Annotated in this window: 99 protein-coding genes, 1 tRNA gene and 2 pseudogenes (1 of these 102 running past the window's edge); 83 read left to right on the top strand and 19 right to left on the bottom strand. The window is 40.9% G+C overall.

The annotated features are described in order from the left end of the window. Positions 1-48: 48 nt before the first annotated feature. The 15 genes from DW930_RS08265 (at position 49) to purH (ending at position 17462) form a co-directional block, all read left to right on the top strand. Positions 49-136: transfer RNA gene (locus DW930_RS08265), tRNA-Ser, on the top strand. A gap of 144 nt (positions 137-280) precedes the next feature. Next, on the top strand, positions 281-1525 hold the full coding sequence (locus DW930_RS08260; RefSeq protein WP_123159760.1) for a CHAP domain-containing protein: 1245 nt from the start codon (positions 281-283) through the stop codon (positions 1523-1525). Positions 1526-1685: 160 nt separating this feature from the next. Continuing rightward, the gene (locus tag DW930_RS08255; protein ID WP_123159759.1) at positions 1686-2660 is read left to right on the top strand and encodes a ribose-phosphate diphosphokinase; all 975 of its coding nucleotides are present in this window, start codon (positions 1686-1688) and stop codon (positions 2658-2660) included. Positions 2661-3039: 379 nt separating this feature from the next. Continuing rightward, complete coding sequence (gene abpA / locus DW930_RS08245; protein ID WP_123159757.1) at positions 3040-3645, top strand: amylase-binding adhesin AbpA; 606 nt, start codon at positions 3040-3042, stop codon at positions 3643-3645. A 93-nt stretch (positions 3646-3738) separates the two neighbouring features. Next, positions 3739-4602, top strand: a complete 864-nt coding sequence (gene srtB / locus DW930_RS08240; protein WP_123159756.1) for a class B sortase, LPKTxAVK-specific — start codon at positions 3739-3741, stop codon at positions 4600-4602. Positions 4603-4764: 162 nt separating this feature from the next. Further along, on the top strand, positions 4765-5946 hold the full coding sequence (locus DW930_RS08235; protein ID WP_123159755.1) for a pyridoxal phosphate-dependent aminotransferase: 1182 nt from the start codon (positions 4765-4767) through the stop codon (positions 5944-5946). Further along, complete coding sequence (recO, locus tag DW930_RS08230; protein WP_123159754.1) at positions 5930-6709, top strand: DNA repair protein RecO; 780 nt, start codon at positions 5930-5932, stop codon at positions 6707-6709. The genes DW930_RS08235 and recO overlap by 17 nt, the downstream gene beginning before the upstream one ends. Then, on the top strand, positions 6706-7710 hold the full coding sequence (gene plsX, locus DW930_RS08225; RefSeq protein ID WP_123159753.1) for a phosphate acyltransferase PlsX: 1005 nt from the start codon (positions 6706-6708) through the stop codon (positions 7708-7710). The genes recO and plsX overlap by 4 nt, the downstream gene beginning before the upstream one ends. Next, a complete protein-coding gene (locus tag DW930_RS08220) occupies positions 7707-7952 on the top strand; it encodes a phosphopantetheine-binding protein (RefSeq protein WP_023024858.1) in 246 nt (81 codons plus the stop codon). The genes plsX and DW930_RS08220 overlap by 4 nt, the downstream gene beginning before the upstream one ends. A 169-nt stretch (positions 7953-8121) precedes the next feature. After that, positions 8122-8829, top strand: coding sequence for a phosphoribosylaminoimidazolesuccinocarboxamide synthase (purC, locus tag DW930_RS08215; RefSeq protein WP_123159752.1), 708 nt, complete (start codon positions 8122-8124; stop codon positions 8827-8829). A 199-nt stretch (positions 8830-9028) separates the two neighbouring features. After that, the gene (locus DW930_RS08210; RefSeq protein ID WP_123159751.1) at positions 9029-12754 is read left to right on the top strand and encodes a phosphoribosylformylglycinamidine synthase; all 3726 of its coding nucleotides are present in this window, start codon (positions 9029-9031) and stop codon (positions 12752-12754) included. A 12-nt stretch (positions 12755-12766) separates the two neighbouring features. Then, entirely contained in the window at positions 12767-14206 is a 1440-nt protein-coding gene (gene purF / locus DW930_RS08205; RefSeq protein WP_023024864.1) for an amidophosphoribosyltransferase, read from the top strand. 64 nt (positions 14207-14270) lie between these two features. Continuing rightward, positions 14271-15293 (top strand): phosphoribosylformylglycinamidine cyclo-ligase, encoded by a 1023-nt coding sequence (gene purM, locus DW930_RS08200; protein ID WP_123159750.1) that lies wholly within the window; start codon positions 14271-14273, stop codon positions 15291-15293. After that, entirely contained in the window at positions 15293-15847 is a 555-nt protein-coding gene (gene purN, locus DW930_RS08195; RefSeq protein ID WP_123159749.1) for a phosphoribosylglycinamide formyltransferase, read from the top strand. The genes purM and purN overlap by 1 nt, the downstream gene beginning before the upstream one ends. A gap of 67 nt (positions 15848-15914) precedes the next feature. Beyond that, positions 15915-17462: a bifunctional phosphoribosylaminoimidazolecarboxamide formyltransferase/IMP cyclohydrolase gene (purH, locus tag DW930_RS08190; RefSeq protein ID WP_123159748.1), complete on the top strand. Its 1548-nt coding sequence runs from the start codon at positions 15915-15917 to the stop codon at positions 17460-17462. Between the two features lie 51 nt (positions 17463-17513). Here purH and DW930_RS08185 read toward each other — a convergent pair whose 3' ends face one another. Continuing rightward, complete coding sequence (locus DW930_RS08185) at positions 17514-18527, bottom strand: GBS Bsp-like repeat-containing protein (RefSeq protein ID WP_123159747.1); 1014 nt, start codon at positions 18525-18527, stop codon at positions 17514-17516. A gap of 186 nt (positions 18528-18713) precedes the next feature. Here DW930_RS08185 and purD point away from each other — a divergent pair, with 186 nt between their 5' ends. The 6 genes from purD to purB all read left to right on the top strand — a co-directional run bounded on the left by purD (position 18714) and on the right by purB (position 24319). Continuing rightward, the gene (gene purD, locus DW930_RS08180; RefSeq protein ID WP_123159746.1) at positions 18714-19979 is read left to right on the top strand and encodes a phosphoribosylamine--glycine ligase; all 1266 of its coding nucleotides are present in this window, start codon (positions 18714-18716) and stop codon (positions 19977-19979) included. A 231-nt stretch (positions 19980-20210) separates the two neighbouring features. Next, complete coding sequence (gene purE / locus DW930_RS08175) at positions 20211-20699, top strand: 5-(carboxyamino)imidazole ribonucleotide mutase (RefSeq protein WP_123159745.1); 489 nt, start codon at positions 20211-20213, stop codon at positions 20697-20699. Then, complete coding sequence (gene purK, locus DW930_RS08170) at positions 20686-21777, top strand: 5-(carboxyamino)imidazole ribonucleotide synthase (RefSeq protein ID WP_123159744.1); 1092 nt, start codon at positions 20686-20688, stop codon at positions 21775-21777. Before purE ends, purK begins: the two co-directional genes overlap by 14 nt. Continuing rightward, on the top strand, positions 21778-22728 hold the full coding sequence (locus DW930_RS08165) for a 2-dehydropantoate 2-reductase N-terminal domain-containing protein (protein ID WP_123159743.1): 951 nt from the start codon (positions 21778-21780) through the stop codon (positions 22726-22728). It abuts the gene before it with no gap. Between the two features lie 9 nt (positions 22729-22737). Further along, positions 22738-22965 (top strand): phosphoribosylaminoimidazole carboxylase, encoded by a 228-nt coding sequence (locus DW930_RS08160; protein WP_123159742.1) that lies wholly within the window; start codon positions 22738-22740, stop codon positions 22963-22965. Between the two features lie 55 nt (positions 22966-23020). Then, a complete protein-coding gene (purB, locus tag DW930_RS08155; RefSeq protein ID WP_123159741.1) occupies positions 23021-24319 on the top strand; it encodes an adenylosuccinate lyase in 1299 nt (432 codons plus the stop codon). Between the two features lie 397 nt (positions 24320-24716). Here purB and DW930_RS08145 read toward each other — a convergent pair whose 3' ends face one another. After that, positions 24717-25433, bottom strand: a complete 717-nt coding sequence (locus tag DW930_RS08145) for a GntR family transcriptional regulator (protein WP_006595289.1) — start codon at positions 25431-25433, stop codon at positions 24717-24719. A gap of 131 nt (positions 25434-25564) precedes the next feature. Here DW930_RS08145 and DW930_RS08140 point away from each other — a divergent pair, with 131 nt between their 5' ends. The 14 genes from DW930_RS08140 to DW930_RS08070 all read left to right on the top strand — a co-directional run bounded on the left by DW930_RS08140 (position 25565) and on the right by DW930_RS08070 (position 41503). Next, entirely contained in the window at positions 25565-27352 is a 1788-nt protein-coding gene (locus tag DW930_RS08140) for a beta-galactosidase family protein (protein ID WP_123159740.1), read from the top strand. Beyond that, the gene (locus DW930_RS08135) at positions 27349-27825 is read left to right on the top strand and encodes a PTS system mannose/fructose/N-acetylgalactosamine-transporter subunit IIB (RefSeq protein WP_023027469.1); all 477 of its coding nucleotides are present in this window, start codon (positions 27349-27351) and stop codon (positions 27823-27825) included. The genes DW930_RS08140 and DW930_RS08135 overlap by 4 nt, the downstream gene beginning before the upstream one ends. A 40-nt stretch (positions 27826-27865) precedes the next feature. Beyond that, a complete protein-coding gene (locus DW930_RS08130) occupies positions 27866-28780 on the top strand; it encodes a PTS mannose/fructose/sorbose/N-acetylgalactosamine transporter subunit IIC (RefSeq protein WP_023027470.1) in 915 nt (304 codons plus the stop codon). Further along, entirely contained in the window at positions 28767-29588 is an 822-nt protein-coding gene (locus DW930_RS08125) for a PTS system mannose/fructose/sorbose family transporter subunit IID (protein WP_023027471.1), read from the top strand. Before DW930_RS08130 ends, DW930_RS08125 begins: the two co-directional genes overlap by 14 nt. A gap of 11 nt (positions 29589-29599) precedes the next feature. Beyond that, complete coding sequence (locus tag DW930_RS08120) at positions 29600-30004, top strand: PTS sugar transporter subunit IIA (protein WP_023027472.1); 405 nt, start codon at positions 29600-29602, stop codon at positions 30002-30004. A 94-nt stretch (positions 30005-30098) separates the two neighbouring features. Next, positions 30099-31262, top strand: coding sequence for an SIS domain-containing protein (locus DW930_RS08115; RefSeq protein WP_023027473.1), 1164 nt, complete (start codon positions 30099-30101; stop codon positions 31260-31262). A gap of 27 nt (positions 31263-31289) precedes the next feature. Further along, positions 31290-32330 (top strand): aldose epimerase family protein, encoded by a 1041-nt coding sequence (locus DW930_RS08110; RefSeq protein ID WP_123159739.1) that lies wholly within the window; start codon positions 31290-31292, stop codon positions 32328-32330. A gap of 499 nt (positions 32331-32829) precedes the next feature. Beyond that, complete coding sequence (gene ruvB / locus DW930_RS08100) at positions 32830-33828, top strand: Holliday junction branch migration DNA helicase RuvB (protein ID WP_023024896.1); 999 nt, start codon at positions 32830-32832, stop codon at positions 33826-33828. 6 nt (positions 33829-33834) lie between these two features. Beyond that, on the top strand, positions 33835-34401 hold the full coding sequence (locus DW930_RS08095) for a nucleotidyltransferase family protein (protein WP_123159738.1): 567 nt from the start codon (positions 33835-33837) through the stop codon (positions 34399-34401). 118 nt (positions 34402-34519) lie between these two features. After that, complete coding sequence (locus DW930_RS08090; RefSeq protein ID WP_023024900.1) at positions 34520-34942, top strand: low molecular weight protein-tyrosine-phosphatase; 423 nt, start codon at positions 34520-34522, stop codon at positions 34940-34942. A gap of 57 nt (positions 34943-34999) precedes the next feature. Next, positions 35000-35413, top strand: coding sequence for a hypothetical protein (locus DW930_RS08085; protein ID WP_023027476.1), 414 nt, complete (start codon positions 35000-35002; stop codon positions 35411-35413). Further along, on the top strand, positions 35403-37220 hold the full coding sequence (locus tag DW930_RS08080; protein ID WP_123159737.1) for an acyltransferase family protein: 1818 nt from the start codon (positions 35403-35405) through the stop codon (positions 37218-37220). The genes DW930_RS08085 and DW930_RS08080 overlap by 11 nt, the downstream gene beginning before the upstream one ends. A 359-nt stretch (positions 37221-37579) precedes the next feature. Beyond that, on the top strand, positions 37580-40231 hold the full coding sequence (gene adhE, locus DW930_RS08075; protein ID WP_123159736.1) for a bifunctional acetaldehyde-CoA/alcohol dehydrogenase: 2652 nt from the start codon (positions 37580-37582) through the stop codon (positions 40229-40231). A gap of 222 nt (positions 40232-40453) precedes the next feature. After that, the gene (locus DW930_RS08070; protein ID WP_023027479.1) at positions 40454-41503 is read left to right on the top strand and encodes a zinc-dependent alcohol dehydrogenase family protein; all 1050 of its coding nucleotides are present in this window, start codon (positions 40454-40456) and stop codon (positions 41501-41503) included. A 167-nt stretch (positions 41504-41670) separates the two neighbouring features. On the opposite strand, the gene DW930_RS10465 is transcribed toward DW930_RS08070, so the two are convergent. The 6 genes from DW930_RS10465 to DW930_RS10455 are packed head-to-tail and all read right to left on the bottom strand — an operon-like array spanning position 41671 to position 42737. After that, entirely contained in the window at positions 41671-41832 is a 162-nt protein-coding gene (locus DW930_RS10465) for a hypothetical protein (RefSeq protein WP_165851218.1), read from the bottom strand. 12 nt (positions 41833-41844) lie between these two features. Further along, positions 41845-42012 carry a hypothetical protein gene (locus DW930_RS08065; protein ID WP_023024913.1) on the bottom strand — a complete coding sequence of 56 codons (168 nt, stop codon included), beginning with the start codon at positions 42010-42012 and terminating at the stop codon, positions 41845-41847. Positions 42013-42023: 11 nt separating this feature from the next. Next, entirely contained in the window at positions 42024-42191 is a 168-nt protein-coding gene (locus DW930_RS10460) for a hypothetical protein (RefSeq protein WP_006595270.1), read from the bottom strand. A gap of 12 nt (positions 42192-42203) precedes the next feature. Then, a complete protein-coding gene (locus DW930_RS08060) occupies positions 42204-42371 on the bottom strand; it encodes a class IIb bacteriocin, lactobin A/cerein 7B family (RefSeq protein ID WP_123159735.1) in 168 nt (55 codons plus the stop codon). Between the two features lie 21 nt (positions 42372-42392). Next, complete coding sequence (locus DW930_RS08055) at positions 42393-42566, bottom strand: bacteriocin (RefSeq protein ID WP_123159734.1); 174 nt, start codon at positions 42564-42566, stop codon at positions 42393-42395. Then, positions 42567-42737 carry a hypothetical protein gene (locus DW930_RS10455; RefSeq protein ID WP_023024919.1) on the bottom strand — a complete coding sequence of 57 codons (171 nt, stop codon included), beginning with the start codon at positions 42735-42737 and terminating at the stop codon, positions 42567-42569. A 558-nt stretch (positions 42738-43295) separates the two neighbouring features. On the opposite strand from DW930_RS10455, the gene DW930_RS08045 reads away from it, so the two are divergent. The 8 genes from DW930_RS08045 (at position 43296) to DW930_RS08010 (ending at position 50576) form a co-directional block, all read left to right on the top strand. After that, positions 43296-43994 carry an N-acetylmannosamine-6-phosphate 2-epimerase gene (locus tag DW930_RS08045; RefSeq protein ID WP_123159733.1) on the top strand — a complete coding sequence of 233 codons (699 nt, stop codon included), beginning with the start codon at positions 43296-43298 and terminating at the stop codon, positions 43992-43994. 144 nt (positions 43995-44138) lie between these two features. Next, the gene (locus DW930_RS08040; RefSeq protein ID WP_123159732.1) at positions 44139-45455 is read left to right on the top strand and encodes an ABC transporter substrate-binding protein; all 1317 of its coding nucleotides are present in this window, start codon (positions 44139-44141) and stop codon (positions 45453-45455) included. Positions 45456-45659: 204 nt separating this feature from the next. Next, positions 45660-46547: a sugar ABC transporter permease gene (locus DW930_RS08035; RefSeq protein WP_023027490.1), complete on the top strand. Its 888-nt coding sequence runs from the start codon at positions 45660-45662 to the stop codon at positions 46545-46547. 15 nt (positions 46548-46562) lie between these two features. Then, positions 46563-47402, top strand: coding sequence for a carbohydrate ABC transporter permease (locus DW930_RS08030; RefSeq protein ID WP_023027491.1), 840 nt, complete (start codon positions 46563-46565; stop codon positions 47400-47402). A gap of 164 nt (positions 47403-47566) precedes the next feature. Next, positions 47567-48019 carry a YhcH/YjgK/YiaL family protein gene (locus DW930_RS08025; protein ID WP_123159731.1) on the top strand — a complete coding sequence of 151 codons (453 nt, stop codon included), beginning with the start codon at positions 47567-47569 and terminating at the stop codon, positions 48017-48019. 21 nt (positions 48020-48040) lie between these two features. Continuing rightward, positions 48041-48688: a YesL family protein gene (locus DW930_RS08020; protein WP_123159730.1), complete on the top strand. Its 648-nt coding sequence runs from the start codon at positions 48041-48043 to the stop codon at positions 48686-48688. 46 nt (positions 48689-48734) lie between these two features. Further along, positions 48735-49652, top strand: a complete 918-nt coding sequence (locus tag DW930_RS08015; protein ID WP_123159729.1) for a dihydrodipicolinate synthase family protein — start codon at positions 48735-48737, stop codon at positions 49650-49652. A gap of 30 nt (positions 49653-49682) precedes the next feature. Next, positions 49683-50576 (top strand): ROK family protein, encoded by an 894-nt coding sequence (locus DW930_RS08010; protein WP_123159728.1) that lies wholly within the window; start codon positions 49683-49685, stop codon positions 50574-50576. A 173-nt stretch (positions 50577-50749) separates the two neighbouring features. On the opposite strand, the gene DW930_RS08005 is transcribed toward DW930_RS08010, so the two are convergent. Then, positions 50750-51589, bottom strand: coding sequence for a MurR/RpiR family transcriptional regulator (locus DW930_RS08005; protein ID WP_123159727.1), 840 nt, complete (start codon positions 51587-51589; stop codon positions 50750-50752). Between the two features lie 267 nt (positions 51590-51856). On the opposite strand from DW930_RS08005, the gene DW930_RS08000 reads away from it, so the two are divergent. From DW930_RS08000 to DW930_RS07950, 11 genes and pseudogenes are all read left to right on the top strand, one after another. Then, positions 51857-52180, top strand: coding sequence for a hypothetical protein (locus tag DW930_RS08000; protein ID WP_123159726.1), 324 nt, complete (start codon positions 51857-51859; stop codon positions 52178-52180). After that, positions 52170-54119: a V-type ATP synthase subunit I gene (locus tag DW930_RS07995; RefSeq protein WP_123159725.1), complete on the top strand. Its 1950-nt coding sequence runs from the start codon at positions 52170-52172 to the stop codon at positions 54117-54119. The genes DW930_RS08000 and DW930_RS07995 overlap by 11 nt, the downstream gene beginning before the upstream one ends. Positions 54120-54160: 41 nt before the next feature. Beyond that, positions 54161-54640 (top strand): V-type ATP synthase subunit K, encoded by a 480-nt coding sequence (locus tag DW930_RS07990; protein ID WP_123159724.1) that lies wholly within the window; start codon positions 54161-54163, stop codon positions 54638-54640. Between the two features lie 85 nt (positions 54641-54725). Then, on the top strand, positions 54726-55316 hold the full coding sequence (locus tag DW930_RS07985) for a hypothetical protein (RefSeq protein WP_123159723.1): 591 nt from the start codon (positions 54726-54728) through the stop codon (positions 55314-55316). Between the two features lie 8 nt (positions 55317-55324). Further along, on the top strand, positions 55325-56335 hold the full coding sequence (locus tag DW930_RS07980; protein ID WP_123159722.1) for a V-type ATPase subunit: 1011 nt from the start codon (positions 55325-55327) through the stop codon (positions 56333-56335). Beyond that, on the top strand, positions 56325-56645 hold the full coding sequence (locus DW930_RS07975; protein ID WP_120701392.1) for a V-type ATP synthase subunit F: 321 nt from the start codon (positions 56325-56327) through the stop codon (positions 56643-56645). The genes DW930_RS07980 and DW930_RS07975 overlap by 11 nt, the downstream gene beginning before the upstream one ends. After that, positions 56642-57291 (top strand): annotated as a pseudogene (locus DW930_RS07970) (GNAT family protein). The gene DW930_RS07975 and the pseudogene DW930_RS07970 overlap by 4 nt, the downstream one beginning before the upstream one ends. 33 nt (positions 57292-57324) lie before the next feature. Continuing rightward, positions 57325-59115, top strand: coding sequence for a V-type ATP synthase subunit A (locus DW930_RS07965; RefSeq protein WP_123159721.1), 1791 nt, complete (start codon positions 57325-57327; stop codon positions 59113-59115). Next, on the top strand, positions 59102-60499 hold the full coding sequence (locus DW930_RS07960; protein WP_023024949.1) for a V-type ATP synthase subunit B: 1398 nt from the start codon (positions 59102-59104) through the stop codon (positions 60497-60499). The genes DW930_RS07965 and DW930_RS07960 overlap by 14 nt, the downstream gene beginning before the upstream one ends. A 21-nt stretch (positions 60500-60520) precedes the next feature. Next, positions 60521-61144: a V-type ATP synthase subunit D gene (locus DW930_RS07955; RefSeq protein ID WP_123159720.1), complete on the top strand. Its 624-nt coding sequence runs from the start codon at positions 60521-60523 to the stop codon at positions 61142-61144. Positions 61145-61693: 549 nt separating this feature from the next. Then, positions 61694-62866, top strand: a complete 1173-nt coding sequence (locus DW930_RS07950; RefSeq protein ID WP_023024953.1) for a LysM domain-containing protein — start codon at positions 61694-61696, stop codon at positions 62864-62866. A gap of 239 nt (positions 62867-63105) precedes the next feature. Here the strand turns inward: DW930_RS07950 and DW930_RS07940 are convergent, their stop codons facing one another. Then, positions 63106-64278 (bottom strand): MFS transporter, encoded by a 1173-nt coding sequence (locus DW930_RS07940; protein ID WP_023024955.1) that lies wholly within the window; start codon positions 64276-64278, stop codon positions 63106-63108. Positions 64279-65122: 844 nt separating this feature from the next. On the opposite strand from DW930_RS07940, the gene DW930_RS07935 reads away from it, so the two are divergent. Beyond that, positions 65123-65464: a metal-sulfur cluster assembly factor gene (locus tag DW930_RS07935; protein ID WP_006595245.1), complete on the top strand. Its 342-nt coding sequence runs from the start codon at positions 65123-65125 to the stop codon at positions 65462-65464. A 48-nt stretch (positions 65465-65512) separates the two neighbouring features. On the opposite strand, the gene ilvD is transcribed toward DW930_RS07935, so the two are convergent. After that, entirely contained in the window at positions 65513-67216 is a 1704-nt protein-coding gene (ilvD, locus tag DW930_RS07930; RefSeq protein WP_023027509.1) for a dihydroxy-acid dehydratase, read from the bottom strand. A gap of 238 nt (positions 67217-67454) precedes the next feature. Between ilvD and rpmF the strand changes: the two genes are divergently transcribed. The 4 genes from rpmF (at position 67455) to DW930_RS07910 (ending at position 68888) form a co-directional block, all read left to right on the top strand. Next, positions 67455-67637, top strand: coding sequence for a 50S ribosomal protein L32 (rpmF, locus tag DW930_RS07925; RefSeq protein WP_003009516.1), 183 nt, complete (start codon positions 67455-67457; stop codon positions 67635-67637). A gap of 15 nt (positions 67638-67652) precedes the next feature. Continuing rightward, complete coding sequence (rpmG, locus tag DW930_RS07920; RefSeq protein ID WP_001265622.1) at positions 67653-67802, top strand: 50S ribosomal protein L33; 150 nt, start codon at positions 67653-67655, stop codon at positions 67800-67802. Between the two features lie 293 nt (positions 67803-68095). Then, positions 68096-68284 (top strand): hypothetical protein, encoded by a 189-nt coding sequence (locus DW930_RS07915; RefSeq protein ID WP_014713950.1) that lies wholly within the window; start codon positions 68096-68098, stop codon positions 68282-68284. Continuing rightward, positions 68277-68888, top strand: a complete 612-nt coding sequence (locus tag DW930_RS07910) for a Fic family protein (protein WP_123159719.1) — start codon at positions 68277-68279, stop codon at positions 68886-68888. The genes DW930_RS07915 and DW930_RS07910 overlap by 8 nt, the downstream gene beginning before the upstream one ends. Positions 68889-69361: 473 nt before the next feature. Here DW930_RS07910 and DW930_RS07900 read toward each other — a convergent pair whose 3' ends face one another. After that, on the bottom strand, positions 69362-70225 hold the full coding sequence (locus DW930_RS07900) for a helix-turn-helix transcriptional regulator (protein WP_123159718.1): 864 nt from the start codon (positions 70223-70225) through the stop codon (positions 69362-69364). Between the two features lie 192 nt (positions 70226-70417). Here DW930_RS07900 and DW930_RS10660 point away from each other — a divergent pair, with 192 nt between their 5' ends. The 3 genes from DW930_RS10660 (at position 70418) to DW930_RS07880 (ending at position 72311) form a co-directional block, all read left to right on the top strand. Next, positions 70418-70588 (top strand): PhrA family quorum-sensing system peptide, encoded by a 171-nt coding sequence (locus DW930_RS10660; protein ID WP_001227861.1) that lies wholly within the window; start codon positions 70418-70420, stop codon positions 70586-70588. A gap of 925 nt (positions 70589-71513) precedes the next feature. Continuing rightward, the gene (locus tag DW930_RS07885) at positions 71514-72056 is read left to right on the top strand and encodes a hypothetical protein (RefSeq protein ID WP_123159717.1); all 543 of its coding nucleotides are present in this window, start codon (positions 71514-71516) and stop codon (positions 72054-72056) included. 24 nt (positions 72057-72080) lie between these two features. Continuing rightward, positions 72081-72311 (top strand): hypothetical protein, encoded by a 231-nt coding sequence (locus DW930_RS07880; protein ID WP_023027513.1) that lies wholly within the window; start codon positions 72081-72083, stop codon positions 72309-72311. A gap of 66 nt (positions 72312-72377) precedes the next feature. Here DW930_RS07880 and DW930_RS07875 read toward each other — a convergent pair. Then, positions 72378-72812: pseudogene (locus DW930_RS07875) on the bottom strand (IS3 family transposase); the annotation flags it as partial. Positions 72813-73003: 191 nt separating this feature from the next. Here DW930_RS07875 and DW930_RS07870 point away from each other — a divergent pair. The 6 genes from DW930_RS07870 to DW930_RS07845 all read left to right on the top strand — a co-directional run bounded on the left by DW930_RS07870 (position 73004) and on the right by DW930_RS07845 (position 79393). Further along, positions 73004-73192 carry a hypothetical protein gene (locus DW930_RS07870; protein WP_049472403.1) on the top strand — a complete coding sequence of 63 codons (189 nt, stop codon included), beginning with the start codon at positions 73004-73006 and terminating at the stop codon, positions 73190-73192. 69 nt (positions 73193-73261) lie between these two features. Continuing rightward, on the top strand, positions 73262-75988 hold the full coding sequence (gene lanM / locus DW930_RS07865; protein WP_070846256.1) for a type 2 lanthipeptide synthetase LanM: 2727 nt from the start codon (positions 73262-73264) through the stop codon (positions 75986-75988). Between the two features lie 17 nt (positions 75989-76005). Beyond that, the gene (locus DW930_RS07860; RefSeq protein ID WP_123159716.1) at positions 76006-76719 is read left to right on the top strand and encodes a flavodoxin family protein; all 714 of its coding nucleotides are present in this window, start codon (positions 76006-76008) and stop codon (positions 76717-76719) included. Further along, positions 76716-77069, top strand: a complete 354-nt coding sequence (locus DW930_RS07855) for a hypothetical protein (RefSeq protein WP_123159715.1) — start codon at positions 76716-76718, stop codon at positions 77067-77069. The genes DW930_RS07860 and DW930_RS07855 overlap by 4 nt, the downstream gene beginning before the upstream one ends. Position 77070: 1 nt before the next feature. Beyond that, entirely contained in the window at positions 77071-78666 is a 1596-nt protein-coding gene (locus DW930_RS07850) for an ABC transporter ATP-binding protein (RefSeq protein ID WP_123159714.1), read from the top strand. Positions 78667-79030: 364 nt separating this feature from the next. After that, the gene (locus DW930_RS07845) at positions 79031-79393 is read left to right on the top strand and encodes a hypothetical protein (RefSeq protein ID WP_123159713.1); all 363 of its coding nucleotides are present in this window, start codon (positions 79031-79033) and stop codon (positions 79391-79393) included. A 427-nt stretch (positions 79394-79820) separates the two neighbouring features. Here the strand turns inward: DW930_RS07845 and DW930_RS07835 are convergent, their stop codons facing one another. The 6 genes from DW930_RS07835 to DW930_RS07810 form a co-directional block, all read right to left on the bottom strand. Beyond that, positions 79821-80507, bottom strand: coding sequence for an XRE family transcriptional regulator (locus tag DW930_RS07835; RefSeq protein ID WP_123159712.1), 687 nt, complete (start codon positions 80505-80507; stop codon positions 79821-79823). Positions 80508-80515: 8 nt separating this feature from the next. After that, positions 80516-81376 carry an ImmA/IrrE family metallo-endopeptidase gene (locus DW930_RS07830; protein ID WP_123159711.1) on the bottom strand — a complete coding sequence of 287 codons (861 nt, stop codon included), beginning with the start codon at positions 81374-81376 and terminating at the stop codon, positions 80516-80518. Between the two features lie 120 nt (positions 81377-81496). Continuing rightward, complete coding sequence (locus DW930_RS07825; RefSeq protein WP_049502660.1) at positions 81497-81682, bottom strand: hypothetical protein; 186 nt, start codon at positions 81680-81682, stop codon at positions 81497-81499. Then, a complete protein-coding gene (locus tag DW930_RS07820; protein ID WP_123159710.1) occupies positions 81663-82676 on the bottom strand; it encodes a hypothetical protein in 1014 nt (337 codons plus the stop codon). The genes DW930_RS07825 and DW930_RS07820 overlap by 20 nt, the downstream gene beginning before the upstream one ends. Positions 82677-82705: 29 nt before the next feature. Beyond that, the gene (locus tag DW930_RS07815) at positions 82706-83122 is read right to left on the bottom strand and encodes a pyridoxamine 5'-phosphate oxidase family protein (protein WP_123159709.1); all 417 of its coding nucleotides are present in this window, start codon (positions 83120-83122) and stop codon (positions 82706-82708) included. A gap of 57 nt (positions 83123-83179) precedes the next feature. Continuing rightward, complete coding sequence (locus tag DW930_RS07810) at positions 83180-83521, bottom strand: helix-turn-helix transcriptional regulator (RefSeq protein ID WP_041826463.1); 342 nt, start codon at positions 83519-83521, stop codon at positions 83180-83182. An 867-nt stretch (positions 83522-84388) separates the two neighbouring features. On the opposite strand from DW930_RS07810, the gene DW930_RS07800 reads away from it, so the two are divergent. The 15 genes from DW930_RS07800 to DW930_RS07730 all read left to right on the top strand — a co-directional run. Beyond that, positions 84389-84685 (top strand): cytoplasmic protein, encoded by a 297-nt coding sequence (locus tag DW930_RS07800; RefSeq protein ID WP_123159708.1) that lies wholly within the window; start codon positions 84389-84391, stop codon positions 84683-84685. Positions 84686-84706: 21 nt separating this feature from the next. Then, the gene (locus DW930_RS07795) at positions 84707-85177 is read left to right on the top strand and encodes a conjugal transfer protein (RefSeq protein ID WP_123159707.1); all 471 of its coding nucleotides are present in this window, start codon (positions 84707-84709) and stop codon (positions 85175-85177) included. Positions 85178-85190: 13 nt separating this feature from the next. Continuing rightward, a complete protein-coding gene (locus DW930_RS07790) occupies positions 85191-86879 on the top strand; it encodes an FtsK/SpoIIIE domain-containing protein (RefSeq protein WP_123159706.1) in 1689 nt (562 codons plus the stop codon). 206 nt (positions 86880-87085) lie between these two features. Then, positions 87086-88318, top strand: coding sequence for a replication initiation factor domain-containing protein (locus tag DW930_RS07785; RefSeq protein ID WP_123159705.1), 1233 nt, complete (start codon positions 87086-87088; stop codon positions 88316-88318). A gap of 14 nt (positions 88319-88332) precedes the next feature. Next, entirely contained in the window at positions 88333-88566 is a 234-nt protein-coding gene (locus DW930_RS07780) for a hypothetical protein (protein WP_000456042.1), read from the top strand. 1 nt (position 88567) lies between these two features. Beyond that, positions 88568-89125, top strand: a complete 558-nt coding sequence (locus DW930_RS07775; RefSeq protein ID WP_123159704.1) for a conjugal transfer protein — start codon at positions 88568-88570, stop codon at positions 89123-89125. Between the two features lie 11 nt (positions 89126-89136). After that, positions 89137-90132: a conjugal transfer protein gene (locus DW930_RS07770; RefSeq protein ID WP_123159703.1), complete on the top strand. Its 996-nt coding sequence runs from the start codon at positions 89137-89139 to the stop codon at positions 90130-90132. A 9-nt stretch (positions 90133-90141) separates the two neighbouring features. Next, positions 90142-90366 (top strand): TcpD family membrane protein, encoded by a 225-nt coding sequence (locus DW930_RS07765; RefSeq protein ID WP_003005585.1) that lies wholly within the window; start codon positions 90142-90144, stop codon positions 90364-90366. Between the two features lie 2 nt (positions 90367-90368). After that, positions 90369-90779 (top strand): conjugal transfer protein, encoded by a 411-nt coding sequence (locus tag DW930_RS07760; protein ID WP_006149323.1) that lies wholly within the window; start codon positions 90369-90371, stop codon positions 90777-90779. Between the two features lie 13 nt (positions 90780-90792). Further along, the gene (locus DW930_RS07755; RefSeq protein WP_123159702.1) at positions 90793-93297 is read left to right on the top strand and encodes an ATP-binding protein; all 2505 of its coding nucleotides are present in this window, start codon (positions 90793-90795) and stop codon (positions 93295-93297) included. Positions 93298-93308: 11 nt separating this feature from the next. After that, complete coding sequence (locus tag DW930_RS07750) at positions 93309-95192, top strand: conjugal transfer protein (protein ID WP_123159701.1); 1884 nt, start codon at positions 93309-93311, stop codon at positions 95190-95192. A 1-nt stretch (position 95193) separates the two neighbouring features. After that, positions 95194-95418 carry a hypothetical protein gene (locus DW930_RS07745; RefSeq protein ID WP_009731701.1) on the top strand — a complete coding sequence of 75 codons (225 nt, stop codon included), beginning with the start codon at positions 95194-95196 and terminating at the stop codon, positions 95416-95418. A 16-nt stretch (positions 95419-95434) separates the two neighbouring features. After that, positions 95435-96547 (top strand): CHAP domain-containing protein, encoded by a 1113-nt coding sequence (locus DW930_RS07740; RefSeq protein WP_123159700.1) that lies wholly within the window; start codon positions 95435-95437, stop codon positions 96545-96547. Between the two features lie 13 nt (positions 96548-96560). Continuing rightward, complete coding sequence (locus tag DW930_RS07735; protein WP_006152868.1) at positions 96561-96818, top strand: MerR family transcriptional regulator; 258 nt, start codon at positions 96561-96563, stop codon at positions 96816-96818. Positions 96819-96828: 10 nt separating this feature from the next. Continuing rightward, positions 96829-97949 carry the 5' portion of a site-specific integrase gene (locus DW930_RS07730; RefSeq protein ID WP_123159699.1) on the top strand. Its footprint extends 151 nt past the window's final position, so only the first 1121 of its 1272 coding nucleotides appear in the window; it begins with the start codon at positions 96829-96831; its stop codon lies off the right edge, out of view.

Here is a 97949-nt window from a genome sequence, read left to right as displayed (position 1 = left end):
CGCCTGATAAGCGTGAGGTCGGTGGTTCGAGTCCACTCGTGCCCATTAGGAGAATTACTCAAGAGGCTGAAGAGGACGGTTTGCTAAATCGTTAGGTCGGGTAACCGGCGCGGGGGTTCGAATCCCCCATTCTCCGTATAAAATTAAGTTAGCTTTCTAGCTAACTTTTTTTGTTATTTTAATACATCAATAGAAATAAAAATGTAACAAAGGCGTAACATAAAATCTTTTTTTTTCTGTTATACTAGTTAGTGTCTTATATGAAGGAGTCTTTTATTTTATGAAGAAAAAATTATTAACGACTATTTTACTTAGTACAGTTGCTTTATCACAAGTAGGTACAGTTATTTCTGTAGGAGCTGATTCTACTGATGATAAAATCGCAGCACAAGATAGTAAGATTGCTGATTTGAGTTCAAAAGAACAAAGTGCTCAAGCAGAAGTTGATCAAATTCAATCTCAAGTTTCTGAAATCAAAAAACAACAAGAAACTCTTAAAGCCGAGAATGAACGTTTGAATGAAGAGTCTGCTCGTCTCTCTGCTGAGATTGAAGAACTCTCTAAAAATATTGTTGCTCGTCAAGAATCATTGGCGAACCAAGCACGTAGTGCTCAAACAACAGGAACTGCTACAAGTTACATTAACGCTATTGTAAGTTCTGGTTCTTTGACTGAAGCTATTTCACGTGTTTCTGCTATGAATGAAATTGCTAGTGCTAACAACAAAATGCTTGAAGAGCAAAAACGCGATAAAGAAGCAATTGACGCTAAGCAAAAAGAAAACAATGAAGCAATCAACACTGTTATTGCCAACCAACAAAAATTAGATGAAGATTCGCAAGCATTGACAACTAAAGAAGCTGAGTTGAAGGTTGCACAATTGAATTTGGCAGCTGAAAAATCAACTGCAGAAAATGAAAAGAATGCTTTGCTTGCAGAAAAAGCGGCTGCAGAGAAAGCAGCAGCTGAAGCAGCAGCGGCTGAAGCAGCATACCGCGCACAACAAGAAGAGCAACGTAAGGCTGTAGAAGCATCTGCTAATACGAACTTGCAAGCACAAGTGCAAGCTGCTACTCAAACACCAACAGCTGAAGCAGCACAACCTCAAGCAACTGTTTCAACTCCTGTAGCACCAGCAGTTCAAACTCAAACTGTTGCTACACCTGCTGCAACTAGTCGTCCAACATACAGCAGTTCTGCAAGTTCATATCCAGTAGGTGAATGTACTTGGGGTGCGAAAGTATTGGCTCCTTGGGCTGGTGATTACTGGGGGAATGGAGCGCAGTGGGCTGCAAGTGCTGCAGCAGCTGGATTCCGTACTGGTAGCCAACCACAAGTCGGGGCTATTGCTTGTTGGAATGACGGTGGATATGGACACGTAGCAGTGGTTACAGCTGTTCAGTCAACTACAAGTATTCAAGTATCTGAATCTAACTACTTAGGTATCCGTAGCATTGGGAACTACCGTGGATGGTTTAACCCAGTTAATGCACAAGGATCAGTTACTTATATCTATCCAAACTAAGAATTCAAAACACCCACTAAAAGTGGGTGTTTTTTACTATAGTTACTATTTTAATTTTTGGTGGATTATGGATTGAAAAATCATGTAAAAAGGGTTACAATGGGTAAAGAGAAGATTTGTACAATTTGTACATTGTGGTTAAATTTATGTGGAGGAAATCATGTCGTTTTCGGATTTAATGCTGTTTGCTTTATCTTCTAACCAAGATTTGGCTAAACGTGTCTCTAAGGAGATGGGACTGCCACTTGGTAAGTCGACCGTACGTCAATTTTCTGATGGGGAAATCCAGGTTAATATTGAGGAGTCTATTCGTGGTAAAGAGGTTTATATTCTTCAGTCTACGAGCTCTCCTGTAAATGATAATTTAATGGAAATATTGATTATGGTAGACGCCTTAAAACGTGCCAGTGCTCAAACCATTAATGTAGTGATGCCTTATTATGGTTATGCCCGTCAAGACCGTAAAGCTCGTGCTCGTGAGCCGATTACATCCAAATTGGTTGCCAATATGTTAGAGATTGCTGGTGTGGATCGTCTTTTGACCATTGATTTGCATGCAGCTCAGATTCAAGGATTCTTTGATATTCCGGTGGATCATTTGATGGGAGCTCCATTGATTGCTGACTACTTTGAACGTCGTGGAATGGTTGGTTCTGACTATGTGGTAGTTAGTCCGGACCACGGTGGTGTGACCCGTGCTCGTAAGTTAGCCGAATTTTTAAAAACACCGATTGCTATCATTGATAAACGTCGGAGTGTTGATAAGATGAACACCAGTGAAGTCATGAACATCATTGGGAACGTTGAAGGGAAAACTTGTATCCTGATTGACGATATGATCGATACTGCGGGAACAATTTGCCACGCTGCAGATGCACTTGATGAAGCAGGAGCAGTAGAAGTCTATGCTAGCTGTACGCATCCGGTATTGTCTGGCCCAGCTATGGACAATATTCAGAAATCAGCCATTAAGAAGTTGGTAGTATTGGATACCATTTACCTACCTGAAGAGCGCTTAATCGATAAAATTGAACAAATCTCTATCGCAAAACTATTGGCAGAAGCGATTATCCGTATCCATGAAAAACGTCCTCTGTCTCCTCTATTTGAAACTGGAAATGCGAAAAAATCTTAAAATGTAAAAAAGAGGTTGTAGAAAGCCTCTTTTTTAAGAAAGGAAAAATATGTTTTTCAACTGGTTAAAAAAAGGAAGTAAGATCAATAATCAGAGGGAGGAGTTGCTGAAGGAAGCACAAAAAAATGAGGATAGATTGGATCCTTATCTCCCCAAAAAGACCTTGCCAAAAAGTGGTGCAATCAAATAAAAGAAGGAAAACACTTACAAAATAAAAGATTTCTACTTTAAAGGTCAAATCTTCTCTTACCTTAAAAAAATATAAAATTAATTTAAAAAATAGGTCAGATTTTATTGACAAATAAAATATATCGTAGTAAACTAATAATAGTTACGAAGTAACGAACTATTTTTTAAAATGAAAAAAGGAGATAAAACAATGAAAAAAGTTTTATTATCATCAGTAGCAGCTCTTGCACTTTTTGCAGCAGCAGCACCAGCATTTGCGAACGAAAACCCTATTAACGGTGGAGCTAACACTCCAGGTGCTTTTGATTCACGTGAAGCATACGAAAACCAATCAGAATTTGTAAGTGCTCGTACAGTTGAAGAATACCTTAACGGTCACATGCCAGACATCATGGCTGAAGCAGCTCAAGATCCTGCTGTAGTTGCAGCTAAAGCTGAATTGGATGCTGTTGAAGGTGGTTCACACCTTTACGGTGAAAAGAAAGCAGCTTATGATGCAGCATTCAACACTGCATTCTTGAACGTACGTAACAAATATGTACAACAATTCCAAAAAGTTCAAAATTCAGCTAAAAAAGCAGAAGGTCGTTACTACATCTTGAACGAAACTCCAGAACAAAAGAATGCTCGTTACTTGAAAGAACATGGAATCAATCCAGAACAAGCTAAAGCTGAACAAGAAAAAGCTAAAGAAGAAGCAGCTAAATCAGAAGAAGCAGCTAAAGCAGCAACAGCTGGTAAAGCTGGATCTAAACAAGCTGACAAAGCTCTTCCAAAAACAAGCGCAGTTAAATAATTCTTATTAATTAGCTCTTAAATTAAATATCACTGGGCCTTCGGGCTCGGTGTTATTTTTTAGATTAAACGGTATATAGGGGATCTTATTTTTATGAATCGTACAGATAAACATTCTAGTTCTAAAAGAAAGGGCATTTCGCTTATTCTTGCTTTAGTTGCTCTTGTAGCCCTTGTAGGTGGTTTTGTCCTCTTTAATCCATTTGGGAAACATACCTCATCTGATAAAAAGGATACGAGCTCATCATCTAGTGCAAGTAGCAAAGAGGTCAAAGAAGTCAAGTATGAGCCAAGTCAAGAAGAAAAAGAGTATTTAGCCAACCGCTTTGCTCAATTAACTGCTGTCAATCCAGAAGCGATTGCCTATGTTTATGCTCCAGGAACTCAGTTGGATGAGCCTGTTGTTCAAACAGGGGATAATGCTACGTATTTGGATAAAACTTTTGAGGGTGGAAACCAACCTTTAATGGGAACTGTTTTCATGGATACTGATAATAAAAAAGACTTTAGTGATCGTTTGACGTGGTTATTCGGTCATGCTCGTGGTAGCCAGGTTGAAGATCATCGGATGTTTAACGATGTTAACTTCTATGATAACCAAGAGTACTTTAATCAGCATCCTTACGTAGTTATTGAAACACCTGAACGCAAGTATTATTATGAAGCAATGGGCTTGGTCATTGTCCCTGAAACCACTGCTTTCTATCGTACAAGTTTCACGGATGATGAAGATTTCACTACCCAGTTGAAAAATATCTATGAGTCAGCTCGTACCAAGAATCCAAATATCAAAATCAATGCTTCTGATAAGTACCTAGTCTTGTCTACTTGTCGTGAAGAAGATGATACTATTCGTTCCAATCTCTACCTTCGTCAAATTCCGGATTCGGAAATGAAGGATTTCTTGGCGAAACATGGTGACCAGTTGAATTATGTGGCAACACGTGGTCAAGAATAAAAAAGATTTGGTAAAATTTATTCAATGAGAGGATTTAGCATGTGCTAGGTCCTTTTTTGATGAAAAAGGTCATTATTGTATCATTTTAGTTGGGACTACCCCCTTTTTTGCGATGGCTTTCTATTTATAGTATAATGGTGATAGAACTTTTTGGAGGTGGCTATGGATTTAACAAAACGGTTTAATCAAAATTTGAATCGAATCGAGATTTCCTTGATTCGTCAGTTTGACCAAGCCATTTCTTCTATTCCAGGTGTCTTACGATTGACCTTGGGTGAGCCAGATTTTACGACACCAGATCATGTAAAGGAAGCGGCAAAAGCAGCTATTGACGCTAATCAAAGTCATTATACGGGTATGAGTGGCTTACTACCTCTACGAGAAGCTGCTAGTCAGTTTGTTGCTGAAAAGTATAACCTAGAGTATCGACCAGAGGATGAAATTTTAGTTACAATTGGGGCAACGGAGGCCCTTTCTGCGACCTTGACTGCTATATTGGAACCTGGAGATGTGGTATTATTACCAGCACCTTCTTATCCTGGTTACGAACCCATTATTAAACTGATGGGGGCTAGTGTCGTCGAAATTGATACGACTGATAATCGCTTTGTCCTTAGCCCAGAGGCCTTAGAAAAGGCTTTAGAAGAGCAAGGGGATCGCGTCAAGGCGGTTATTCTCAACTATCCAGCTAATCCAACAGGTGTCACCTACTCTAAAGAGCAGATGCAGGATTTGGCTAGTGTCTTGAAGAAATATGAAGTTTTTGTCATTTGTGATGAGGTCTACTCAGAATTAACCTACACAGGTCGGCATCACATTTCCTTGGGATCCTATCTACGGGACCAAGCCATTATTATCAATGGTTTATCTAAGTCTCATGCTATGACAGGCTGGAGACTCGGTTTTATCTTTGCTCCGGCTCCGTTGACAGCTCAATTAATCAAGAGTCATCAGTACTTGGTGACTGCAGCGGGGACCATGAACCAGTATGCAGCCATTGAAGCCTTAACGGTTGGAAAAGATGACGCAGAGCCGATGAAACGGGAATACATAGAGCGTCGAGATTATATCATCAAAGAAATGTCTGCCATGGGCTTTGACATCATCCGCCCAGATGGGGCCTTCTATATTTTTGCTAAGATCCCACAAGGGTATCATCAAGATTCGTTTGAATTTTTGAAGCTCCTAGCCCAAGAAAAGGCCGTTGCCTTTATTCCAGGAATGGCTTTTGGCCCATATGGCGAAGGTTATGTACGCTTGTCTTATGCAGCCAGTATGGAAGTAATCCAAGAAGCGATGAGTCGGTTGAAGGAGTTTATGAAAGAACATGCTGGAGAGCATTGAGAGTCGAGGCATTGTCCTCTACCATCGGGATTACCGAGAGGACGATAAGCTGGTTAAAATCTTTACGGAGCAAGCAGGTAAGTTGATGTTTTTCGTGAAACATGCCAATCGTTCTCGGTTGAATTCTATGATCCAACCCTTGACCTTAGCGGATATGTATCTGAAAATCAATGATGACGGACTCAGCTATATCGAAGATATTCATGAGGTTCAAAGTTTCCAAGGGATTAATCAAGATCTTTTTCGTCTTTCCTACGCAACCTATATACTGGCTTTGGCAGATGCTAGTATCCAGGACCGTCAACCTGATCCAGCTTTATTTACTTTTTTAGAGCAGACCTTGCAATTGATGGATCGGGGCTTAGATTATGAAATCTTGACCAATATTTTTGAAATGCAGATTTTATCCCGATTTGGTGTCGCCTTAAACGTCCATGAGTGTTGTGTCTGTCATCGAGTGGGGTTGCCTTTTGATTTTTCATTCCGATTGGGTGGTGTCCTTTGCCCAGATCATTATGATCGGGACGAAAGACGAGCTCACTGGGATCCCAATGCCCTCTATTTGTTGGATCGTTTTCAAGCTGTAAAATTTAGTGAGTTAGAGACGATTTCCATCCATGATGAGATGAAGAAAGAATTGAGAAAGTGTCTAGACCAACTCTATGATGAATATGTAGGTATTCATCTCAAAGCCAAGAAATTTATTGATTCCCTGGGAAGCTGGGGAGAGATCTTAAAAGATCAGTCTGGAGGTAAGAAATGAAAAAAATTGCAGTCGATGCAATGGGTGGAGATCATGCTCCACAGGCCCTAGTAGAAGGGGTCAATCAAGCTATACAAGAATTTGAGGATATCGAAGTCATTTTGTACGGAGATGAGGCTAAAATTAAGCAATACTTGACAGCAACTGAGCGGGTATCCATCGTCCATACAGATGAGAAAATCAATTCAGATGATGAGCCTACTCGTGCCATTCGTCGGAAAAAGCAAGCCAGCATGGTCTTAGCAGCGCATGCAGTTAAGAATGGGGAAGCAGATGCTATGCTTTCTGCGGGAAATACAGGAGCCCTTTTGGCCGCTGGTTACTTTATCGTCGGTCGGATCAAGGTTATTGATCGTCCAGGCTTGATGTCGACTCTTCCTACCCTTGATGGGAAGGGGTATGATATGCTGGATCTGGGGGCAAATGCTGAAAATACACCAACACATTTGCACCAATATGCGATTATGGGAGCCTATTATGCAGAGAATGTCCGTGGGATTAAGCGGCCTCGTATCGGTCTCTTAAATAACGGAACTGAGGAAAGCAAGGGGGATCCCCTCCGCAAGGAGACCTATCAATTGTTAGCAGCGGATTCTTCTCTCAATTTTGTAGGAAATGTGGAAGCCCGTGACTTGATGGATGGAGTTGCTGACGTCATTGTTACAGATGGATTTACGGGAAATGCTGTCCTTAAGACCATGGAAGGAACTGCTTTGGGCCTCTTTAAACAGTTGAAAACAGTCCTGAGTGGTGGTGGGTTGAAGGCTAAGATTGGAGCCTTCCTCTTGAAGAATGATTTACGAGGTTTGAAAAAGACTTTGGATTATTCAGATGTTGGAGGTGCGGTCTTGTTTGGCTTGCAAGCCCCTGTCGTAAAAACCCATGGTTCTAGTGATGCCAAGGCAGTCTATAGCACGATTCGCCAGATCCGGACCATGTTGGAAACAGATGTGATTCGTAAATCTGTGGTTGAATTATCAGAATTGGAGGAAGAGAAATGAGTCGTCGTCAAGAAATTTTTAAACTAGTTGAAGGGTTGATCAAAGATCATAAAGGATCTGAGTATGAGGTTTCTATGGATTTAGATTTACGAAAGGACTTGGAAGTGGATTCTGTTGATCTAATGGAATACATTATTTATTTGGAAGAAGCCTACCAAATTGACATCCCAGATAAAGACATTGATGCTATGGCAACCGTGGGAGACATGGTAGACTACGTTTTAAAGAAAACAAGCAAATAAAGTTCGGTTTTTACGAAAGAATAAGTATCTAAAAATAAGAGATTGAATCTTTTTGGTTCAATCTCTTATTATTTTTGTGTTACAAACGAACAAGATACGGATTTAACTTGAAAAAACAACCTCTCTGTGATACACTGTAAGGGATAAAAGATGAAAGGCGAACAAGAAGATGTCCGATCAATTAATTTATACGGGGAAAGCAAAAGATATTTATAGTACGGAAGACGAACATGTGATTAAGTCAGTCTACAAGGACCAGGCAACCATGCTGAATGGAGCTCGCAAAGAGACCATTGAGGGCAAAGGTGTGCTGAATAATCAGATTTCGTCTCTTATTTTTGAAAAATTAAATGCTGCGGGTGTAGCGACACACTTTATCGAGCGTATTTCTGACACCGAACAACTCAACAAGAAGGTGACCATCATTCCTTTGGAGGTTGTGCTTCGTAATGTGACTGCGGGTTCTTTTTCTAAACGCTTTGGCGTTGAAGAAGGTTTGGATTTGGAAACTCCAATCGTTGAATTTTACTACAAGAACGATGAATTGGATGATCCCTTTATCAATGATGAGCATGTGAAGTTCTTGGATATTGCCAATGATGAACAAATTGCTTATATCAAGGAAGAAACACGTCGTATCAATGAGTTGTTGAAGAGTTGGTTTGAGCAAATTGGTCTGCGTTTGATTGACTTTAAATTGGAATTTGGTTTTGATAAGGATGGCAAGATTATCTTGGCCGATGAATTCTCACCAGATAACTGTCGCCTTTGGGATGCTGAAGGTCACCATATGGACAAGGATGTTTTCCGTAGGGACTTGGGAAGTCTGACAGATGTATATAAGGTTGTTTTAGAAAAATTGCAGGGCTTGAAGTAACCTGTTTGAAATGGAAAACCTTCATCTTCAAGAAAAAGGACTCAGGCTAAAAAGGTCTACTAGACCTTTTTACTCCGTAGAGATCTGGGTAATTTAACAGATGTTTATAAGGTTGTGTTGGAGAAGTTGCAGGGCTTGAAGTAATGATTTGCTTCATCTTCACTAGCCTATTTAAATAGAAATAAATAAAGGAAATAAAATGGATAAACGTATCTTCGTTGAGAAAAAAGCTGATTTTCGCGTGAAATCTCATTCTTTAGTAAAGGAATTACAGCATAATCTTCAGTTGAAAACTTTGAAGGATCTTCGGATTGTGCAGGTTTACGATGTCTTTAATTTAGCAGAGGACTTGTTTGCGCGTGCGGAAAAACATATCTTCTCTGAGCAAGTGACTGATACTGTTTTGGATGAAGCTACAGTTAAAGCTGACCTTGAGAAGGTTGCTTTCTTTGCTATCGAAAGCTTGCCTGGTCAGTTTGACCAACGTGCAGCATCTTCTCAGGAAGCCTTGTTGTTGCTTGGTAGCTCAAGTGATGTAACGGTGAATACAGCTCAATTGTACTTGGTCAACAAGGATATTGATGCGAATGAATTGGAAGCTGTCAAGAACTACCTCTTGAATCCAGTGGACTCTCGTTTCAAAGATATCACTGTTGGCATTGCCAAACAGGACTTCTCCGAGTCTGACAAGACCATTCCAAACTTGGATTTCTTTGAAACTTATACGGCAGAAGAATTTGCTCAATATAAGGCAGAGCAAGGATTGGCCATGGAAGTGGATGACCTGCTCTTCATCCAAGACTATTTCAAGTCCATCGGACGGGTGCCAACGGAGACGGAACTCAAGGTGTTGGATACTTACTGGTCTGACCACTGCCGTCACACAACGTTCGAGACTGAGTTGAAAAACATCGACTTCTCGGCTTCTAAATTCCAAAAACAATTGCAAGCAACTTATGACAAATATATTGCCATGCGTGATGAGTTGGGACGTACGGAAAAACCTCAAACCTTGATGGATATGGCGACTATTTTTGGTCGCTATGAGCGTGCCAATGGCCGTTTGGATGACATGGAAGTGTCTGATGAAATCAATGCCTGCTCAGTTGAAATTGAAGTAGATGTCAATGGTGTCAAAGAACCATGGCTTCTTATGTTCAAGAACGAAACTCATAACCACCCAACGGAAATTGAACCATTTGGTGGAGCGGCTACTTGTATCGGTGGTGCCATTCGTGACCCATTGTCAGGTCGCTCTTACGTTTACCAAGCCATGCGTATCTCAGGTGCTGGTGATATTACAGCTCCGATTTCAGCGACTCGCGCTGGTAAATTGCCACAACAAGTGATTTCTAAAACAGCGGCTCATGGCTATTCTTCATATGGGAACCAAATTGGTCTTGCAACAACCTATGTTCGTGAATACTTCCACCCAGGATTCGTTGCTAAGCGTATGGAACTAGGTGCAGTTGTCGGTGCAGCTCCTAAGGAAAATGTTGTCCGTGAAAAACCTGAAGCTGGTGATGTGATTATCTTGCTCGGTGGGAAGACTGGACGTGACGGTGTCGGTGGTGCGACAGGTTCTTCTAAAGTTCAAACGGTTGAATCGGTTGAAACAGCTGGTGCTGAGGTTCAAAAAGGGAATGCCATCGAAGAACGGAAGATTCAACGTCTGTTCCGTAATGGGGATGTGACCCGTCTGATCAAGAAATCAAATGACTTTGGAGCTGGTGGTGTCTGTGTGGCTATCGGTGAATTGGCAGATGGTCTTGAAATTGATCTAGACAAAGTGCCATTGAAATACCAAGGTTTGAACGGAACCGAAATTGCCATTTCTGAATCTCAAGAACGGATGGCTGTAGTGGTTCGTCCAGAAGACGTAGAGGCCTTCGTTTCTGAATGTAACAAAGAAAATATTGATGCAGTTGTCGTTGCAACCGTGACGGAAAAACCAAATTTGGTTATGCACTGGAATGGCCAAACCATTGTTGATTTGGAACGTCGTTTCCTTGATACAAACGGTGTGCGTGTAGTCGTAGATGCGAAGGTGGTTGACAAGGATGTCAAGCTTCCAGAAGAACGTCAAACATCTGCTGAAACACTTGAAGCGGATACTCTTGCAGTCTTGGCTGACCTTAACCACGCTAGTCAAAAAGGTTTACAAACCATCTTTGATAGCTCAGTTGGTCGTTCAACAGTCAATCACCCACTTGGTGGTCGCTACCAAATCACACCAACGGAAGCTTCTGTTCAGAAATTGCCAGTCCAACATGGCGTGACTCATACTGCGTCTGTTATGGCACAAGGATTTAACCCATACATCGCAGAATGGTCTCCATATCATGGAGCTGCATATGCGGTCATCGAAGCAACTGCTCGTTTGGTTGCTGCTGGTGCAAACTGGTCTAAGGCTCGTTTCTCTTACCAAGAGTACTTCGAGCGGATGGATAAACAAGAAGAGCGTTTTGGTCAACCAATAGCTGCTCTTCTTGGATCCATTGAAGCTCAGATTCAACTTGGTTTGCCATCTATTGGTGGGAAGGACTCTATGTCTGGTACTTTTGAAGAATTGACAGTACCACCAACCTTGGTTGCTTTTGGGGTGACAACAGCAGACAGCCGTAAGGTTCTTTCTCCAGAATTTAAGGCTGCTGGTGAACATATCTACTACATCCCAGGTCAAGCTTTAACCCAAGAGATTGACTTTGATCTCATCAAGTCGAACTTTGCTCAATTTGAAGCCATTCAAAAGGCTCACAAAGTGACAGCCGCATCAGCTGTCAAATATGGTGGTGTCCTTGAAGCTCTTGCCCTTGCAAGCTTTGGGAACCATATTGGTGCCACTGTTCAATTAGCTGATCTTGACACTAGCTTGACAGCTCAATTAGGCGGATTTGTCTTCACATCTCCTGAAGAAATTGCAGGTGTTGAGAAGATTGGACAAACAGTTGCAGACTTTACACTACTTGTCAACGGTGTAACGCTCGATGGACACAAGCTTGACAGTGCCTTCCAAGGTAAGTTGGAAGAAGTTTATCCAACAGAATTTGAACAGGCTACTGAACTGGAAGAAGTACCTGCTGTAGCATCAGATGCTGTGATTAAAGCTAAAGAAGCAGTGGAAAAGCCAGTGGTTTACATCCCAGTATTCCCAGGAACCAACTCTGAGTATGACTCCGCTAAGGCCTTTGAAAAAGAAGGTGCAACAGTCAACTTAGTGCCATTTGTCACATTGAATGAAGAAGCGATTGTCAAGTCGGTTGACACCATGGTTGACAACATCGAAAAAGCCAACATTATCTTCTTTGCAGGTGGCTTCTCAGCAGCAGATGAACCAGATGGATCAGCTAAATTTATCGTGAATATCTTGCTCAATGAAAAAGTACGTGCAGCTATTGATCACTTTATCGAAGGTGGTGGTTTGATCATCGGTATCTGTAATGGGTTCCAAGCCCTTGTTAAATCAGGTCTCCTTCCATACGGTAACTTTGAAGATGCAAGCAGTACCAGTCCAACCCTTTTCTACAACGATGCCAACCAACACGTGGCTAAGATGGTGGAAACAAGGATTGCAAACACGAACTCACCATGGCTTGCTGGAGTGGAAGTTGGTGACATCCATGCTATCCCAGTATCACACGGTGAAGGGAAGTTTGTCGTGACAGCTGAGGAATTTGCAGAGCTTCGTGACAATGGTCAAATTTTTAGCCAATACGTTGACTTCGAAGGAAAACCTAGCATGGATTCTAAATACAATCCAAATGGTTCTGTCCATGCGATTGAAGGAATCACTAGCAAGAACGGTCAAATCATTGGGAAGATGGGACACTCAGAACGTTTCGAAGACGGTCTCTTCCAAAATATTCCAGGAAATAAAGACCAGCATCTCTTTGCATCAGCGGTTCAATATTTTACTGGAAAATAAAAGGTATACAACATGACATACGAAGTAAAATCTCTTAATGAAGAGTGTGGAGTATTTGGGATTTGGGGACATCCAGACGCTGCGAAACTCACCTATTTTGGCCTTCACAGTCTCCAACACCGGGGACAAGAGGGGGCAGGAATCCTGGCCAATGATCAAGGAACCTTGAGACGCCATCGGGATACCGGTCTGCTTTCAGAAGTCTTTCGAAATCCTTTAAATTTGGAAAAATTGACAGGAAGTTCTGCTATTGGGCATGTTCGCTATGCGACAGCAGGGGAAGCTTCGGTGGATAACATCCAACCCTTCCTCTTCCGCTTTCAAGATACCCAGTTTGGTCTGGCCCATAATGGGAATTTGACCAATGCCCAATCGCTCAAATCTGAATTAGAAAAAAATGGAGCCATCTTTAGCTCAACCTCTGACTCAGAAATTTTAGCTCACTTGATTCGTCGGAGCCACAACCCTTCCTTTATGGGAAAAATCAAGGAAGCACTCAATACGGTCAAAGGTGGTTTTGCTTATCTGATGCTGTTTGAAGATAAGCTAATCGCAGCTCTGGACCCAAATGGTTTCCGTCCTCTATCCATCGGAAAAATGTCTAATGGAGCCTTGGTTGTTTCTTCTGAAACCTGTGCTTTTGAGGTTATTGGAGCGGAGTGGATCCGAGATGTGCACCCTGGTGAGCTCGTTATCTTTGATGAAAATGGCATTACCTATGATCGCTATACGGATGATACCCAACTGGCGATTTGTTCCATGGAGTATATCTATTTTGCCCGTCCCGATTCCAATATCCAAGGAGTTAATGTCCATACGGCTCGCAAGCGGATGGGAGCTCAGTTGGCACGAGAGTTTAAGAACCAAGCAGATATTGTAGTGGGGGTTCCAAACTCCTCACTCAGTGCTGCTATGGGCTTTGCGGAAGAATCTGGTTTGCCAAATGAAATGGGCTTGATCAAGAATCAGTATGTCCAACGAACCTTTATCCAACCGACTCAGGAATTACGGGAACAAGGGGTGCGGATGAAGCTCTCTGCCGTATCTGGTGTCGTAAAAGGCAAACGGGTTGTCATGATTGATGACTCTATCGTGCGTGGAACCACCTCCCGTCGGATAGTGAAATTGTTGAAAGAAGCAGGGGCTACAGAAGTCCATGTGGCAATTGCCAGTCCAGCTTTGGCTTATCCATGTTTCTACGGAATTGATATTCAGAGCCGTGAAGAGCTAATCGCAGCTAACCATACAGTAGAGGAAACCTGTGAGATTATCGGTGCGGATAGCTTGACCTACTTGTCCATTGATGGCTTGATTGATTCTATTGGCATTGATACCGATGCACCAAACGGTGGCCTATGTGTAGCCTACTTTGATGGAAAATACCCAACTCCTTTGTATGACTACGAAGAACGCTATTTGGAAAGCTTGAATGAGCAGACATCCTTTTATTAGGAATTTTTGAAAGTGAATCTGTCCATTCACAGTAGGATCTAGAAACGGAAAAAGGAAGAAACAAATGACAAATAAGAATGCATACGCCCAGTCTGGTGTAGACGTTGAAGCAGGTTATGAAGTTGTTGAACGGATCAAAAAACACGTGACACGTACAGAGCGTGCAGGTGTCATGGGAGCTCTAGGTGGTTTCGGTGGCATGTTTGACCTTTCAAAAACGGGTGTCAAAGAGCCTGTTCTAATTTCAGGAACTGACGGTGTCGGTACCAAACTCATGCTGGCTATCAAGTACGACAAGCACGATACCATCGGTCAAGACTGTGTGGCCATGTGTGTCAACGACATCATCGCTGCAGGTGCAGAGCCACTCTACTTCCTCGATTATGTAGCGACTGGGAAGAATGAACCAGCTAAGCTAGAACAAGTGGTTGCTGGTGTGGCCGAAGGTTGTGTGCAAGCTGGTGCAGCCCTTATCGGTGGTGAAACAGCCGAAATGCCTGGTATGTACGGTGAAGACGACTATGACTTGGCTGGTTTTGCGGTCGGTGTTGCAGAAAAAAGCCAAATCATCGATGGTACAAAAGTAGCAGCAGGTGATGTCCTTCTTGGTCTCGCTTCAAGTGGTATCCACTCAAATGGTTACTCACTTGTTCGTCGTGTCTTTGCGGATTACACAGGTGAGGAAGTCCTCCCAGAATTGGAAGGCAAAAAACTTAAAGAGGTTCTTTTGGAGCCAACTCGTATCTACGTCAGAGCTGTTTTGCCTCTTATCAAAGAAGAATTGGTCAACGGGATTGCCCACATCACAGGTGGTGGTTTTATCGAAAATGTCCCACGGATGTTTGCGGATGACTTGGCTGCTGAAATTGACGAAAGCAAGGTCCCAGTTCTTCCAATTTTCAAAGCCCTTGAAAAATATGGCGACATCAAACATGAAGAGATGTTTGAAATCTTCAACATGGGGATTGGTCTCATGCTTGCGGTGAAACCAGAAAATGTGGAACGTGTCAAAGAACTTCTTGACGAACCTGTTTATGAAATCGGTCGAATTGTGAAGAAGACAGATGCAAGTGTGGTGATAAAATAATGGCTAAAAAGATTGCTGTTTTTGCCTCTGGCAACGGCTCAAACTTTCAGGTGATTGCGGAACAATTTCCAGTAGAGTTTGTCTTTTCAGACCACCGGGATGCCTACGTCCTTGAACGTGCAGAAAAGCTTGGGATTTTAAGCTACGCTTTTGAACTCAAGGAATTTGAGAGCAAGGCAGACTACGAAGGAGCCATCGTCGAGCTTTTGGATGAGCACGAGATTGACCTAGTCTGTTTGGCGGGTTACATGAAAATCGTTGGCCCAACCTTGCTAGCAGCCTATGAAGGTCGAATCATCAATATTCACCCGGCTTACCTGCCAGAATTTCCAGGTGCTCATGGGATTGAAGATGCTTGGAATGCAGGTGTCGACCAGTCTGGCGTGACCATTCACTGGGTGGACTCTGGTGTGGATACTGGCAAGGTCATCAAACAAGTCCGTGTCCCACGGCTATCAGATGACACCTTTGATACTTTCGAGACTCGCATCCACGAAACAGAGTACAAATTGTATCCAGAGGTGTTGGAACGTTTGGGAGTGGAGAGAAGGTAAGGAAGTGTTAGAGCGGAACGAAAATTTTCGACTGTAGCAGAGAAAGAACTTTAAAAAGGAAAATAATATGACTAAACGCGCACTAATTAGTGTCTCAGATAAAGCGGGCATTGTTGAATTTGCCCAAGAACTCAAAAAACTTGGTTGGGATATCATCTCAACAGGGGGGACAAAAGTTGCCCTTGACAATGCTGGGGTAGACACCATTGCCATTGACGATGTGACTGGTTTCCCAGAAATGATGGATGGTCGTGTGAAGACTCTCCATCCAAATATCCACGGCGGACTTCTCGCTCGTCGTGACTTGGATAGTCACTTGGAAGCAGCTAAGGACAATAATATCGAATTGATTGACCTTGTTGTGGTAAATCTTTACCCATTCAAGGAAACCATCCTCAAACCAGATGTGACCTATGCGGACGCGGTTGAAAACATCGATATCGGTGGGCCATCAATGCTTCGTTCAGCAGCTAAAAACCACGCTAGCGTTACAGTTGTGGTAGACCCTGCTGACTATGCTGTGGTTTTGGACGAATTGGCAGCCAAGGGCGAAACTACTTATGAAACTCGCCAAGGTTTGGCAGCCAAGGTTTTCCGCCACACTGCAGCTTATGATGCCTTGATTGCAGAATACTTCACAGCTCAAGTGGGTGAAGAAAAACCTGAAAAACTCACTCTAACCTATGACCTTAAACAAGCCATGCGTTACGGTGAAAATCCTCAACAAGATGCCGATTTCTACCAAAAAGCCTTGCCGACGGATTACTCGATTGCTTCCGCTAAACAACTCAACGGTAAAGAATTGTCCTTCAACAATATCCGCGATGCGGATGCTGCGATTCGGATCATCCGCGATTTCAAAGAACGTCCAACCGTTGTGGCTCTCAAACACATGAACCCATGTGGGATCGGTCAAGCTGACGATATCGAAACAGCTTGGGACTACGCTTATGAGTCTGATCCAGTTTCTATCTTCGGTGGGATCGTCGTCCTCAACCGTGAGGTAGATGCTGCGACAGCTGAGAAGATGCATGGTGTTTTCCTTGAAATCATCATCGCACCAAGCTATACGGATGAGGCGCTAGCCATTTTGACCAATAAAAAGAAAAACCTGCGGATTCTTGCCTTGCCATTTGACGCTCAAGATGCGAGCGAAGTGGAAGCAGAATACACAGGTGTTGTTGGTGGCCTTCTCGTGCAAAACCAAGACGTTGTCAAAGAAAGCCCAGCTGACTGGCAAGTGGTGACCAAACGCCAACCAACAGAGACAGAAGCAACTGCCCTTGAATTTGCTTGGAAAGCGATCAAGTATGTCAAATCAAACGGGATCATCGTGACCAACGACCACATGACACTAGGTGTTGGCCCTGGTCAAACCAATCGTGTGGCCTCTGTGCGTATTGCCATTGACCAAGCGAAAGACCGTCTTGACGGCGCGGTTCTTGCTTCAGATGCCTTCTTCCCATTTGCAGATAACGTGGAAGAAATCGCTCAAGCAGGGATTAAGGCCATTATCCAGCCAGGAGGCTCGGTTCGTGACCAAGAATCTATCGAAGCAGCTGATAAATACGGTTTAACCATGATCTTTACAGGTGTTCGTCACTTCAGACATTAATCAAAACAGGCACTCATCCATCGATGAGTGCCTTTATTAGTCAAGCAACCTTTAATTTGGATAGATATAGCTGACCGTTCCCCAGACAACATTTGTTGGATCAAACCAACCACGGAAATTGTTGATGGTCCGATTTCCATTGTAATTAGCTTCCTTCACTTGGATTTTTTGATCATGTTCAACCTCTGTCACGACTGCAACGTGGCCATAGCCTCCATTATCCCAGCAGGCGATAGCGCCAACTTCAGGGGTACTTCCTGTCCGGAAGCCTGAAACGCGAGCACTAGCAGCCCACATGCCACCGTTTCCCCACCAGTTTTGTGACCAAGGAGCCAGCTCTTTTGCTGCCCAGGTACATTCGCCAACGGGATAGTAATTATCCGGCTGGGTGACCAGTGGAGCAACTTTAGCCTGTTCGACCTGAAATGTTGTGGCGAGCAGGCCTTTTAAGTGTCCCTTGTCTTTCTGGTAGACATGGAGATGAAAGGTTCCTTTCCCTTTATGTTTTTCAGCATTGAAAGACAATTGATAGCGGCCAGGTGCCGTTCTTTTTGCGGGATACCAGATCAAGTCGTCTTGGCCATCTTGTTCAGACCAGATGGGAAAGAGAACCTCATCCACATCCTCAAAGAGCTGGAGTTGGATCTCAAATAGCTGTGCAGTGCTAGGTCGGACTGTGATCTTGGGTTGGGAAGATGCGAGATCTTTTTTCTCAACGATTGTCTGTAGAGGAAACAGTCCTTCAAGGTTTCCGTAAGAATTGATGCCATAGACATGGATATGGTAGAGTCCTGCTTGATCTAAATGATTGGTCAGAGGTACTTGCAAATCAAAGCCATTTTCTCCTCGTTGAACAGGATACCAAATGAGATCGTCCTGGCCGTATTTCTCGGACCAAATGGGGACGCTAACGCTTTGGAAGCGATCTGGAATGGTCCCGAGGTGGACAACTAATTGTCCCTTTTCCTTGTAGATATAATTGATGTTTTGGTCTGCTCTTGCAACTTGTGAAGCACCTGCCCAGAAAAGGCAAGCTGCCAACAGTAGTTTCTTAATTCCCTGCATAAAACTCCTTTTTTTAAAAAATAGTAGAGGTCTCAATTATAATATTCGTAAAAAGGAGTAGAAATTTTAAAAATAATGAAAAAAGTTTGTTTTCTAACGAAAATTATCGGACATTCCTTGAAATATTAGAATAAAGCGAACGATTATGATATAATATAATAAAATAATTCGCAAAAGAGGTTCAAGATGAAACTTTTGGTTGTTGGATCTGGTGGTCGTGAACATGCGATTGCCAAGAAGTTGTTGGAGTCTAAAGACGTTGAGCAGGTTTTTGTGGCTCCTGGTAATGACGGGATGCGATTAGATGGTCTGGATTTGATCAATATCGGAATTTCCGAACATTCTAAGCTGATTGACTTCGCAAAAGTCAACGATATTGCTTGGACCTTTATCGGTCCAGATGATGCCCTTGCGGCTGGGATCGTGGATGATTTCAATGCAGCTGGGCTCAAGGCTTTTGGTCCGACCAAGGCTGCGGCTGAGCTGGAGTGGTCTAAGGATTTTGCTAAGGAAATTATGGTCAAATATGATGTTCCAACAGCGGCCTATGGGACCTTTTCAGATTTCGAGGAAGCTAAAGCCTACATCGAAGAAAAAGGCGCTCCAATCGTCGTTAAGGCAGACGGCTTGGCCCTTGGGAAAGGTGTCGTCGTTGCGGAGAAAGTTGAGCAAGCGGTCGAAGCCGCTCATGAGATGCTTTTGGACAATAAATTCGGTGACTCAGGTGCGCGTGTGGTCATCGAAGAATTCCTTGACGGGGAAGAGTTCTCTCTTTTTGCCTTTGTCAATGGTGACAAGTTTTACATTATGCCAACGGCTCAGGACCACAAACGTGCTTATGATGGTGACAAGGGTCCTAACACTGGTGGGATGGGGGCTTATGCGCCAGTTCCTCACTTGCCACAGAGTGTGGTTGACACGGCGGTTGACAATATTGTCAAGCCAGTTCTCGAAGGCATGATTAAAGAAGGTCGTCCATATCTTGGTGTCCTTTACGCTGGTCTTATTTTGACAGCTGACGGACCTAAAGTCATCGAGTTCAACGCTCGCTTCGGAGATCCTGAAACGCAAATCATCCTGCCTCGTTTGACATCTGATTTTGCACAAAATATCACGGATATTTTGAATGGAAAAGAGCCAGCTATCACTTGGACGGATAAGGGAGTGACACTTGGTGTGGTTGTCGCATCAAACGGTTACCCACTCGCTTATGAGAAAGGTGTCAAGCTTCCAGCCAAGACAGAGGGCGATATCATCACCTACTATGCAGGTGCTAAATTAGCTGAAAATGGCCAAGACCTTCTTTCAAACGGAGGACGTGTTTACATGCTTGTCACCACAGCAGACACCGTCAAAGACGGCCAAAACATCATCTACAGCCAACTCAACAACCAAAATACAGAGGGCCTCTTCTATCGAACAGATATCGGAAGCAAGGCCATAAAAGATTAACAGATATATTTGCCATGGCTAGCGAAAGCGAGCCAAATTAAGATAATGGTCGTTTGATTTGCGAGCATTAGCGAGCTAGTATTGGATAATCGTCGCAGTAGTGGAACTCCTAGTAGCAGAGCTACTAGGAGCGGAAAACTGGAGACTTAGGCTCCAGTTTTAGTAATGGAACGCCATAGGCGGTCGCTTACGTCCGCACTACAATAGACGATTATTAAAAAAGGAGAAGAAATGAAACCAGTAATTTCCATCATCATGGGGTCAAAATCCGACTGGGCAACCATGAAAAAAACAGCAGAAGTCCTAGACCGCTTCGGTGTAGCCTATGAAAAGAAGGTTGTCTCTGCCCACCGTACACCAGACCTCATGTTCAAACATGCCGAAGAAGCACGTAGCCGTGGTATCAAAGTCATTATCGCGGGTGCAGGTGGCGCAGCCCACTTGCCAGGGATGGTAGCAGCTAAAACCACTCTGCCTGTCATTGGTGTGCCTGTTAAATCTCGTGCTCTTAGCGGTGTGGATTCACTTTATTCCATCGTTCAGATGCCAGGTGGAGTACCAGTCGCAACCATGGCGATCGGTGAAGCAGGCGCGACCAATGCGGCCCTCTTTGCACTCCGTCTCCTCTCGGTAGAGGATCAGGCTATTGCGACAGCCTTGGCAGATTTCGCAGAAGAACAAGGAAAAATCGCAGAGGAGTCGACAAATGAGCTCATCTAAAACAATCGGAATCATCGGTGGCGGTCAGCTGGGGCAGATGATGGCCATTTCTGCTATCTATATGGGGCACAAGGTTATCGCGCTGGATCCAGCAGCGGATTGCCCAGCCTCCCGTGTGGCGGAAATTATCGTGGCTCCTTATGACGACGTAGATGCCCTTCGTCAGTTGGCAGACCGCTGTGATGTCCTCACCTATGAGTTTGAAAATGTCGATGCTGACGGTTTGGATGCTGTCATCAAAGAAGGACAGCTCCCACAAGGGACAGACCTACTTCGCATTTCTCAAAATCGCATCTTTGAAAAGGACTTTTTGTCAAATAAGGCTCAAGTCACCGTAGCACCTTATAAGGTCGTGACTTCTAGCCAAGCCTTGGCAGATATTGAACTGTCGAAAAATTATGTCCTCAAGACGGCGACAGGTGGCTATGATGGACACGGACAAAAGGTTATTCGTTCAGCAGAAGATTTGGAAGAAGCTTATGCGCTAGCGGATTCAGCAGACTGTGTCTTGGAAGAATTTGTTAACTTTGACCTGGAGATTTCCGTCATCGTGTCAGGAAATGGCAAGGACGTGACAGTTTTCCCAGTTCAGGAAAATGTCCACCGCAATAACATCCTATCTAAAACCATCGTTCCTGCCCGTATTTCAGAAAGTCTAGCTGACAAGGCCAAAGCCATGGCGGTCCGAATCGCAGAACAATTGAATCTCTCTGGAACCCTTTGTATAGAAATGTTTGCGACCGCTGATGACATCATTGTCAACGAAGTCGCGCCACGTCCGCACAATTCAGGACACTACTCCATCGAAGCCTGCGACTTTTCACAATTTGACACGCATATCTTGGGCGTTCTCGGTGCACCACTACCAGCCATCCACCTTCATGCACCGGCTGTCATGCTCAATGTTCTCGGCCAACACGTCGAGGTTGCTGAAACATATGTGACAGAAAATCCAAGCGCTCACCTCCACTTATATGGTAAACTAGAAGCAAAGCACAACCGCAAAATGGGACATGTGACTTTGTTTAGTAATGAACCGGATAAGGTTGAGGAATTTGGGAAAGGGATTGATTTTTAGGTGAAAATAGCAATTCTAGGACTCGGAGTCATTGGAACGACTTATGCCTATGCTTTTCAAAAAGCAGGTCATCAAGTGGAACACATACTGAGAGATAGTAAGAAAAACACTGCTCCGAAGGAGTTGTCGATTGATTTGTTAGATGGTCGCTATCATTCTAAGGGCGAAAACAAACATGACACCTATGAGGTTCATGTGGCAGAGACTGATTCGGAATATGATTTTATTTTTCTAAGTGTGCGTCATGGCTCTGTCAAAGAAGCCGTGGAGACCTTGCGTAAAAATAATATCAAAGGCACCCTCGTTTTCTTCTGCAATTTCTGGGATACTCGAAAAGAGGTAGAGGAGTGGGCAGGGGACTACGACTATATTCTAGCCTTTCCGACAGCGGGTGGTCATATGCAGGATGACCATTTGGATGGTGTCTTGTTCGACCATTTAATGCTAGAAGGTGAGCAAAAAGCAGAGATTTCTAACTATGCTGATCTGACGGCTTTACTGACTTCTGCAGATTTGAAGTGGGAAGTTCCTCATGATATGGTCGAGTGGATTTGGATTCATATGGCGATTAACGCAGGTGTCACTTCGACAGCTGCACGTTTGGGAAATCTGGAAAATCCAGAACAGTTGGCTCTGAATTTGATGAATAGTTCTTCGGAATTATCATTGGCCATCAAGGCCATTCGGGAAGCTTTGAAAGTCGTAGAAGCGCGTGGCGTGAATTTAAAGCTTTACAAAGCCGAGATCTTACCTTACAAAATTCCAGCATGGATTGCAGGAAAAGCTATGAAAGTCATGTTTGCAAAAAATGAGCTGACCCGAAAGATTATGACCTTGCATAATGATAAGCAGGACATTTTCTACTGTTGTCAAGGTGTCTATCAGACTGGTCAGGAGTTAGGTGTGAAGATGCCTATTCTGGAAGCAAATATGAGGGGCATTTCGCTTTAGGAGGTTTTTATGATTCAACTTATCGTCAACGCATTTGTCGAAAAAGAGAAGGCTGGTGCAGTCGTCGAAGTCTTGTATGCTAGTAGCGATCACGAAAAGGTGAAAGTTAAGTATGAAGAGCTAGTTGCACAATACCCTGAAAACTATTTAGCTATCTATGATGTCCCGCTGGATACGGATTTGAATACACTGGATCATTATCCATCTGTATGGATTGGGAAAGAAGAATTTGAATAAACCGACTGTCGCTTGCTAACTGATGTGAAACATCAAAAGAAAGGAAAAATTAACAATGATCGAACGTTACTCTCGCCCTGAGATGGCGAACATTTGGACTGAAGAAAATAAATACCGTGCTTGGCTTGAGGTGGAAATCTTGGCTGATGAGGCATGGGCTGAGTTGGGGGAAATCCCTAAGGAAGATGTGGCTTTGATTCGCGAAAAAGCGGACTTTGACATCGACCGTATTTTGGAAATTGAGCAAGAGACTCGCCACGATGTAGTGGCCTTCACACGTGCGGTTTCTGAAACTCTTGGAGAAGAGCGCAAGTGGGTCCACTATGGCTTGACTTCTACCGACGTGGTAGATACTGCCTATGGTTACCTCTACAAACAAGCTAACGACATCATCCGCAAGGATCTTGAAAACTTCCTCAACATCATCGCTGACAAAGCGAAAGAACACAAGTTCACGATCATGATGGGTCGTACCCATGGTGTGCACGCTGAGCCTACAACCTTTGGTCTGAAATTGGCAACTTGGTACAGCGAAATGAAGCGTAACATCGAGCGCTTCGAGCATGCGGCTGCTGGTGTGGAAGCTGGTAAGATTTCGGGTGCGGTTGGTAACTTTGCCAACATCCCACCATTTGTTGAAAAATACGTCTGCGACAAGCTTGGTATCCGTGCTCAAGAAATCTCTACACAGGTGCTTCCTCGTGACCTTCACGCTGAGTACTTTGCAGTTCTTGCTAGCATCGCAACATCGATCGAGCGTATGGCAACGGAGATCCGTGGTCTTCAAAAATCAGAACAACGTGAAGTGGAAGAGTTCTTTGCCAAAGGCCAAAAAGGTTCTTCAGCAATGCCTCATAAACGCAATCCGATCGGTTCTGAAAACATGACAGGTCTTGCGCGTGTCATCCGTGGTCACATGGTAACAGCTTATGAGAACGTAGCCCTTTGGCACGAACGTGATATCTCTCACTCATCAGCTGAGCGTATCATCGCACCAGACACAACCATCTTGATTGACTACATGCTTAACCGTTTTGGAAACATCGTTAAGAACTTGACAGTCTTCCCTGAAAACATGATCCGCAACATGAACTCAACATTTGGTCTCATCTTTAGCCAACGTGCGATGTTGACTTTGATTGAAAAAGGTATGACCCGTGAGCAAGCTTACGACCTTGTTCAACCAAAGACTGCACAATCATGGGATAACCAAGTAGACTTCAAACCACTTCTTGAAGCAGATCCAGAGGTAACTTCTCGCCTCACTCAAGAGGAAATTGACGAAATCTTCAACCCAACTTACTACACCAAACGGGTGGATGAAATCTTCGAACGCATCGGTTTGGGCGACTAATCGCAACTAAAAACGGGAATTTAAAAAATAGACGAAAAGAGGCTGGGACAAAAGTCCTAGCCTCTTTTCGTCTTTGGATTATCGAGCAAGACGCAGTGGTTGAGTGGGCTCTACTACGCTGATTTCATCATCTGTTAGATCCCTACTCAACTGTGCGGAGGTGGGACGACGAAATCGAATTCTAACGAATTACCGATTTCTGTCCCACTCTCTTTTCTTTGCCTATATCAGGTGCTCTAGACCCTGAATTTATCATAATAAATTTTGACTGATTAAACTATTTATAGGAAGTCTATCACTAATTATAGATTATTCGTTTTACATGTTTTAGGAACTATTTTTTCATGCTATAATTTGTATCATAAAAGTCTGAGGCCAGACCCCAGACTTTTAATGATCAATGATCACGATCACAAGAGATAAATTTGATTTTATAGTAGTCGCCGCGTTTATAGGTTTCGCTATATTCGAGAATTTGACCGGTCGCTTCCAATTTTGTCGTCTTCACTTGACGGACAGTTGGGAAGTTTTCATCGATATTCAACACAGAAGCGATTTTGCTTGGTGTTGGAAATACAATATCATTGATTTCTTCAAAGTGTTCATCATTCATATGGATATGATAATCTTCTTTGAAGCGGTCATAGATCGAACTATAGTAATCTAAGCTCGGATAATTTGGGTTAATATATTGCTCTGGGACATAGGTCTGGTGGTAGATATAGGTATCTTCACCAATATGACGAGTCCGATCAATCTTATAATAGAATTGAGTAGGAGCGAGCCCCAGTTTATCCAGGATATTCAGCGCGTTGCCACGCTTAATAGAGAGAACTTTTACGGTCGCTTTTTGGATAGGGAAGGTTTCAACGTCTGAAAACTCAACCAGTTTGTGTTTTCTAGCGCGAGAAACAAACGTTCCTTTCCCTTGTTGGCGGACGATGTATCCATCGCTAGCCAAATCGTTTAAAGCCCGAACAACAGTAATCGAGCTAACATTATAAATCTTAATCAGCTCGGCTTCTGTGTAAAATTTATCTCCATTTTCGAATTTACCTGAGATAATTTGTTGCTTCAAATCATCTTTGATGTGTTGGTATTTTGGGATTGCCATGTGCTTCACCTCTTCTTTCGATATCCCTTGTTAATATTATTTTAACATATTTTTTCAAAAGTGGTTGACATTTTTTGATCAATATATTATATTAATAAATGAAAAGGGTTTCTTAGAAGGAGGTTCTCAGTATGGGGGCATTTGAAATCCGTGAAGATTTTTATTTAAATGATCAACCTTTTAAGATTTTATCTGGTGCAATTCATTATTTTCGGATCGATCGTGAGGATTGGTATCATTCCTTATATAACCTAAAAGCTCTAGGTTTTAATACTGTTGAAACCTATGTTCCATGGAATGCTCATGAGCCACAAAGAGGCCACTTTCACTTTGAAGGGAATTTGGACCTGGAGCACTTTATCCAAGTGGCTCAAGAGTTGGATCTGTATGTGATTCTCCGTCCGTCACCGTTTATCTGTTCGGAGTGGGAATTTGGGGGCTTGCCAGCCTGGTTAATCGAAGAAGACCTTCGGATTCGCTCATCGGATCCGGCCTTTCTCAAGGAAGTGGCTCGCTATTACGACGAGCTCCTGCCACGTGTGGCCAAGTACCAATTGGATCGTGGGGGCAATATCCTCATGATGCAGGTTGAGAACGAATATGGCTCTTATGGCGAAGACAAGGCCTACCTTCGGGCGATCAGAGATCTAATGCTTGAGCGGGATATTACTTGTCCACTCTTCACCTCTGATGGACCTTGGAGGGCGACCCTTCGAGCAGGGACCTTGATTGAGGATGGACTCTTTGTAACCGGTAATTTTGGTTCGCGTGCGAATTACAACTTCTCTCAGATGAAAGAGTTCTTTGCTGAGCATGACAAAGAGTGGCCACTCATGTGTATGGAATTTTGGGATGGCTGGTTCAATCGGTGGAAAGAACCTATCATAAAGCGAGATCCAGAAGAGTTGGCAGAAGCAGTCCATGAAGTCTTACAAGAAGGCTCTATCAATCTCTATATGTTCCATGGTGGGACCAACTTTGGATTTATGAACGGTTGCTCAGCACGAGGGACCGTGGATTTGCCACAGGTAACATCTTATGACTATGATGCTCTCTTAGATGAGCAGGGCAATCCGACTCCTAAGTACCATGCAGTCAAAAAGATGATGGCGACCTACTATCCAGAGTATCCACAGATGGATCCGCTTGTGAAGTCGACTTTGCCAGAGCATAGACTAAAGGTAACCAACAAGACTAGTTTATTTGGTAATTTAAATGAGATTGCTCAGGTCACAGAAAGTCTTTATCCACAGACCATGGAAGAAATCGACCATCCCTTAGGCTATCTGCTCTATGAGACAGATGTTGAAATGGATGCGGAAGAAGAGCGCTTGCGTATCATCGATGCGCGTGACCGGGTACAGGTTTATGCCAATAATCAATTGATTGCCACTCAATACCAAGAAGAAATCGGTCAAGATCTTTTTTTAAACGGAAAAAAGAAAACGATTACAAACTTAAAACTCTTGATCGAAAATATGGGACGAGTCAATTATGGACACAAGCTCCTAGCGGATACGCAGCGAAAAGGAATACGTACAGGAGTTTGTATCGATCTTCATTTCAAGCTTGATTGGAAACAATATGCGCTTGATTTTAGCCAGCTGGATCGCTTGGACTTTTCGAAAGAATGGCAAGAAGGTCAACCAGCTTTTTATCAATTTGCTTTTCATCTAGATCAGGTTGAGGATACCTTCCTTGATATGACTGGATTTGGAAAAGGGATCGTCCTTGTAAATGGCCACCATATCGGTCGTTTCTGGGAAGTCGGTCCAACACTCTCCCTCTACATCCCTCATGGTTTTCTCAAAGATGGGGAAAATGAGATCCTCGTCTTTGAGACAGAGGGCACTTGGACGGAGACCTTAAAACTTGTTTCACAACCTACATTCAAAGAAGTAAAGGGGGAAAACTTATGACTATTGTAGGATGCCGTATCGATGGACGTTTGATCCACGGGCAGGTAGCCAACCTTTGGACTACCAAACTAAATGTTTCACGTATCATGGTGATCGATGATGAAGTCGCTCAAAATGATATCGAAAAAAGTGGTTTGAAACTAGCGACACCACCTGGTGTCAAGCTCAGTATCTTGCCAGTAGCAAAGGCTGCAGAAAATATCTTGGCTGGAAAATATGACAGCCAACGTCTCTTCATCGTAGCCCGCAAGCCAGACCGCTTCCTTGGTTTGGTAGAAGCAGGTGTACCACTTGAAACCTTAAACGTAGGGAACATGTCTCAATCAGATGAGACTCGTCCGATTACTCGTTCGATCAACGTAGTGGATGCCGATGTGGAAGCTTTCCACAAGCTAGCTGAAAAAGGAGTTAAGTTAACTGCTCAAATGGTTCCAAATGATCCAGTTGAAGACTTCTTGAAGTTGCTCAAATAGTTTATAAATAAAAAAAGAAAAATTTTAGGAGGAAATTGTCATGATACAATGGTGGCAAATTTTACTACTTACTTTGTACTCAGCTTATCAAATCTGTGATGAGTTGACGATTGTTTCATCAGCAGGCTCACCAGTCTTTGCTGGTTTCATTACAGGACTTGTCATGGGGGATTTAAAGACAGGTCTCTTTATCGGAGCTTCTCTTCAATTGACCGTGCTCGGTGTTGGTACTTTCGGTGGAGCTTCTCGTATTGACGCTACTTCTGGTGCCGTTCTTGCGACTGCCTTCTCAGTAGCACAAGGGATTGATCCAGAGCTTGCTATTGCTACAATCGCTGTGCCGGTAGCAACTTTGTTGACATACTTTGATATTCTTGGTCGTATGACTACAACTTACTTCGCTCACCGTGTAGATGCTGCGATTGAACGCTTTGATTACAAAGGCATCGAACGCAACTATCTCCTTGGTGCTCTTCCTTGGGCTCTTTCTCGTGCTCTCCCAGTTTACTTCGCGCTTGCTTTTGGTGGATCTTTCGTAGAAACTGTTGTTACAGGTCTTGCTAATGTACAATGGTTGGCAAACGGTCTGAAACTTGCAGGTCAAATGCTTCCAGGTCTTGGATTTGCGATCTTGCTTCGTTACCTTCCTGTTCGTCGTAACCTTCACTATCTTGCCCTTGGCTTTGGTTTGACAGCTATGTTGACAGTGCTTTATAGCAATGTTCAAAGCCTTGGTGCTGCAGTGTCTAGCATTATTGGTTCTGAAGTGTTCGCTAAACTTCCAGAAGGACAAGCTATTACTTTTGTTAACAACTTCAAGAGTGTATCTATGATTGGTATTGCCATTATCGGTATCTTCCTTGCAGTACAACACTTCAAAAACAGTCAACGTACAGTCGTAGCTGCTCCAGTAACTGAATCAGAAAGCGGGGAAATTGAAGATGACGAATTCTAAGAACTACAAACTCACTAAAGAGGATTTTAATCAAATTAACAAACGTAGTCTGTTTACTTTCCAGTTAGGTTGGAACTATGAACGGATGCAGGCTTCTGGTTACCTTTATATGATTTTACCTCAGTTGCGTAAAATGTATGGTGATGGCACTCCAGAATTGAAAGAAATGATGAAATTGCATACGCAATTCTTCAATACTTCACCATTCTTCCACACCATTATCACTGGTTTTGACCTCGCTTTGGAAGAAAAAGATGGTGTCAAATCAAAAGATGCGGTCAATGGTATCAAGACAGGTCTCATGGGACCATTCGCTCCTCTTGGGGACTCAATCTTTGGATCATTGGTACCAGCTATTATGGGTTCAATCGCAGCAACTTTGGCTGTTGCAGGAAACCCAGCCGGTATCTTCTTGTGGATTGCTGTGGCAGTTGCTTATGACATTTTCCGTTGGAAACAATTGGAATTTGCCTATAAAGAAGGGGTTAACCTCATCAACAACATGCAAAGTACCTTGACAGCTTTGATCGATGCAGCTTCCGTTCTGGGTATCTTCATGGTTGGTGCCTTGATTGCCAGCATGATTGGTGTTGAAGTTTCTTGGGCTCCACACATTGGGGACAAAGCGATTGAAATTCAAGATATGCTCAACCTTATCTTCCCACGTTTGGTACCAGCTATCATCACAGGTGTAATCTACTGGTTGCTTGGACGTAAGGGTATGAACTCTACAAAAGCTATCTTGCTCATCATCCTTGCAGCAATCGCATTCTCAGCATTTGGCCACTTCTTCTTTGGAATGGCATAATGGAGTAAGGTATGGCAAAACAGTTAGTATTGGTCAGTCATGGTCGCTTCTGTGAAGAGCTCAAAGCCAGTACAGAAATGATTATGGGACCACAAGACAACATTCATGCCGTGGCCCTCTTGCCAGAGGAAGGTCCTGAGGAGTTTACAGCCAAGTTTGAAGCCTGTGTTGCAGACTTTGAGGACTACATCGTCTTTGCGGATCTTTTGGGAGGCACTCCTTGTAATACGGTTAGCCGTCTGATTCTTGAAGGGCGCGCCATTGACCTCTATGCAGGGATGAACTTGCCAATGGTGATTGAATTTATTAACCATAGCCTTGTCGGTGGAGAAGAGAACTATCCAGAACGTGCGCGCGAAAGTGTCGTGAAGGTTAATGATCTCTTATCCAGCTTTGATGATGACGAGGACGAATAAGAAAACCGCTTGAACATTTGGAATGAGGCTGGGACGATTGTCTCAGCCTCTTACCGCTTATAAGGCGGTCACTAAAAAAGAAAAGAGGAGAAGCATGTTAGATTATACAAAAGAAGAACTGCTTGAACTGGGGGCTGAAATTACGACACGTGAAATTTACCAGCAACCGGAAGTCTGGAAAGAAACCTATCGTCTCTATCAAGAGAAAGCAAAAGAAATCCAAGAGTTTTTAGCGACCATTGGGAAGCGTCATGGCTACATCAAGGTTATCTTAACAGGGGCTGGGACCTCAGCCTATGTGGGGGATACCTTGGTTCCCTATTTGCAGGAAGTGCACGATGAACGCCATTGGAATTTCCAATCCATTGCGACGACCGATATCGTTGCGCATCCACAAACCTATCTCAAAAAAGAAGTGCCGACGGTCTTAGTTTCCTTTGCACGAAGTGGCAACTCACCTGAAAGTGTCGCGACAGTTGAGTTGGCTCAAGACTTGGTCGATGAACTCTATCAGATCACCATTACCTGTGCGGAAGAAGGAAAGCTGGCCCAGCAGGCCCACGGAGATGAGCGCAATCTCTTGCTTCTCCAACCAAAAGAAACCAACGATGCCGGCTTCGCCATGACCTCCAGCTTTACTTCTATGCTTTTGACAGCCCTCTTGGTCTTTGACCCAAGTGAGGAAGAAATCAAGGAAAAACGAGTGGAAGAATTGATTTATCTGTCAGAGCAGGTCTTGGAGAAAGATCACGAGGTCAAGGAAGTTGTAGATTTAGACTTCGAACGTGTCATCTACCTAGGAGCAGGACCTTTCTTTGGGCTAGCTCATGAAGCCCAGCTCAAGATTTTAGAGTTGACAGCTGGTAAAATTGCGACCATGTATGAGAGTCCTGTTGGCTTCCGTCACGGTCCGAAATCCCTCATCAATGACCAGACCCTGGTCTTGGTTTTTGGATCCATTGATCCTTATACACGCCAGTACGATTTGGATTTGGTTGGAGAAGTGGCGGGAGATCAGATTGCCCGTCAGGTCATCCTCTTGACCGACCAAGCTGCTGGGATTGAGCATGTACGAGAAGTGTTGGTAGAAGCATCAGCAGAGTCGCTGGATATCTACCGTGCCTTCCCATACATTATCTACGGTCAATTGATTTCTCTCTTGACTTCGCTCAAGGTTCAAAATCGCCCAGATACGCCATCACCAACTGGAACAGTCAACCGTGTTGTACAAGGAGTGGTGATTCACCCCTTTCACTAGAATGAATGATGTTGGAGGAGACAACTTGTGAAACACTATCAAAAATATCGATTTGGTCAATTGGACGGTCAAGATGTAGAAGCGTATCGCCTCGAAAATGACCTGGGTTATCAATTGTCTGTCATGACCTATGGAGCTACTATTCTAGAGTATGTGACACCAGACAAACAGGATCAATTCGCTAATATTGTATTGGGATTCGACAATTTCGATGCTTATGTTGGTAATAGCCCTAAGTATGGAGCTAGCATTGGTCCAGTCGCTGGTCGGATCGCAGGTGCCAGCTTTGACCTCAATGGTCAAACCTACCACTTGGAGGCCAATAATGGCGCCAACTGCAACCACAGTGGACCGACTGGTTGGGACAGCGCCTTGTTTAGCGTGGAGTCGGTAACAGACCAAGAAATCAGTCTGTACACAGAGCGCGCGGATGGCACAGGTGGTTTCCCTGGAAATCTCAAGATCTGGGTAACCTATAGTTTGACTGAAGCAGGGGAGCTGGAAATCAGCTACCGGGTAGGGACAGACCAAGACACCCTGGTTAATCCGACCAACCACAGCTATTTCAACCTATCGGGCAACTTCACCCAGCCGATAAATGACCATGTCTTCCAGATCAATCATCAGGGGCTTTACCCCATTCATCCAGATGGCGTTCCTCTTCACACTGTGGATAGAGAAAGTCCAATTGTTCAGCATCTCTACCAAGCCATGCTGTTAGAGGATCTCTTCAAGGATTCTGATCCGCAAATCCGCCTGGTAGAAGGATTAGACCATCCCTTCGCTTTGCCAGAAGGGCATGAAAATGCAGGTTTCTTCTACCATCAGCCGTCTGGGCGCTTTTTGACCTTCAAGTCAGAAGCCCCAGCCTTGGTGGTGTATTCAGCCAATTTTGTAGATGAAACCGTTCATCTTCAAGGCAAACCAATGGTTCAGCACAATGGCCTGGCCCTCGAATTTCAAACAGTGCCAGATGCCATTCATAGTGACCAAGCTGAAAAGGTCATCTTGAGAGCAGGTCAAGTCTTTACCAGCAAGACCAGCTACCATGCCATCGCTAAAAAATAATGAGAAAAGGGGAGGCTCCAAACAAGGATGTAAAATTCTTGCTCAAGGCCTCCTCTTTTTTAGAAAATAGTTTTCAAAAATAACTATAAGGAAACTTTAAGCTTCCCGTCGTATACTAATACCATCATCAAAGACCTCCTAACTTTGAATGATAAAACTCCTAAAACTCCTAAAACTTTTTCATAATAACCTCCCTATAAGAGCCACCAAAACCGGTGGCTTTTCTATATCTCTTAATGAGGTAAACTCAAAGAGTTCAACCGAATTTAGAGATATTGATGCAGTTTGAGCGAAGCGAAAACTACGTTCCTTAAAAAGAAACAAGGTATTTTAAGAGGGAAAACTACGTTCCTTACTATTTCATTGAACCAAACCTGACATGGGACTCAGGCGAACTTAGGTACGTAGACGCAGTTGGAACGCTAGCGAGAACTATGATCCATAAAAACACGTTCTATTTGTAGTACCGAAGGTATCATTTTTTGCTATAATAGACTGTATGAGTAGAATTTTAGACAATGAAATCATGGGCGATGAAGAGGCTGTTGAACGGACGCTACGCCCGCAATATTTACATGAATATATCGGCCAGGATAAGGTCAAGGACCAGCTAAAAATCTTTATTGAAGCGGCTAAGCTTCGGGATGAAGCGCTGGACCATGTCCTTCTTTTTGGCCCCCCGGGACTGGGGAAAACCACGATGGCCTTTGTCATTGCCAATGAGTTGGGTGTTAATCTCAAGCAGACTTCCGGTCCTGTCATTGAAAAGGCTGGTGACCTGGTAGCTATCCTTAATGACCTAGAGCCGGGTGATGTTCTCTTTATCGATGAGATTCACCGTCTGCCTATGTCAGTTGAAGAAGTGCTTTACAGTGCCATGGAGGATTTTTACATCGATATCATGATTGGTGCTGGCGAGACTAGTCGGAGTGTCCATCTGGACCTTCCTCCTTTTACCTTGATTGGGGCGACGACCCGAGCGGGTATGCTGTCTAATCCCTTGCGCGCTCGCTTTGGGATTACGGGTCATATGGAATACTACGAGCAAGATGATCTGACAGAGATTGTCGAGCGGACCGCTGAGATTTTTGAAATGGAAATTACCCACGAAGCTGCTGAAGAGCTTTCTCTTCGTAGTCGTGGGACCCCTCGGATTGCCAACCGCTTGCTCAAACGGGTGCGCGATTTTGCCCAGATTATGGGCGATGGCTTGATTGATGAAACCATTACTGATAAAGCCCTCTCCATGCTGGATGTGGACCATGAAGGACTGGACTATGTCGATCAAAAAATCCTGCGCACCATGATTGAGATGTATGGGGGAGGACCAGTTGGCCTTGGGACCCTATCGGTCAATATTGCTGAAGAGCGGGAGACTGTAGAAGATATGTATGAACCTTACTTGATTCAGAAAGGCTTTATCATGCGGACTCGTACAGGGCGCGTGGCAACCCGCAAGGCCTATGAACACCTAGGCTATCCCTACAATGGAGATTAGCAGAAGATGCTGAAGGAAGAAACGATCGTAGAACAACTCCAAGCGGATCCGGAGATGATGGCGGTCTTGGCCATTATTCGAGATCTAGATTTGGCAGATGCTTGGTTAGCAGCGGGTGCAGTACGAAATTTTATCTGGAACCAGCTTTCTGGAAGACCAGGATTTGACGCAAGGACAGATATGGACCTGGTCTTTTATGACCCCGTGATCAGCTATGAGGAAACGCAGCAGATTGAGCAGGAATTAAAGAAGGTATTTCCCCAGTATGCATGGGAAGTGAAGAATCAAGTCTACATGCACCAGCATAGCCCGGGGACGGCCCCTTATCGCAGTGCTTGTGATGCGGTTTCTAAATACCCCGAGCAGTGTACGGCACTTGCGGTTCGCCTAAGGAAAGATGGTCAGTTGGAGCTCTTTCTCCCCTATGGGACAAGGGATATCGAAGACTTCGTCGTTCAGCCGACTCCACATTTTTTAGCCAGCCCAGAGCGCTTGGTGGTTTATACGGAACGCATGCGGAAGAAAGATTGGAAACGAAAATGGCCAAGCCTTCAGATCATCTTGCCTAACTAAAAAAAGAAAGTCAGCCCACCTCAACGGTGGACAGGCTTTTTTCGTCTTGCCTCAAAATTATAATTTTAGCAGATTATATTTTTCCTACATTCTGTTATAATAGAAAGGAGGTGCTGTCATGAAAAAAATCGTATTTGTGTGTTTAGGAAATATTTGTCGAAGCCCCATGGCGGAGTTTGTCATGAAGGACTTGACCAACCAGTATGAGATTGAAAGTCGTGCTACTTCTAACTGGGAGCATGGGAACCCTATTCACCAAGGGACTCAAAAGATTTTTCGTAGCCATGGCGTACCCTATGATGCATCTAAAACATCCCTTCAAATCAGTGACCAAGATTTTCATACCTTTGATCTGATCTTAGGAATGGATGAGAACAATGTGTCCGACCTCAAACGAATGGCACCGCCTGGAACAGAGCACAAGATTCATCTCTTTGCAGGAGAAAGTGTCCCAGATCCATGGTACACAGGAGATTTCGAAGAGACCTATCGCCGTGTCCTAGCTGGTTGTCAAGAATGGTTGGAACGCTTAGAAGATTAGTTTCGGACTTGCTCCTTAAATGAGTAACCGGTTGAATAGAAACAGAATGAACAGAATATGGAAAAAATAAAAGAATTATATGAGACCTATAAGGTCTATGTTACGAGAGAGAATATTGAACGATTGTCCTTGGGGATTATTGTTCTGTCTGCTTTGTGGGTTTTTCTTTCCTCCATTCCTTTCGGAGGTGTTTTGACCCTCGATAAGGGAGCTATTCGCTACGATGGAAGTATTGTCCGAGGCAAGATGAATGGCCAAGGGACGGTGACCTTTGAAAACGGAGACACCTACAAGGGCAATTTTGTCAATGGGACCTTTAGTGGTCATGGAACCTTTACAGCCAAGGCTGGTTGGAAATATGAAGGTGAATTTGTCAATGGCCAACCAGAAGGCCAGGGAACCTTAACGACAGAACAAAATGTCGTCTATAAAGGAACGTTTAAACAAGGAATTTATCAAAATGCGAATTAAATGGTTTTCATTGGTACGGATAACGGGTCTTCTTCTCGTTCTTCTCTACCATTTCTTTCAAAAAGTTTTTCCTGGTGGATTTATTGGAGTCGATATCTTCTTTACTTTCTCAGGATTTTTGATCACGGCTCTTCTGATCGATGAGTTTGCCCGTCATCAAAAAATTGACCTCAAAGGCTTCCTGCGACGACGCTTCTACCGGATTGTTCCTCCGTTAGTCTTTATGGTCTTGCTGGTCATGCCTTTTACCTTCTTGGTCAGACGAGACTTTATTGCTGGGATTGGGACACAGATTGCAGCCGTCTTTGGCTTTGTGACCAACTTCTATGAGATATTAAGTGGCGGAAGTTACGAAAGTCAGTTCATCCCTCATCTTTTCATTCATACCTGGAGTTTGGCTCTGGAAGTTCATTACTACGTACTCTGGGCTCTTTTGGCTTGGTTTTTGGGTAAAAAAGCTAAATCAGTTGGCCAATATAGAGGTTATATCTTCCTATCTTCGACAGGCCTCTTTTTGGTGACCTTCCTGACCTTCTTTGTCGGAGCACTGGTCACGAAGAATTTGTCCAATGTCTATTTTTCTAGCATCGCTCACGTCTTTCCTTTCTTTGTGGGGAGTGCTTTAGCGACAGTAACAGGGATTACAACGACCAGCCCAAATCTTACTCAATTAGTGAAGAAGTTATCTCTACAGAAGACCTTAGCGATTTTAGCAGGTGCTTTTCTAGTCTTGTTGCTCTTGACCTTTATTCTTCCGTTTGATAGTGTTTGGACCTATTTATTTGGCTTTTTACTAGCGACTCTTGCTGCATCTGTGATGATTGTGATGACTCGTGTCCTCCATGAAAAGACGCCAGATCAGAAAGAGCCTGCAGTGATTACCTTTATTGCGGATACAAGTTATGGGGTCTATCTCTTCCACTGGCCATTTTACATCATCTTTTCTCAATTAATGACCAATGGCTGGGCTTCTCTGCTAACAACACTGGTATCCTTTAGCCTTGCTGCCTTAAGCTTCTATATTATTGAACCAACCTTGGCTGGACGTGAACCAAAGATTTTTGGCATCTCTATGGATCTCAGCAGTTTCACGAAACCGCTCTTTTACAGCGCGATTCCGTTGACCTTGCTCATGTTTGGGATTGCACTCTTTGCGCCACGCGTCGGAGCCTTTGATGAAAACCTGATTACCGAAGGGCTTCGTCAATCCGACAGCAAGATGCAGATCACGCGTGCCCAAGTAGACAATGCTTCAGCGACTTCTTACAATGTGTCAGATGGAGTGACCATGATCGGAGATTCTGTAAACCTCCGGGCATCAGATTATTTGAAACAAGTGCTGCCAGATATCCAATTAGACGCTTTGGTGAGTCGTAATCTGGACTCGGGCTTAAAAGTATATGAAACGGATATTGCCAATAGAGTCTTGCTCAAGAACGTGGTGATTGCACTTGGAACCAACTCTTCTAATAATTACCAAGAATTGTTGGATAAGTTTGTTCAAGAATTACCAAAAGGACATCGCTTAATTTTCGTAACGCCATATGACGGGCGTGAAGCCAATGATAGCAATAGTGTCACCGTTCAGACTCGACAGTATGAGCTGGAGTTGGCTAAAAAATATGACTATGTCTATATAGCAGACTGGTACCAAGCTGCTATCGATAACCCAGCTATTTGGGCTGGAACGGATAATGTCCACTTTGGTTTAGAATCAGATGGGTCCATCGATGTTGGAGGAAACCTGTACGCCAAGGTCGTGAAAGAAGCAGTTGATCAAGCCAATCAGGGGCCGGTTAAACCGTAGAAATTTACTAAGCTATTTAAGCAATTTTCACTTGAAGAAAATTGCTTTTTTTAGTAAAATTAAGAAAACGCTTACATAAATTGCGTGAAAATATTTGCTTGTGAAATTGAAGTGCTTTCTCAAAAAAATCCTTCAATTTTTTCTTGGAAATACTCCTATATAGAAGGAGAAGGAGGGTTCATAGAAAAAAGTTAAAAAAATCTTTGTGAAACTATTTACAAATTTTCTAAAATAGAGTACAATTATATTGTGAAAAAATTAACAAATCGAAATTTCTTACACTATTCTTGAAAGTTTCTGAAAACAAGAAAAAGTTCCGGAAAAGGATAAGGGTTTCAAACATTGGAGGAAAGCATCAAATGGCTGATAAAAAATCTCTCTCACCTGAAGAAAAGAAACTCGCTGCTGAAAAACACGTAGACGAGTTGGTGCAAAAAGCGCTTGTGGCGCTTGAAGAAATGCGCAAATTGGATCAGGAACAAGTAGACTACATCGTTGCAAAAGCATCTGTAGCTGCTCTTGACGCACACGGTGAGCTCGCTCTTCATGCTTATGAAGAAACTGGTCGTGGGGTCTTTGAAGATAAGGCGACTAAGAACTTGTTCGCTTGTGAGCACGTCGTGAACAACATGCGCCACACCAAGACAGTTGGTGTCATTCAAGAAGATGACGTCACAGGTTTGACCCTTATTGCTGAGCCAGTCGGAGTCGTCTGCGGGATCACTCCTACAACCAACCCAACTTCAACAGCAATCTTTAAAGCTTTGATCTCATTGAAGACACGGAACCCTATCGTCTTTGCCTTCCACCCATCTGCTCAAGAATCCTCTGCTCATGCGGCACAAATCGTACGTGATGCAGCAATTAAAGCAGGAGCGCCTGAAAACTGTGTACAATGGATCACGCAACCATCTATGGAAGCAACTAGTGCGCTTATGAACCACGAAGGTGTTGCAACAATCCTTGCGACCGGTGGTAACGCCATGGTGAAAGCAGCTTATTCTTGTGGGAAACCAGCTCTTGGGGTAGGTGCAGGTAACGTTCCAGCTTATGTTGAAAAATCAGCTAACATCCGCCAAGCTGCTCACGATATCGTTATGTCTAAATCATTTGACAACGGAATGGTCTGTGCATCTGAACAAGCGGTTATCATCGATAAAGAAATCTACGATGAGTTTGTCGAAGAATTCAAATCTTACCATACTTACTTTGTTAACAAAAAAGAAAAAGCCCTTCTTGAAGAGTTCTGCTTCGGTGTGAAAGCTAACAGCAAAAACTGTGCGGGTGCGAAATTGAATGCGGATATCGTTGGGAAACCAGCGGCATGGATCGCAGAACAAGCTGGCTTCTCAGTTCCAGAAGGAACCAACATCCTTGCGGCAGAATGTAAAGAAGTTGGTGAAAAAGAGCCTTTGACTCGTGAAAAATTGTCACCAGTCATCGCTGTCTTGAAATCTGAAAGCCGTGAAGACGGAATTAACAAAGCTCGCCAAATGGTTGAATTCAACGGTCTTGGTCACTCAGCTGCCATCCATACAGCTGACGAAGAATTGACCAAAGAATTTGGTAAAGCAGTTAAAGCCATTCGTGTGATCTGCAACTCTCCTTCGACTTTCGGTGGTATCGGGGATGTTTACAATGCCTTCTTGCCATCATTAACACTTGGATGTGGTTCTTACGGACGAAACTCTGTTGGGGATAACGTTAGTGCCATCAACCTCTTGAATATCAAAAAAGTCGGACGCCGGAGAAATAACATGCAATGGATGAAACTTCCTTCAAAAACATACTTTGAACGTGATTCAATTGAATACCTACAAAAATGTCGTGACGTTGAACGTGTCATGATCGTTACAGACCACGCTATGGTAGAGCTTGGTTTCCTTGATCGTATCATCGAACAGCTTGACCTTCGTCGCAACAAGGTAGTTTACCAAATCTTTGCTGACGTAGAACCAGATCCAGATATCACAACCGTTGAACGTGGTACAGAGATCATGCGTGCCTTTAAACCAGATACCATCGTCGCTCTTGGTGGTGGATCACCAATGGATGCGGCTAAAGTCATGTGGCTCTTCTACGAGCAACCAGAAGTGGACTTCCGTGACTTGGTTCAAAAATTCATGGATATCCGTAAACGTGCCTTCAAGTTCCCATTACTTGGTAAGAAGACTAAATTCATTGCGATCCCAACAACATCTGGTACAGGATCTGAAGTAACACCATTTGCCGTTATCTCTGATAAAGCAAACAACCGTAAATACCCAATCGCTGACTACTCATTGACACCAACTGTGGCAATCGTAGACCCTGCCTTGGTATTGACAGTTCCAGGATCTGTTGCAGCGGACACTGGTATGGACGTCTTGACTCACGCAACAGAAGCTTACGTATCTCAAATGGCAAGTGACTACACGGATGGTCTTGCTCTTCAAGCTATCAAACTTGTCTTCGAAAACTTGGAAAGCTCAGTGAAGAACGCGGACTTCCATTCACGCGAAAAGATGCACAATGCGTCAACTATCGCAGGTATGGCCTTCGCCAATGCCTTCCTCGGTATTTCTCACTCAATGGCCCACAAGATTGGTGCACAATTCCACACGATTCACGGACGTACCAATGCGATCTTGCTTCCATACGTTATCCGTTACAACGGTACACGTCCAGCCAAGACAGCGACATGGCCTAAGTACAACTACTACCGTGCAGATGAGAAATATCAAGACATCGCTCGTATGTTAGGACTTCCATGCTCTACACCAGAAGAAGCAGTAGAAGCTTATGCAAAAGCTGTTTACGAACTCGGTGAGCGCGTAGGTATCCAAATGAACTTCAAAGCACAAGGAATCGATGAAAAAGAATGGAAGAAACATTCTCGTGAATTGGCCTTCCTTGCATACGAAGATCAATGTTCACCAGCTAACCCACGTCTTCCAATGGTAGACCATATGCAAGAAATCATCGAAGATGCATACTATGGTTACAAAGAACGTCCAGGACGTCGTAAATAAGGCGCTAGAGAACAACTGATGTTTATCAGCTACCCCTCGCTCAAAAGAGCGAGGGATTTTTCTTTATCTTAACGCTAGAAATTGATTTTTGAGACCTGAAAACTATCTTTTAAAGAAATCTAATAAATATGTTGCAAGCGCTTACTTTGTATGTTATAATATTCACAAAGTAAAAAACTGTAATAAAATGGTTTGATAAAACCAACAAAAAAGGAGTCGCTTATGAAAGCAGCAACATATGTATCCGCAGGAAATCTTCAGTTGATTGATCAACCAAAACCAGTGATCAAGAAACCAACTGATGCGATTGTTCGTTTAGTGAAAACGACCATTTGTGGAACAGACCTCCATATTTTGGGGGGTGATGTTCCAGCTTGTAAAGAAGGGACCATCCTGGGTCACGAAGGAATTGGGATTGTCGAAGAAGTCGGCGATGCGGTTACGAACTTTAAGGTAGGAGACAAGGTTATCATCTCTTGCGTAACAGCTTGTAACACTTGCTACTACTGTAAGCGTGGTTTGCCTTCCCACTGTGAAGATGGGGGCTGGATCCTTGGCCACTTGATCAACGGTACCCAAGCAGAGTATGTCCATATCCCTCACGCAGACGGCAGTCTTTATCATGCACCAGCTTCTGTAGATGACGAAGCCCTGGTTATGCTCTCTGATATTCTGCCTACTTCCTATGAGATTGGTGTTCTTCCTTCTCACGTGAAACCTGGAGACAACGTTTGTATCGTTGGTGCAGGGCCAATCGGTTTAGCAGCTCTCTTAACCGTACAATTCTTCTCACCAGCTACCATTATCATGGTAGACTTGTCAGAATCTCGTCTCGAAGCTTCTAAGAAGTTTGGAGCTACTCATACCATCTGTTCAAGTGATATTGATGAAATCAAGGCCTTTATCAATGAAGTGACCGATGGTCGTGGTGTCGATATCTCCATGGAATGTGTGGGCTATCCAGCTACCTTTGATGTTTGCCAAAATATTATCTCTGTCGGCGGTCATATTGCCAACGTCGGAGTGCATGGTAAACCAGTTAGCTTCAATCTTGATGACCTTTGGATCAAGAACATTACGCTCAATACCGGTTTGGTCAATGCCAATACAACTGAAATGCTTCTTAACGTCTTGAAATCTGGCAAGATTGATGCGACGAAGTTGGTGACCCACCACTTCAAACTTTCAGAAGCAGAGAAGGCATATGAAATCTTCAAACATGCTGGTGAAAACAATGCCTTAAAAGTTATTATTGATAACGACCTCAGCTAAGAAGTCGGATGCTTCCATCACCTAAATAAGATAGAAAAAGTGGACTAGAAAGAAAATTTCTAGTCCACTTTTTTGCTTAAGAGGATCGTTTAAACAATAGAACATCCCAGCTATAAAAAGATAACTGGGATGCTTGTACTGTTTAGTGAGATGATAAAGAAGTGTTACTATTTGCCTCGTTTGCGAGCGTATTCGTCAAAGGCGCCAGCGAAGGTTCCCGTGAGTAGGGGAGTTGCGATCAGTCCGACAGTAATCCAGACGGATCCACCGTCCACATGGCTGAGTTCCTGCTCGGACAAGCTTCTAAAACGTGTTTCTTCGAATTTCATGCTTGCTCCTTTCTAGTGCATGATGCCATTGATGATACTACGGCCAAAATCACGTCCGGAATTGTATAAAATATTCCATGTTTGAACGATGAATTTTGCCGAGTCAAAGACGGAGGCTCCTCCATCAATGGTCGCCAGTTCAGCTTCTGTTAAGCAAGTATAATGGATGCTTGTATCCATAGCTGTCCTCCTTAATGTAAAATTGTGTAGAGTAAATCAATTGCCTCGTTCAGAATGGTGAAAGTAACCATGAAGGCAATAGCAAATTTAGGAAAGTACCCTTCTACCTGCTTGGGTGCTTTTTTATCAAGAATGCAGTATCCTGTCAAAAGGATGAGGGTGATAAATACCAGACTCATAAGTCTCCTCCTTTACCATTTTCGTGTCATATTACTATGAAATGCATCGATCAGTTTTGTTGTCCCGATATAAGCAGAAGAAAAACCGTAAGCGAAAACTAACAGAAAAGGGAGTCCTCCACCATTAATATCACTTAATTCATCATGCGTGAGATCTTTAAATTGTACTTGGTCGATCATTGCTTTTCTCCTTCAAATTAATTATTTAAATGCTCCCCAAATGGCAGTTCCGACAGCTGTTACACCACCAGCAATAGAGCCAGATAGATAGGGATGAGCAATGATCCAAGCAATCAATGGGATAGCTCCCCCATCGACTTGAGTCAATTCTGCTTCTGTTAAGGGTGTGAATTTTTGTGTTAATTCTGTTGTCATTTAGTTTTCCTCTTTCTTTTCTGTTTGTTGCCATCTAGCATCAACTGCTAGATAGATCGTAGCCGCAATGGCTAAATTAATTTTTGGTTGAAATGCAATCAGATGTGCATCGTGTAAAACGGTTAATGCGATGATGATTGCAAAAATCATAGTGTGGATAGGCCATCTCATATCTTAATACTCCTAATTTTTGTTGAATAGCAAAGCTAGGGTAATTTTCCAATAGAGCTAGCTTGTATGTGGTTGACTTTTGTTCATTTTGTGTCAGCTGAGCTGATTAGATGAAGCAAGGATAAGGTTAAATAGCCAATGCAGTGTTTAGCTTACGTTTCAAGTTTTTGTTTAAAATAAAATCAATGAAAGCAAGATCAATAAAACAAAAGCTCTGGTATTCTTTTTCATGTTAGGTATTCCCTTTCCTTATTTATTTGCGGAAGAAGTAATACAAAAACCATGGGATGATAATGGGAGTATAGTACATCTGTGGTCCTCCTTTCTTTTTGTTTGGTCACTTATACTATTCGTATAAAAATCTGGAAATGAAAAAAATTTGTTAAAAAGTTTTAGAATGTTTAAATCTCTGAAACTAGTTTCAGAGGGAGGAAATAATAGTTTAAAATATGAAACTATTATCAATTTGGTCAGTTAATATTGTAAGCGCTTTAAAAATACTATATAATAACTTTACAAGTACTCGAGTTGACGTAATAAACAAAGGAGATGGAATGTATGTCCAAGATCACGAAAGAAGAATTAATTCAACAGATCAAAGACGGCATTATCGTTTCTTGTCAGGCGCTTCCTCATGAACCTCTCTATACAGAGGCTGGAGGTGTGATTCCTCTCTTAGCGAAAGCAGCTGAGCAAGGAGGAGCGGTTGGAATCCGGGCCAATAGCGTCCGCGATATCAAAGAAATCAAGGAAGTGACAAAGCTTCCGATTATCGGGATCATCAAACGAGATTATCCTCCTGAAGAACCATTCATTACTGCTACGATGAAAGAAGTTGATGAATTGGCTGTATTAGATATCGCAGTGATTGCACTGGATTGTACCAAACGTCCGCGTCATGACGGTCTATCGATTGTCGACTTTATCCACCAAGTGAAGGAGAAATATCCTGACCAACTCTTGATGGCAGATATCAGCACCTTTGAAGAAGGCTTAACAGCTGTCGAAGCAGGGGTTGATTTTGTCGGAACGACCTTATCTGGGTACACAGATTATAGTCCGAAAATAGACGGACCTGACATTGAGCTGATTCGCCAACTCTGCCAAGCGGGTGTCGATGTGATTGCTGAAGGTAAGATCCACTATCCTGCACAAGCCAAAGAAATTAACGACCTGGGGGTCAGAGGGCTTGTAGTAGGAGGAGCTATTACGCGACCTAAAGAAATTACAGAACGCTTCGTCGCAGCTTTAAAATAGAAAAAAAGAACAGTAAAAAGAGACAAGGAGGAAGCTAGGAAGAGAGAAGTCACCCAGTAGAAATGAGAATACTTAATGACCACTGTCCTCAGTGAGGATACACTAAGTAAGAGAAATCTTACCGCAAACGTGAGGAGAAATCACATGAAAATGAAAAAAGTACTGTACTCGTTAGTAGCTGGTGCAGCGGTGCTAGCACTTGCAGCTTGTGGATCTGGAGGAGGATCCAAGTCTGAATCTTCAAGCGATAACTCTGGTAAAACAGAAATCACTTGGTGGGCCTTCCCAGTCTTTACTCAAGAGAAAGCTGATGATGGTGTAGGTACCTACGAAAAATCTATTATCGAAGCTTTCGAAAAAGCCAATCCAGATATCAAGGTTAAACTAGAAACCATCGACTTCAAATCTGGTCCTGAAAAAATCACGACAGCTATTGAAGCAGGAACTGCTCCAGACGTGCTCTTTGACGCACCAGGGCGGATTATCCAATACGGTAAAAATGGTAAATTGGCTGACTTGAATGATCTCTTTACTGAAGATTTTGTAAAAGATGTCAACAACGACAATATCATCCAAGCTAGCAAGGCCGGCGACACTGCCTACATGTATCCAATCAGTTCAGCACCATTCTACATGGCCATGAACAAGAAAATGTTGGAAGATGCAGGAGTTCTAGACCTTGTCAAAGAAGGCTGGACTACAGACGACTTCGAAAAAGTCTTGAAAGCTTTGAAAGACAAAGGCTACACACCAGGATCACTCTTCAGTAATGGTCAAGGTGGAGACCAAGGTACTCGTGCCTTTATCGCCAACCTTTACGGTGGTTCTGTTACAGATGAAAAAGTAACAAAATATACTACAGATGATCCTAAGTTCGTTAAAGGTTTGGAAAAAGCATCTAAATGGATTGAAGACGGTTTGCTTATGAACGGTTCCCAATTTGATGGTGGAGCAGACATCCAAAACTTTGCCAACGGTCAAACTTCTTACACTATTTTGTGGGCACCTTCACAAAACGGTATCCAAGCTAAATTGTTGGACGCAAGTAAAGTTGAAGTAGTCGAAGTACCATTCCCATCTGATTCAGGCAAACCAAAATTGGAATACCTTGTCAATGGTTTTGCAGTCTTCAACAACAAGGATGAAAAGAAAGTAGCAGCAGCTAAGAAATTTGTTCAATTCATCGCTGATGACAAAGAATGGGGTCCTAAGAACGTTGTTCGTACAGGTGCCTTCCCAGTTCGTAGCTCATTTGGTAAATTGTATGATGACAAACGGATGGAAACCATCAGCACTTGGACTCAATACTACTCACCATACTACAACACAATCGACGGCTTTGCAGAAATGCGTACACTTTGGTTCCCAATGTTGCAATCTGTTTCAAACGGAGATGAAAAAGCAGAAGATGCTTTGAAGACATTCACCGAAAAAGCAAACGAAACGATCAAGAAAAAATAGATCATCTATGAAATTAAAATGATCCTTTCATAGAAATAAGAAAGCATAGGCCCCTCGATTTCTTATCTCCATGTGTAGATTGAAAGAGGGGGCCTTTGTGTTTTCATTCTTCCTATTGATTCTTTATTTGAAGCAACATGGAATTGCTTCAAATAAAGAATCAAGTAATCAAAATAGAAAAAGAACATCAGGAGGTGCCTTATTGTGAAGGTAAACAAAATCCGAATGAGGGAGACGCTGGTTTCCTACGCATTCTTAGCACCCATTTTAATCTTCTTTATTGTCTTTGTATTAGCACCAATGATTATGGGGTTTGTCACTAGTTTCTTCAATTACTCTATGACCTCCTTCAAATTTGTTGGTTTTGAAAATTATTCCCGCATGTTTGCGGATAAGGTCTTTATCAAGTCCTTGATCAATACCGTTATCATCGTTATTGGATCCGTTCCAATCGTAGTATTGTTTTCCTTGTTTGTGGCTTCTCAGACCTATCATCAAAATGCCATTGCCCGTTCCTTCTATCGTTTCGTCTTCTTCCTTCCTGTTGTTACAGGGAGTGTAGCCGTTACAGTGGTATGGAAATGGATCTATGATCCACTATCAGGTATTTTGAACTTTGTATTGAAATCTGGACATGTCATCAACCAAAATATTTCTTGGTTGGGGGACAAACACTGGGCTTTGATGGCCATCATCATTATTTTGTTGACCACCTCTGTTGGTCAACCAATCATCCTCTACATCGCAGCTATGGGAAATATTGATAATTCTCTCGTAGAAGCAGCGCGTGTCGATGGTGCGACAGAACTTCAAGTTTTCTGGAAGATCAAATGGCCAAGCTTGTTGCCAACAACCCTGTATATTGCGATCATTACGACCATTAACTCTTTCCAATGTTTCGCCTTGATCCAATTGTTGACATCTGGTGGTCCTAACTACTCAACAAGTACCCTTATGTACTACTTATATGAAAAAGCCTTTAAACTCTCTGAATACGGTTATGCCAACACCATGGGTGTCTTCCTTGCGGTGATGATTGCCATTATTAGTTTTGCGCAATTCAAGATCCTCGGAAACGACGTAGAATACTAAAGAAAGGAGCCTCAGATGAAATCAACACAAAAGAAACCCATCACTGCCTTTACAGTGATTTCCACCATCGTTTTGCTCCTTTTGACAGTCTTGTTCATTTTCCCATTTTATTGGATTTTGACAGGGGCCTTTAAGTCTCAACCAGATACCATTATGATCCCACCTCAGTGGTGGCCAAAGACACCAACCATGGAAAATTTCCAACAGTTGATGGTACAAAACCCAGCTCTACAATGGTTGTGGAACAGTGTCTTCATCTCCCTTGCCACCATGCTCTTAGTGTGTATGACCTCTTCCTTGGCAGGATATGTCTTAGCTAAGAAACGCTTCTATGGTCAACGAATTCTCTTCGCTACCTTTATCGCAGCCATGGCCCTTCCGAAGCAAGTTGTCTTGGTTCCATTGGTACGGATCATCAACTTTATGGGAATTCACGATACCCTAGCAGCGGTTATCTTGCCACTGGTTGGATGGCCATTCGGGGTCTTCTTGATGAAGCAGTTTAGTGAAAACATCCCAACAGAACTCTTAGAATCCGCTAAGATCGATGGTTGTGGAGAGTTACGGACTTTCTGGAGCGTTGCCTTCCCGATTGTCAAGCCGGGATTTGCAGCCCTTGCCATCTTCACCTTCATCAACACTTGGAACGATTACTTTATGCAATTGGTTATGTTGACCTCTCGTCAAAACTTGACCATTTCACTAGGGGTTGCGACCATGCAGGCTGAAATGGCTACTAACTATGGCTTGATCATGGCTGGGGCGGCCCTAGCAGCGGTGCCAATCGTTACGGTCTTCCTCGTTTTCCAAAAATCCTTCACCCAAGGGATTACTATGGGAGCGGTCAAAGGATAAGTTGTCCGTTTGGACAAACGATAGTTGTGTACAGATACTTTTTTCTAGGCTGAGAGGTGTAGGGCTCTTGCGAGCTCCACACCTCATCGGTGCCCTAGAAGGGACTGGAGAAGAAGCGGCTTATTTTCTTTTCTCGTCTTAAGAAGTGTCGAAAGGATGAGTGTATGATATTTGATGATTTAAAAAACATCACCTTTTACAAGGGAATCCACCCCAATCTAGATCAGGCCATTGATTTTCTCTATGAGCATCGGAAGGATTCTTTTGAATTGGGGAGATACGATATTGATGGGGATAAGGTTTTTCTTCTTGTTCAAGAAAATACCCTCAATAAAGAAGAAAGCAACCGCTTTGAGCATCACAAAAAATATGCCGATTTGCATCTATTAGTAGAAGGGCATGAGTTTTCGAGTTATGGATCTCGTATGACAGATGAGGCTATCGCATTTGATGAAGCATCGGACATCGGATTTGTCCATTGTCAGGAGTCTTATCCGCTACATCTGGGTTATCATAATTTTGCGATTTTCTTCCCAGGAGAACCTCACCAGCCTAATGGTTATGCGGGTCAAGAAGATAAGGTTCGAAAACAGTTAGTGAAGATTTTAATCGATTAAGAGAGTCAGAAAGGAGACGGTATGTCACAAAGAGAAACAGGATTGATCAAAACAGTTTTTAATACAGATAATCTGGTGATGCGAATCAGCGAGAAAATAGCGGACTTAGTCACAGTCAATCTTCTTTTTGTGCTGAGCTGTCTACCGATTGTTACCATCGGAATCGCGAAGATTAGTTTGTATCAAACGGTTTTTGCGATCAAACATCAGCGTCGCCTACCAGTCATTCGGACCTACATCAGCGCCTTTCGCGAAAATTGGAAGTTGGGTCTTCAGCTCGGAGGAATTGAGTTGCTCGTTTCAGGGATCTGTCTCTTTGACTTGTTGCTCTTTTGGAACCAGACAGCTTTGCCGATGCAGGTGTTAAAAGCTGTGTGTCTAGGACTCTTCATATTCCTAGTTCTGGTCATGCTAGCGGCCTATCCAATTGCGGCGCGTTACCGCTTGACTTGGGTAGAGTGTCTTCAAAAAGCTCTGATTGTAACCGGTTTGTATTTCCCATGGTTTTTCGTTATGGGGACTTTCTTGTTGCTAGTAGCTATGGTTTTTGTGACTTCTGTCTTAAGCTTTCTACTAGGGCTCATGGTCTTCTTCTTGATTGGTTTTTCTAGCCTGACCTTCCTACAGGTTGGATTGATGGAAAAAATATTTGCTCGTTTTAAAGAATAAAAAAGAAAAAATAGGATTTTGTAAACATTCGTGAAAGGAAAAAAGAATGTCAGATTTAAAAAAATATGAAGGAGTCATCCCAGCTTTTTACGCTTGCTATGATGACCAAGGAGAAATTAGCCCGGAGCGGGTGCGTGCTCTCGTAGAATATTTTATCGCGAAAGGTGTGCAGGGCTTGTATGTCAACGGATCTTCCGGCGAATGTATCTATCAGAGTGTGGCCGATCGCAAGCTAGTCTTAGAAGAAGTCATGGCAGTGGCTAAAGGGAAATTGACCATCATCGCTCACGTAGCCTGCAATAACACCAAGGATAGCGTGGAATTAGCACGACATGCAGAAGAACTAGGAGTAGATGCCATTGCGGCCATTCCGCCTATTTACTTCCGCTTGCCAGAGTATAGTGTCGCCCACTACTGGAATGAAATCAGCGCAGCGGCGCCAAACACAGACTTTGTTATCTACAATATCCCGCAATTAGCAGGAGTGGCTTTGACACCGAGTCTTTATAAAGAAATGTTGAAAAACCAACGGGTCATTGGGGTGAAAAACTCTTCGATGCCTGTGCAGGATATTCAAACCTTTGCTTCTTTAGGTGGTGAAGACCATATCGTCTTCAATGGTCCGGATGAGCAATTCTTAGGTGGCCGTCTGATGGGAGCAGGAGCGGGGATTGGAGGCACTTATGGTGCCATGCCTGAGCTCTTCTTGAAACTCAATCAATTGATTGCGGATAAGGACTTGGAGACTGCGCGTGCCTTGCAATTTGCCATCAATGGCATTATCGGAGTCTTGACGTCTGCTCATGGAAACATGTATGGCGTCATTAAAGAAGTCTTGCGGATCAATGAAGGTCTAGAACTGGGATCTGTTCGGAGTCCATTAAGTCCAGTAACTGAAGGAGACCAGGAAGTGGTTCAAAAAGCTGCTAGCTTAATCCGTGAAGTCAAGGAACGTTTCCTTTAAAAAAGAGTGTAAATCGGAAAGGAGAGGTGTATGGCCTATTACCTAGCGATTGATATCGGTGGGACCAATATCAAATATGGTCTGATTGATGAAGCAGAGAATTTGATTGAGTCGCATGAAATGCCGACAGAAGCTGAAAAAGGGGGACCTGGGATTCTAGGGAAAACCAAAGCTTTAGTAGAATCTTACCTCGAAGAAAATACCATCCTTGGAGTCTGTATTTCGTCAGCTGGGATGGTTGATCCCGATAAGGGGGAAATCTTTTATGCAGGCCCTCAGATTCCTAATTATGCAGGAACTCAGTTCAAAAAAGAAATTGAAGAGACCTATCATATCCCCTGCGAAATTGAAAATGACGTCAACTGTGCTGGTTTAGCAGAAGTCATGTCAGGGAATGGCCAGGGTGCTCAAGTTGCCGTCTGTTTAACGGTCGGTACTGGCATTGGTGGTTGTCTCTTGATCAATGGGGAGATTTTCCATGGCTTTAGCAATTCTGCCTGCGAGGTAGGTTACCTTCATCTTCAAGATGGCGCCTTCCAAGATTTGGCTTCAACAACAGCTTTAGTTGAATATGTTGCCAAGCAACATGGGGACCCTGTCGAACAATGGAGTGGACGTCGCATATTCAAGGAAGCGACCCAGGGAAATACCATCTGTATGGCAGGAATCGATCGCATGGTCGACTACCTAGGCAAGGGGCTTGCCAATATTTGTTATGTTGTCAATCCTCAAGTGGTTATTCTTGGTGGTGGAGTTATGGGACAGGAAGCTATTTTGAAACCAAAGATTTCAGCAGCCCTCAAAGACTCCCTCGTTCCAAGCCTAGCAGACAAGACGCAATTGGAGTTTGCGCATCATCAAAATACGGCAGGGATGGTAGGAGCTTACTACCATTTCAAACAACAACAAGCCAGACGCAATTAAATCAAAAATGCTCACCACTTAGGTGAGCATTTTTTGAATGTAGACAAACTATTGTTTTACATAAAACAGCTAGATAATTTTCAAAAAAGGACTTATATCTATAGTCATTTAAGAAGATTAAAAACCAGGAGACCGAGGAAAGGATCCTCAGCTCCTGGTGATAAATCAGAAGACTAGCGTCTACGTGAATCGTAGCCATTGAGTTTTTTGTTTTCCCAATAGCTATTGAAAATTCTTTCTTTACGTTCCCGATCCATTTCGAGAAAGTAAGCATAGATTAAATCAATCGTGGTTAAGAAGGGAAGGGTTGCCGTAATACGGTCGATATAGGTGCTTCCAGGTAGGGGAGCAACTGGTAAAATTTCCGTAAAGTCCTCTTTGATAGCGTCTGGTTGAGCAGTAAGAAGAACGGTTTTTGCCCCCATTTCTTGAGCATCCAGGAGGCTATGGATAATCGAGCGGGTAGTTCCCGATAGAGAGAAGGCAATGACCAGGCAGGATTTATCCAAGATACTGGTCGTCCATGCAAAGCCGTCTTGATCGGTTAAGGCTTCGCAAACAACGCCCAGTCGAAGGAAGCGAAGTTTCATCTCAGAAGCCACCAATCCTGAGCTTCCTTTTCCAAAGAAGTAGACCCGATCTGCTTGAGTGATTAAGTTAGCGACTTCTTTGATTTGCTCGTCTTTTGCTAGGGTTTCTGTAGCCTGAAGGACCTGCTGGTAGCGACGCAAGACATCCTGTGTTAATTCGCCGTGCGGGGATTGTTGCTTTTGAGATTTGGTTTCTTCGTTAAAGTGATAGATAAATTCTCGATAGCCTGTGAAGCCACACTTTTGGGAAAAACGGGTCAAAGCAGCTTTTGATACATGCAACAGTTCCGTCACTCTAGACGAGGAAAGAGAGTGTTGCTGTGCTTCAGGAGATAAAAAATAGCGGGCAATGTCTAACTCTAGCTCCGTCATTTCTTCTTGATGGCTCTTAATAATGCTTCGGAGATCACGATCTTGTTTCACAGCGGTCCTCCTTTCAACTGAGGTTACACATGGAGAAAATCCTATAATATATTTCACAGTATAACATAAAAAACCGGGATATACAAGGAGTACGACCAGCGAACGACTGAAAGAAGGAACAGAATCAGCGTCTCTTTTAAATCACCTTTGTTAGAAAAATAACCTCTGGAAACAAAGGAAAGACGCTGAAAAAAGTTGTTAAAATATGTTATAATTTACACAAGAATTTGTTCCTTCTCGTAAAGGAAGAGGTAAGGAGGTGGAGTGATGGCCAACGCAACTCTAGAAATGATGCAAGAGATTGAAATGGCGGCAGAAGCCGTTGTCGCAAGTTACGAAGATCAGGTCCAAGATTTGCGCCAACAGCTAGGTGATCACCTACAGGAGGTAGCAGCATCCTATGACAAAGAGACCGCTAAGTTAGTAGCAGAGCGGGAAGATTCCTCGAGAGCGACGATTGCTAGCTTGGAAGCAGACCTTGCAGTGACCAGCCAGCGCAATGACGAAAAGGTGCAGCAAGCCATGACAAATAAGCGAGCAGCTTTGGTAGACGAAATTGTAGAAAAGGTGGTAGCAACCTATGGCAATTAGCCCAATGCAACACCTTTCCCTAGTCTTGCCCACAAATCTAATGGACGAGCTTCTCTTGTCACTTCAGTCAGAGGAATCCGTCCAAATCTATGATTTGAGCGAGCAAGAGGACTGGCAAGTTGCTTTCCAGACGAGTGATAGGACCAAAGGATCAGCTCAAAGACTGGATGAACTAAGACGTCGGGAAGAGCAGTTAGAAAAGGCCATTCAGGCCTTGGAGCCTTTTATTCCTCAAAAGAAGGGATTAGAAAAACTAAAAGAAACTCCCTTGTCTTTGTCTTTTCACGATTTAGAGTCTCATGGGCTTATCCGTGATGAGCAACGTCTCTTACAGTCGGTGCAAAAACAATTGGCTGTCTTAGCAAAGGCGCGGGATCGCATCCAGCTAGCTCAAGAAGAGCTTGCCTCTTTGGAAAAATGGGTTGACTTGACAATGACACCGGACCAGCTCAAGCGTTTCCGCTATGTTCATGGCTTAATCGGCACCATTCCCAATAGTGAACAGGATCAGGCGCGTCAAGCCTTGCTAGCGCACCCAGATGTAGAGGTTGATGTAGTTTTCAGCTCGGAAACAGAGCATGGAGTCATTGTCCTGTATAAGTCTGGTGACTTAGCGGATCTTCAAGATACGCTGACCAGTTCGCATTTCAAAGAGTTTGACTATCAGGGAGAGACCCTGCCGAAAGAACGTTTGGAGCAACTCAAGAGAGAGATCAAAGAACAAGGTGCTGTTGAAGCGGCTACTTTGGAAAGGCTCAGCCAAGCCAAGGAAGATCTCAATCAACTCAAGTACCAACTCGATTATGTCTTGAGTCTAGGAGCTCGGGAAGAGGCTAAAGGCTCTCTTGCCAGTACAGCCCATCTAGTCGCATTAGAAGGATGGATTGAGACCTCTCAACTCGAAGCTTTAAAGGCCAAACTTCAAAAGGAATTTGGGCACCAAGTCGTCTTGCAGACGCGAGAGGTTACCCAAGAAGAATGGGATCAGGTGCCAATCAAACTGAAAAACAATGCCTTGGTGGAGCCTTTCGAGTTGGTGACTGAGATGTATGCCCTGCCCAAGTATTACGAGAAAGATCCGACGCCAATCGTCTCTCTCTTCTACTTTGTTTTCTTTGGCATGATGGTAGCAGATATTGGCTATGGCCTCTTGTTAACGCTGGCAACTGGCCTTGCTCTAAAAGCTTTCCAGCTACAGCCGAGCGCAGCAAAAAACCTTCGCTTTTTCTGCCTCTTAGGAATCTCGGTAGCCCTTTGGGGAGTCGTATATGGTTCCTTCTTCGGCTTTGAGATGCCCTTTGCTTTGATCAGCACGACCACCAATGCTATGACCATCTTGATCCTATCGGTTGTCTTTGGTTTCATCACCGTTTTGGTTGGTCTCTTCCTAGGAGGGATGAAAAATGTCCGCCTGAAAGACTATACGGAAGCCTACAATGCAGGCTTTGCCTGGGTCTTGATCTTATTAGGTTTGATGCTCTTAGCAGTCGGAAATATCCTACCAGGCTTATCCTACCTAGTTCCCATTGGCCAGTGGCTAGCTATTCTCAATGCGATTGGGATTCTGGTGGTGTCCATTGTCAGTGCCAAGAAATTATCAGGATTAGCAGCAGGTTTGTTTAACCTCTACAATGTTAGTGGCTATGTCGGAGACTTGGTCAGCTTCACCCGTTTGATGGCGCTCGGTTTATCTGGGGCTAGCATCGGGTCAGCCTTTAACTTGATTGTCAATCTCTTCCCGACTCTGGGACGGTTCACAGTCGGCCTTGTCCTCTTTGTCCTACTCCATGCTATCAACATGTTCCTGTCCTTCTTATCAGGATACGTGCACGGGGCTCGTTTGATCTTTGTCGAGTTCTTTGGCAAGTTCTACGAGGGTGGTGGCAAACCCTTCCGACCTCTAAAACCGTCGGAACGCTATGTCAAAACAAAAAAATAATTCAGTAAATCAATCATAAAAAATTTTATAGGAGTATATTCATGGAATCTTTAGCTTCATATTTCTCAACCCATGGGGGTGCCTTCTTTGCAGCACTTGGTGTAGCCATTGCGGTGTCTCTTAGCGGAATGGGTTCAGCCCTCGGTGTTGGTAAGACTGGTCAGGCTGCTGCTGCACTCTTGAAAGAACAACCAGAAAAATTCGCCCAAGCTTTGATCTTGCAATTGTTGCCAGGTACACAAGGTCTGTATGGTTTCGTTATCGGAATCTTGATCTGGTTGCAAATTAAGCCAGATATGGCTCTTGAAACAGGAGTCGCTTACTTCTTCACAGCTCTTCCAGTAGCGATTGTTGGCTATTTCTCAGCGAAACACCAAGGGAATGTCGCAACTGCTGGGATGCAAATCTTGGCAAAACGCCCAGAAGACATGATGAAAGGGGTTATCCTTGCGGCCATGGTTGAAACCTATGCCATCTTGGCCTTCGTTGTGTCCTTCCTTTTGACTCTTCGCGTCGGCTAATCTAGACACACCTAAGCCAAAGAAGAGGAGGCTTCTCTTCGTCTTTTATCGGTGGTGAAGAACTCCAAAGGAGGAAATAATAACAATGACGGATTATTCCCAATTAAAGGACTCCATCCTTGAACAGGCTCATGAAAAAGGCCGGAAATTAGTGGCGGAAGCGACGGCTAAGGTCCAAGCAGAAGCCCAGTTGCAGGAAACTCGTTTGGTAGAAGAAAAGTTACACCAACGGGCGGTTCAATTGCAGACGATTGAGCGCCACTTGCAACGTGAAAGCCAACAAATCGAAAATCAAAAACGTCAATCAACATTGGTCACCAAGCAACGGGTTTTAAAAGAGCTGTTTGCGGACGCCTACCAGAAAATGGCGACTTGGTCACGTGAAGAAGAACTTGCATTTCTTCACCGCGTTCTTCCTCGTTATGCAGACCAAGCAATGGTCTTAACCCTAGGTGCTGTGACGGCAGAAAAACTAACGGATCAAGATTGTCAGGATTTGATAGAGGCCTATCCACAGCTTCAGTTAGCAAAAGAAACTCTTGCCCAAGAAGCAGGTTTTATCCTTTCCTTTGGCAAAGTGGATGCCAGCTATCTCTACCGTGATCTCGTCGATGCTGTACGGGAGGAGCAGAGCTTCCATATGGCAGCTAGCATTTTTAAAGAAGAGAAGAACTAGGAGGGCCTATGAGTGAACGGACGTATTCTCAAGTAAATACCGGGATTAGTGTACGTGAAGCTAGTTTTTTGAGTCCAGCTCAGTTTGATGCTCTTCTGACCAGCCCAGATGCAGAAGCGCGTGCCAGTCTCTTGCAAGGGACGACCTATGCCTTGGAGGCAGATCAACTGCGTCAAGTCCAAGTTGTCGAGCAAGCCTTGATGAAGCACCTTCTAGCAGAGTATGACTGGGCTTATCAAGTAGCTCCGAATCCAGCTGTGGTCGACCTCTTTGCCCTCAAGTACACCTATCACAATCTCAAGGTTTTCTTGAAAGAGCGAGCAACGGGGCGGGAGTTGAACTTCCTATTATTGGATGCAGGTCCCTATTCCTTAGCAGTTCTTGAACAAGTAGCCAAGACCTTTTCTTCAGAGAACTGCCCAGAGTTTATGGCTCAGGAAGTAGCAGCGACCTGGCAGGAATATGTCGACTATCAGGATATTCGAGTTCTGGAAATCGGCATGGATCTGGCTTACTTTGATCATCTCAAACGCTTGGTGGAAAACCTCGAGCATCCACTTTTAGAATCGCTGGTCACCTTGACCATTGATTGTTACAATGTCATCACAGTTGAGCGGGCCCTCAGCTTGAAAAAGCCAGGAAGCTTTATGAAGCAACTCTTGTCTGATGCAGGGACGCTCTCGGCAAGAGAAGTCATCCAATGTGTGGAGCAGGGCAACCTCATCAGTTGGTTCCAACAAGTCAATCCCTTGCCTTATGATGTGGAACTGACTCGGTACGAAGAGCAGATGCGAGCAGGGAGAGTGAGCGCTGAGACAGTGGAATACCTGGAGCATGTGATTAAGTACCGAATTTTGGAACAAGCTTCCTTTGAGACAGACGGCCCCTTGCCTTTAGCTCGCTATCTTTTTGGAAAAGAGCTGGAGGTGAAGAATTTACGTTTGGTCTTGACAGGTCTGGACAATCAGCTTCCAATTGACAAAATAAAAGAAAGGATGAGACCGATCTATGGCCAGTAAAACGCAAAAAATTGCCGTTGTGGGAAACCGAGATGCTATCCTTCCTTTTCAGATGATTGGCTTTCAGACCTTTCCCGTAGCAGAGGCTCAGGAAACCATTAATACCTTACGTCACTTGAGCCAAGAAGATTTTGGCATCATCTATCTGACGGAAGATATGGCTCAGGAAATCCCAGATACCATTGCCCACTACGATCGCCAAGTAACTCCAGCAGTCATCTTGATTCCTACTCATAAGGGCTCGACTGGGCTAGGACGGAAACGCATTCGGGATAATGTCGAAAAAGCAGTGGGGCAGGATATTTTATGAGAACAAATGAATTTGGCCAAGCGATTGGAGATGCACTGCCGGATTTTACACCGGGGCGTCTACCAGCTATTGAGCGGATCTTTATCAGGTCCACGGGCCAGCCTCCCCAGCAGATATGTGGACCTATCTATTCAATGGCCCTGCCCACAATGAAGCTGAGTGGGATCGTCTGTTGGATGATCTCATGACAGCCCAAGGTCGCTTTTACTATGCGATTGTAGACAAAGATTCCGGCAAGGCTTTAGGGACATTCTCTCTCATGCGGATGGATCAAGCCAACCGAGTGATTGAAGTTGGAGCGGTGACCTACTCACCATTGCTTAAGAAGACACGCATGGCAACCGAAGCTCAGTATCTCTTGGCGCGCTGTGTGTTTGAGGATTTGGGCTACAGACGCTATGAGTGGAAATGTGATGCCTTAAACCAAGCTTCTCGTAAAGCAGCTGAGCGCTTGGGATTCACCTATGAAGGCTGTTTCCGTCAGGCTCTTGTTTATAAAGGTCGGACTCGAGACACAGATTGGTTGTCTATCATTGACCAAGAATGGCCAGCTATCAAAGAGCGCTTCGAAGCTTGGCTGGATCCAACTAATTTCGATGAAAATGGTCAACAAAAGCAATCTCTAGCCGATATGGCGCAAAAGTAATACAAAGAAACAAAGGATTCCCAGGAGGAATACATGACTCAAGGAAAAATTATTAAAGTTTCCGGTCCCTTGGTGGTCGCATCAGGGATGCAGGAGGCCAATATCCAAGATATTTGCCGGGTCGGCGATCTTGGATTGATTGGCGAAATTATTGAGATGCGTCGGGATGAGGCATCTATCCAAGTATATGAAGAAACGTCTGGAGTCGGTCCAGGTGAACCGGTGGTCACAACTGGGGCTCCCCTCTCTGTTGAGTTGGGACCAGGTTTGATCTCTCAGATGTTTGACGGGATCCAACGCCCCTTGGAACGATTCCAAGAAGTTACAGCCAGTGATTTTCTGGTTCGTGGGGTGCAAGTTCCAAATCTAGACCGTAACACCAAATGGACCTTCGAACCGACTGTGGTAGAAGGGACAGAGGTGGTCGCTGGAGACATCGTCGGTACCGTCCAAGAGACCAATATGGTGGAACACCGCATCATGGTGCCTTACGGAGTCAGTGGGCGTGTGACCAAGATTGCAGCAGGTTCTTACACAGTAGAAGAAGCAGTTTATGAGATTGAGCAGGCTGATGGCAGCCTCTTTACCGGAACCTTGATGCAAAAATGGCCGGTTCGTCGAGGCCGTCCCTTTGCACAAAAACTGATCCCAGTAGAGCCTTTGGTCACAGGTCAACGGGTCATTGATACCTTCTTCCCAGTGACAAAAGGTGGAGCTGCAGCTGTTCCTGGTCCTTTCGGAGCTGGAAAAACCGTCGTGCAACACCAGGTGGCTAAGTTTGCCAATGTGGACATCGTGATTTACGTTGGTTGTGGGGAACGTGGAAATGAAATGACAGACGTTCTGAATGAGTTTCCAGAATTGATCGATCCAACAACCGGCCAATCCATCATGCAACGGACGGTTCTGATTGCCAATACCTCTAACATGCCAGTTGCGGCGCGGGAAGCTTCCATCTATACAGGGATTACTATTGCCGAATACTTTCGTGATATGGGCTATTCCGTTGCCATCATGGCGGATTCCACGTCGCGCTGGGCAGAAGCTCTTCGTGAAATGTCTGGTCGTCTAGAAGAAATGCCCGGAGATGAAGGCTACCCAGCCTATCTTGGTAGCCGGATTGCCGAGTATTACGAACGGGCCGGCCGGGTTAAGACACTCGGAACGACTGCACGTGAAGGCTCTATTACAGCCATCGGTGCCGTTTCCCCTCCTGGTGGAGATATCTCAGAGCCCGTAACGCAAAACACCTTGCGGATTGTTAAGGTCTTCTGGGGACTGGATGCTCAGTTGGCGCAACGTCGCCACTTCCCAGCCATCAACTGGTTGAGCTCTTATTCCCTTTACCAAGATGAGGTAGGCCAATATATCGATCAGCATGAGCAGATTAGCTGGGCAGAAAAAGTCACCCGCGCCATGAATCTGTTGCAAAAAGAGAGTGAATTGCAAGAGATTGTGCGCTTGGTTGGTCTGGACTCCTTATCTGAAAAAGACCGCTTGACTATGAATGCGGCTAAGATGATCCGTGAAGACTACCTGCAACAAAATGCCTTTGATGAGGTCGATACCTATACTTCTTTCAGCAAGCAGGTGGCCTTGTTGACCAATATTCTGACCTTTGACCAAGAAAGTCAAAAAGCGTTGGAATTAGGGGCCTACTTCACAGAAATCATGGAAGGAACCGTAGATCTTCGGGACCGCATTGCCCGTAGCAAGTTCATCCATGAGGATCAGTTGGCCACCATTCAAGCCCTGAAAGAAGAAATCGTAGAAACCCTACACCAAATCGTAGCCCAAGGAGGAGTAGACAATGAGCGTGATTAAAGAATACCGTACTGTCAGCGAAGTTGTTGGCCCCTTGATGATTGTCGATCAGGTCCAAGGGGTTCGCTACAATGAACTCGTAGAAATCAAGCTCCATGATGGAACAACCCGTCAGGGACAAGTCCTCGAAGTCCAAGAAGACAAGGCGATGGTCCAGCTCTTTGAAGGATCTAGCGGGATCAACTTGGAAAAAGCCAAAGTCCGCTTTACCGGACGTCCCTTAGAACTTCCAGTGTCCGAAGACATGGTGGGCCGCATCTTTAACGGGATGGGCAAACCCATCGATGGTGGTCCGGAGATTATCCCAGAGAAGTACTTGGATATTGATGGACAAGCCATCAACCCAGTATCTCGGGACTATCCAGATGAATTTATCCAGACAGGAATCTCGGCCATTGACCACTTGAATACCCTGGTTCGGGGCCAAAAACTCCCAGTCTTCTCCGGTTCTGGTCTTCCTCACAAGGAGTTGGCAGCTCAGATTGCCCGTCAAGCGACGGTACTGAATTCCGAAGAAAACTTTGCCGTGGTCTTTGCGGCCATGGGGATTACCTTTGAAGAAGCAGAGTTCTTTATGAATGACCTTCGGGAAACAGGAGCCATTGACCGCTCTGTCCTCTTTATCAACCTAGCCAATGACCCAGCTATCGAGCGGATAGCCACTCCTCGGATTGCCTTGACAGCGGCAGAATATTTGGCCTATGAAAAAGACATGCACGTCTTGGTCATCATGACCGACATGACCAACTACTGTGAAGCCCTTCGGGAAGTATCCGCTGCCCGCCGGGAGGTTCCAGGACGTCGGGGCTATCCAGGTTACCTCTATACCAACCTATCCACCCTCTACGAACGTGCCGGACGCTTGGTTGGAAAGAAAGGATCTGTGACCCAGATTCCGATCCTCTCCATGCCGGAAGATGACATCACCCACCCTATTCCTGACTTGACAGGCTACATCACCGAAGGTCAGATTATTCTGTCCCGTGATCTCTACAACAGTGGCTACCGTCCACCGATCAATGTCCTTCCATCTCTTTCTCGTTTGAAAGACAAGGGATCTGGTGAAGGGAAGACTCGGAAAGACCATGCGGCGACCATGAACCAGCTCTTTGCGGCCTATGCCCAAGGGAAACAAGCAAAAGAGTTAGCCGTGGTGCTTGGGGAATCTGCCTTGTCAGATACAGACAAGCTCTATGTCAAATTTACTGATCGCTTTGAGAAGGAATACATCAATCAAGGCTTTACTACCAATCGGAGCATTCAAGAAAGTCTAGATCTGGGCTGGGAATTGCTGGCTATCTTGCCAAGGACAGAGCTCAAGCGGATCAAGGATGATATGATCGACGAATACCTCCCAAAAACTTCTAAGGAAGCACAAGCCTAGGAGTAGAAAGGAGGAAGTCAAATGGCACGATTAAATGTCAAACCCACCCGGATGGAGTTAAACACCCTCAAAGAGCGTCTGAAGACAGCAACTAGAGGGCATAAACTTCTCAAGGACAAACGAGATGAGCTCATGCGACGCTTCATCGAATCGGTCCGTGAAAATGACCGCCTCCGCCAGAAGGTTGAGGCAGCTCTCGTCGGAAATATGCAAGAATTTGTCCTCGCCAAATGTCTGGAAAATGACCTCATGGTCCAGGAAATCTTTGCGGTGCCGACGCGTGAGGTCAGCCTGCATATCGAGACGGAGAATATCATGAGTGTGCGCGTGCCCAAGATGCATGCCCATATCGATAATCCGTATGGAGACGATGAGGGAGACGTGGTCTACAGCTACGTGGCTTCCAATAGTCAGATGGATAGTACCATTCAAGAAATGGAAGAACTCTTCCCAGACCTGCTGCGTCTAGCTGAGATTGAAAAAACTTGCCAGCTCATGGCCGATGAGATCGAAAAAACGCGCCGTCGGGTAAATGGACTGGAGTATGCGACCATTCCAGACCTCAAGGAGACCATCTATTATATCGAAATGAAACTCGAAGAAGCCGAACGCGCCAACCTGGTCAGAATGATGAAGGTCAAATAAGATACAAAGCCCGCAAAATGCAAAGTGAAAATAGGGAGCAGGACAGAAGCACTGTTGTATAGAATGCTTCGTTGTCCTGCCCCCACAAGGCTGATTAGGATTTTTCCGAGCTCTTAAAGCGAGAGAAAAATCCAATCAGCTACTGTGCCTTTGAAGTTAGTACTATTACAGTTTGCGTTTTACACACAGCATTTAGGGCGTGTTCAATTAATAAGATACAAGCCGTTAAAAACAGCACCCCAAGTGATGTCTACAGGACACGAACTTAGGGTGCTTTTTTAGCTTTTATTCGACTGAAAAATCTTCTAAAATCCCTTGGTTCAGAGCTCTCAAAAGCTTCTGACACAATGAATTTGTTTGATTATCCAAATAGTACTAACTGTCGTTAATTGTTAAGAGAATGTAACAAGAAAGGGTTAATGTTACAAATTAGGGTCAGTTAGATTAAAAGAAAAGAAGAGTCATTCTAAAGACAAAAAATGTGGTAGAATATTAAATGTATCTGTCTGGAGATAAATCTCCGATAATAAGAAAACGAGGAAAGAACGTATGAAGAAAGTAAATAAAAAGGCTCTAATTGCTTCGACTGTTGCTATGGCGGTATTGCCATTTACAACTGGTAAAGCAGAATCAAATGGAGATTGGGTTGCCCGTTCTGTAGATGAAATTCGTGCAGATATTTCAACTTCAGAAAACAAACAAACCTACACCATCAAATATGGGGATACCCTAAGCACGATTGCGGAAGCTTTGAATGTTGACGTAACTGTTTTGGCAAACTTGAACCAAATCAGCAACATTGATTTGATTTTCCCAGGAACTGTCTTGACAACAACTGTCAATGATCAAAACCAAGTGACAGGTGTAGAAATCCAAACTCCTACAGCAGGTAATGCTGATGCAACTGTGACAACTTCTGCTGATTTGACCAACAACCAAATTAAAGTAGACAACCAAACTGTTGCAGTGGGTGATTTGACAAAACCAGTAGCAGATGAGAGCAACCAACCTGTAGAACTCCCTCAAGCACCTGCAGTTGTAGCAGCAGTGGCAGACCAAGTATCAGAAAGCTTGTCAACTCCAGAAGCACCAGCAGAAACACCTGCACCAGCAGCCCCAGTAGCAGATGAAGCACCAGCACCAGTTGTTGAAGAGGCACCTGCGCAACCTGCTGCAGCGCCAGCTGAAGTAGCGGCTCCTGTAGCAGCACCAGTTGTTGAGGAAGCACCAGTAGCTCCAGTAGCTGAACCAGCTCCAGTCGTTGAAGTTCCAGCAGAACCAGAAGTTACTGCGGTTGCTTCAACACCACAATATGGTGCACCAGCACCAGTTGTTGACACGACAGCTTCAACTCCTTCAACTGCGACACCTACTTCAAATGAAGGTCTTCAACCTCAAGCGATTCGCTTCAAAGAACAAGTAATAAATGAACTTGGCTTGACTGATATCGGTGGTTACCGTCCTGGTGACCCAGAAGATCACGGTAAAGGTCTTGCAATCGACGTTATGGTTCCAGAAAGTTCAGCGATCGGTGACCAAGTAGCTCAATATGCAATCAATCATATTGAAGAAAATGGAATTTCCTACATCATTTGGAAACAACGTTTCTATGCTCCATTCGACAACATTTATGGACCAGCAAATACTTGGAATGAAATGCCAGACCGTGGAAGTGTAACAGAAAATCACTACGACCACGTACACGTGTCATTCAACCCATAATCAAGTCATAGCAAAGAGGTTGGGACAAAAGTCCCAGCCTCTTAATTGTCTTTGGATTGTCGAGCAAGACGCAGTGGTTGAGTGGGCTCTACTACGCTGATTTCATCAGCTTTTATAGCCCTACTCAACTGTGCGGAGGTGGGACGACGAAATCGAATTCTAACGAATGACCGATTTCTGTCCCACTCTCTTTTTTTGTATAAAAAATAAACCCCATTTGATCAATGGGGTTTATTGGATTAAAGGATAACATCAGATTTCTCTACTTGATAGAGAGCAATACTCATGAATAAAACAACAACCAGAAGAAGTAAAACTCCGGGTGTCCAAGAATGGAAGATTTGTTGGCTTGACCCAAATAAGATAGGTCCAAGTGCAGCAAAGATATATCCTCCTGTTTGAGCTAGCCCAGAGAGTTGAGCCGTTTTCTCAGGAGAGCTAGACTTCATGGAGAAGGTGACCATGAGGTAAGGGAATAAGATACTCGTAAAACTTCCAATCAAGATATTCAGAATCAACCAGTAAATGAAGTTGTTTGTCTTTATTAACAGCATGGCAATTCCAGTAAAACCAGCTAAAACAGTCGTTATCAGCATGATACGTCGATTTCGTTCAGTAAGGCTGGTGGTAAGACTTGGAATGGTCATAGAGAAAGGAAGACTCATCAGGGTGAATACAGATGCTAAAATTCCGGCATTGGCTTGACTGATACCAGCTTGGGTTGCCATAGTAGGAAGCCAGGTCATCGTGGTATAGAATAAGAGAGACTGGAGACCACAGAAAAGCATGATGGCCCAAACTTTGCCATTCTTATACCAGCTAGTCTTATTTTCATGAGAAGAAGAGCTTTTTTTCAAATAATGATTGTGGCGAGCATTAGGGAGCCAGATCACAAGAGCGACCGCACAGACAACTGTCAGCACCCAGACCAAGCCTTGCCAAGAGGTAGCTTGAGTAATAGGAACAGCGACAGAAGAAGCTACCGCAGTAGACAAGCCCATTGCAGTGATATAGAGGGTTGTTAAGAAGCCAAGACGTTTTGGTTCATTAGCTTGGATCAAGCTTGGTAGAAGGACATTGATAAAGGCAATAGCAGCACCAATCAAAAGAGTTCCCACATAGAGGAGAGGCAGATTGATGGTGCGTAGAGCAGATCCAATCGTCATCAGGATCAAAACTCCAAGAAAGAGTCGCTCAATCCCAAAGCGTCTCGCCCAGCTAGTAGCAAAAGGAGAGAAAATAGCGAATGTTAGGAGGGGTAGACTTGTCAAGAGGCCGAGAGAACTCACCTCAACACCAAAGCTAGCAGCAATATCTGATAAGACAGTGGAGAGGGTCGTAAATGGGGCCCGTAAGACCACTCCTAGTAATAAAATTCCTGGAATGAGAAAACGTGAATGGTTTTGTTTCATAGTGTACCTCCTTGCTTGAAAATGAACAGTATCCGTATCATTATAGCACAAGAACTTGGAGGAGGCAAAAGGATTATCGATGAATAAAGCTTGTAAAATAGCTGTTTTGCCTATAAATATAGTAAACAATAGAAAGATAGAGCTGAAAAAAATATTTTGAAGGTTTTCAAACTTTCTTCGCATATATATTTATAGGAACGTAGTTTTCGCTCCGCTCAAATTGCATCCATATCTCTAAATTCGGTTGAACTCTTTGAGTTCACCTCATTCAAATTTCTAAGGATCGTAGTTCTCACTAGCGTTCAAACTGCGTCAACGTACCTAAACTCACGGATGCTCGTAAAGATAAGGAACGTAGTTCTCTCTGTCGTTCGAACTGCATCAATGTACCTAAGCTCATCTACGTCCTTGTTAGGATTGGTTTAAGGAAATAGGTTTGGTAATAATTACATAACGCAGTGGTTGATTGGTATCTTTGTTCGCTCTTATAGCTCCAAAGATTACCTAATCAACTGTGCGGGGGGTGAGACAACGAACAATTTTAAAAAATTGTTCTGTCTCACTCCCATAAAAAAAGCCACCTGATTTGGTGGCCTTTATGGGAGATTATTATGAAAAAGTTTAGGATTTTCTATCAAACAAAGTTAGGAGGTCTTCATTTGATGGTATTAGTATAAATCGGAAAACTTAAAGAAAGCTTAAGATACCTTCCTGTAATTTAAAATCAGTCTTAAGACGGATGGTTTGATTTGTAGCTGTCATTCGATCTCATTCTAGGTTAACTTGCATTATTGTCAGAATTGTGAGAAAATAGTCTTCATCAAAGGAGGGAAAGGATAGCGAGATGAGAGAGGATATCAAGATTAACGACCGTGCCCTAGCACTGGAGAAACAATTGATTGAAAAGTTAGAGCTTGTGTTTGATACCGATGTTGAATTGGACGTCTACAACCTTGGTTTGATTTATGAGTTGGATCTGGATGAGGAAGGGACTTGCAAGGTAGTCATGACCTTTACCGATACCGCTTGTGACTGTGCGGAAAGTTTGCCTATCGAAATCGTCGCTCGCCTAAAAGAAATTGACGGTATTGAAGACGTCAAAGTAGAAGTAACCTGGTCGCCAGCTTGGAAAATTACCCGGATCAGCCGTTATGGACGTATTGCACTTGGCCTTCCACCGCGATAAATCAATAAAACTCACTTTACAAATTCGTAAAGTGAGTTTTTTCATATCTTATTGTTTACCAGACTGTTCCATATTCCAGAAGTCTGTCACGGCACCGCGTGAAGCAGAGGATACCGTGTGGGCATACTTACCGAGAACCCCACGGCTATAGAGTGGTGGCAAGGTTGTTTCAGCCTTCCGTTTCGCCAATTCTTCGTCTGAGACGTGCATGGTGATTTCTTTAGTATCTTGGTCGACTGTTACCATGTCCCCTGTGTGGAGGTAGGCGATTGGGCCACCGACCTGAGCTTCAGGCGCAATGTGACCGACAACGAGACCATAAGTACCACCAGAGAAGCGTCCGTCTGTCAAGAGGGCAACCTTGTCTCCTTGGCCTTTCCCAACGATCATAGATGACAAGGACAGCATTTCCGGCATACCAGGACCACCTTTCGGACCAACGAAACGAACGACAACAACATCGCCATCCACGATTTCATCTGAAAGAACCGCTTCAATGGCAGCTTCTTCGGAGTCAAAGACCTTAGCAGGACCGGTGATGTTGCGGACCTTCACACCTGATACTTTGGCAACCGCCCCTTCTGGAGCCAAGTTCCCTTTCAGGATGATCAATGGACCATCCGCACGTTTTGGATTTTCAAGTGGCATGATGACTTTTTGACCTGGTGTCAAATCAGCGAAGGCTTCCAAGTTTTCGGCAACAGTTTTACCGGTACATGTGATCCGATCACCATGAAGGAAACCATTTTTCAGAAGGTATTTCATGACAGCTGGCACACCACCAACATTGTAAAGGTCTTGGAAGACGTATTGACCAGAAGGTTTCAAGTCTGCCAAGTGAGGGACGCGCTCTTGGAAATCGTTGAAGTCTTCAAGGGTCAAGTCAACATTGGCTGCGTGAGCGATGGCAAGCAAGTGAAGGGTCGCATTGGTTGATCCACCCAGGGCCATAGTCACCGTAATGGCATCTTCAAAGGCTTCACGGGTCAAGATGTCAGATGGTTTCAGTCCCATTTCAAGCATCTTGACAACTGCACGACCAGCTTCTTCGATGTCAGCTTTTTTATCTGCTGATTCAGCAGGGTGAGAAGATGAACCTGGTAAGCTCATCCCAAGGACCTCGATCGCTGTCGCCATGGTATTGGCAGTGTACATTCCACCACAACCACCAGGGCCAGGGCAGGCATTACATTCCAGTTGCTTCACTTCTTCAGCCGTCATGTCACCATGGTTCCATTTTCCGATTCCTTCGAAAACAGAAACCAAGTCGATATCCTTACCGTTTAGATTACCTGGTGCAATGGTACCACCGTAGGCAAAGATTGCTGGAATATCCATATTGGCAATAGCAATCATAGAACCAGGCATGTTCTTGTCACAGCCACCGATAGCTACAAAGGCATCAACGTTGTGACCACCCATAGCCGCTTCGATAGAGTCCGCGATGATATCACGAGAAGTCAAGGAGAAGCGCATCCCAGGCGTTCCCATAGCGATCCCATCCGCAACAGTAATAGTTCCGAATTGGACCGGCCAAGCTCCCGCATCTTTCACACCTTCTTTGGCCAATTTCCCAAAATCATGCAGGTGCATGTTACAAGGCGTGTTTTCAGCCCAAGTAGAGATGACCCCTACAATTGGTTTTTCAAAGTTTTCATCGGTCATCCCAGTTGCCCGAAGCATAGCCCGGTTAGGGGATTTGACCATGCTGTCGTAGACGCTACTGCGATGGCGTGTATCTAATTCTGTCATCTGATTCCCTCTCACGTATTTTTTTATTATTATAGCACAATTTACAGTCCAACGATAGAAGAAAATTCTTGAATTTTCAGACAATTTAACAGAGTGAGGATGGAGAACAGCAGGATGAAAGAAATTATTTGAAAAAAGTTGTCAAGTAACTTTACTTTACAAAAAAGTTTTGTTATACTGTTAAAGTTGATGAAAATCAAACCTAATTGAATTTATATCTTAAAAGGAGAAAAACGAAATGGCAGTACCTGCACGTCGCACATCAAAAGCGAAGAAAAACAAACGTCGTACGCACTACAAAGTAACAGCTCCATCTGTAAACTTTGACGAAGCAACTGGAGATTACTCACGTTCTCACCGTGTATCACTTAAAGGATACTACAAAGGACGTAAGATCGCTAAAGCTGCATCAGCTGAATAATAGAAGGGAGATACCATGCGCGTAAATATTACACTTGAACACAAAGAATCTGGTGAACGCTTGTACCTTACTTCTAAAAACAAACGTAACACTCCAGACCGTCTTCAATTGAAGAAATACTCACCAAAACTTCGCAAACACGTTGTGTTTACTGAAGTGAAGTAGGGGTTCAATACGAATCAATACAGAAGAAAAACGCTGATTTCAAGCGTTTTTTCTTTTTGCCAAATGCGATATATTGCACTGTATTTCAATTCAAACTCTACCTTTTTCTCTACCTTTTTTCTTAAGACCTGGTTTGGAAAGTATGGGTTTCAGTTGGACTAAAAACAGGGGAATATTTTTAGTTCTGTAAGTATTAATCTATATGCTTACATATATCTTTTGGTCTCTATCCTTTAGGTGAAAATACCGATTTTATGGTATAATAAGGATAACTCTATATAAGGAGGTGTGCCATGACTCTTGATGTAAATAAAGAAGAATTAACAATTTTAGGGATTCCCTTTGATAACTTTTCGGATTTTGATACTGTCTGGTATGCTATTGGGTCATCAATGATTGAAAATTATGAACCTACTGTTCAAGATGTGATTGATTTAAAAACTTATGTTATCAACAGACGAAAGGAATTGAATATTGGTTAAAAATCAATATGAAGGATATGAGTACATTGACCCCAATCATCAATATACCTATCCAAATTCTACAGTCTTAATCAACAAACAAAATGTTACAAATATTGAAGAAGCCTATCGGAATGAGCATTTATTCGTTACTAGAAGGCTTGCAGACTTACGCTTGAAAGTCATTGAAGTCTACTCCATTAGTGATATTTTAGCCATTCATAAATATTTATTTCAAGATGTCTATGCTTGGGCGGGACAATTTCGCAAAGTGAATATCTCAAAAAATGGGAATCCTTTTATGTCAATACAATCTTTCAGTACTGCCCAAGCTTATATAAACCGCCTTATTCATACCTATTATCAAACTGCTAATTCAAAAGATGAGATTATTAAACAATTAGCAAAAATTCTTGATAATCTTAATTATTTCCATCCCTTTCGAGAAGGGAATGGACGAACTCAACGAGAAGTCATTCGTTCCTTAGCATTATCAAAAGGATACTCTGCACAAATACGTGTGGAGCAAGATGACGAGGTTTACAATCTTTATATGGACGGAACAGTCTATGGAGATTTAGGAAAGTTAGAAGAACTACTTGGTAAAATATTGGAAAAATTGTAAATTAGTCTACAAAAATACTTCTATGTTTTTAAATATCCTAAATATCACAGAAAATTATAACTTACCAAGGTTTAAATCATAATAGATAGACAAAAAGCTTCTGAAATCTAACATTTCAGAAGCTTTTTTCTTGTCATAAAATGGCTGCAACTATTATTATTCAATACATATTATATCAATTCATGTGATAATTTTTCTAAATTATCCTTGCTATCCTAATATCATTCCTAAGAAAATCAAAGATTTATGACTAAATGGATAGATGATTACGAATATAAGGTTAGGAGATTAGAGAATTTTATCAATATACTTGATAATACAAGAAATCAAAATGTTACCAAATTAGAACGGGAAACAAAATCAGTATAGTTATTTGAGATACCATGAAAAAATTATAAGGCTGATAGTATTAATATCACTATCAGCCTTACAGGTTATTTAACGTTTCAGAAAAACTATAATGTCAAGATTAACTATACAGTATCTAATTCCTTCAAATAATTTTCTATCTTCATCAACATTAAAGGATTGTTATAAATCTTACATAACTCTCTTGCTTCTATATAATAATTTTTGACTTGTTCTTTGTCTAGAAATTTGGCTCCAGCATTTCCTACAAGAATAAGTAGGGGAGCCAGTTGGTAGCTTGTCTGTCTTTGTTTACAGAGTTCAATCGTCTCAAGAGCTTCTTGGATGGCTTCGTTATATTTTTCCTTTGACACTAGGTAGTGAGCGTAGTTGTAACGAACTCTGATGTAGCCAAATAAAAACTCTTGATGCTCAAAATTTTTTGTCTGATATAACTCCATTAAATGAGAGTAGTTTGCCTCATATTCTTGTTCACGACCCACTAAGGAATAGAAATTAGATAGAGTATTCAATACCTTTAAATAAATCAGAGTATTTGAGGAGACTTTTAATAATATATTTTCCAATGAAGAAATAGCCTCACACTTACTGTCATATTGATAGAAGTCAATAATAGCTTTAATCCATTCAAGGTAAGTTCGGTCTTCTAGTGTTAGAAAAGTACTTCGTTCAATCTCTATTCTATAAATATATTCCAAATCATCATAATTTCTGTCATCTAATAGTCGAGCAGATAATTGCTTGAAATTAGAGAGGTTAGATTTAATTTCAATTTGTTCATTAAAAAAATAATCTAATGGTACTTCAAGTCGTTGTGAGAGTTTGAACAAAAGGTCTGCGGAGGGAATGAAATACCCTCTCTCAATTTTACTAATCTGGCTTTGTTCACAAATTCCTTCTGCAAGAGTTTGTTGGGAGAGTCCTAGCTCTTTTCTTTTTAATCTGAATTTCTCTGCGAGTGTATTCATTAAAGATAATAAACCTTCCTATTTGCTTAATTTCATTATAAAATTTTTAGTTCAAAATAGCAAGTTAAAGGAATAAATAATTCTTTATGGTAATAAAAAAAAAAAAAAAGTTCAAAACGCAATAAAAATAATTGCCTAAATAATATATATGTGTTAGAATAAAAACAAGGAAAAAGAAAGGGGTTTCATTTCATGAGAAAAAAACGTGGAATTAAAAAATTAGTTACATTTGCATTACTAGGTGTTTTTATGTTTAGTAATACAATTCCTTACCAACAGTTTATTCAGAAGAATAAACAATTGGAGATTCGAGTGCAATCACAAAAGGAGTCCAATGGTCTTGATGTTGGGAAGGCTGATTAGTTGATTAAATGATGAAAATACTAATTAACTATATGGTATTTCTGTTTTATCTAATTTTTAATTAGAAAGAAGTGATTCTAATGTACAAGGGTGTAATTTGTTAGAATTTCAAAAATTTAGAGCATTTTTGGCTTAGTAATATGTGTTGAAGGCTCAAAATTTATGGTAAAAAAGTAGCTTTGAAAACGTATTACCTCCAAAGATTTAGTTAAATAATGAATTAACATAAAAAGAAATTATTGAAGTTCTGGAAAGATGTTGTTTCAGTATTGAAATCATTGAGAAAAAGTGGGAAAAATTTGCGATTTTCACAGAGAAAGGAAGAAAAAGTATAGAAATAAGTCTTGAAAAACTGGATTTGAAGAATTATTTTGATTATATTGTTTCGGATGACAATTGCTATTGAAGATTCGTACTCAGGGATACAGGTATCAACTAGTGCTGGTATTGATACTATTGGATATTACGATTACCCATTGCCTTTATTTAATGCTAAGGCAAATTGGAAGGCTGGAAGTATGCAAGAAGTATTGAACGTAATTCAATCACAACATGAGTTTTAAAACGTCTAGACGTACTTAGAAAAATTAAAAATATACTTTTCGGGAATCTGTCCATAGATGAACAAAAGAAGCTTCAAAAAAATGTTTCTAATATTTATTTTAGGTCTATTTGTAGGTCTATTCTTAATCCCATTACTTAGATCACATATAGTTGGTTGGCTAAAAACTATATGTGGTTAATAGTAATGATAACCTTATTTAACAAAAAGTTTTCCCTTTTATTTTTTAATAGCATTGTTTTGACAAATTGACTTCCACGTTTATTGGCGGTAGAAGTTAGTTTAAGAATATAGCACTTCGAGAAATTGCCTATTTTTATAGAAGCATATTATTAAGTAAAAAAACAAAAGGAAGGTGATATTATGAAATATCATAAAATAATTATTAAAGGTAGTTGTACCTTATTGTTAATTTTTTCTTCGTTCTCTCCCTTAAGTACTGTACTGTCTGAAGAACAGTCAGCTCCTCCGATTGAGATTTTGCAACAAGAAATCTCCAAATTAAGATTAGAAGAAGGTAAGCAATATACATTACAAGAATTATTAGACAGAACGTCTCTGTCAAACTATGAAAAAGAAATAATATCTAAGGAAATCATTACACAAGTACAAAAAGAAATTAATGAAGAACAGTCAAGATCTATGTTTCGAGCTCTCGTAACTAATGTTTATAGACATTTAAGTCCTTCGGAAGTTAAAGAATGTGCACGACAATTTCGAACAATTGGTAGTTTAGTAAAATTAATTCCAAAATATGGCTCTTTAATTGAAAAACTCTATATCGTAAACGCTGAATCATATGAATATGCTGCTGCAAGAGGTTGGGGAATTGATCTTTTGGTAACCTTAGATCCTTATAATCCTACAAGTACAGGTATGACTTTCAGTTTTAGATATTCTCATTAGTTTAATTAAAGGAGGGACTGTGTTATGGTAACTAAGTATTACAAGTATATTCCTTGGTTGATCTTAGGAGCTATTGGATCTTATGAATCAGCAACTTATTTTGGACATAGCACATTTGATACGCTGTATTTATCTATTGTTTTTATGATTGTTTACGTAGCTTTATTCATTCTACACGAAAAATATCTGAAATATAAATATAAAGAAATATTTACACATATTATGAGCAATCCTGAAAAAGATCATCATCCCTAGTAAGATATAGAATAATAAAGCCCTAGCAACCAGATTGTACTGACCCCAAAAAGTTAGACAATTAATTTAAGCAAAGGATTTAGTTCTGTATTGTACAGGACTAAATCCTTTTAGTTTTACCTTAATTCGTTTGTTGTTGTAGTAATCAATATAGTCGACAATAGCTTGTTCCAAGTGCTCAAGTGACTGAAACGTATTCTCATAACCATAAAACATTTCAGACTTAAGAATGCCAAAGAAAGATTCCATCATACCGTTATCTGGGCTATTTCCCTGACGTGACATAGATGGTTGGATTCCCTTATTCTTTAAAAAATGATGATAGAAATCGTGTTGGTATTGCCATCCTTGGTCACTATGGAGAATTGTATTTTCGTAATGGTTCGCTGTAAAGGCTTGCTCTAGCATAGCTTTCATTTGTACTAAGTTCGGCGAAGTAGAAAGATTGTAGGAGATAATTTCGCTGTTAAAGCCATCTAAAACTGGTGATAAATAAAGCTTGAATGAAAGGTATAATAAAAAAACTTGTTATGGAAATCGTTTTTGGTTGAAACCGAGAATAACATCGGAATTATAAGGAGATATACTAAATTTTTTAAAAATTAGCAATGATTGCGCTTTCATTTGATGAGGTGCATAATAAAATTGTATCTAGTATACATAGTGGAGAGTAGCAAGATTGGAGGCAAATTATGAATGGATATCAAGTTGATACAGCAAATTTAGCTGAGCTATCAAGAATTGGTAATAGTAATCAAAGAATTGGGGATGTTGAACCACAAGCTACTATTACAACAATTCCTCTTACACTTATTTTAACAGCGCACCTATGTGCTCCTGTTACCATAATTACTGTAACTTTCAAAAAGCGTTGTTTCTAAGTAAATTATAATTAAATTAAAGTAGTGCTACTCTCCATTATTTATATTGAAGCATAGATAGGGGTTATTATGAGAGAATATGAGATAGTTGATAAGAGTTCATTATTGGAAGCAATTTACAGTATTTTTGACTTGGATTATCACGAATCAAAACTTATTGAAATATGTAATAAAGTTGGAACGGTAGAGTTGTATTCTCGTTTAAAAAAACAGCTAGACGATAGTATTTTTTATTTAATTTCAAATGCTTTAGCTGAAGAATACCAATTTTACAAGAAAAATCATATCTTACATGGTGACAACTATGTTGATAGAACGGAAGATTTTTTATCAAAGTTAAGTGAATATAGTGGTATATCTTCTTTCCTTGAGAAGTATCCTATTCTAAAAGATAAAATTAATATAAAAATAAATAATTTTTTTAGTTATTCTATCGAAATTATAACTAATTTAGAAAAAGATAAACAGGCAATAAGTGAAGTAACTGAAATTGAAGATTTTACTATTAGTTCAATTTCTGATACAGAAGGAGACACTCATAATGGTGCTTCAGTCCGAATTGTCGAGTTATTAAATGGTGAGAAAGTAGTCTACAAACCTCGTTCTTTAGCCACAGATAATATGCTACACTCTGTGATAAATTTCCTAAAGGAAGTAGATAGTAGTTTAAAATTTTATATTCCATGGAGTATTAGCTTTGATGATCATTCATGGCAGGAATTTATTGAAGATAGTCCATTAAACAGTTGGGAATCAGTTTCAGAATTTTATTATCTGTCTGGTATCTATTTGTCTGTATTTTTATTATTTGGCACTTGTGATTTACATTACGAGAATATCCATGTGAAAAATCAATCACCAGTATTTATTGACTTAGAAGTTCTTGGATTGGGAGAGGCTTCAGAAGGTTTTCCTATATTTAAATTTGATTTACCGCAAACAAGTGTTTTAAACAGCTATCTCTTACCTATACCTTCTAATAAAGATATAATGTTATTTAATGCAAGTGGTTTATTTCCAGATACAAAAAATTCAAAAACAACCATAATCAATGAGTTAGAAATCTCTGAAGTAAATGAATGGAAATTTGTTCAAAGAGAAATCAGAGCAACTCATTTGATTGAAAAACTATCCTACAATGGAAAGAAGGTTTTACCGGAACAAGTCGAAAAAGAAATAAAAGCGGGTTTTACAACAGGTCTTGATATTATTCTTAAAAATAAAGATATAATTAGGTCTATATTGAATGATGGCTTTAAGCAAGTTATAAAAATTCGACAAGTATTGCGACCAACGGTTGTTTATAGTAAATTTTTGGAAGTGTCTAATTCTTATAAATACTTGACTTCATCTGATGCTAGAGATAATTTATTTAATGTTTTACTAGAAAACTTCAAGCCAGGTAATTTAGGATATTTTAGGGTACAGGATGAGATAAGGCAATTAAAGAATGATGATGTACCTTGTTTCTATATGTATTCTAACTCAAAGAATCTTTATAATAATAACGACATTATTATCGAAGATTATTACTCAAAAGACTATCAAAGTGCTTTGTTTGAGAGATTGGACTTGCTAGATTATCCAGACCTTGAAAAACAAATTAGGTATATTGAGTTATCTCTTGCAGCCTATTATCCCCTAACTGATTTTTTTCATCCAATTAATGAGAGTGGAAAAAGAGAGAGAAAAATTGAGGAAATCACGAATGAGTTCATTGATTATATTTCTGATGTAAGTGTTGAATATGCACCAGATAGATTAGAGCTTTATACACTTCAAGTCAATTCATTAAATGGTGAAGAGAAAATGTTTATTGAAGGTATAGAATCTGGCTTATATAATTCTGGAGGAATAGTGCTTACTCTGATTAATTTAGATAATAGTAAGTCTCAAGAAACTGCAAAAAAATTGTATGACACAATAAAAGAAAAAGCTTTATCATATTTAAGAAATCCGCAAAATGAGATAAATATAGGAGTTTTTACAGGTTTGGGAGGATTGGTTTATCTTACATATCAATTCTATAATAAGACAAGAAGTCAAGAATATCTTAATACTTTAATGGAACTACAGTCTCTAATTAAGAAAAAATATGAGCAAATAAAAGTAGATAAATTTAATGATTTTATTAATGGTGAAGTTGGTTTACTAACTCTCCTATCTAATATCTATCAAAAGGAAAGTGACTTGGTAGATTCAGAACTCATGGATACTCTATATGAGATAGTAAAAGAGTCGTTTTTAGAAACAAATGATCTTTCTTATTCTCATGGAATAATAGGAGAAGGCATTTCATTGTTATCATTATACAAAATACATCCTTCAGTGCATATTTTAAACAGAATAGAAGAGATTCTTAAATCAGTAAAAGCTAATATTGATTTACTAAAGGAAAGTAATTCATGGTGTAGAGGTATGATGGGTTACTATTTATTTCTCTATAGAATTGCTGAAGAAAATTTCGCCTTTTCAGAAAACTGTAAATTGGAACTTGGCCGATTAACTATTGACGATGTGAAGAACTTATTAAGTTTAAATAGTATTTCATTATGTCATGGTAACGTTGGAAATATTTTGATATTAAATAGAATTTGTAATTTGTTCAATAAAAACGTGAGAGATTATTGTATGGATGTTGTATCGAACTCTATCTCAGATCCCTTCTTGATTAAATGGACAAGGGGCTCAAGTCATTATCTGGAATCCTTTATGTTGGGAATGTCTGGTAGTATTTATGCAATGGAATTAATTCGTAAAGGTGGTGGACCATTAATACATTTGATGGAAGTATAGTAGCAAAGGAGAGGGAAATGAAAGTATTCGTTTGTACTGGAGCGATTGGACATGATTCTTCAACAACAAATTTTGTTGTTGAAGAGTTCATAAAAGGATTAATAAAACATGGTAATGAAGATGTGATTGTATTTTATGCAAATTTATTGAATTATCATATTGAATTTTGCGATGGGTCTATACAGCCTTTTATAACCGGGAAAACTCAGTCAAGTGATGATATGGTTTTTTTAGAAAAAGAAATGTTATCGTCAGATTTGATTGTTATAGCTTCGCCGGTTTATGCAAATACTGTCTCAGGGTCTATTAAGACATTTATAGACAGGATTGCTCACTGGACACATCTTTTTAGATTGTGTGGTAAGTATGGAGCGTTATTTTCAATTTCTAGTAATAGTGGAGCAGAAGATACGTTAAACTATTTAAACGATATCATGGGAACTATGGGACTATCAATTGTTTGCAAAGAAGGTTTTATCACGAATACTTATACAAAGGAAGCTATAAAAAATATTTTAGATGTTCAATCTGCACTTGTAATTAAAAAAATTGAATCAGGAGCTCTGGAATTCAGCCACGATCAAGAATATAATTTTAAAAAATACCAAAAACTGTATAGTAATGGTAAAGGCTATGCAAATGAATTGGACTATTGGAAAAGTAATAAAATGTTTGAGGTTGAGAGTCTATCTCAATTAGCAAAAACTTATAGTGGTGGTGTGATATTATGAATGACGATGACTGGTTGATGCGCCAATTTAAAGGCGTCTCTAATATGATTGGAACTATCTTGAATTTAAAAGTCAGTCAACTTGATTTAGGTATTGTAGAGGATGAGGAGGGAAATTTAATTAAAGGAGAAATATATTTAGAAAATCTTTTAAAATCTGAAAGATTTTTAGAAGTCAATTCTTTCATAAAATCTAAAATGAAGGTACTAAATTTCCACGAGTATACAATACTGATTGATTACTATATTGGATATCTATCAAGTTTAGATGGTGAGATTTTAAAAAAAAACCAACTAGATCCAAAGAAGATAAAAGAAATAGAAGCTAATCTAAAGCAATTTGAGTGGTAATATGAAGACAGTCTTATTTAAAACAAAAAAAATGCTTTTAATTTTATTATCTATATTGATAATTCTAGAGTCGCTTTTAGCAATTCCCTTACCATATATATCTAAATTTCTAATTGATGATGTAATTGGTAAAGGAAACTATGAAAAAACTGAGCTAGTTTTTATTGTTTTTTTGATATTTTTATTCCTTCAATTTATATCAAGCAACTTTTTGACTAGAGTAACTGCTAAAATAGAAGTAGACTTAATAAAATTTATTAGACAAAAAATTATAATATCCATTCTAAGCAAAAGATTCGTATCTGATGATGATAAAAGTAGAGCGCAAGAGATAATTTTGAATGATATAGAAACATATGTTTCAAATATACTCACCATATTTTATGCCCTTCTATCAAATCTATTAAAAATCATAGGATGTGTAACTATTATTCTACAGATTAACTTCTGGTTAGGTATGGTGTGTCTTGTTTTTGTACCAGTGTATGTTTTTTGGACAATTTTTATTAGTAATAAATTAAAAAACCTTACTTATATAGCTAAAAACAATCGAGATAATCTTATTCATACTACTGTGAATATATTATACAACCATCTAACGGTAAAAATATATAATTTATTTCAATTGGTATATACATCATTTAAACTAGTTGTAAATGAGAATGCAACTACTCTTAAACGTATTAAAATATACTCTAATATTGTGTCTATTATATCTAATTTGATAATTACATCAGCAACGTTTTTACCCATCTTTATTGGTATTAATTTAGTTAAAAATAATATTTTGACAGTAGGTGATTTAATTGCTTTTAATGCTTATATAGGGATGTTATTTTCTCCTATAACAGCTATTATCTCGACAATAACTACTATAAAATTGAATTCGGTTTATCATACACGAATTACTGAATTTTTATCTGGCGATGGATATATTAATACTAGTTTTTCAACAAAATCTACAATTAATACGTTGATTATGAAAAATGTGAATCTATTTGTTGATGATAAAAAAATAGTAGAATCAATTAATTTAGAATTAAAATCTGGAGATATCATACAGATTAAAGGAGATAACGGAAGTGGAAAATCGTTATTTCTAAAGTCTATGATTAATCTAAATGAATTTTCGGGTGATATTATTTTCAATGGTATTGATATAAAGGAAAAAACGATAGAACAACTAAGTAATGAAATTGTTTATGTCTCTAATGAACTTGGATTTGTTGGAGGCAAACTAATTGAAAATATACCTGAAACTGAAGAGATCAAGCATATCTTTGAAATTGTTAATTTGTCATCAAGATTAAAGAAAATTGAAAATTTATTTGATTTTGCCATGGAGAATATTGTTAATGAATTTAGCTCAGGAGAATTACAAAAATTAAAAATTGCCCGAGCTCTGAACAAAAAACCTAAAATTTTACTATTAGATGAAATGTTTTCTCATATTAGTAAAAACGATTCAAGCATGATACTTGAAAATATTTCAAACTATTTACCTGATGCTATTATCATTTTAGTAGAACATCATTATGCTTCAGAAATTGTTACTCAAGTTTATAAAATAAATCAAAGAAAAATCGTGAAAGTGTAAAGGAAAATCGCATCAAGTTCATCATTATGTGACGAATAAAAGTGGCTTTTTTTTTACAAAAAATAGACTCCATAATTCCTACGGTAGTTTTACTCACTACAGAAATTATAGAGCCTTTTTATATTACTTGTTAAATGGTTGTAATTTGGATTTTCTTAAGTTGAACTTGTAAAATAGAAGTGTATACATTTTTAATCTATAGTCGTAGAGATTTAGTAAAACTATAGCCAAATATAGATCTTTTTCTAAAATTTACTAATGTCTGTTATAATGGACATTATTTGAGATTTCCATTATAACAGACATTGATACAGTTTTGTAACATTATTTTGGTATAGTAATATTATAAAAGGAGGCGAGAAACATGAGAAAATTTGTTAGCATATTATTGTTGTTATTATCAATAATTACGCTAATTGCTTGCACTAAAAATAAGCAACAATCTCTGGATGGCGAATACTATTGGATATCAAGTGAAAGAAATGAATTGGCGTTTACTATAAAGGGGAATAGAGGTTCAATAAAACACGGAGAAGCTGATAGTTTTATCATTAACAAAAAAAAGAGTACGATCGAATTAACTGGACAAAATATTGCAAGTCGAACAGAAGAATATTCATTTAAAGATGGGGTCTTTTCTGTTGATATTAGTGGAGTTAAGCACGACTACTATCTTAAAGATAGCGAAGCATATAATAACGCACTAAAACAATATGGATATAAATAACATCATTCACACCTATTTTCCCGAATAGGTGTTTTTTTGTGCTAAATAGATTCCTTCAAAAAACTTTTAAGCTTATTATTAACCGATTAGCTTATATTTCATGCAAATTAGCTTAATCAAAGAAATTGGATTATATTTTATTATACAATGGAGTCATGAATAATTTAAAAGAAGCAAATATTAGAAAAGTCATTTGGCATATTAGACGTCACCTAAACGAACTATTAAACTCACAGGATGAAAAATATAGGAAACATGAAATGTTTCACCTAAGATCTAGTATTGAATGTTTAGAACGTGTAATGAACAACGAAAAACCCTATCCACCTATGGATAGGGAAGAAGTGTTTTAAAAGTCATTGTATCTATTATATTATAAAATTTAGTATTAAAAAAAGTACACTATTATTATTTTACATTAACAATATCACTGTTCAACAGGTAAGAAATTCCCTACAATAATCCCTACAATTCTAGGATCTTCATCATACGAAAGAAAAATATCTCGATATTTTGGATTGATAGAAACTAATCGTAAACCCTGTTCTTCCTGGTAAACTCTTTTAATGTATGTCTGATTATTACAGACTACTGCATATACTGCACCATCATAATCAAACCCTGTCTCACGAATGAGAGCCACAGAGCCATTTTGATATTTGGGCTCCATTGAGTCACCAGAAATCCATGAGGCGAAATCATGGGCTAGTTCTTCATTAAAATAAACAGTATCATAGTTCTGATCGTTATAAACCGATGAGCCAATACCAGCAGACATTTTTTCGTAAACATGGTATTCGTATAGTTTTTCTGATATCGAAACAACATTCTTACATTGTTCTTTTTGAACCAGGTTTCTAACATAATTAAGTGCTTGATCCTTAGCTTCATCTGATAAAACATTATATAGTCGGGCAATTTCAAGCTCTGTAAAATAGCCTTTTGGAGCATTTAGAATCTGCTCCAAAAGCTTTACTTTTTCTCTAGATGGTTGTTTTACTCCACGCTCCCATGCAGAATAGGCTTGGTAGGTAATACCCAATTGATCTGCAATATCTTTTTGAGTCATTTTTAGCTCTTTTCTGCGAGCCTTTAGTTTTTCTGGTTGGTACATCGTTTCCCTCACATTAATAGTAATTTCAATTCAGCTTTTTGTTTTGCCTCTTTGTCTGTTAGCTTATTTTTATCCCAAACATAAGCTATAGATTTCCCTTTGTCATAAATGAGCCATACTTTTAAATTGTCACGGCAGGTCTTTATTGTTTTCCAATTCTCTTGGTTTAGAAGTTCTGGATACTCTTGACTAGTAACGAAACCTCTTTTGCTCACTGCTGGCTCTATCTTATTAATTAGAGAAGTCTGGTAGTTGTTAAACTCCTTTATAATATGTTCTTTTATGCTATGAAATAAAAGGAGAAGTGTGGCATTTTGTCCATCAATATAAGCATCGATAGCCTGCTTAATGGTACTTTCTTTTTCAGGATAATATTCTCTAAGAAGATCTAAAAGTCGATAAAACAATGCCTGTTTTGAAACATCCAGGCTATTTTGAATGTGTTGAAAGGTGTCGCAACTATAATAAATCTTTGACAACAAAACAATATCAGGCATTAATACTACAGCAGAGAAAATATTCGCTTCTCGCTCTAGTAAGTTCTCCTGATTATCAATAGATTCTGCAAAATAATTACCTTCATGCTTAAGTATGAAATGTCCTAGTTCATGACACAGAGTAAAATTTTGCTTTACAATCGGATTATCCTTTTCATAAGAAAAACTAATACCTAATTCATCAATAACAGTTAATCCTTCAATTTTGTGATTTGAGAAGTGGTGACTAATTACTTGAATTTTATATTTTTGAATACAATATTGAAAAAAGTAATTGAAATTATAATTTAATAATGAAATATCATTATCCTTCATGTACTGGTATAACACATGTTTTGTAGACTTACTTATTCTTGTATACAATTCATCCAAAGAATGATACCTCCTTTAAGTATAAAATACAAAACTAAACCAATTCGGTTGAGTTTATTATATAAAAAAAGTGGATGTGTGTCCACTTTTTTTATATTACGTTAAATATATAAACATAGTCTAATTATTTCTTTTTTTTACCAAAGCTGAAAGTGCTATTCCTCCAAAAGTCAGCAACGCCCCTCCAATTTTATTCCTGTGTTCTCTATAAAATCTTTCGTGCTCTCCACAGAATTTTGCTTTTGGAGAGTATACTTCTTTATTACATCTAAAGTATTTACATGTTTTAACTTTCTCTTCTTTCATTCGTATCTTCCTCTACTAATAATGTTTCTGAATGGTTAACCAATGCATTGATATTTTCTGAAATACTCTGTGTCAAATTTATAAAAGAGCTGCTATTTCCTTTTGTAAAATTATCAATTTTCCAAGCTAAACTTTTTCCATCATATTTAGGCTCAAGTAAAGTTTGCTCAGTAAAAGCTTTGTAATTGCTTAATACAGCTATAACAGACTCATGTTCCTCTAATACCGTATAAGCAACAACATTTAACTGCATTGCAGATGATAGGTAACTAATTGATTGTTGAAGCAGAGTATTTATTCTTTTTGCATCTTTTGAATTGGTTTTAATGTTGATAAAGTCTAAACCATCTGTGTAAATTGACATCATTAGTTTTGCAATGGTATTATTATTTTCTTTAATCGCTGAAAGTAGTAATCCTTTTTTTAATTGCTCATTTCTGGTTGCTAAGGCCTCTACAATTAGTTGGCGAGCACTGAAAAAGCCTGAAAATCTATCATTGTATTGCCCTTGTTCCACGCGGATAACTAGTTCATTTAAGCTTTCAATTTGTTCTGAAATAGATGCTAGTTGCCCTTGTATTGCAGAAAGCTCAGGTAGATTCCCTAACTCTTTGACAGTCCTTTTCTCTAAGGTTACACTACTTTTAATTTTTCCAGATTCAGTATCTTTTAATACTGCATAGGTCTCGCCTGTCTTTTTTCGTATACCATAACTCCATTCTCCCGATTTTAACTTTTCTTTTGCAACTTCAGATAATTTTGCAACGTATTCTACATTGTCATTATCATTCTTTTCAATAAGCTTTTTTAATAATTTAGCTTCAGGAATATGAGCAAATAAATTATTTCTAATCTTATTAGCAACTACTAAAGAGGCTTCTTTTTGCAGTGGAGTTAATGAATATGATTGGAAATCATAGTTGTATAGCTCCTTTTTTCTGACATCAATTTCAAAATGCTCTATTTTTGGTATTTCAATTTCAAAACTTTCCATACTTTAATCTCCATTTTTAGAACTTTAATTTAAAGCTCTATAGTTTGCATTGTTTTTAGATCTTTGGTAACGATCGCAGTATCAAATCGTATTTCAAATAAAACTAAAGATTCCCCTGCAAATTCAATAGTATTTTTGTAACCTGGTACTTTAGCAATAAATTGGTCCGCCACTTCAAAAATAGTTCTGGTACTTTTTTGAACTGAGCCCTTAGCTTTTACGTGTTCATTTCTAGAGTGTGGAATTGTAGTAAATGCAATATGAGAGTTTGATTCCATTTCCTTAATCTTATCATTATCTTTGAAAGATGCGAAATAGAGTGTATTATTGGTTGAATCAAAAACAAAATTTACTATTCTTACATTTGGAATATTGTTTACAGATGTCGCTAAGGCAATTTCTTTTTGTTCTGACATTATTTTCAAAAATTCTTTTTTTACATCCATTTATAAAACACTCCTTTTAATCAATGAAGTTATCAAACAAAAAAGCTAATTTTTAGTTTACTTGTTTTCTTCAAACGCCTTCTTACGTTTTTCCATAAATTCAATCAACTCTTTTTTAAAGATTTCTTTTTCTTCATCGGTTAAACCTCTTGAGTTCATACGGAAAAGTAATTCAATATTATCTAGTTCATCTGATTTTTCTTCTGAGTTCCCAACTAGATAATCAATTGATACATCAAGAATTTGTGCAATTTTAACGAGATTTTCTTGTGTTGGTTTTTTCTTGCCTCTCTCCCAGTCTGCATAGGAAGATTGTCCTATCCCTAATCGTTTTGCGAGTTCAACCTGAGTTAAGTGAGCTTGTTTTCGTAATTCTTTTAAACGTTCTGCAAACGCCATAGCTGTTCCTCTTCAAATTTTTTTAAAAAATTTCAAAAACCCCTTGACTTTTATCGCTAACAGCGATAAAATATAAATATAGCTGGTAGCGATATTAAAAATCAAAATAATAATCCCTAGCAATTGAGATCATTGACAATTAAATAAAAAGTGCGTCTGACAACCAGAGGACTGACTATCAAACTACACTAAACTTCGTACCTTTATTGTAATTTATTTGATACTAAAAGTCAAGTCCGTTTTATGGTTGAAGTGAAGATTAAAAACAAGTATTTGTGGGCTTCCACGCATTTCGGACTTTCGCACTTTTCCGAATAGTAAAGTGAACTGGCTTCGCCAAAGGGCGTAAGAGAATCTCTTGGGTATGATCAAGACTACCTAAAGAGATTGGCTGGGAAAGCGATGGTAATTCACGCAAAGCACCTTGCTAAACGTTGCCACCGTGGAAAGAGGGATCTTTCCAACCAAACAACTTTTCTTTACTGCTGTCTATCTAATTAGATAGACCTACTCTCAAGCTACTAAGTTCTTTCCTTTTTTCACTTAGTAGCTTTTTTACTTATTACAATAAAGGAGAATGATATGACAAACTTTTTTCGCACTACAATGTAAGCGACTCTATGAAAATTATCTCTTTACCTATGGGATGTTTGATAGTTCAGAAAGTCTCTTAGCTAAACTATATAGCCAAGCCCTGGTAGATATCGATCATTTGGTCTCTAAGGCAAAAGAAACAGGATTTGCTTATGGGGATATTGATCTTTATAGTCGCATGTATAAACGTAAAATTTTTAATCACTATTACTCAAGAGTTAAGAAACTAGCTTAACTCTTTTTCTTTTACTCAAAATTTGAAAGGAGAATCCTATGATTCCAGAAACACTAAAAATGAAACCAGAATTTATCGGCCCAGCTTATTATGAAAAATTGGGGAAAGCTCCTCAGTCTGTATTTGGTAAAAAAGGAAAATACCAACGTCACATTCTAAACAGTGCAGAGCACGGTGCCTTTCATGTCATCACCCCAGCCTCTACAACGGTCTTTCCAGAAGATGCTCTAGTAGAAGCAGTTAACCCAATCTTTTTCTCAGACACTATTTTAAATGGTAAGAATGTTGCACCTTACCGCAATGTTTTTGCGGAAAAATTGGTACTTAAAAAATAAGAAATAAAAGGAGAAAATCACATGGCTAAAATTGGATTAAACTACGGAGAAAAACTACAAATTGCGGATAAAACCTATCGTGTCATTACAGATGGACTAGATGTCCCGGCAATCCTTGGAAAACTGACTTTCCGAGGCATTGAAGGTCCTGAAGTCATCTTTGAAGTAGATCAATCGCAACGAAATCCTGATGGATCATTTGTCCAAGTCAATACAGGTGAGATCCGTGGTATCGTCGTAGGGATTCATTCTTCTGTCCAGCACGAAACCCTCTTTTTCACTATCGCAGACATGTCAGAGTCTGAAATTGAAGACCTGGGAATTAAATACCGAGAAGAAGTAGAATTAGAAGATATTGTTGTCGCCCATATTCACGTGAATAATCGGGATATCTTTAAACTCTTTGCTTCAAAAATCAAAAAGAAAGGGGGAGCTACTCCAGTCAAGGAAACTAAGGAAGTAAAACAAACAGAAAACAAGAAAGATAATTAGGAGGTGATCACTCATGAAACTCTTTACCTATCGAGGAAAAAGAGTTCAAATCTTTCATCGAAACATTAAGGGAATCACATGGTTTATCTGGTGGTTTCCTTTTTTGTTAGCTACTAGTTATTATACTTACCTTCATCTAGAGGAATTGAAAGTTCAGCCCTTACCTCAAGGATATTTCATTGGATCTGGAGTTTTACTGTCGGCTCTTCTTTCTTTGGGGGTCAATTACCTTTGTTATGAGAAGATCCTCTACTTTCAAAAACTCAATAGTCTGCGCATTCTCTCCCGTTTCTTACTAGAGAATAACTTGTATCTGGTCAAGAAAGTCAAACGAGATAAAGGCATGGTTGAGAAAATTACCCTTCCAAAAGTCTACCTCAAACAAAGTCGCTATGAGCTTCAAGTCAGTTTCATTTTAGAAGGAAACAAATTTCAAGATCGATTTTTAAACCTTGGCTCTACTCTTGAAGTCATGTTCAATGGGGACTTTCGTGATAAGAGTTTTGACAAACGGTTTATCAAATATAAAATCGCCATCAATCGGATTGAGAGTCGCATTTCAATTGATCAAGTTGAAGTCAAAGGCTCAAAGATCCGTCTTATGAAAGATGTCTACTGGGACTATGTAAAAGACTCTCACCTACTAGTTGGTGGAGGAACTGGAGGGGGAAAAACTGTTACTCTCATGTCCATTATCTATGCCTTATTAAAAGTCGGCTATATAGATATTTGCGATCCTAAAAACTCAGACCTAGCTTCTTTAAAAAAGCTACCTGTCTTTCACGGTCGAGTCTATTCTAGTAAAGAGGATATCATCAATTGTTTTAGAGAGAATGTAGAGTTTATGAAGAAGCGCTACGAAGTCTTAACATCTTTTCCAGACTATAGACCAGGGACCTATTACACCCATTACAACTTAAAACCTAAATTTCTTCTAGTAGATGAATGGGCAGCTCTCATGGCCAAGATTGACCGTGACTATAGCCAACAGTCGGAACTCATGGAATATCTAACTCAAATCGTTCTAGAGGGCCGTCAAGCTGGAGTCTACGTAATCTTTGCCATGCAACGGCCTGATGGGGAATATATCAAGACTTCTCTTCGGGACAACTTCATGATGCGTCTTTCCGTCGGTCATTTAGAATCAACAGGCTATGACATGATGTTTGGGGATGCCAATAAAACCAAAGAGTTTAAAAAACTGGACGAAATTAATGGAGTGAAAGTAGTCGGTCGTGGTTATATTGCTTCAAGCGGGAATCTAGCTGGTGAGTTTTATTCGCCTTATATTCCACTTGACCAGGGCTTTTCCTTCTATGATGAATACGCTAAAATCCCAATCATGGAATTTGAAGGAGAAGAGTTCTCAGTATTTGAAGAATATAAACCACCGATTGAAACAATGCAAACGATCGAGGAAGAGGAGACTTTGGGAAACGAACTAGATAGGCGAACACTAAAGGAATTTGCGGATGAGCACGATCTAAAGATGCAAACTCTTCGAAAAATCATCCCTTATATGGAAGAGCACGGGATCTCATTTGAACGGAGTGATTCCGCTATTCTCATTGAACCTTTCCAAGAAAAGTTATTTCTTGAAACAATCACTCGCTTTGAGGAAGATGGACGCAAGTCTTATCCAAAAGCTATTGAAGCGATTGTCAGTCATCATGGGCTAGGACAAGGGCAAGGGCAAGCCTGACCGCAGGTCAGGCGAAGACCGAAGCCCGCCGTTCCTGGCTCGTGATGACAAGAAACCCCCGTTTTCTAATAGGGGGGTTACATTTGGCAAAAACGCCAAGTCCACCCCTCCTCATTCCTTATGGGAGTTGGGTTTTCAATTTTTATGAAGTGTGTCACTTTCGTTAAAAAAGTGTGTCACTTTGTTAGAAAGAGGTGTTGCGATGAATGGACAAAATTAGTCCTTTTCATATTAAGAATTTCAGAAAACAAACAGGACTTAGTCAAAAAGCATTTGCACAAGCTGTTGATCTACCTACAAGAACCTACCGCTCTTATGAAACAGGTGAAAGAGGACTGACGATTGATAAGTTTAGGGAACTAAAAGAAAGGCTCGGTTACTATCAAGATTGCGATAAAAACAGTCTTCGGGCTCAGATCGACTATCTACGATTGACCTTTCCTAGATTAAAGGATCTAGATGCTTTCTGTGAAAATTTTCTTCATTGTCACCTAAGCGAATTTACAGACCAAGAAACTCGCCTTATGAACTATACCCACTTATGGCAACGAGGAAACATCTGGATTTTTGATTTCTTTGATAAGTCTGTGACCAATGACTACCAAACTTGTCTTCAACTATCTGGGCAAGGATGCCGTGAGTTGGAATTACTTCTAGAAGACAAGGGAATCACTTGGCAGATCTTTCTTCAAAACATTCTTTATTCCTATGAAAATGTTCGGGTGAAACGACTCGATATTGCTCTAGATGAACTCTATAAGGGTTATGGTCACGAGGACGAACAAATTCAAATTCCTAAATTGATTGATAAACTCTATTCCAAAGAGATTGTCCTAGACACGATCAAGAAATGGAATATCACGGGTGGTGGATCGTTCACAGATAATGAAGACATGGAAGCGAATCACGGCTTGTCCATTTACTTTGGAAGTCGTCAAAGTCAACTCTACTTCAACTTTTATGAAAAGCGCTATGAAATAGCTCGAATGGAAAACATCTCCTTGGACGAATCCTTGGAGATTTTTGGTATCTGGAATCGCTATGAATTGCGATTTTCAGATCAGAAAGCTCAAGGCATTGTGGAGGAATACATCAATGGTGTAGATCTCGGAGAAATCGCAAGAGGCATCATCAATAAAGAAATCCAAGTTTATGATGGTCTCACTCGATTTGGAGCCTATAAACCCGATGAAAAATGGCAACGGCTCTTTGGGGGTGTCGAACCCTTAAAGCTCTCAACTAACCCACAACCATACAGTATTGAGCGAACGATTCGCTGGCTGACCTATCAAGTTGCGAACTCCCTTGCCCTAGTCACTGAAGCAGACAAGATCCTCCAAACAGAATACATGAAAATGATTCAGAATAGCGGAGAGATCACTGATCGTGGAAAAGCCATGTTACGACTTCTCAAAGCTAATAAACACTATGAACACTAGAAAGGAAAAGCAATATGGAATACAAAGTTCAAATCAATTCACTCGAAAACTTTAAAGCTTGGTCTGGTGGACTAACCACCTTGAACACTGTCCGTGAACGTGGTGGAGTAGATACTCTAACCGTCATATGTGAAGATATCTTCTCTGGTGATACACCAACAGAAGGACAAATCAATGACTGGCTCTGGTTTGATTCAGATTTTATCTACCAAGCTCTAGGCTACGATGATCTGCTTGAGGCTTCTTGAGATGCTGAAGAAGATTTATCAAGCAGACTTTCTGCTTCTTCCAGAACAAGAATTCTGGCATATGTACATTCTCTTACGAAAAGGCAAGGCCTTCTACTACGAATGTGCTGGTAGGTGTACAGAAGAGCTTCCAGACAATAGAGGATTTTATACTTATGAACACGCCTGTTTCACACTAGATGGTCAAGTGTTGAGCGTAAATAAAAAAATGCGCCCCTCACTCATTACTTATATCCAAAAGACCATCAAAGACAATCAAGAAACATTTAGAAAGGAAATTGAAATGGCTACTAAAACTATTTTTGAAAAGAAAGTCTCTCAAGTCACCAATGAACTGGGAGTATTACTTAAAAAGAAAGATCATAGAGAGGCTTGGACCAAGGCTGGAGAATTAAATAGTCTCCTAAAAAAAGAAGAAGCCAAGGATCTAAAGCCTGACTTGATCGAACAACTCCAAACTGAGCTACGAGGCTACTATTACATTAATGGCGAGATCGAAAAAGCCAATAAGCGCCTCTATGCAAAAGGCTCAAAGCTCATTGAACTTGCTGCTCTCTAAAAGGAGGATCTATGGATAAAGCCAAACGATACTTGCTTCAAGCAAAGGAATATCTATCACACTTTAAAAAGGTGGAGAAAAAAGGAGGCCCACCAAAACTAAAAGTCACCAATAAAAAGACCGTCAATATTGCAGTCATAGGAGGAATTGCTTTCCTCCTTTTTGTTGGTATATTGGGGTCTGTCCGTGCTATCACACTCTCAAATAAGGTAGGTACACTACAAGCTCAAGTTGAGGCCACTAAAAAGCAACAGACAAAGCCTATGGAGTCTAGTAGAAAATATGACTATAAACTACAGTATTACCTGAATGATTATGTCTATGCTTACTTCACCCTCCCGCAAGAAGGGGATAAACAACAAGCTCAAGTGGAATACTTAAACAGCTTTTACAACTTCATTCCTGATGTAAAAGCTCAAGGTCAAGTTCGAAATCCTAGTGAGCTTCTCTATTCTCAGCTAGTGACTGTAGAAGGGAAGGTTGCGACCTATAAGATCAAATACAAGGAAACTATCCGTCGGGATAATAACACGGAAGAAAAAGAAATTGTGACAGGTTTCAATATTCCATTTGATGAAAAAGATGGGAAATATTATATTTCTGGCCTTCCTTGGTTCTCTGCTATTGAATCCTCACAAGCTGGACACTTTAGCGAAGACGATCAGCTTCAATTAACCGCTAACGATCACTTTTCAGATGGTCAGCATAAAAAGGTTGAAAAATTCCTCAAGGTCTTCTTTACCAACTATACTACTAACCAAGACAACCTTAATCTGATTGCTAAGGATGTGGATATTATAGCTAATACCACCTTCAAAACAATTGATTATACCTATCTAAAAAAAGATGGTCAGAATCTAATCGCTTATGTTCAAGCAACCTTTGAGGTCGGAGGGACCACTCATTCAGAAAACTTCACCTTTACCCTCTCAGAAAAAGAAAAGACCTACTATGTCACAAAACTAGAACACACCATTCCACTGAATTATGCAAATGATAAAGAATAGGAGAACTTTATGAATACAGACAATCTACGAACCTTCCTCCAGGGCGATGGAATTTGGATCCTGACAGCTATTGCCGTGCTCTTAGCGATCAAGGCTTGGCGGAACAGCTCCTGGCTTCAACTTTTCTCTGTCGTTGGTTTCTATGCCGTTATTGTTTCGATTGCCAAAGGACAAGATATCCTCAAAGCAGTCGGCTGGTTCCTACGACTCTTCGGTATTGAATCAGGACTTTAAGCATGAATGAAGAAAGACTTTATGATTACAGTAAGGGCCTAAATGCTCCTTATTGGATCCAAGAAATCAAGACAAAAAAGGGAACTCGACTATGGTACTTTGCGACACCGATGCAGTTGTCCTTTTTCATTGTCTTTATCATCGTCTTTGTGGCCATGTTACTCTTTGGAGGATTTATCTTTGTGCCACTCGCAAAAATCACTCACTCAATTTCTCTCTTGCTCTATTGGTATCTCCCTTACAAATTGGCTAAATTCTATACTGAATACGAGCCCCACGGTAAAAAGATGCACGTCTTTATTGGAGATTACCTGATTTACTTCTGGGATTTTAAGCTAAACAAAAAAGCTATCTACCATGAAGATCGAATAGAACCTGTAGAAGAAATTGTCTTTGAAAAAACAAATCTATAGAAAAGGAGGACCTATGAGTATTACTTTAACCTATCCTATTAGGGAAACACATGAAAATCTAGCTCTCAAAAAAGATCAAACAGTCGTTGCTTATTATCGTATTCCAAACACTCCCATCACGATTACAGATGATGAAAAAAAGGGCAAACATAAAATCACTGTTGCTCAAATGATGAAGAAGCTCCAGAAAAACAAGTTCTTTGAAATATCTCTGATCCCTAAAGACTATCTCTTAGAAGAGAAAATGCGGGACTTTTCAGATGCTCTAGCAGATGACAGTCGTGTACTAGGAGAAGACCTTCTTCTTTACACAGTGGACCGTCTAACAGATGAAATGGAGATACCTTATCAGTTTGACTGGGTCGTGGGTGTGACCTTACGCAAACAAAATCATGGAGCTACCGTCAAAGACTTGGCCTATGAGAGCTTTAATGAGTTTACTGAAAAAATCGCAAAAGGCCTTGGCTATGAATATGAATTAAGTCCCACCTGGTATGAAGACTATAAAAGTGATGAATTCACTATTTTCCAAGCCTTCTCTGTCCTTCGGGCAAAACGTTTATCTAATGAAGAACTCTTTTATTACCAGCGGATGCAATACCTTCGCTATATCCCTCACTATAAGAAAGAGGTGCTCGCTAATCGTGCTCAATTCAATATCACAGACACCTTGATCAAAGTTCTAAAAGGTGGTTTTCTCAAGCTAGAAAGCCCTTATGGATCTTCTTTTGTGACGATTCTTCCGGTTGGTAAATTTCCTGTTCAATTCAACGGTTTTCATCTGGGCGAATTTATCCAACGCTTAAACTTTCCCGTAGAGCTACGAATCAAGGCAGAATTCATTGATACTGGTAAGATCAAAGGTCGAATGGGACGATCGAATACACGTTACAGAAACATCATGGAAGAGGCAGAAAATACGGATACTGTCCAACAAGATGAGATCATCATGGGCTCTATCTCCCTAAAAGACTTGATGAAGAAAGTCGGAAACAAGGAAGATATCATCGAATATGGAGCCTATCTGATTATCTCTGCTTCAAGTGTGAATCAGCTCCGTCAGAGACGACAAGTAGTTTTGAACTACTTTGATGATATGGGAGTCGAAATTAGTGAAGCCTCTCAAGATGGACCCTATCTCTTTCAAGCTCTGCTTTATGGAGAAAATCTCCAAAAGAAAACTCGCACCTGGACACATATGGTCACAGCTCGTGGATTTTCAGAGCTCATGCCCTTCACCAATACCTCTTCTGGAAACCGTATCGGTTGGTATATCGGCCGAGTAGATAACTGGACAGGGCGTTGGGACAATATTGAGAAAGCTATTGATTCTTCAAAGAACATTGTCCTCTATAATGCGACAGTAGGAAATAAGGAAGATATCGCTGGAAAGATTACCAAGAACCCACACATCATTATTACGGGTGCAACAGGTCAAGGAAAATCTTTCCTCGCTCAGATCATCTTTTTAAGTGTGGCTTTACAAAATGTTAAAACCCTTTATATCGACCCTAAACGTGAACTTAGGAATCACTACCAAGAAGTGATCAACTCACCTGAATTCGCACGTCTCTATCCTGAACGCAAGAAACAGATTGAGAACTTTAACTTTGTGACACTAGATAGCTCACTTCCATCAAACCACGGAGTCTTAGATCCTATTGTCGTTCTAGATAAAGAACAAGCTGTAGAGGTCGCAAAGAACATGCTTGAGTTTCTACTACAAGCTGTAGATGATGTCACGATGGACCAGAAAACAGCTATCACAGAAGCTATTAATGCGATTGTAGAAAAACGAGTCGCTGGTGAGAAAGTCGGCTTTAAACACGTCCTAAAAGTACTGAGAGACTCCACTTCCTCTGAAATTGCTTCGGTTGGTCGTTATCTGACTTCAATTGTCACAAACTCTATCTTGGAACTAGCCTTTTCAGATGGAGCCACTCAAGGACTTAACTACGAGTCACGAGTGACCATCCTAGAGGTCAATAACCTCAAACTACCAAAGGACGATTCCACAAAAATTTCAGATCATGAACGCAACTCTATTGCCCTCATGTTTGCGCTTGGTGCCTTCTGTACCCACTTTGGAGAACGAAACGAAAATGAAGATACCATTGAGTTCTTTGATGAAGCATGGATTCTTATGAAGTCAGCAGAAGGAAAAGCCGTTATCAAAAATATGCGTCGGATTGGACGCTCCAAAAATAATACCTTGGCACTGATTACTCAATCTGTACATGATGCAGAAAATGACGATGATACAACGGGATTTGGGACTATCTTTGCTTTTTATGAAAAGTCAGAACGAGAAGATATTCTAAAACACGTCAATCTTGAAGTCACTGAGAGCAATCTCGAATGGATTGATAATATGATCTCTGGTCAATGCCTGTACTATGACGTGTATGGTAATCTCAATATGATTTCCGTACACAATATCTTTGAAGATATTGATATGCTTCTAAAACCAATGAAAGCTACGGTATCATCAAGCCTTGAAAATAAATACGCTAGTTAGGAGGTGAAGCCATGCAAGAAGCTTTTGACAAACTAAGAGGAGTCGATATCTTCTCTCTCAAGTCTTATATGGAGCCTACTGGCTTCGCTTCCTTTAACGGGGCTTGGGTTCTGATTAATGAGCTTTTCGTCAACTTCTTCTTTTTCATTCTAAATGCAGTGGTAGGCTTCTTTTCTTTGCTGATCCGAATTCTTGAAAAGATTGATCTCTACTCCAACTACAAGAACTATGTATTTAATGGAGCGATGAATATCTGGAAAGGATTTGTCGGTTCAAATTCTGGCGGAGTCGCAAAACAATCACTCGTTTCGATGTTGCTTTTAATCCTAGCTTTCTATCTCTTTTACCAGTTTTTCTTTTCGAAAGGAGCTTTTTCAAGAACTCTCCTTCATGTCTTTCTGGTACTCATCCTTGGCTTTGGTTATTTTGGAACAATCGCTGGAACATCAGGTGGTCTGTATTTACTAGATACTATTAACCATGTCTCTCAAGATGTCACTAAAAACATCACAAATATCAAGGTAGAATATGGCAATAATAAATCCATTAAAATTGGCGATTCCATGGCAGATAGCTATATTGCAGAAACCTCTTATAAAGCATATGTATTTGTCAATACAGGCCAAGAAAATGGAAAATATAAGAATAGCCAAGATGGGAAACAAGAAACTTTTGACGATAGTAAGGTACTAGGAACAGGCGATAAGAATGGAAACTTTAAAGCAGTTAAGTCTAAAGATCGCAATAAATATCTAGATGAACTAGGAAACGGAGCCAATGATGATGGTGAAAAGAACCGTTGGGTTTCAGCTATGCCAGATTTCATCTTTACTCGTATGTTTTATGTGATCTTCAAAATCTGTGAAGCCTTTGTATTAGCGATACCCGTTATCTTGATTCAAATGTTAAACGTCATTGCTCAGACACTCGTCCTGATGATGATCCTGCTCTTTCCAATTGTGCTACTAATGTCCTTCGTACCAAGAATGCAAGATTTGATTTTTGGAGTTCTAAAAGTCATGTTTGGAGGGCTGCTTTTTCCAGCTATCACGAGTCTATTAACTCTTTTAGTCTTCTACATTGAAAAAATGATAGAAAACATTGTCATTACAGGTTTTGATGGCATCCTTAAAACACTTCCATCTTTGATTATCTTCGGTCTTGTCTTTAAACTACTCATTTCAGTTGTCTCAAAAGGACTTGTATACTTCCTTCTATGGAAATACAAAGCTGAACTGATTCAATTCATTCTTGGATCTAAAGCACGAATGGTTGCGAATGATATTGGAAACAAAGTTGAAAAAGGGGTCACAAAGACCAGAGAGGTGGCTTCACAAGTACCATCGAGAAGTCTTTCATCTGCTCAACACCTTGGGAACTTTGCCTTAGCAGGTGCTGGTTTTGGAGCTGGAATGATGATGAATGCCAAGAGTCACTTCCAAAATGTTGGTTCTTTCTTTACCAATAAAGAATCAGAACACCAACCTGATGAAGTGCTCCCAACAGAAACACTTGAGACTCCAATAAGTCCAGATGCTCCAGAACCAAACATTCCAAAAACAAAGGCAACGCTAGAAGGGGTTAAACCCGTTGAAGAAAAAACACCAACTCCTTCAATAGAATCCCCAATCACAGTGGAGCCAACACCAAGTTCAAACGAGGAATTTCAAACTCTTAAAGAAGAATGGATTTCTCCATTTAAACAGCTCCGCATTAATAGTATTGAGCACAAATTAGAGGAATATAAAGATCCTCAAGCCATGTACAAAGCACAAGGATCGAATGCCTTTACTCGTGCTTATAGGAAAACCATGACACGAGATGATAAATTGAGAACCAATATTGAACGAAGAGACCGATTAACAGAACGCTTAAAACAACTTAGAGGAGAATGATATGAATACCAAGATACGTTCAAGAACTGCTTTTCCAAGAGTTCTTGAAGAAACTCTTTATCAAGCCTACCAAGAAGGAAAACGCTCAGTCGATTTCCTTCTTTTATTTCCAGTCTCAGAACAAGAAAGAGACCAAATCATCCTACAGGCTAAGTCCTATTCAGTCGTTTTAGATGCAAAATGGCGTTTTGGGACTGTTCTGTTCACTGCTTATATAAGACATTAACTAGAAAGGAGATTCGATGAAAAAACTAAAATGGTTTCTATTAGCCGGTCTCATTCCTCTCTTTCTACCGGTCCTCATTATCATTATCCTTATGGGGGCTGTCGGAGGTGGTGGAACGAATGGCTCACCCCAATCCCAAAATGGAGTGACTTATGCGGATCACTGGTCAGATGGAGATCCCTATACTCACAACCTACTGGTTCATCGCTTCGGTATTACAGCAGAGCAATTAGACGGCTTTTTAGATACGTTAGGAATCTCCTATGATAAGAACCGAATTAATGGAAAAAAGCTCCTCGAATGGGAAGCTAAATCTAATCTTGATGTTCGTGGAATCGTTGCGATCGCACTGAATGAAAGTTCCCTTGGAACTGCTGGAGTAGCCACTAATCCTGGTGCCAATATGTTTGGTTTTGGGGCCTTTGATTCCAATCCAGAATATGCCAATAACTTTAATGACGAGGTTGCGGTTGTCGGACTAACCCAACAAACCATCATTGGAAATAAAAACCAAACCTTCAAAATTCAAGATGACAAGGCTAAAAAGTTTGCGAATGGAACACTCAATCCAGCAACTGATGGTGGAGTCTATTTCACAGATACCACAGGATCAGGAAAAAGACGTGCAGAAACCATGCAAAAACTGGATGCCTTCATTGATGAACATGGAGGAACTCCAAAAGCTCCTGAACAAACTACAGGAAAAACTAGAGATGGTGGAGGAGTAACTTCAAACGATATCCCTGTTGGCTACAGCCTGACAATAGCTATTGATACCACAGGATATATCACTAGTACCTATCCTTGGGGACAATGTACCTGGTATGTCTTCAACCGTGGAAAACAAGTCGGAGTCAACTTTGATCCATTTATGGGAAATGGTGGACAATGGATGAATAAACCAGGCTTTACAATAACCCACACACCGACAGAACACTCTGCTCTATCATTTAGCCCTGGACAAGCTGGAGCTGATCCAATATACGGACACATTTCATTTGTGGAACAGGTCAAATCAGATGGTTCAATTCTCGTCTCAGAGTGTAATGTAAAAGGGTTGGGTATCATTAGTTACCGCACATTTGATGCAGAAACTGCCAAACAATTTACATACGTTATAGGACATTAGAAAGGATAATTATATGGATACACTACAACAAGTAAAACTAGATAAAATCGAAAATCTATTACAGGTTCTGGTAAATCTTCTGGATAAAAGATCAGATACTAATCAGTTAGAAATCATGACCCAAAAGGAAGTCCTCAAAGAACTGAATATTTCCCCTAATACACTCAAAAGTTGGGAACGTAAAGGACTGCCACGATTGGAGCCACCAATCGAAGGGACCCGAACAGTGTATTATAAACGTGGGGATATTCTTAAATTCTTGACCATCTGAGGTAAACTAAATGCAAATTGAGACAATAGAAAGAAACAATAAGAAAGTTCTTAAGAAAATCAAAAAAGATGGTTCTATAACTTATTCTATGAAAGGAGCTTATTTAGGAACTGATAAAAAAACAGGAAAACAAGTTACAACTACCATATCAGCTCCAACACTAAAAGCCTTAGATCGCAAATATTTAGAGACTAAAAGAAAATTTGAAGAAAATGATTCTACTCGAAAAGAAACCCTATCTGTCGGTACTATAAAAGAACTGTCGGAATTTTGGTATGATAGTTATAAATCTTGGGTATCATCTGATAATACTAGAAATAGAGTAAGGGGATATTTGGATACATATATCCTCCCAAAATTTGGTGATTATAAAATAGATTCTATTGAATCTACTGAAGTTCAAAAATGGGTTGATCAGTTAGCAGAAAAGGCTCGAATAGAAATAAATAAGGGAAAACGTAAGGCAGATAAAGGAAAGGCATCTGATTATGGCGCAGTCGTTCATAAACTAAAAGATATTCTTGATTTCGGAATGGTACACTTTAATCTAAAGAATAATCCCGCAAAACAAGTCAGGATACCACCCAAGCCTAAAGCACCTCAAAATCGAATTCAAGTTCTACATGAAAAAGATATCGCTATATGGTTGAATTATTTAGATACGCTCCCAAACTCAAGAGCCAACAGGCGCTTTAAACTTATTTGTAATACTCTTTTAGCTTCTGCCTTACGAATTAATGAACTATTAGCATTGGAAGTTGATGACTTACTTTTCGAATCATCAGAAATTAACGTAAATAAAACTCTTATGTGGAGGAGAGGAGACAAAACCTTAGGTACTAAAGGTAAGGTTATTTGTAAAAATTCTGCGAAAACTGATTCAGGAAATCGTAAAGTATCAGTACCTATTACCATTATTCAAGAACTTAAAGATTTTAACAATGAAATGAATAATTACTTTGAAAAACATGGGCTTCCAAAATCTAAGTTGATATTTCCCACTATCTATGGAAATTACATGACTGATCGAAATGAGCGAGCTACTCTTATTAAACGATTAAAAGAGTTAGGTTTACCTGATTATGGTTTTCACTTATTCCGCCATACTCATGCATCTTTAATGCTCAACTC

The sequence above is a fragment of the Streptococcus sp. AM43-2AT genome (assembly GCF_003603405.1).
In the GTDB taxonomy this organism is placed as follows: domain Bacteria; phylum Bacillota; class Bacilli; order Lactobacillales; family Streptococcaceae; genus Streptococcus; species Streptococcus ilei.
This window is presented reverse-complemented; position numbering and strand designations above follow the sequence as displayed.

Excerpts from the sequence above, each read along its gene's own strand:
- DW930_RS08260 (WP_123159760.1), top strand. The coding sequence starts at position 281 with ATGAAGAAAAAATTATTAACGACTATTTTACTTAGTACAGTTGCTTTA.
- DW930_RS08255 (WP_123159759.1), top strand. The coding sequence starts at position 1,686 with ATGTCGTTTTCGGATTTAATGCTGTTTGCTTTATCTTCTAACCAAGAT.
- abpA (WP_123159757.1), top strand. The coding sequence starts at position 3,040 with ATGAAAAAAGTTTTATTATCATCAGTAGCAGCTCTTGCACTTTTTGCA.
- srtB (WP_123159756.1), top strand. The coding sequence starts at position 3,739 with ATGAATCGTACAGATAAACATTCTAGTTCTAAAAGAAAGGGCATTTCG.
- DW930_RS08235 (WP_123159755.1), top strand. The coding sequence starts at position 4,765 with ATGGATTTAACAAAACGGTTTAATCAAAATTTGAATCGAATCGAGATT.
- recO (WP_123159754.1), top strand. The coding sequence starts at position 5,930 with ATGCTGGAGAGCATTGAGAGTCGAGGCATTGTCCTCTACCATCGGGAT.
- plsX (WP_123159753.1), top strand. The coding sequence starts at position 6,706 with ATGAAAAAAATTGCAGTCGATGCAATGGGTGGAGATCATGCTCCACAG.
- DW930_RS08220 (WP_023024858.1), top strand. The coding sequence starts at position 7,707 with ATGAGTCGTCGTCAAGAAATTTTTAAACTAGTTGAAGGGTTGATCAAA.
- purC (WP_123159752.1), top strand. The coding sequence starts at position 8,122 with ATGTCCGATCAATTAATTTATACGGGGAAAGCAAAAGATATTTATAGT.
- DW930_RS08210 (WP_123159751.1), top strand. The coding sequence starts at position 9,029 with ATGGATAAACGTATCTTCGTTGAGAAAAAAGCTGATTTTCGCGTGAAA.
- purF (WP_023024864.1), top strand. The coding sequence starts at position 12,767 with ATGACATACGAAGTAAAATCTCTTAATGAAGAGTGTGGAGTATTTGGG.
- purM (WP_123159750.1), top strand. The coding sequence starts at position 14,271 with ATGACAAATAAGAATGCATACGCCCAGTCTGGTGTAGACGTTGAAGCA.
- purN (WP_123159749.1), top strand. The coding sequence starts at position 15,293 with ATGGCTAAAAAGATTGCTGTTTTTGCCTCTGGCAACGGCTCAAACTTT.
- purH (WP_123159748.1), top strand. The coding sequence starts at position 15,915 with ATGACTAAACGCGCACTAATTAGTGTCTCAGATAAAGCGGGCATTGTT.
- DW930_RS08185 (WP_123159747.1), bottom strand. The coding sequence starts at position 18,527 with ATGCAGGGAATTAAGAAACTACTGTTGGCAGCTTGCCTTTTCTGGGCA.
- purD (WP_123159746.1), top strand. The coding sequence starts at position 18,714 with ATGAAACTTTTGGTTGTTGGATCTGGTGGTCGTGAACATGCGATTGCC.
- purE (WP_123159745.1), top strand. The coding sequence starts at position 20,211 with ATGAAACCAGTAATTTCCATCATCATGGGGTCAAAATCCGACTGGGCA.
- purK (WP_123159744.1), top strand. The coding sequence starts at position 20,686 with ATGAGCTCATCTAAAACAATCGGAATCATCGGTGGCGGTCAGCTGGGG.
- DW930_RS08160 (WP_123159742.1), top strand. The coding sequence starts at position 22,738 with ATGATTCAACTTATCGTCAACGCATTTGTCGAAAAAGAGAAGGCTGGT.
- purB (WP_123159741.1), top strand. The coding sequence starts at position 23,021 with ATGATCGAACGTTACTCTCGCCCTGAGATGGCGAACATTTGGACTGAA.
- DW930_RS08145 (WP_006595289.1), bottom strand. The coding sequence starts at position 25,433 with ATGGCAATCCCAAAATACCAACACATCAAAGATGATTTGAAGCAACAA.
- DW930_RS08140 (WP_123159740.1), top strand. The coding sequence starts at position 25,565 with ATGGGGGCATTTGAAATCCGTGAAGATTTTTATTTAAATGATCAACCT.
- DW930_RS08135 (WP_023027469.1), top strand. The coding sequence starts at position 27,349 with ATGACTATTGTAGGATGCCGTATCGATGGACGTTTGATCCACGGGCAG.
- DW930_RS08130 (WP_023027470.1), top strand. The coding sequence starts at position 27,866 with ATGATACAATGGTGGCAAATTTTACTACTTACTTTGTACTCAGCTTAT.
- DW930_RS08125 (WP_023027471.1), top strand. The coding sequence starts at position 28,767 with ATGACGAATTCTAAGAACTACAAACTCACTAAAGAGGATTTTAATCAA.
- DW930_RS08120 (WP_023027472.1), top strand. The coding sequence starts at position 29,600 with ATGGCAAAACAGTTAGTATTGGTCAGTCATGGTCGCTTCTGTGAAGAG.
- DW930_RS08115 (WP_023027473.1), top strand. The coding sequence starts at position 30,099 with ATGTTAGATTATACAAAAGAAGAACTGCTTGAACTGGGGGCTGAAATT.
- ruvB (WP_023024896.1), top strand. The coding sequence starts at position 32,830 with ATGAGTAGAATTTTAGACAATGAAATCATGGGCGATGAAGAGGCTGTT.
- DW930_RS08095 (WP_123159738.1), top strand. The coding sequence starts at position 33,835 with ATGCTGAAGGAAGAAACGATCGTAGAACAACTCCAAGCGGATCCGGAG.
- DW930_RS08090 (WP_023024900.1), top strand. The coding sequence starts at position 34,520 with ATGAAAAAAATCGTATTTGTGTGTTTAGGAAATATTTGTCGAAGCCCC.
- DW930_RS08085 (WP_023027476.1), top strand. The coding sequence starts at position 35,000 with ATGGAAAAAATAAAAGAATTATATGAGACCTATAAGGTCTATGTTACG.
- DW930_RS08080 (WP_123159737.1), top strand. The coding sequence starts at position 35,403 with ATGCGAATTAAATGGTTTTCATTGGTACGGATAACGGGTCTTCTTCTC.
- adhE (WP_123159736.1), top strand. The coding sequence starts at position 37,580 with ATGGCTGATAAAAAATCTCTCTCACCTGAAGAAAAGAAACTCGCTGCT.
- DW930_RS08070 (WP_023027479.1), top strand. The coding sequence starts at position 40,454 with ATGAAAGCAGCAACATATGTATCCGCAGGAAATCTTCAGTTGATTGAT.
- DW930_RS10465 (WP_165851218.1), bottom strand. The coding sequence starts at position 41,832 with ATGAAATTCGAAGAAACACGTTTTAGAAGCTTGTCCGAGCAGGAACTC.
- DW930_RS08065 (WP_023024913.1), bottom strand. The coding sequence starts at position 42,012 with ATGGATACAAGCATCCATTATACTTGCTTAACAGAAGCTGAACTGGCG.
- DW930_RS10460 (WP_006595270.1), bottom strand. The coding sequence starts at position 42,191 with ATGAGTCTGGTATTTATCACCCTCATCCTTTTGACAGGATACTGCATT.
- DW930_RS08060 (WP_123159735.1), bottom strand. The coding sequence starts at position 42,371 with ATGATCGACCAAGTACAATTTAAAGATCTCACGCATGATGAATTAAGT.
- DW930_RS08055 (WP_123159734.1), bottom strand. The coding sequence starts at position 42,566 with ATGACAACAGAATTAACACAAAAATTCACACCCTTAACAGAAGCAGAA.
- DW930_RS10455 (WP_023024919.1), bottom strand. The coding sequence starts at position 42,737 with ATGAGATGGCCTATCCACACTATGATTTTTGCAATCATCATCGCATTA.
- DW930_RS08045 (WP_123159733.1), top strand. The coding sequence starts at position 43,296 with ATGTCCAAGATCACGAAAGAAGAATTAATTCAACAGATCAAAGACGGC.
- DW930_RS08040 (WP_123159732.1), top strand. The coding sequence starts at position 44,139 with ATGAAAATGAAAAAAGTACTGTACTCGTTAGTAGCTGGTGCAGCGGTG.
- DW930_RS08030 (WP_023027491.1), top strand. The coding sequence starts at position 46,563 with ATGAAATCAACACAAAAGAAACCCATCACTGCCTTTACAGTGATTTCC.
- DW930_RS08025 (WP_123159731.1), top strand. The coding sequence starts at position 47,567 with ATGATATTTGATGATTTAAAAAACATCACCTTTTACAAGGGAATCCAC.
- DW930_RS08020 (WP_123159730.1), top strand. The coding sequence starts at position 48,041 with ATGTCACAAAGAGAAACAGGATTGATCAAAACAGTTTTTAATACAGAT.
- DW930_RS08015 (WP_123159729.1), top strand. The coding sequence starts at position 48,735 with ATGTCAGATTTAAAAAAATATGAAGGAGTCATCCCAGCTTTTTACGCT.
- DW930_RS08010 (WP_123159728.1), top strand. The coding sequence starts at position 49,683 with ATGGCCTATTACCTAGCGATTGATATCGGTGGGACCAATATCAAATAT.
- DW930_RS08000 (WP_123159726.1), top strand. The coding sequence starts at position 51,857 with ATGGCCAACGCAACTCTAGAAATGATGCAAGAGATTGAAATGGCGGCA.
- DW930_RS07995 (WP_123159725.1), top strand. The coding sequence starts at position 52,170 with ATGGCAATTAGCCCAATGCAACACCTTTCCCTAGTCTTGCCCACAAAT.
- DW930_RS07990 (WP_123159724.1), top strand. The coding sequence starts at position 54,161 with ATGGAATCTTTAGCTTCATATTTCTCAACCCATGGGGGTGCCTTCTTT.
- DW930_RS07985 (WP_123159723.1), top strand. The coding sequence starts at position 54,726 with ATGACGGATTATTCCCAATTAAAGGACTCCATCCTTGAACAGGCTCAT.
- DW930_RS07980 (WP_123159722.1), top strand. The coding sequence starts at position 55,325 with ATGAGTGAACGGACGTATTCTCAAGTAAATACCGGGATTAGTGTACGT.
- DW930_RS07975 (WP_120701392.1), top strand. The coding sequence starts at position 56,325 with ATGGCCAGTAAAACGCAAAAAATTGCCGTTGTGGGAAACCGAGATGCT.
- DW930_RS07965 (WP_123159721.1), top strand. The coding sequence starts at position 57,325 with ATGACTCAAGGAAAAATTATTAAAGTTTCCGGTCCCTTGGTGGTCGCA.
- DW930_RS07960 (WP_023024949.1), top strand. The coding sequence starts at position 59,102 with ATGAGCGTGATTAAAGAATACCGTACTGTCAGCGAAGTTGTTGGCCCC.
- DW930_RS07955 (WP_123159720.1), top strand. The coding sequence starts at position 60,521 with ATGGCACGATTAAATGTCAAACCCACCCGGATGGAGTTAAACACCCTC.
- DW930_RS07950 (WP_023024953.1), top strand. The coding sequence starts at position 61,694 with ATGAAGAAAGTAAATAAAAAGGCTCTAATTGCTTCGACTGTTGCTATG.
- DW930_RS07940 (WP_023024955.1), bottom strand. The coding sequence starts at position 64,278 with ATGAAACAAAACCATTCACGTTTTCTCATTCCAGGAATTTTATTACTA.
- DW930_RS07935 (WP_006595245.1), top strand. The coding sequence starts at position 65,123 with ATGAGAGAGGATATCAAGATTAACGACCGTGCCCTAGCACTGGAGAAA.
- ilvD (WP_023027509.1), bottom strand. The coding sequence starts at position 67,216 with ATGACAGAATTAGATACACGCCATCGCAGTAGCGTCTACGACAGCATG.
- rpmF (WP_003009516.1), top strand. The coding sequence starts at position 67,455 with ATGGCAGTACCTGCACGTCGCACATCAAAAGCGAAGAAAAACAAACGT.
- rpmG (WP_001265622.1), top strand. The coding sequence starts at position 67,653 with ATGCGCGTAAATATTACACTTGAACACAAAGAATCTGGTGAACGCTTG.
- DW930_RS07915 (WP_014713950.1), top strand. The coding sequence starts at position 68,096 with ATGACTCTTGATGTAAATAAAGAAGAATTAACAATTTTAGGGATTCCC.
- DW930_RS07900 (WP_123159718.1), bottom strand. The coding sequence starts at position 70,225 with ATGAATACACTCGCAGAGAAATTCAGATTAAAAAGAAAAGAGCTAGGA.
- DW930_RS10660 (WP_001227861.1), top strand. The coding sequence starts at position 70,418 with ATGAGAAAAAAACGTGGAATTAAAAAATTAGTTACATTTGCATTACTA.
- DW930_RS07885 (WP_123159717.1), top strand. The coding sequence starts at position 71,514 with ATGAAATATCATAAAATAATTATTAAAGGTAGTTGTACCTTATTGTTA.
- DW930_RS07880 (WP_023027513.1), top strand. The coding sequence starts at position 72,081 with ATGGTAACTAAGTATTACAAGTATATTCCTTGGTTGATCTTAGGAGCT.
- DW930_RS07870 (WP_049472403.1), top strand. The coding sequence starts at position 73,004 with ATGAATGGATATCAAGTTGATACAGCAAATTTAGCTGAGCTATCAAGA.
- lanM (WP_070846256.1), top strand. The coding sequence starts at position 73,262 with ATGAGAGAATATGAGATAGTTGATAAGAGTTCATTATTGGAAGCAATT.
- DW930_RS07860 (WP_123159716.1), top strand. The coding sequence starts at position 76,006 with ATGAAAGTATTCGTTTGTACTGGAGCGATTGGACATGATTCTTCAACA.
- DW930_RS07855 (WP_123159715.1), top strand. The coding sequence starts at position 76,716 with ATGAATGACGATGACTGGTTGATGCGCCAATTTAAAGGCGTCTCTAAT.
- DW930_RS07850 (WP_123159714.1), top strand. The coding sequence starts at position 77,071 with ATGAAGACAGTCTTATTTAAAACAAAAAAAATGCTTTTAATTTTATTA.
- DW930_RS07845 (WP_123159713.1), top strand. The coding sequence starts at position 79,031 with ATGAGAAAATTTGTTAGCATATTATTGTTGTTATTATCAATAATTACG.
- DW930_RS07835 (WP_123159712.1), bottom strand. The coding sequence starts at position 80,507 with ATGTACCAACCAGAAAAACTAAAGGCTCGCAGAAAAGAGCTAAAAATG.
- DW930_RS07825 (WP_049502660.1), bottom strand. The coding sequence starts at position 81,682 with ATGAAAGAAGAGAAAGTTAAAACATGTAAATACTTTAGATGTAATAAA.
- DW930_RS07820 (WP_123159710.1), bottom strand. The coding sequence starts at position 82,676 with ATGGAAAGTTTTGAAATTGAAATACCAAAAATAGAGCATTTTGAAATT.
- DW930_RS07815 (WP_123159709.1), bottom strand. The coding sequence starts at position 83,122 with ATGGATGTAAAAAAAGAATTTTTGAAAATAATGTCAGAACAAAAAGAA.
- DW930_RS07810 (WP_041826463.1), bottom strand. The coding sequence starts at position 83,521 with ATGGCGTTTGCAGAACGTTTAAAAGAATTACGAAAACAAGCTCACTTA.
- DW930_RS07800 (WP_123159708.1), top strand. The coding sequence starts at position 84,389 with ATGATTCCAGAAACACTAAAAATGAAACCAGAATTTATCGGCCCAGCT.
- DW930_RS07795 (WP_123159707.1), top strand. The coding sequence starts at position 84,707 with ATGGCTAAAATTGGATTAAACTACGGAGAAAAACTACAAATTGCGGAT.
- DW930_RS07790 (WP_123159706.1), top strand. The coding sequence starts at position 85,191 with ATGAAACTCTTTACCTATCGAGGAAAAAGAGTTCAAATCTTTCATCGA.
- DW930_RS07785 (WP_123159705.1), top strand. The coding sequence starts at position 87,086 with ATGGACAAAATTAGTCCTTTTCATATTAAGAATTTCAGAAAACAAACA.
- DW930_RS07780 (WP_000456042.1), top strand. The coding sequence starts at position 88,333 with ATGGAATACAAAGTTCAAATCAATTCACTCGAAAACTTTAAAGCTTGG.
- DW930_RS07775 (WP_123159704.1), top strand. The coding sequence starts at position 88,568 with ATGCTGAAGAAGATTTATCAAGCAGACTTTCTGCTTCTTCCAGAACAA.
- DW930_RS07770 (WP_123159703.1), top strand. The coding sequence starts at position 89,137 with ATGGATAAAGCCAAACGATACTTGCTTCAAGCAAAGGAATATCTATCA.
- DW930_RS07765 (WP_003005585.1), top strand. The coding sequence starts at position 90,142 with ATGAATACAGACAATCTACGAACCTTCCTCCAGGGCGATGGAATTTGG.
- DW930_RS07760 (WP_006149323.1), top strand. The coding sequence starts at position 90,369 with ATGAATGAAGAAAGACTTTATGATTACAGTAAGGGCCTAAATGCTCCT.
- DW930_RS07755 (WP_123159702.1), top strand. The coding sequence starts at position 90,793 with ATGAGTATTACTTTAACCTATCCTATTAGGGAAACACATGAAAATCTA.
- DW930_RS07750 (WP_123159701.1), top strand. The coding sequence starts at position 93,309 with ATGCAAGAAGCTTTTGACAAACTAAGAGGAGTCGATATCTTCTCTCTC.
- DW930_RS07745 (WP_009731701.1), top strand. The coding sequence starts at position 95,194 with ATGAATACCAAGATACGTTCAAGAACTGCTTTTCCAAGAGTTCTTGAA.
- DW930_RS07740 (WP_123159700.1), top strand. The coding sequence starts at position 95,435 with ATGAAAAAACTAAAATGGTTTCTATTAGCCGGTCTCATTCCTCTCTTT.
- DW930_RS07735 (WP_006152868.1), top strand. The coding sequence starts at position 96,561 with ATGGATACACTACAACAAGTAAAACTAGATAAAATCGAAAATCTATTA.